Source organism: Alcaligenes sp. NLF5-7 (genome assembly GCF_024266725.1).
GTDB lineage: Bacteria > Pseudomonadota > Gammaproteobacteria > Burkholderiales > Burkholderiaceae_B > Alcaligenes > Alcaligenes phenolicus.
Genome location: NZ_CP100755.1, coordinates 1,036,577 through 1,148,242 on the forward strand (window position 1 = coordinate 1,036,577; position 111,666 = coordinate 1,148,242).

116 protein-coding genes, 1 tRNA gene and 3 pseudogenes (2 of these 120 only partly in view) are annotated in these 111,666 nt (G+C 62.8%); 90 read left to right on the plus strand and 30 right to left on the minus strand.

What is annotated here, in order from left to right; translation table 11 throughout:
* From MID00_RS04875 to MID00_RS04885, 3 genes are all read left to right on the plus strand, one after another.
* On the plus strand, positions 1-138 hold the end of the coding sequence (locus tag MID00_RS04875; RefSeq protein WP_254499791.1) for a dihydrolipoyl dehydrogenase. It extends 1,248 nt beyond the left edge of the window; only the last 138 of its 1,386 coding nucleotides appear in the window; its start codon lies off the left edge, out of view; the stop codon is at positions 136-138.
* A 79-nt stretch (positions 139-217) separates the two neighbouring features.
* On the plus strand, positions 218-589 hold the full coding sequence (locus tag MID00_RS04880; protein WP_180157879.1) for a DsrE family protein: 372 nt from the start codon (positions 218-220) through the stop codon (positions 587-589).
* Positions 590-705: 116 nt separating this feature from the next.
* On the plus strand, positions 706-1,095 hold the full coding sequence (locus MID00_RS04885) for a prolipoprotein diacylglyceryl transferase family protein (protein ID WP_254499792.1): 390 nt from the start codon (positions 706-708) through the stop codon (positions 1,093-1,095).
* A 231-nt stretch (positions 1,096-1,326) separates the two neighbouring features.
* Here the strand turns inward: MID00_RS04885 and MID00_RS04890 are convergent, their stop codons facing one another.
* From MID00_RS04890 to MID00_RS04905, 4 genes are all read right to left on the minus strand, one after another.
* A complete protein-coding gene (locus MID00_RS04890) occupies positions 1,327-2,223 on the minus strand; it encodes a LysR family transcriptional regulator (protein WP_254499793.1) in 897 nt (298 codons plus the stop codon).
* Positions 2,224-2,487: 264 nt separating this feature from the next.
* Positions 2,488-3,234 (minus strand): acetoacetyl-CoA reductase, encoded by a 747-nt coding sequence (gene phbB, locus MID00_RS04895; RefSeq protein WP_254499795.1) that lies wholly within the window; start codon positions 3,232-3,234, stop codon positions 2,488-2,490.
* A 10-nt stretch (positions 3,235-3,244) separates the two neighbouring features.
* Positions 3,245-3,688, minus strand: a complete 444-nt coding sequence (locus tag MID00_RS04900) for a phasin family protein (RefSeq protein WP_066921861.1) — start codon at positions 3,686-3,688, stop codon at positions 3,245-3,247.
* Positions 3,689-3,796: 108 nt separating this feature from the next.
* Positions 3,797-5,551: an alpha/beta hydrolase gene (locus MID00_RS04905; protein WP_066921863.1), complete on the minus strand. Its 1,755-nt coding sequence runs from the start codon at positions 5,549-5,551 to the stop codon at positions 3,797-3,799.
* 335 nt (positions 5,552-5,886) lie between these two features.
* On the opposite strand from MID00_RS04905, the gene MID00_RS04910 reads away from it, so the two are divergent.
* From MID00_RS04910 to MID00_RS04965, 12 genes are all read left to right on the plus strand, one after another.
* Entirely contained in the window at positions 5,887-6,495 is a 609-nt protein-coding gene (locus tag MID00_RS04910; protein ID WP_004255154.1) for a TetR/AcrR family transcriptional regulator, read from the plus strand.
* 187 nt (positions 6,496-6,682) lie between these two features.
* The gene (locus MID00_RS04915) at positions 6,683-7,108 is read left to right on the plus strand and encodes a hypothetical protein (protein ID WP_083768689.1); all 426 of its coding nucleotides are present in this window, start codon (positions 6,683-6,685) and stop codon (positions 7,106-7,108) included.
* 27 nt (positions 7,109-7,135) lie between these two features.
* Positions 7,136-8,176 carry a secretion protein HlyD gene (hlyD, locus tag MID00_RS04920; RefSeq protein WP_254499796.1) on the plus strand — a complete coding sequence of 347 codons (1,041 nt, stop codon included), beginning with the start codon at positions 7,136-7,138 and terminating at the stop codon, positions 8,174-8,176.
* A 1-nt stretch (position 8,177) separates the two neighbouring features.
* Positions 8,178-9,950 (plus strand): ATP-binding cassette domain-containing protein, encoded by a 1,773-nt coding sequence (locus tag MID00_RS04925; protein WP_254499803.1) that lies wholly within the window; start codon positions 8,178-8,180, stop codon positions 9,948-9,950.
* Positions 9,947-11,116, plus strand: a complete 1,170-nt coding sequence (locus MID00_RS04930; RefSeq protein WP_254499804.1) for an ABC transporter permease — start codon at positions 9,947-9,949, stop codon at positions 11,114-11,116. The genes MID00_RS04925 and MID00_RS04930 overlap by 4 nt, the downstream gene beginning before the upstream one ends.
* A gap of 4 nt (positions 11,117-11,120) precedes the next feature.
* On the plus strand, positions 11,121-12,239 hold the full coding sequence (locus MID00_RS04935) for an ABC transporter permease (protein ID WP_017244799.1): 1,119 nt from the start codon (positions 11,121-11,123) through the stop codon (positions 12,237-12,239).
* A complete protein-coding gene (locus MID00_RS04940) occupies positions 12,236-13,774 on the plus strand; it encodes an efflux transporter outer membrane subunit (protein WP_017462959.1) in 1,539 nt (512 codons plus the stop codon). Before MID00_RS04935 ends, MID00_RS04940 begins: the two co-directional genes overlap by 4 nt.
* A 20-nt stretch (positions 13,775-13,794) precedes the next feature.
* Complete coding sequence (locus MID00_RS04945; RefSeq protein WP_010792188.1) at positions 13,795-13,998, plus strand: DUF2892 domain-containing protein; 204 nt, start codon at positions 13,795-13,797, stop codon at positions 13,996-13,998.
* Between the two features lie 7 nt (positions 13,999-14,005).
* Positions 14,006-15,415: an MBL fold metallo-hydrolase RNA specificity domain-containing protein gene (locus MID00_RS04950; protein ID WP_254499806.1), complete on the plus strand. Its 1,410-nt coding sequence runs from the start codon at positions 14,006-14,008 to the stop codon at positions 15,413-15,415.
* On the plus strand, positions 15,415-16,281 hold the full coding sequence (locus tag MID00_RS04955) for a TIGR00730 family Rossman fold protein (RefSeq protein ID WP_013721839.1): 867 nt from the start codon (positions 15,415-15,417) through the stop codon (positions 16,279-16,281). Before MID00_RS04950 ends, MID00_RS04955 begins: the two co-directional genes overlap by 1 nt.
* Positions 16,278-17,477, plus strand: a complete 1,200-nt coding sequence (locus MID00_RS04960) for a lipid A deacylase LpxR family protein (RefSeq protein WP_254499807.1) — start codon at positions 16,278-16,280, stop codon at positions 17,475-17,477. Before MID00_RS04955 ends, MID00_RS04960 begins: the two co-directional genes overlap by 4 nt.
* Positions 17,478-17,525: 48 nt before the next feature.
* Positions 17,526-17,999 carry a cytochrome c gene (locus MID00_RS04965; RefSeq protein WP_004255128.1) on the plus strand — a complete coding sequence of 158 codons (474 nt, stop codon included), beginning with the start codon at positions 17,526-17,528 and terminating at the stop codon, positions 17,997-17,999.
* A 70-nt stretch (positions 18,000-18,069) separates the two neighbouring features.
* Here the strand turns inward: MID00_RS04965 and MID00_RS04970 are convergent.
* A pseudogene (locus MID00_RS04970) lies at positions 18,070-18,544 on the minus strand (LysR substrate-binding domain-containing protein); the annotation flags it as partial.
* A gap of 468 nt (positions 18,545-19,012) precedes the next feature.
* Here MID00_RS04970 and MID00_RS04975 point away from each other — a divergent pair.
* The 18 genes from MID00_RS04975 (at position 19,013) to MID00_RS05060 (ending at position 35,250) form a co-directional block, all read left to right on the plus strand.
* Positions 19,013-19,924, plus strand: coding sequence for a LysR family transcriptional regulator (locus MID00_RS04975; protein WP_013721842.1), 912 nt, complete (start codon positions 19,013-19,015; stop codon positions 19,922-19,924).
* A gap of 554 nt (positions 19,925-20,478) precedes the next feature.
* Complete coding sequence (locus MID00_RS04980) at positions 20,479-21,234, plus strand: hypothetical protein (RefSeq protein WP_010792182.1); 756 nt, start codon at positions 20,479-20,481, stop codon at positions 21,232-21,234.
* 124 nt (positions 21,235-21,358) lie between these two features.
* Complete coding sequence (locus tag MID00_RS04985) at positions 21,359-21,577, plus strand: AlpA family transcriptional regulator (protein WP_004255100.1); 219 nt, start codon at positions 21,359-21,361, stop codon at positions 21,575-21,577.
* Between the two features lie 40 nt (positions 21,578-21,617).
* Positions 21,618-22,484, plus strand: coding sequence for a ParA family protein (locus tag MID00_RS04990; protein WP_017462952.1), 867 nt, complete (start codon positions 21,618-21,620; stop codon positions 22,482-22,484).
* Entirely contained in the window at positions 22,468-22,704 is a 237-nt protein-coding gene (locus MID00_RS04995) for a hypothetical protein (RefSeq protein ID WP_012584779.1), read from the plus strand. Before MID00_RS04990 ends, MID00_RS04995 begins: the two co-directional genes overlap by 17 nt.
* Complete coding sequence (locus tag MID00_RS05000; protein WP_017462951.1) at positions 22,697-24,355, plus strand: ParB family protein; 1,659 nt, start codon at positions 22,697-22,699, stop codon at positions 24,353-24,355. Before MID00_RS04995 ends, MID00_RS05000 begins: the two co-directional genes overlap by 8 nt.
* Positions 24,356-24,372: 17 nt before the next feature.
* Positions 24,373-24,933, plus strand: a complete 561-nt coding sequence (locus MID00_RS05005; RefSeq protein WP_254499808.1) for a DUF2857 domain-containing protein — start codon at positions 24,373-24,375, stop codon at positions 24,931-24,933.
* A 2-nt stretch (positions 24,934-24,935) separates the two neighbouring features.
* Complete coding sequence (locus MID00_RS05010; RefSeq protein ID WP_004255084.1) at positions 24,936-26,129, plus strand: STY4528 family pathogenicity island replication protein; 1,194 nt, start codon at positions 24,936-24,938, stop codon at positions 26,127-26,129.
* Between the two features lie 238 nt (positions 26,130-26,367).
* A complete protein-coding gene (locus tag MID00_RS05015) occupies positions 26,368-27,120 on the plus strand; it encodes an OST-HTH/LOTUS domain-containing protein (RefSeq protein WP_023101518.1) in 753 nt (250 codons plus the stop codon).
* A gap of 188 nt (positions 27,121-27,308) precedes the next feature.
* Positions 27,309-28,097, plus strand: coding sequence for a PFL_4669 family integrating conjugative element protein (locus tag MID00_RS05020; protein WP_254499809.1), 789 nt, complete (start codon positions 27,309-27,311; stop codon positions 28,095-28,097).
* The gene (locus tag MID00_RS05025) at positions 28,094-28,642 is read left to right on the plus strand and encodes a DUF3158 family protein (RefSeq protein ID WP_004362273.1); all 549 of its coding nucleotides are present in this window, start codon (positions 28,094-28,096) and stop codon (positions 28,640-28,642) included. The genes MID00_RS05020 and MID00_RS05025 overlap by 4 nt, the downstream gene beginning before the upstream one ends.
* Positions 28,639-29,022, plus strand: coding sequence for a single-stranded DNA-binding protein (locus MID00_RS05030; protein ID WP_004362284.1), 384 nt, complete (start codon positions 28,639-28,641; stop codon positions 29,020-29,022). The genes MID00_RS05025 and MID00_RS05030 overlap by 4 nt, the downstream gene beginning before the upstream one ends.
* A 294-nt stretch (positions 29,023-29,316) precedes the next feature.
* Positions 29,317-31,332 (plus strand): DNA topoisomerase III, encoded by a 2,016-nt coding sequence (locus MID00_RS05035; RefSeq protein WP_037040786.1) that lies wholly within the window; start codon positions 29,317-29,319, stop codon positions 31,330-31,332.
* A gap of 779 nt (positions 31,333-32,111) precedes the next feature.
* Positions 32,112-32,348: a hypothetical protein gene (locus MID00_RS05040; RefSeq protein WP_011829940.1), complete on the plus strand. Its 237-nt coding sequence runs from the start codon at positions 32,112-32,114 to the stop codon at positions 32,346-32,348.
* 26 nt (positions 32,349-32,374) lie between these two features.
* Positions 32,375-32,767 (plus strand): hypothetical protein, encoded by a 393-nt coding sequence (locus MID00_RS05045; protein ID WP_011829941.1) that lies wholly within the window; start codon positions 32,375-32,377, stop codon positions 32,765-32,767.
* 250 nt (positions 32,768-33,017) lie between these two features.
* Positions 33,018-33,734 carry a hypothetical protein gene (locus MID00_RS05050; RefSeq protein ID WP_033986204.1) on the plus strand — a complete coding sequence of 239 codons (717 nt, stop codon included), beginning with the start codon at positions 33,018-33,020 and terminating at the stop codon, positions 33,732-33,734.
* A gap of 283 nt (positions 33,735-34,017) precedes the next feature.
* Positions 34,018-34,818 (plus strand): hypothetical protein, encoded by an 801-nt coding sequence (locus MID00_RS05055; RefSeq protein ID WP_023124354.1) that lies wholly within the window; start codon positions 34,018-34,020, stop codon positions 34,816-34,818.
* A 66-nt stretch (positions 34,819-34,884) separates the two neighbouring features.
* Positions 34,885-35,250 carry a DUF3085 domain-containing protein gene (locus MID00_RS05060; RefSeq protein WP_023124353.1) on the plus strand — a complete coding sequence of 122 codons (366 nt, stop codon included), beginning with the start codon at positions 34,885-34,887 and terminating at the stop codon, positions 35,248-35,250.
* Between the two features lie 130 nt (positions 35,251-35,380).
* On the opposite strand, the gene MID00_RS20605 is transcribed toward MID00_RS05060, so the two are convergent.
* The gene (locus MID00_RS20605) at positions 35,381-35,503 is read right to left on the minus strand and encodes a hypothetical protein (protein WP_302329848.1); all 123 of its coding nucleotides are present in this window, start codon (positions 35,501-35,503) and stop codon (positions 35,381-35,383) included.
* A 91-nt stretch (positions 35,504-35,594) separates the two neighbouring features.
* Between MID00_RS20605 and MID00_RS05065 the strand changes: the two genes are divergently transcribed.
* The 14 genes from MID00_RS05065 to MID00_RS05130 all read left to right on the plus strand — a co-directional run bounded on the left by MID00_RS05065 (position 35,595) and on the right by MID00_RS05130 (position 48,223).
* Entirely contained in the window at positions 35,595-36,146 is a 552-nt protein-coding gene (locus MID00_RS05065) for an STY4534 family ICE replication protein (protein WP_023124352.1), read from the plus strand.
* A 55-nt stretch (positions 36,147-36,201) separates the two neighbouring features.
* Positions 36,202-36,813, plus strand: a complete 612-nt coding sequence (locus tag MID00_RS05070) for a DUF3275 family protein (protein WP_023124351.1) — start codon at positions 36,202-36,204, stop codon at positions 36,811-36,813.
* Positions 36,814-36,902: 89 nt separating this feature from the next.
* Positions 36,903-37,268 carry a hypothetical protein gene (locus MID00_RS05075; protein ID WP_013982123.1) on the plus strand — a complete coding sequence of 122 codons (366 nt, stop codon included), beginning with the start codon at positions 36,903-36,905 and terminating at the stop codon, positions 37,266-37,268.
* Between the two features lie 84 nt (positions 37,269-37,352).
* Positions 37,353-38,003: a hypothetical protein gene (locus MID00_RS05080; RefSeq protein ID WP_034031706.1), complete on the plus strand. Its 651-nt coding sequence runs from the start codon at positions 37,353-37,355 to the stop codon at positions 38,001-38,003.
* A 65-nt stretch (positions 38,004-38,068) separates the two neighbouring features.
* The gene (locus tag MID00_RS05085) at positions 38,069-39,178 is read left to right on the plus strand and encodes a DUF6094 domain-containing protein (protein WP_254499810.1); all 1,110 of its coding nucleotides are present in this window, start codon (positions 38,069-38,071) and stop codon (positions 39,176-39,178) included.
* A gap of 101 nt (positions 39,179-39,279) precedes the next feature.
* Positions 39,280-39,585, plus strand: a complete 306-nt coding sequence (locus tag MID00_RS05090; protein ID WP_013721855.1) for a hypothetical protein — start codon at positions 39,280-39,282, stop codon at positions 39,583-39,585.
* A gap of 100 nt (positions 39,586-39,685) precedes the next feature.
* Complete coding sequence (locus MID00_RS05095; protein WP_172965167.1) at positions 39,686-41,959, plus strand: helicase-related protein; 2,274 nt, start codon at positions 39,686-39,688, stop codon at positions 41,957-41,959.
* Positions 41,960-42,157: 198 nt separating this feature from the next.
* The gene (locus MID00_RS05100; protein WP_254499811.1) at positions 42,158-42,727 is read left to right on the plus strand and encodes a PilL N-terminal domain-containing protein; all 570 of its coding nucleotides are present in this window, start codon (positions 42,158-42,160) and stop codon (positions 42,725-42,727) included.
* Entirely contained in the window at positions 42,724-43,371 is a 648-nt protein-coding gene (locus MID00_RS05105; RefSeq protein ID WP_254499814.1) for a hypothetical protein, read from the plus strand. Before MID00_RS05100 ends, MID00_RS05105 begins: the two co-directional genes overlap by 4 nt.
* Positions 43,372-43,457: 86 nt before the next feature.
* Positions 43,458-44,177, plus strand: coding sequence for a TIGR03759 family integrating conjugative element protein (locus tag MID00_RS05110; RefSeq protein ID WP_016851990.1), 720 nt, complete (start codon positions 43,458-43,460; stop codon positions 44,175-44,177).
* Positions 44,162-44,782 (plus strand): lytic transglycosylase domain-containing protein, encoded by a 621-nt coding sequence (locus MID00_RS05115; protein WP_254499816.1) that lies wholly within the window; start codon positions 44,162-44,164, stop codon positions 44,780-44,782. The genes MID00_RS05110 and MID00_RS05115 overlap by 16 nt, the downstream gene beginning before the upstream one ends.
* A complete protein-coding gene (locus MID00_RS05120; protein WP_011805427.1) occupies positions 44,779-45,312 on the plus strand; it encodes an integrating conjugative element protein in 534 nt (177 codons plus the stop codon). The genes MID00_RS05115 and MID00_RS05120 overlap by 4 nt, the downstream gene beginning before the upstream one ends.
* Positions 45,313-45,320: 8 nt before the next feature.
* Positions 45,321-47,477, plus strand: coding sequence for a type IV conjugative transfer system coupling protein TraD (gene traD, locus MID00_RS05125; RefSeq protein WP_058147915.1), 2,157 nt, complete (start codon positions 45,321-45,323; stop codon positions 47,475-47,477).
* Positions 47,474-48,223, plus strand: a complete 750-nt coding sequence (locus tag MID00_RS05130; RefSeq protein WP_254499818.1) for a TIGR03747 family integrating conjugative element membrane protein — start codon at positions 47,474-47,476, stop codon at positions 48,221-48,223. Before traD ends, MID00_RS05130 begins: the two co-directional genes overlap by 4 nt.
* Positions 48,224-48,266: 43 nt before the next feature.
* Here MID00_RS05130 and MID00_RS05135 read toward each other — a convergent pair.
* The 3 genes and pseudogenes from MID00_RS05135 to MID00_RS05145 form a co-directional block, all read right to left on the minus strand.
* Positions 48,267-48,914: pseudogene (locus tag MID00_RS05135) on the minus strand (N-6 DNA methylase); the annotation flags it as partial.
* A 123-nt stretch (positions 48,915-49,037) separates the two neighbouring features.
* Positions 49,038-49,376: pseudogene (locus tag MID00_RS05140) on the minus strand (type I restriction endonuclease); the annotation flags it as partial.
* A 41-nt stretch (positions 49,377-49,417) separates the two neighbouring features.
* Complete coding sequence (locus MID00_RS05145; protein ID WP_004254928.1) at positions 49,418-49,618, minus strand: helix-turn-helix domain-containing protein; 201 nt, start codon at positions 49,616-49,618, stop codon at positions 49,418-49,420.
* Between the two features lie 222 nt (positions 49,619-49,840).
* Here MID00_RS05145 and MID00_RS05150 point away from each other — a divergent pair, with 222 nt between their 5' ends.
* From MID00_RS05150 to MID00_RS05240, 19 genes are all read left to right on the plus strand, one after another.
* A complete protein-coding gene (locus MID00_RS05150; RefSeq protein ID WP_254499820.1) occupies positions 49,841-50,206 on the plus strand; it encodes an RAQPRD family integrative conjugative element protein in 366 nt (121 codons plus the stop codon).
* Complete coding sequence (locus tag MID00_RS05155) at positions 50,203-50,442, plus strand: TIGR03758 family integrating conjugative element protein (RefSeq protein WP_254499822.1); 240 nt, start codon at positions 50,203-50,205, stop codon at positions 50,440-50,442. The genes MID00_RS05150 and MID00_RS05155 overlap by 4 nt, the downstream gene beginning before the upstream one ends.
* Before the next feature lie 22 nt (positions 50,443-50,464).
* Positions 50,465-50,836, plus strand: a complete 372-nt coding sequence (locus MID00_RS05160) for a TIGR03745 family integrating conjugative element membrane protein (RefSeq protein ID WP_254499824.1) — start codon at positions 50,465-50,467, stop codon at positions 50,834-50,836.
* Positions 50,837-50,848: 12 nt separating this feature from the next.
* Positions 50,849-51,259, plus strand: coding sequence for a TIGR03750 family conjugal transfer protein (locus tag MID00_RS05165; protein ID WP_023443884.1), 411 nt, complete (start codon positions 50,849-50,851; stop codon positions 51,257-51,259).
* A complete protein-coding gene (locus MID00_RS05170) occupies positions 51,256-51,948 on the plus strand; it encodes a PFL_4703 family integrating conjugative element protein (protein ID WP_065085010.1) in 693 nt (230 codons plus the stop codon). Before MID00_RS05165 ends, MID00_RS05170 begins: the two co-directional genes overlap by 4 nt.
* A complete protein-coding gene (locus MID00_RS05175; RefSeq protein ID WP_065085011.1) occupies positions 51,945-52,859 on the plus strand; it encodes a TIGR03749 family integrating conjugative element protein in 915 nt (304 codons plus the stop codon). Before MID00_RS05170 ends, MID00_RS05175 begins: the two co-directional genes overlap by 4 nt.
* Positions 52,849-54,282, plus strand: coding sequence for a TIGR03752 family integrating conjugative element protein (locus tag MID00_RS05180; RefSeq protein WP_254499827.1), 1,434 nt, complete (start codon positions 52,849-52,851; stop codon positions 54,280-54,282). The genes MID00_RS05175 and MID00_RS05180 overlap by 11 nt, the downstream gene beginning before the upstream one ends.
* Positions 54,263-54,697, plus strand: a complete 435-nt coding sequence (locus tag MID00_RS05185; protein ID WP_043221487.1) for a TIGR03751 family conjugal transfer lipoprotein — start codon at positions 54,263-54,265, stop codon at positions 54,695-54,697. The genes MID00_RS05180 and MID00_RS05185 overlap by 20 nt, the downstream gene beginning before the upstream one ends.
* Complete coding sequence (locus MID00_RS05190; RefSeq protein ID WP_254499828.1) at positions 54,697-57,576, plus strand: conjugative transfer ATPase; 2,880 nt, start codon at positions 54,697-54,699, stop codon at positions 57,574-57,576. Before MID00_RS05185 ends, MID00_RS05190 begins: the two co-directional genes overlap by 1 nt.
* A gap of 13 nt (positions 57,577-57,589) precedes the next feature.
* The gene (locus MID00_RS05195) at positions 57,590-58,333 is read left to right on the plus strand and encodes a DsbA family protein (protein ID WP_016446150.1); all 744 of its coding nucleotides are present in this window, start codon (positions 57,590-57,592) and stop codon (positions 58,331-58,333) included.
* A 195-nt stretch (positions 58,334-58,528) separates the two neighbouring features.
* Positions 58,529-59,023 (plus strand): DNA repair protein RadC, encoded by a 495-nt coding sequence (gene radC, locus MID00_RS05200; protein WP_003140985.1) that lies wholly within the window; start codon positions 58,529-58,531, stop codon positions 59,021-59,023.
* 190 nt (positions 59,024-59,213) lie between these two features.
* On the plus strand, positions 59,214-59,690 hold the full coding sequence (locus MID00_RS05205) for a MerR family transcriptional regulator (protein ID WP_016446149.1): 477 nt from the start codon (positions 59,214-59,216) through the stop codon (positions 59,688-59,690).
* The gene (locus MID00_RS05210; protein ID WP_031688111.1) at positions 59,687-62,650 is read left to right on the plus strand and encodes a class I SAM-dependent DNA methyltransferase; all 2,964 of its coding nucleotides are present in this window, start codon (positions 59,687-59,689) and stop codon (positions 62,648-62,650) included. Before MID00_RS05205 ends, MID00_RS05210 begins: the two co-directional genes overlap by 4 nt.
* 149 nt (positions 62,651-62,799) lie before the next feature.
* Positions 62,800-63,318 carry a hypothetical protein gene (locus tag MID00_RS05215; protein ID WP_017462901.1) on the plus strand — a complete coding sequence of 173 codons (519 nt, stop codon included), beginning with the start codon at positions 62,800-62,802 and terminating at the stop codon, positions 63,316-63,318.
* Positions 63,319-63,461: 143 nt separating this feature from the next.
* Positions 63,462-63,905, plus strand: coding sequence for a TIGR03757 family integrating conjugative element protein (locus MID00_RS05220; RefSeq protein WP_016446147.1), 444 nt, complete (start codon positions 63,462-63,464; stop codon positions 63,903-63,905).
* Positions 63,902-64,846 carry a TIGR03756 family integrating conjugative element protein gene (locus tag MID00_RS05225; RefSeq protein ID WP_013982144.1) on the plus strand — a complete coding sequence of 315 codons (945 nt, stop codon included), beginning with the start codon at positions 63,902-63,904 and terminating at the stop codon, positions 64,844-64,846. Before MID00_RS05220 ends, MID00_RS05225 begins: the two co-directional genes overlap by 4 nt.
* 10 nt (positions 64,847-64,856) lie before the next feature.
* Complete coding sequence (locus MID00_RS05230) at positions 64,857-66,263, plus strand: integrating conjugative element protein (RefSeq protein ID WP_254499829.1); 1,407 nt, start codon at positions 64,857-64,859, stop codon at positions 66,261-66,263.
* Positions 66,260-66,613 carry a hypothetical protein gene (locus MID00_RS05235; protein ID WP_003292115.1) on the plus strand — a complete coding sequence of 118 codons (354 nt, stop codon included), beginning with the start codon at positions 66,260-66,262 and terminating at the stop codon, positions 66,611-66,613. The genes MID00_RS05230 and MID00_RS05235 overlap by 4 nt, the downstream gene beginning before the upstream one ends.
* Positions 66,614-66,628: 15 nt before the next feature.
* Positions 66,629-68,161 (plus strand): conjugal transfer protein TraG N-terminal domain-containing protein, encoded by a 1,533-nt coding sequence (locus tag MID00_RS05240; protein WP_254499830.1) that lies wholly within the window; start codon positions 66,629-66,631, stop codon positions 68,159-68,161.
* 28 nt (positions 68,162-68,189) lie between these two features.
* Here the strand turns inward: MID00_RS05240 and MID00_RS05245 are convergent, their stop codons facing one another.
* On the minus strand, positions 68,190-68,558 hold the full coding sequence (locus MID00_RS05245; RefSeq protein ID WP_031633433.1) for a DUF3742 family protein: 369 nt from the start codon (positions 68,556-68,558) through the stop codon (positions 68,190-68,192).
* 210 nt (positions 68,559-68,768) lie between these two features.
* On the opposite strand from MID00_RS05245, the gene MID00_RS05250 reads away from it, so the two are divergent.
* The 3 genes from MID00_RS05250 to mobH all read left to right on the plus strand — a co-directional run bounded on the left by MID00_RS05250 (position 68,769) and on the right by mobH (position 72,502).
* Positions 68,769-69,527, plus strand: coding sequence for a type IV toxin-antitoxin system AbiEi family antitoxin domain-containing protein (locus tag MID00_RS05250; protein ID WP_031754973.1), 759 nt, complete (start codon positions 68,769-68,771; stop codon positions 69,525-69,527).
* Positions 69,520-70,440, plus strand: coding sequence for a nucleotidyl transferase AbiEii/AbiGii toxin family protein (locus MID00_RS05255; RefSeq protein WP_016446144.1), 921 nt, complete (start codon positions 69,520-69,522; stop codon positions 70,438-70,440). Before MID00_RS05250 ends, MID00_RS05255 begins: the two co-directional genes overlap by 8 nt.
* Positions 70,441-70,642: 202 nt before the next feature.
* A complete protein-coding gene (gene mobH / locus MID00_RS05260) occupies positions 70,643-72,502 on the plus strand; it encodes a MobH family relaxase (RefSeq protein WP_254499831.1) in 1,860 nt (619 codons plus the stop codon).
* Positions 72,503-72,528: 26 nt separating this feature from the next.
* Here mobH and MID00_RS05265 read toward each other — a convergent pair whose 3' ends face one another.
* The gene (locus MID00_RS05265; RefSeq protein WP_254499833.1) at positions 72,529-72,834 is read right to left on the minus strand and encodes a helix-turn-helix domain-containing protein; all 306 of its coding nucleotides are present in this window, start codon (positions 72,832-72,834) and stop codon (positions 72,529-72,531) included.
* 118 nt (positions 72,835-72,952) lie between these two features.
* On the opposite strand from MID00_RS05265, the gene MID00_RS05270 reads away from it, so the two are divergent.
* A complete protein-coding gene (locus MID00_RS05270) occupies positions 72,953-73,573 on the plus strand; it encodes a LysR substrate-binding domain-containing protein (protein ID WP_254499835.1) in 621 nt (206 codons plus the stop codon).
* A 12-nt stretch (positions 73,574-73,585) separates the two neighbouring features.
* Here the strand turns inward: MID00_RS05270 and MID00_RS05275 are convergent, their stop codons facing one another.
* Both MID00_RS05275 and MID00_RS05280 read right to left on the minus strand, forming a co-directional pair.
* A complete protein-coding gene (locus tag MID00_RS05275; RefSeq protein ID WP_254499837.1) occupies positions 73,586-75,508 on the minus strand; it encodes an integrase arm-type DNA-binding domain-containing protein in 1,923 nt (640 codons plus the stop codon).
* 239 nt (positions 75,509-75,747) lie between these two features.
* Positions 75,748-75,821: transfer RNA gene (locus MID00_RS05280), tRNA-Gly, on the minus strand.
* A 202-nt stretch (positions 75,822-76,023) separates the two neighbouring features.
* Here MID00_RS05280 and trmB point away from each other — a divergent pair.
* The 4 genes from trmB (at position 76,024) to lysM (ending at position 78,552) form a co-directional block, all read left to right on the plus strand.
* A complete protein-coding gene (gene trmB / locus MID00_RS05285) occupies positions 76,024-76,791 on the plus strand; it encodes a tRNA (guanosine(46)-N7)-methyltransferase TrmB (protein WP_009463250.1) in 768 nt (255 codons plus the stop codon).
* Positions 76,788-77,735 (plus strand): prolyl aminopeptidase, encoded by a 948-nt coding sequence (pip, locus tag MID00_RS05290; protein WP_009463248.1) that lies wholly within the window; start codon positions 76,788-76,790, stop codon positions 77,733-77,735. The genes trmB and pip overlap by 4 nt, the downstream gene beginning before the upstream one ends.
* Before the next feature lie 42 nt (positions 77,736-77,777).
* Complete coding sequence (gene thiS, locus MID00_RS05295) at positions 77,778-77,978, plus strand: sulfur carrier protein ThiS (RefSeq protein WP_060186249.1); 201 nt, start codon at positions 77,778-77,780, stop codon at positions 77,976-77,978.
* A 130-nt stretch (positions 77,979-78,108) separates the two neighbouring features.
* Complete coding sequence (gene lysM, locus MID00_RS05300) at positions 78,109-78,552, plus strand: peptidoglycan-binding protein LysM (RefSeq protein ID WP_009463244.1); 444 nt, start codon at positions 78,109-78,111, stop codon at positions 78,550-78,552.
* A 102-nt stretch (positions 78,553-78,654) separates the two neighbouring features.
* Here lysM and ffh read toward each other — a convergent pair whose 3' ends face one another.
* A complete protein-coding gene (gene ffh, locus MID00_RS05305; protein ID WP_009463242.1) occupies positions 78,655-80,079 on the minus strand; it encodes a signal recognition particle protein in 1,425 nt (474 codons plus the stop codon).
* Positions 80,080-80,182: 103 nt separating this feature from the next.
* On the opposite strand from ffh, the gene ccsA reads away from it, so the two are divergent.
* Genes ccsA through ampD form a run of 3 tightly spaced genes read left to right on the plus strand, consistent with a single transcriptional unit; the run spans position 80,183 to position 81,918 of the window.
* A complete protein-coding gene (gene ccsA, locus MID00_RS05310; protein ID WP_009463240.1) occupies positions 80,183-81,034 on the plus strand; it encodes an inner membrane protein YpjD in 852 nt (283 codons plus the stop codon).
* On the plus strand, positions 81,027-81,278 hold the full coding sequence (locus tag MID00_RS05315) for a PP0621 family protein (protein ID WP_254499840.1): 252 nt from the start codon (positions 81,027-81,029) through the stop codon (positions 81,276-81,278). The genes ccsA and MID00_RS05315 overlap by 8 nt, the downstream gene beginning before the upstream one ends.
* Before the next feature lie 4 nt (positions 81,279-81,282).
* Complete coding sequence (ampD, locus tag MID00_RS05320; RefSeq protein WP_250756689.1) at positions 81,283-81,918, plus strand: 1,6-anhydro-N-acetylmuramyl-L-alanine amidase AmpD; 636 nt, start codon at positions 81,283-81,285, stop codon at positions 81,916-81,918.
* On the opposite strand, the gene MID00_RS05325 is transcribed toward ampD, so the two are convergent.
* From MID00_RS05325 to MID00_RS05345, 5 genes are all read right to left on the minus strand, one after another.
* Positions 81,906-83,018, minus strand: coding sequence for an alpha-hydroxy acid oxidase (locus MID00_RS05325; RefSeq protein WP_254499843.1), 1,113 nt, complete (start codon positions 83,016-83,018; stop codon positions 81,906-81,908). The genes ampD and MID00_RS05325 overlap by 13 nt on opposite strands.
* A 21-nt stretch (positions 83,019-83,039) precedes the next feature.
* Entirely contained in the window at positions 83,040-83,720 is a 681-nt protein-coding gene (locus tag MID00_RS05330) for a Fe2+-dependent dioxygenase (protein ID WP_250756687.1), read from the minus strand.
* Positions 83,721-83,818: 98 nt separating this feature from the next.
* A complete protein-coding gene (locus MID00_RS05335; RefSeq protein ID WP_254499845.1) occupies positions 83,819-86,014 on the minus strand; it encodes a TonB-dependent siderophore receptor in 2,196 nt (731 codons plus the stop codon).
* A gap of 424 nt (positions 86,015-86,438) precedes the next feature.
* Positions 86,439-88,343: a molecular chaperone HtpG gene (gene htpG / locus MID00_RS05340; RefSeq protein ID WP_083054199.1), complete on the minus strand. Its 1,905-nt coding sequence runs from the start codon at positions 88,341-88,343 to the stop codon at positions 86,439-86,441.
* A gap of 94 nt (positions 88,344-88,437) precedes the next feature.
* Positions 88,438-89,322 (minus strand): EamA family transporter, encoded by an 885-nt coding sequence (locus MID00_RS05345; RefSeq protein WP_009463230.1) that lies wholly within the window; start codon positions 89,320-89,322, stop codon positions 88,438-88,440.
* Positions 89,323-89,488: 166 nt separating this feature from the next.
* Here MID00_RS05345 and MID00_RS05350 point away from each other — a divergent pair, with 166 nt between their 5' ends.
* Positions 89,489-89,800 carry a monooxygenase gene (locus MID00_RS05350; protein ID WP_254499847.1) on the plus strand — a complete coding sequence of 104 codons (312 nt, stop codon included), beginning with the start codon at positions 89,489-89,491 and terminating at the stop codon, positions 89,798-89,800.
* 64 nt (positions 89,801-89,864) lie between these two features.
* Here MID00_RS05350 and MID00_RS05355 read toward each other — a convergent pair whose 3' ends face one another.
* Positions 89,865-90,407, minus strand: a complete 543-nt coding sequence (locus MID00_RS05355) for a carboxymuconolactone decarboxylase family protein (protein ID WP_060186240.1) — start codon at positions 90,405-90,407, stop codon at positions 89,865-89,867.
* 130 nt (positions 90,408-90,537) lie between these two features.
* On the opposite strand from MID00_RS05355, the gene MID00_RS05360 reads away from it, so the two are divergent.
* On the plus strand, positions 90,538-91,392 hold the full coding sequence (locus MID00_RS05360; protein ID WP_060186239.1) for an AraC family transcriptional regulator: 855 nt from the start codon (positions 90,538-90,540) through the stop codon (positions 91,390-91,392).
* On the opposite strand, the gene MID00_RS05365 is transcribed toward MID00_RS05360, so the two are convergent.
* Positions 91,384-92,277: a LysR substrate-binding domain-containing protein gene (locus MID00_RS05365; RefSeq protein WP_026484978.1), complete on the minus strand. Its 894-nt coding sequence runs from the start codon at positions 92,275-92,277 to the stop codon at positions 91,384-91,386. The two genes, MID00_RS05360 and MID00_RS05365, sit on opposite strands and share 9 nt — an antisense overlap.
* A gap of 154 nt (positions 92,278-92,431) precedes the next feature.
* On the opposite strand from MID00_RS05365, the gene MID00_RS05370 reads away from it, so the two are divergent.
* From MID00_RS05370 to MID00_RS05380, 3 genes are all read left to right on the plus strand, one after another.
* Positions 92,432-93,424, plus strand: a complete 993-nt coding sequence (locus MID00_RS05370; protein WP_254499848.1) for a tripartite tricarboxylate transporter substrate binding protein — start codon at positions 92,432-92,434, stop codon at positions 93,422-93,424.
* A 15-nt stretch (positions 93,425-93,439) separates the two neighbouring features.
* Positions 93,440-94,606, plus strand: a complete 1,167-nt coding sequence (locus tag MID00_RS05375) for an amidase (RefSeq protein WP_254499849.1) — start codon at positions 93,440-93,442, stop codon at positions 94,604-94,606.
* A gap of 261 nt (positions 94,607-94,867) precedes the next feature.
* Positions 94,868-96,181, plus strand: coding sequence for a ferric reductase-like transmembrane domain-containing protein (locus tag MID00_RS05380; RefSeq protein ID WP_009463216.1), 1,314 nt, complete (start codon positions 94,868-94,870; stop codon positions 96,179-96,181).
* A gap of 95 nt (positions 96,182-96,276) precedes the next feature.
* Here the strand turns inward: MID00_RS05380 and MID00_RS05385 are convergent, their stop codons facing one another.
* Positions 96,277-96,885 (minus strand): TetR/AcrR family transcriptional regulator, encoded by a 609-nt coding sequence (locus MID00_RS05385; protein WP_009463214.1) that lies wholly within the window; start codon positions 96,883-96,885, stop codon positions 96,277-96,279.
* Between the two features lie 144 nt (positions 96,886-97,029).
* On the opposite strand from MID00_RS05385, the gene MID00_RS05390 reads away from it, so the two are divergent.
* From MID00_RS05390 to MID00_RS05410, 5 genes are all read left to right on the plus strand, one after another.
* Positions 97,030-98,538: a DHA2 family efflux MFS transporter permease subunit gene (locus tag MID00_RS05390; protein ID WP_254499851.1), complete on the plus strand. Its 1,509-nt coding sequence runs from the start codon at positions 97,030-97,032 to the stop codon at positions 98,536-98,538.
* A 34-nt stretch (positions 98,539-98,572) separates the two neighbouring features.
* Positions 98,573-98,953, plus strand: coding sequence for an RNA-binding S4 domain-containing protein (locus tag MID00_RS05395; protein WP_254499853.1), 381 nt, complete (start codon positions 98,573-98,575; stop codon positions 98,951-98,953).
* Between the two features lie 436 nt (positions 98,954-99,389).
* Complete coding sequence (locus MID00_RS05400) at positions 99,390-100,544, plus strand: mandelate racemase/muconate lactonizing enzyme family protein (RefSeq protein ID WP_254499856.1); 1,155 nt, start codon at positions 99,390-99,392, stop codon at positions 100,542-100,544.
* A gap of 30 nt (positions 100,545-100,574) precedes the next feature.
* Positions 100,575-101,549, plus strand: coding sequence for a tripartite tricarboxylate transporter substrate binding protein (locus MID00_RS05405; protein WP_254499858.1), 975 nt, complete (start codon positions 100,575-100,577; stop codon positions 101,547-101,549).
* A gap of 115 nt (positions 101,550-101,664) precedes the next feature.
* Entirely contained in the window at positions 101,665-102,306 is a 642-nt protein-coding gene (locus MID00_RS05410; protein WP_009463204.1) for an HD domain-containing protein, read from the plus strand.
* Positions 102,307-102,319: 13 nt separating this feature from the next.
* Here the strand turns inward: MID00_RS05410 and MID00_RS05415 are convergent, their stop codons facing one another.
* The 5 genes from MID00_RS05415 to MID00_RS05435 all read right to left on the minus strand — a co-directional run bounded on the left by MID00_RS05415 (position 102,320) and on the right by MID00_RS05435 (position 104,843).
* Positions 102,320-102,694, minus strand: coding sequence for a nucleotide pyrophosphohydrolase (locus tag MID00_RS05415; protein ID WP_009463202.1), 375 nt, complete (start codon positions 102,692-102,694; stop codon positions 102,320-102,322).
* Between the two features lie 71 nt (positions 102,695-102,765).
* Positions 102,766-103,227: a YaiI/YqxD family protein gene (locus MID00_RS05420; RefSeq protein WP_009463200.1), complete on the minus strand. Its 462-nt coding sequence runs from the start codon at positions 103,225-103,227 to the stop codon at positions 102,766-102,768.
* 3 nt (positions 103,228-103,230) lie between these two features.
* A complete protein-coding gene (locus tag MID00_RS05425; RefSeq protein WP_083054211.1) occupies positions 103,231-103,497 on the minus strand; it encodes a hypothetical protein in 267 nt (88 codons plus the stop codon).
* A 260-nt stretch (positions 103,498-103,757) separates the two neighbouring features.
* Complete coding sequence (locus MID00_RS05430; RefSeq protein ID WP_009463196.1) at positions 103,758-104,039, minus strand: peptidylprolyl isomerase; 282 nt, start codon at positions 104,037-104,039, stop codon at positions 103,758-103,760.
* Between the two features lie 96 nt (positions 104,040-104,135).
* On the minus strand, positions 104,136-104,843 hold the full coding sequence (locus tag MID00_RS05435; protein WP_009463194.1) for a TerC family protein: 708 nt from the start codon (positions 104,841-104,843) through the stop codon (positions 104,136-104,138).
* 458 nt (positions 104,844-105,301) lie between these two features.
* Between MID00_RS05435 and MID00_RS05440 the strand changes: the two genes are divergently transcribed.
* From MID00_RS05440 to MID00_RS05450, 3 genes are all read left to right on the plus strand, one after another.
* Complete coding sequence (locus MID00_RS05440) at positions 105,302-105,808, plus strand: RNA polymerase sigma factor (RefSeq protein WP_254499861.1); 507 nt, start codon at positions 105,302-105,304, stop codon at positions 105,806-105,808.
* The gene (locus MID00_RS05445; protein WP_254499863.1) at positions 105,798-106,793 is read left to right on the plus strand and encodes a FecR family protein; all 996 of its coding nucleotides are present in this window, start codon (positions 105,798-105,800) and stop codon (positions 106,791-106,793) included. The genes MID00_RS05440 and MID00_RS05445 overlap by 11 nt, the downstream gene beginning before the upstream one ends.
* 147 nt (positions 106,794-106,940) lie before the next feature.
* Positions 106,941-109,376, plus strand: a complete 2,436-nt coding sequence (locus MID00_RS05450; RefSeq protein ID WP_254499864.1) for a TonB-dependent siderophore receptor — start codon at positions 106,941-106,943, stop codon at positions 109,374-109,376.
* A 123-nt stretch (positions 109,377-109,499) separates the two neighbouring features.
* Here MID00_RS05450 and MID00_RS05455 read toward each other — a convergent pair whose 3' ends face one another.
* The 3 genes in view from MID00_RS05455 to MID00_RS05465 are tightly spaced (at most 9 nt apart) and all read right to left on the minus strand, a layout consistent with a single transcriptional unit that may run on beyond the window.
* Positions 109,500-110,309, minus strand: coding sequence for a phosphodiesterase (locus MID00_RS05455; RefSeq protein ID WP_009463186.1), 810 nt, complete (start codon positions 110,307-110,309; stop codon positions 109,500-109,502).
* Between the two features lie 9 nt (positions 110,310-110,318).
* The gene (locus tag MID00_RS05460) at positions 110,319-111,161 is read right to left on the minus strand and encodes a carbohydrate ABC transporter permease (protein ID WP_254499865.1); all 843 of its coding nucleotides are present in this window, start codon (positions 111,159-111,161) and stop codon (positions 110,319-110,321) included.
* A protein-coding gene (locus MID00_RS05465; protein WP_009463182.1) for a carbohydrate ABC transporter permease crosses the window boundary here: on the minus strand, positions 111,161-111,666 show its 3' portion. 385 nt of this gene lie beyond the right edge of the window; only the last 506 of its 891 coding nucleotides appear in the window; the start codon falls outside the window, past its right edge; it ends in the stop codon at positions 111,161-111,163. The genes MID00_RS05460 and MID00_RS05465 overlap by 1 nt, the downstream gene beginning before the upstream one ends.

The window sequence follows — 111,666 nt, forward strand, 5'->3', positions numbered from 1 at the left end:
CACTTGCTGGCCTGGGCCATCCAGCGCGGGGAGACGGTCGAGAGTCTGCTGACGATGCCGTACTACCACCCCAGCATCGAGGAAATGGTGCAAAGCGCGCTCAAGGATGCAAGCCGGCAGTTGAAGGCTTCGGCATGAGCACCTTTGCCAAAATCCACGCAACCTCACCCCGTAGACCGTCCCACCGTTCTATTCATACACTGACCAGGAGCTGAACATGCAAACCACTGATTTCGTCGCGACCGTCTTCGACGGCACCAGCAATCCGAACAAGGTCACCGTGACCTTCACTATGGCCCTCAACGCCTTGCTCAAAGGCCACACGGCCACAATCATCCTGATGGTCGAAGCCGTCGAACTCGGCAAGCCCGGGGCTACGGCAGGCATGGCGATCGGCAAGCCGTTCGAGCCCGTTGCAGACCTGCTGGCCAAGTACATCGAGAAAGGTGGCCGCATCGCCGTCTGCGGCTCTTGCATGATCCACAACGGCTTGACAGCCGAGCAAATGGACCCGCGCTTCGAGGTCATCACGGCACCGGATGTCATCGAGCTTCTCATGAATGCAAAGGGCTCCTTGCAGGTGACCTGAGGGTACAACCTGCCGTGCGATACGCCAGGCCATCCACCAGCAGGCGAGAGGCGCCTCCTGCCCAAGAACTGGCGAGCGGATGTCTCGGCCCGCTCGTTCAAGGCGGGAGCTAGAACTTGATTCATGCCATTCAGATAGGACCAGTGTCACTGCCGCCGAGTTTGGTCCTCGTTGCGCTCGTCCTGGCCATTGCTTTGTTGGTCGGAAATTACCTGGGGCGCAAAGCCGGCGTCGAAGTAGAGAGTCGAATCTACCGCGTTCTTTTCGTCAGCGCGATCTGCGCTCGCTTGGGGTTCCTGCTCCAGCATCATGATGCCTACTCCAGCACACCATGGAGCATTTTTGATCTTCGTGACGGAGGATGGTCTCCCTGGGCTGGTCTACTGGCAGCATGGCTCTATGCCACGATGGTGGTCCGACGTTTTCCGGCAATGAAGAAGCCCTTGCTGTCGGGCTTGATTGCTGCAAGTGTGATTTGGGTGATGGGAACAGCACCCGGTCGCTAACTCGTTTATTACGAACGTTTTTTCCGATCCAAGCGTCACGGAATGGACTCGATTGTGGACTCAAGTCTTCGGCCTGGTCAACGCAGGCCGTTGCGGGTGATCCAAAGCGAGCCAAGCACATCCATCAACAGCCAGAGCATCGGATTTCATACCGAAGTCTATCTGTCCACTGGCACATCACGCCACAGGCCGCTACGGACAGGTGAGCTGCGTCCTCAAAGGATTGACTCATCATCGACAGGCGCGGTCCCGCCCGCCTTTCGCCCGCTCGATGAACCGCTTCATGGACTCCGAGGGTTCGCCCCGGCGGCGCAGCAGGTAGGTAGAGAGCACCGGTGGGCTGCCGGCCAAGGGACGAATGGAGATGTCCGGGCGCTGTAGCGTCTGCACCTGCGAGGCGATGGCGAAGCCGATGCCGTAGCCGGCACCGACCAGGGTCAGCATCACGCCCAGGCTGGTCACTTCATCGACCAGCTTGAGCGGCGTGCCTGCGTCCTGCAGCAGCGCTTGAATCTGATGGCGGCAGCCCGATCCCGATTCGGGATGGCACAGAACCAGCGGGAACTTCAGGGCTTCGGCCAGCGGCACCTGCACGTGTGCCAGCAAGGGGTGGCGTGCGGGCACGATCACCGACAGCGGATCGGTCCACACCGGCTCGGCGACGAGGCCATCATGTACCGCGTTTGACAACGCAAAGCCGATGTCCAGCAGATCGTCGTGCAGCGTCTTGAGCTGCTGCGCGAACGGCAGCTCGAAGACGCGAATCTCCATCTCGGGCTCCTCCTCGCGGCTGCGTGCCAGCAAGGTGGCGATGCGGGGCTGCGCCAGGCCGTCGCAGATCGCGATGCGCAGATGGCCCTGGTAGCCCTGTGCCGCCGCCTTGGCACTCTTGACTGCCTGCTCCACGGTGGCCATCACGCGTCGGCATTCGCCTAGGAACACCTGGCCGGCCCAGGTCAGCCGCGTCAGGCGGGTGCTGCGGTCGAACAACTGCACGCCAAGCTGGCTTTCCAGGTCGCGCATTGCTCGCGATACGGGAGATTGCTCGATCCCGAGACGCTCGGCCGCGCGGGCGAGATGCAGCTCTTCCGCGACTGCAACGAAATAGCGTAGCAATCTAGGCTCCAAGGCAGCCTCCCATCGGCCCTTTCCACCAGGTCTTGGTACGAGCCAGCCACCAAGCGATGGGGATGTCAATCAGGATCAGGGTGACGACGCCTGCTAAACGTGCGGTCAACCGGAGGACTTGCAGATCACTATCCGTCAGCACGCAAACACCCTCGTGTCAATGCGCATGCTTCGTGTCCGAGCACCCGAGTGTGTAAAGGATGCTCTTCGGTGAACTGCCCAAGCGAATGGTCCAGACTTTCATGCCGCAGGCCCCTCGACTACTCAATACATATGCTGGCCGCCGTTCATCGCCACGTTGCTGCCGGTCATAAAGGCGGCGGCTTCGCTGGCGATGAAGGCGACAAGTGCCGCAATCTCGTTCGGCTGGCCCAGACGGCCAACCGGAATCGCATCGATGATCTTCTGGCGCATGTCCTCCCGCACCGCCATCACCATCTCGGTGGCCAGATAACCCGGCGACACGGTGTTGACCGTCACACCCTTGCGCGCGACCTCCTGCGCCAGCGCCTTCGTGAACCCGTGCACGCCGGCTTTGGCCGCCGAATAATTGGTCTGCCCGAACTGGCCCTTGCTGCCGTTGATCGACGAGATGTTGACGATGCGACCCCAGCCGCGCTCGACCATCGGATCAATGAACGGCTTGGTGACGTTGAACATGGAGTCCAGGTTGGTGTGCAGTACGGCATCCCAACCGGCCTTGTCGAGCTTGCGCAGCGTTGCATCGCGGGTGATGCCGGCGTTGTTCACCAGGATGTCGATCCGATGACCGTCGGCGTGGATGCGCCGCGCCAGTTCCTGCGTTGATTCGTAGTCCGATACATCCACCCCGTAGGCAGCAAATGTGTAGCCCTGTGTCGCTTGCGCTTGCTGCCACCGGCCAATCGTGGTGTTGCCGGGGGTATGCGTGACGATCACGCGGTGGCCGGCATCGTGCAGGGCACGGGCGATCGCAGCGCCCAACCCGCGGTTGCCTCCCGTCACCAGCGCCGTCCGTTGCGTCGTATTCATTGCCGTCCCCTCATTTCTTGGTCTTGCCCTGGGGTACGGCGCTTGGGGCGGTCCAGGGCTGCGTCCAGCGCTGGCAAAGCTGCGTGAAAGAGGCTGCGTCGCCACTCGCGCCGAATGCCTCGGAGACAGACTCCTGCCAAGTCGTGAGCGCCTGGCGCAGTCCATTGGCAAAGGCCGTCTGGCTCTTGGCTGCTACTTGCCCGACCGCTTGGGCATCGCCCATGCGGCCTTGGCACAGACGCCAGAACACCTCGGACGGCAAGGTCGCGAGCGCCTGCCAGTCGGCCGCCTGTTGGAGGCCCTGGATGCGCGAGGTGGTCTCCAGCACGCCGCCAGCGCTGAGCTGTTGCATGACTTCGAGCCAGTGATGGCTGCTCTCCTGCAGCAAGCGCGTGATCTGCAGTTGCAGCTCGGCATTGGCTTTGTAGAGATGGATTGGCAGTTCGTTGCTCATTGCAGTGCCCTTCGGTCATGGTGGGCCCCCTTCGGGGCGGGTGTAGGCCATCCCTAGCGATGTCCCTGTTGAAATAGTCTTGTCTTGTCTCGGCTTCGGCGCGTCGTATCAGCGCATTGCCACATAGGTTCCCGGTGCATCACCAAGCGGGACCTGCGTGCCGCCCATGGCGGGCGGCGATACCCGCTCGGTCGAATGTCGTGCCAGCCACTGCTGCCAGGCTGGCCACCAGGAGCCCTCATTCAGAGGGGTTTCGGTACGCCACGTTTGCGGATCGACGTAGCGAGCGCCGACGCTGCGGGTCGCAATCTGGTAGCTGCGCCGGGGGTGCCCCGGCTCGCTGACCACGCCGGCGTTGTGCCCGCCGCTGGTCAGTACGAAGGTCAGCTCCGCATCACTGAGCAGATGCATCTTGTACACGGATGGCCAGGGGGCAACGTGGTCGCGCACCGTGCCGACGATGAGCATCGGCACTTCGATGTCGGCGATCGCCACCGGCCGTCCGCCGACCCGGTAGCGTCCCTCGGCCAGATCGTTGTTCAGATACAAACGCCGCAGGTACTCGCTGTGCATGCGATACGGCATGCGCGTCACGTCGGCATTCCATGCCATCAGGTCATTGAACTCCTGCCGTTCGCCCAGCAGGTACTCGCGCACGCGGCGCGACCAGATCAGGTCGCGCGAGTTGAGCATCTGGAAAGAGGCGGCCATCTGCTTGCCGTCGAGATAGCCCTTGTCCCACATCCCGGCTTCCAGCCAGGCGAGTTGACTGTCGTCGATGAAAAGCGCGATTTCGCCCGACTCGCGGAAGTCGGTCTCCGACGCCAGCAGCGTCAAACTGCGCAGCCGTTCGTCGCCATCGCGCGCCATCGCGGCTGCGGCGATCGTCAGCAAGGTGCCGCCCAGGCAATAGCCAACCGCCTGCACCTTGCGCTCGGGCACGATGGCCGTGACCGCGTCCAGTGCATCCATGACCCCCAGCCACCGGTAATCCTCGAGGCCGAGGTCGCGATCGGCCGCGGTCGGGTTCTTCCAGGAAAGGATGAACACCGTATGCCCCTGGTCGACCAGGTACTTCACCATCGAGTTGTGCGGTGACAGGTCGAGGATGTAGTACTTCATGATCCAGGAAGGCACGATCAACACCGGCTCGGCATACACATCGGGCGTCGTCGGCGTGTACTGGATCAGTTCGATGAGGTGGTTTCGGAACACCACCTTTCCTGGCGTGACCGCCACGTCCTGGCCGACCTTGAAGCCTTCGACCCCGGCCGGTTCATCGTCAAGCGCAAGACGCTGTGCATCGTCGAGGAAGTTCATCGCGCCGCGCCACAGGTTGACGCCGCCGCTGGTTTTGATGGCTTCCAGCACTTCCGGGTTGGTCCAGACGAAATTCGATGGCGACCACATGTCCAACCACTGCCGCCCGGCGAAAGTGACCATGTTCTCGTGATGGCGCGACACGCCGCGCACGCCGGTCGTGGCGTTGTGCCACCACTGCTGCTGCAGCAAGAAGCCCTGGTGGATCACGTTGAACGGCCATTGCTGCCAGGCCGGCGCCTCGAAGCGCCGATCCTGTTCCAACGGCTCAATGCACGTGGGGCAGCCGTGGGCACTTGCAGCGTGCGCGACGTAACGCGCCAAGCGTCGCTGCTTGTGCAACCCCTTGTCGATCAGGCTGCGCTGCTTGCCCGGTGAAAGGCTCAGGTGCAGCGCCCAGTCGTACCAAGCCAGCAAACCCGCCGCCGGCGACAACCCGCCAGTGCCGCGTGCCCGGCACGCGTTCGCAAGCGTATCCAGGACATCGGGGTGACAGACGGACGGTGCCGGCGCGGGCTTGTCAGGTATGGCAAGGGTGTTCATCTCTGATCTTCCGATGTTGTAAGTAACTTATTACTATCATAATGCCTACGGGAAAAGATGCAAAGCCTTGAAGAACGCCCGGGGGATTTCCGCCTTCGCTCGAACGAAATCGCTTCTCTTGCTCTGACTGAGGTGGCCGACTTGCCGACCGATTACTCATGATCCGCCTGAGGGGTGTGTTCGCTTCCTGGGTCTCGTCAGCTCACTTGGCCACGATCCATGGATGGGGCAGGAACCATCCTTTCCCGTGCGATGAACCGTATTCCCGATCTTGCGACGCGGATGTTTTGCATGTTAGGATAGTAATAGGTCACTTACTTTATGGAGTCTGATCGGTGAGCGAACGTCCTCAACATCTGTCCGCTGAAGAGCGGCGTGCTGCCACAGTGCAAGCGGTGGTGGACTTGGCCGCGGAGCAAAACCCGGCCGAAATCACGACCACGGCCATCGCCGATCGAATGGGTTTGACGCAGGGCGCGCTGTTTCGCCACTTCCCCACCAAGGACGCGATCCTGGAGGCAACGATGACCTGGGTCGGTGAGCGTCTACTGGTGCGCGTGGACAAGGCGGCCGAGGGCGCCGCGTCTCCTGCCGCAGCACTCGAAGCCATGTTCATGACGCACATCGACTTCGTGGCCAAGCATCCCGGCGTGCCGCGCATGCTGTTCGGAGAACTGCAACGCTCTGGCGAGACGCTCGCCAAGCGGATGGTGCAGACCTTGCTCCGTCAATACGAACAGCGCCTGCGCCGCCTGATGGAGGCAGGCAAGGCGCAAGGCGACCTGGATGCGGATCTGGACGTGGATGCCGCCGCCGTGTTGTTCATCGGCACGATCCAGGGACTGGTCATGCAGTCGCTGTTGGCCGGCAAGGTCAGTCGCATTCGTCGTGATGCGCCAGCCGTGTTTGCCATCTATCTCCGTGGCATCACGCACACCCGATGAAACGCCTTCCATCCTGCCGCCACGCAGTTGCCCGGTCGGCCGAGAGGCACACCACGGTCATGCGATCGCGTTGCGCCTCCAGCGCGAATCCGCGTCATTCAACACTCAGCCCGACCGCCCGGCGGAACGCACACGCACGCCGCGACGACGGCGAAGGCTTGGGAGTTTCCGCGATCAAGTAAAGGCCATGAAGATGACCACTCATCCACAACGCAGCCTCTGGAACTGGCTGATCTCCCTGCTCGCGATCGGCTTCGGCCTGCTCACTCTTCGGGAGGGCGGCGCCGTTCTGTTTGTCGACGGCGCGGCGCGCCAAGCCGCCGGCCACTATGTGCCTTTCGTGCTCTGGTTCAATTTTCTGGCCGGGTTCGCCTACATCGTCGCCGGCGTCGGCTTGTGGATGCGCCGGCGCTGGGCCGCGTGGTTGGCGATTGTCATCACGGTGGCGACCGCACTCGTGTTCCTCGCTTTCGGAGTGCATGTGGCTCTGGGTGGCGCCTGGGAGCGACGCACGGTGGTCGCCATGACGCTGCGCACGTTGGTGTGGGCTGGCATAGCGGCCATCGCCTGGCGCCGGTCAGCGGCGAATGCGCCGGTCGCACGCGAGCACTGAGCACCTTTATCCAGCGGAAACCCATCGATGAAAACTCCAAACCTCCTCTTCAAGAAAACCCGTTGGGTCGTGATCGCCGTCGTCGTGCTCGCTCTTGGCGGCGCACTGGCGTTCTGGCTGTCGCGCGACCATGGACAACAAGATGCATTGCGCCTCTACGGCAACGTCGACATCCGCGAGGTGCAACTGGCCTTCCGTCAGCCCGGGCGCGTGATGCAAATGGCTTTCGATGAGGGCGATGCCGTCAGCGCGGGCGCGCGCCTGGCGGCGCTTGACGCGCAACCCTATCGGGAAGCACTTGCGGCAGCACAGGCCCAGGTGCAGGTGGCGCAGGCGGAACTGGCCAAGCTGCGCCGCGGCCTGCGACCGCAGGAAATCACCCAGGCGCGCGAAGCCCTCAGGCAGGCCCAGGCGCTCGCCACCGAGACCGAGCGCAATTTCCAGCGCCAGAGTGGCCTGCTGGCATCGGGCGCCAGCAGCCAGCGCACGGTCGATGCCGCCCGCACGGCGCGCGACCAGGCAACCGCTGGCGTCGAAGCGGCCAAGGCGGCCCTGTCGCAAGCATCCGAAGGTTTTCGCAAGGAAGACATCGCCGCGGCAGAAGCTCGCCTTGCGGCCGCACAGGCTGCCGCAGCGCAAGCCACGACAGCCTTGGCGGACACCGAGTTGATGGCGCCCAGTAGCGGCACCGTCATCGCACGAGTGCGGGAGCCCGGCAGCATGGTCGCAAGCCAGAGCGCGGTCTACAGCCTGAGCCTGGACAAGCCGGTTTACGTGCGCGCCTACGTGGGCGAGTCGGACTTGGGGCGCATCGCGCCCGGTACTGTGGTGCGCGTCAAAAGCGATTCATCAGAGAAGGTCTATCGCGGCCAGATCGGCTTCATCTCGCCGCGCGCCGAGTTCACCCCCAAGACGGTGGAGACGACGGATTTGCGCACGGATCTGGTCTACCGCCTGCGCATCGTCATCGACGAAGCCGACAGCGACAGTGCCTTGCGCCAGGGCATGCCGGTGACGATCGAGGTCGATGCGAAAGCCGGCACCAGTATCCCGGCGGGGGAGCGTTGAAATGCAGGCAAGCCCTGCCATCGCCGCCGTGTCTGCGGGTGCGGGCGAAGACGCTGCCGTCGTCATCGAGGGCGTGGACAAGCATTTCGGCGACGTAAAGGCGCTGCGGGGCTTGAGCGCGCGCATCCACTATGGGCGGCTGACGGGTCTGGTCGGCCCCGACGGCGCTGGCAAGACGACGCTGATGCGGATTCTGACCGGCCTCCTGGTGCCGAACGCCGGCCACGTCACCTTGGCAGGCTATGACGTGGTCAAGGACAACGACGCCATTCACGTCGCCAGCGGCTACATGCCGCAACGCTTTGGACTGTACGAAGACCTGTCGGTGATGGAGAACATGCGCCTGTATGCGCAGTTGCGCGGCATGGATGCGGACCGCAACGCCGATCTGTTTGCCGATCTGCTGGACTTCACGCGGCTCGGACCCTTCACCAAACGCCTGGCCGGCAAGCTCTCCGGCGGCATGAAGCAGAAGCTGGGCCTTGCCTGTGCGCTCATGGCGCGGCCGAAGGTGCTGCTGCTGGACGAGCCGGGCGTGGGTGTCGACCCGGTCAGCCGCCAGGACTTGTGGCGCATGGTGCAGGCGCTGACCGATGAAGGCATGGCCGTGGTCTGGTCCACCGCCTATCTCGACGAAGCCGAGCGCTGCGAGAGCGTGCTGCTGCTGAACCAAGGGCAGCTCCTGTTCGATGGCCCGCCGCAGGAGCTGACCGCGCAGCTCGAAGGCCGCAGTTTCCGTCTGGAAGACGTCGGTGCCGAGCGACGAGCGGTCCTGACCCAGGCACTCGACCTGCCCACCGTGAGCGATGGCGTGATCCAGGGCGCCGGCGTGCGCGTGGTGTTGCGCGAGGGCGCTCAAGCGGAGCAGCTCCAGGCCCTGTCCGATCAGGCGCGAGTGGAGCTGGCGCAGGTGCCCGCGCGCTTCGAAGACGCCTTCATCGATCTGCTCGGTGGTGGCCCCGGCGGCACTTCGACGCTGGCCGAGCGTCTGCCGCCGGTTGAGCTGGGTTCCGACATTGCCGTGTCGTGCCGAAACCTCACCAAGCGCTTCGGCGAGTTCACCGCCACCGACAACGTCAGCTTCGAGGTGCAAAAGGGCGAAATCTTCGGCCTGCTCGGCCCCAACGGCGCCGGCAAGTCCACCACCTTCAAGATGCTGTGCGGCCTGCTGAAACCCACGGCTGGCGAAGCGCATGTGGTGGGCCATGATCTGCGCCGCGCCACCGGCGCAGCCAAGAGCCGGCTCGGCTACATGGCGCAGAAGTTTTCGCTCTACGGCCTGCTCTCGGTGCAGCAGAACCTGGAATTCTCGGCCGGCGTCTACGGACTGGAAGGCAACACCCGTCGCGAGCGCATTGCCGAGATGATCGAAACCTTCGATCTGGGCGACTGGCTGTCCGCCACGCCCGATTCCCTGCCGCTGGGCCACAAGCAGCGCCTGGCATTGGCTTGTTCGCTGATGCACCGGCCGCCCGTGCTGTTTCTGGATGAACCCACTTCGGGCGTGGACCCGATCACCCGGCGCGAATTCTGGACCCACATCAACGGACTGGCCCGCAAGGGCGTGACCATCATGGTCACCACCCACTTCATGGACGAGGCCGAATACTGCGACCGCGTGGCCATGCTCTCGCGTGCGCAACTGATTGCGCTGGATACGCCCGACGCGCTCAAACGTTCGGCGGTCAGCCCCGAACGACCCGACCCGACGATGGAGGACGCCTTCATTCACCTGGTGGAGTCGGCGGACCGCGAGCTGGAGGCCGCCACATGAACGGCACCACAAAGCACAAGGACGGGAATGGACCACAGCAGACCGACCTGCGCCATTTTGATCTGCGGCGCTTGATCGCCCTGGTCACCAAGGAAAGCTACCAGGCGCTGCGCGACCCCTCGACGCTGCTGATCGCGTTCGTGCTGCCGGTGGTGTTGCTGCTGCTGTTCGCCTATGCGGTGTCGCTGGATGCGAAGGATGTCCGCGTCGGCGTGGTCCTGGAGTCACCCGGCGCATCGGCACAGTCGCTGGCCGCAGCGTTTTCGGGCACCCGCTTCCTGGATACGCACTTCGCTCATGACCGACGCGAAGTGGCCGACCAACTGGTCTCAGGCGACCTGCGCGGCTACGTGGTGATCCCGCAGGATTTCGAGCAGCGGCTGGCCCAGCGTGGCAGCGAGCCGCTGGTGCAGATCGTCACCGACGGCTCCTACCCCAATACCGCCAACTACGTCGAGAACTACGCCCGCGGCGTGGTCCAGTCCTGGCGTGCCGGACTGGACGTCGGAGCACCAGCGCAGGCCGTCATGCTGGAACCGCGCTACTGGTTCAACCCCGAGCTGGAAAGCCGCCGCGCACTGATTCCCGGTGCCATCGCCATCGTCATGACCATCATCGGCACCATGCTGACTGCACTGGTGGTGGCGCGTGAATGGGAGCGCGGCACCATGGAGGCGGTGCTGTCCACGCCGGCCTCGGTGGCCGAAATCCTGATCGGCAAGCTGCTGCCGTACTTCGTGCTCGGCATGCTGTCCACGCTGGGTGCGGCGGCGCTGGCGGTGTTCGTGTTCGGGGTCCCGATGCGGGGCTCGCTGGCGGCGCTGCTGCTGCTGTCGGCGGTGTTCATGGTGCCGGCGCTGGGTCAGGGTCTGCTGATTTCCTCCTTGGCACGCAACCAGTTCCTGGCAGCGCAGATCGCGCTGTTCACGGGTTTTCTGCCGGCTTTCATGCTGTCGGGCTTTCTGTATGAGATCGACGCGATGCCCGCGCCAATCCGGGCCATCACCCGGCTGGTTCCGGCGCGTTACTTCGTCGATTCGCTGAAGACGGTGTTCCTGGCCGGCGACATCTGGGCCGTGTTCCTGCCCAACCTGGCGGCCATGGCGGCGATCGGGGTGCTGTTCTTCGTGATCGCCAAGCGCGCCACGCGCAAGAACCTGGAGTGACGCGATGTTGACTTCCGCATTCTCGTTCACCCGCCTGCGCGCCCAGTTCATCAAGGAAGTGCTCAGCGTCCTGCGCGACCCGCGCAGCCGCATGGTGGTGTTCGTGCCGCCGATCCTGCAGTTGCTGGTGTTCGCCTTTGCCGCGACGCTGGAAGTGCGTAACGTCGATATCGCCGTCTACGATCAGGATGCGGGGCGGTGGTCGCACGAGTTGGTACAGCGCCTGGACAGCGCCCGCTTCATCACCCACGTCCGGCATGTCGACAGCCAGCAGCAGCTGCACGAGCTGATCGACCGTGGCGAGGTGATCGCCGCGCTCGCCATCCCGGTGGATTTCTCGCGCTCCATCGCCGCCGGCGAAAGTGGCCGCGCGCAGGTACTGGTCGATGGCCGGCGCAGCAACTCCGGGCAGATCACCGTGGCCTATCTGTCCACCATCGCCGCCGATGTCGGCGCCGAGGTCGTGCCCGACGCCCAGGCACCAACGCCCGTGGTCGTGCGCCACTGGTTCAACCCGAATCTGGTCTACCGCTGGTTCATCGTGCCCGGCCTGACGGGCATCCTGGCGCTGTTCAGCGCGCTGCTCATCACCTCGCTGTCGATTGCGCGCGAACGTGAACTCGGAACCTTCGACCAGTTGCTGGTGTCGCCCACCTCGACGCCAGAGATCATCATTTCCAAATCACTGCCGGCACTCGCAATTGGCACTGCGCTGGGCCTGTTCATGATCAGCGCGGGCGTCTTCCTGTTCGGCATCCCGTTTACGGGCTCGTTTGCGCTCCTGCTCGCCAGTCTGGTGCTGTTCATCCTGTCGGTGGTCGGCATCGGTCTGATGATTTCCGCGGTCAGCATGACGCAGCAGCAGGCCATCCTGGGGGCGTTCGCCATCGGCGTGCCGGCGGTGCTGATGTCCGGCTTTGCGACACCTGTGGAAAACATGCCTGTCGTCCTGCAATGGCTGGCTCAGGCCATTCCACTGACCCATTTCCTCATCATCGTCGAAGGCAGCTTTCTCAAGGCCATGCCGCCCGGTGACATTCTCGCCAGCCTGTGGCCGCTGGCGGTCATCGCCCTGGCCACGCTGACGATGGCCACCGTATTCGTCCGAGGACGCCTGCAATGAAATCCAAGCCCCGCACTCCCTTTCTTCGCGCAACCGTCACCGGCCTGACCCCTGGGCGCGCGCGTCCGCTCGCGCTGGCCCTGTCCTGCGTGCTGCTGACTGCCTGCGCAAGCGTGGGCCCCGACTACCGCGAGCCGCCGCCGGTCGACGTCGGCAGCGGCTGGAGCTTGCCGTTGGCAAGCGAATCCCAGTCCGCAGACTTGAGCCAATGGTGGTCTGCACTGGACGATCCCATCCTCGATCGCCTGATGGCCACGGCGCTGGCACAGAACCTGGATCTGCGCCAGGCTGCGGCACGCATCGATGAGGCACGCGCCCTGCGCGATCGTGTGGCCGGCGAGGCATTGCCCACCGCCGCCGCTGGCGCGAGCGTCAACCGGCGCCGTCAAAGCGAGAACGGACCCCTGCCCGTAGGTTCGATCCCCGGCCTTGACGCAACGCAGACCATCTACGACGCGGGCTTCGACGCGGCCTGGGAGGCCGACTTGTTCGGGGCCAAGCGGCGGGCGCTGGAAGGCGCCAGCGCCCGCCTGCAGGCGACCGAAGCCGAGGCGCAGGGCGTACGCATGCGCATCGTGGCCGAGGTCGCGCGCACCTGGTTCACCGCCGTCGGCGCCCGCTACGAGTTGCACGCACAACAGGCCACACTGGATACGCTGCAGCAGACCTTGGAATTGGTGCGCCTGCGGCATGCGCTGGGCGACGCGTCGGCCGCCGACGTGGAGGCGGCGTACGCCCAATGGACAGCAGTCAACGCGCTCATCCCGGATATCCAGGCGCGTCAGCGCGCCGCGATACTCAGCCTGGGCGTGCTGCTGGGCGCGCCGCCGGAGCGGGAGCTGGCACTGCTGGATGGCCCCTTGACGCCGAGCACGCTGCGGGCGCTGCCGGTGGGCGAGCGCGCAGAGATGCTGCGCCGGCGCCCGGACGTGCTGGCTGCGGAACGTCGCCTGGCAGCGAGTTCCGCCGACATCGGCGTGGCCACGGCCGAGTTGTTCCCCAAACTCTCCATCGGTGTCGGCGGCGGGTTCCAAGCGCTCAGTACGGGCGATTGGTTCGATGCATCCAGCTCGCGTTTTTCCATCCTGCCGCTGATTTCCTGGCGCCTGTTCGACGGTGGCCGTGTGCGAGCCGAAATTCGGGCACGCGAGGCGGCCGAGCGACAGGCCGCGCTGGCCTATGAGCAGGCCGTGCTGGCGGCGCTGGGCGATGCCGAGCGCGCGCTTGGCGACTACCACGGCGGGCTGGACACACTGGAGCGCCGCGGTATGGCACTGGATGCCGCGCGCACCAGCTACGGCCACGCCAAGGCGCGCTACGCGGCGGGCGACATTGCGCTGGTCGAACTGCTGGCTGCCCAGCGCAGTCTGCACGAGGCCGAAACCGCAGCCGCACGCGCGCATACCAACGCCGCCGTGCAACTGGTGGCGCTGTACAAGGCCCTTGGTGGTGGCTGGGACGTATCCACGACGGCATCGACCGCAACCCATCCGCTGCGGGGCGCTGCCGCCCCCGTCGCGTTTTCAAGCCGCTGACTCAACAAAAGGAGACCGTCATGCAAATCAACGTTGGAAATCTCGACCGCATTGTGCGCATCGTCATCGGACTGATTTTGCTCAGTCTCCCATTGTGGCTGGACTCATCTTGGCGTTGGCTGGGACTCATTGGAATCATGCCACTCCTCACCGGCCTGGCAGGCCGCTGTCCTGGCTATCGCCTGCTCGGCCTCAGCACTTGCCCGATGCGAAAACCCGAGTGAACGCCCTATGAAACTCAGTTTTTTGGGCGCAGCCCGAGAAGTCACCGGATCGTGCTTTCTGGTCGAAGCGGCTAATGTCCGCTTCCTGGTCGATTGCGGCATGGTTCAAGGTGGGCGTATAGCAGCAGCACGCAACCACGAGCCGCTCGCGTTCGACCCGGCGTCCATTGACTTCGTCCTGCTGACCCACGCCCACATCGACCACAGCGGGCTATTGCCCAAACTCACGCGCGCCGGGTTCAAGGGGTCCATCTACGCCACGCCAGCGACGGTTGATCTGCTCGGGGTGATGCTGCCCGATAGCGCTCACATCCAGGAAAGCGATGCCAAGCGGGTTGCCAAGCGGCTCAAAGAAAAGACCGTGCCGCCACCCCTGTATACCCTGCAGGATGCACACGAATGCCTGCAGCAAGTACGAGGTATCGAATACGACCGGGAGTTCGCACCCCGCGTCGGGGTGCGCGCCCGCTTTCGTGATGCCGGACACATCCTTGGTTCGGCCATCGTGGAAGTGTGGATTACCGAGTACGGTTACCCCACGAAGATCGTGTTCAGCGGCGATCTGGGCCAGCCGGGACGCCCCATCCTGCGCGACCCGACACCCATTGAGGAAGCCGACATCCTCGTCATCGAGTCCACCTACGGTGACCGCCGGCACAAGGATTTTTCGGCGACCGAAGCGGACATGATCGGCATCGTCGAGAAAACCCTGTTCGAGCGCGGCGGCAACGTCATCGTGCCGGCCTTTGCGGTCGGCCGAACCCAGGAGGTGCTCTTCCACCTACATCGTCTCACCTGCGAAGGGCGTCTGCAGCGTCCAATGGTGTTTGTCGATTCGCCGATGGCCACCGAGGCCACACGCATCACGCGTGAACATCTCGAATTGTTCGACGAACAGGCGAAGCGGTTGGCCGGATGGCACGCGCGCGGCGAGAACCTCCCGTACCTGGATTTCACAGCGAGCGCTGAGGAGTCCATGGCGCTGAACCGGATTCGCTCCGGGGCCATCATTATTTCTGCCAGCGGCATGTGCGATGCGGGACGTATCCGGCATCACCTGCGCCACAACTTGCCACGCCGCGAATGCAGCATCTTGTTTCCCGGTTTCCAGGCGCAGGGGACGCTTGGCCGGCGCCTGATCGAGGGGGCCGAACGTGTACGCATCTTCGGCGAGGACATCCCGGTACGTGCGGCGATCCACAGCGTGGACGGCCTCTCGGCGCATGCCGACCAGAAGGCGCTGCTGGATTGGGCCCGTGCTTTCATTCAAGCACCGGCGCAAACCTTCGTGGTGCATGGGGAATCGTCGGCCGCGCAAACCTTCGCTGACCTCTTGCAGCAGCAACTCGGCTGGCAGGTCACGGTGCCCGAGTATGGCCATGCGCTGCGCTGGCCGGACTTTCTGGCGCACGAGTGATGAAGCCCGCAGAAGATCTCGATGAACGCCTGCGCGCCATCCGCGAGTCGCCAACGTACCGGCTTGCGTACGAAGACATCGAGCTGCTTGGCCAGGACGAACTGCGGCCGCTGCGACTACAGCTCGAACTGCTCAAGCCCGAGCGCATCCTGCACGAGCAAGGCATTCGCTCGACGGTAGTGGTCTTCGGCAGCGCACGCGTGAGCGATGCCGAGACGGCAGAAGCCCGTCTTGGCGTTCTGGAGCGTCAGGCGCTCGTCACTCCGGAGGATGTCGGGCTGCGGCAAGAGCTTGCGCGGGCCAATCGCCGGGTCGAACAGGCACGTCACTACGAGCAAGCGAGGCGTTTCTCGGGCCTTATTTCGGCGCGTTTCCAGCAGCAAAACCGCCGTGATTTCGTCGTCGTCACCGGGGGTGGGCCCGGCATCATGGAGGCCGCCAACCGCGGTGCTTTCGAGGTCGGCGCACGTTCGATTGGCCTCAACATCACGCTGCCCCACGAACAGGCACCCAACCCCTACATGTGCCCGGATTTGGCGTTCCGATTCCACTATTTCGCGCTGCGCAAGATGCACTTCTTGTTACACGCCAAGGGCTTGGTGGCCTTCCCCGGTGGCTATGGAACGCTCGATGAGCTGTTCGAGGTGCTCACCTTGATCCAGACCAGAAAGATGCAGCGTGTTCCGGTGGTGCTGGTCGGCCGTGCATTCTGGCGTCGCGTAGTTGATTTCGATCTTCTGCTCGACGAAGGCTATGTCTCTTCATCCGATCTCGACTTGTTCACCTGCGTAGACGATGCGGAGGAAATCGTCAGTGCCCTCGAACGCTTTTACGTCAACAGGGCGGCAGGCGATGGGGCAACATGATTGGCATCGGCGGGTATCGCTGGAGCCTGCGCGGCACCAAGGTGCGGCAGCCGATGCAGTGCGTTATCTTGTTGATTGCGGGTGCATTGTTCAGCCCGATTTCTGCTTTTGGTTCCGAAGTCTCACTCTCTGCAAATCCTCCCTCCTGCTCGCCAGAGCAATCCCTGCGCTGGCGGGGCGGCACCCTGCGTCTGGAGAACGATTTGTTCACCGGCTCCGATCGCAACTACACCAACGGTGTCGCGCTAACAGCAGTCTCACGTGATCTGCAAGGCGGGCTCCGTCCGGAGTGTCTGCCTCAGCCGATTGGTTTGTACGCCCGCTTCATCGGCTGGGCTGATCCCGGGTTCTGGCGCGATTCCGGCGCCCAGACATCGTCGCAAAACCTCGTCGTGCGCTTTGGCCAGTCCATGTACACGCCCGAGAACAAGACGCGCACCGATGTGATTCCAGATGACCGACCGTACGCTGGTTTGCTCTACCTGGGTTTGGCGTGGAATCGCCGCGTCCACCCACAAGCCGCCAGCTACGAAATGCTTGACGTGCGTGAGCTGACCCTGGGCGTGATCGGCCCCTGGTCGCTGGCCGAGCAATCTCAGGATCTGGTGCATCGGGCACGCGGCATTGAGCGCTTTCGCGGCTGGGACAACCAGTTGCGCAACGAGCCGGCGTTTCAGATGGCCATGGAGCGCAAGTTCAAGCCGTACACGGAGGGTGCGGTCCGCCCTGGATGGGGCAGCGACGTGATCGGCAGCTATGCCCTGCGGGTCGGAAACATCGAAACCGCCGCCAGTACCGGCGTGGAGTTTCGCGCGGGCTGGAACATACCGAACGACTTCGGCAGCTATCCGATCCGCCCTGGCGCAGAGAACCGCCCGCCCTCTGGTGTTGCCGATCTGCGCACGACAACGCCGCAGTCGGTCCTGGCGCCCAAACCTGGGGCACATGTCTTCCTGAATCTGGAGGGTAAAGCCGTCGCCTGGGACTTCTCACTCGACGGAAACATGTTCCGGCATAGCCATCACGTCAGCCGGCGGCCTTGGATCGCGCAAGCAGCTCTCGGCATCAGTAGCCAATGGATCGTTGCTGGACGTGGCGTACGGCTCGCCGTGATGCGCGTTTGGAGAACCCGCGAGTTCGACCAGCAGGCGGGCCATCACGCATTCGGATCGATCGCGCTGAGTCTGGAATTTTGAGGACACCTGCAACCAATCGTTAGACCCAAAGCATTCGTCACAACATCAATGGAGAAATTCGTGAACCAGCCCTTGAAACCCAGATCGTTTTTCACCGTCCCGCTGTCCGTGCTCTTGGCAACCTTCGCCACGGCACTCGGTGCGCAGTCCGTAGAGGCGGCAAAGCCAATGGCGCTTCGTACCATAATGGAAAGACTCGGTCGCGACATGCAAGCCGTCACGGGCGCGATCTCCAAAGAAGACTGGCCGCTGGTCGCCGAGCTAGCACCACGAATCGCCAAGCATGCCGAGCCGCCCATGTCGGAAAAGATGCGCATCCTTGCTTGGCTTGGGGCAGACGCTGGAAAGTTTCGGGGTCTTGATGGACAGGTCCATGACGCCGCGACCGCCATGGGCGAGGCTGCACAGCGGAATGACGGCCAAGCAGTCATCGCGGCTTTCTCCAAGACCCAGCAAAGCTGCCTAGCCTGCCACCAGAGTTACCGTCGCTCGTTCGTGGAAAAGTTCTATGGAAGCCGCTAGCAAGGGATGGCTACACCTGTTGACGGAAGACTAGCTTCTGTCCAATCAATATACCTCGACGCGTTTCAGGTTCCCAGGAAGCCACCCGTGCAGCGATCACGGGTTCCTGCTTTACCCGCGGCAGCACTCGTTGGATCTGACGTTCATGACTCCCGTATGCATGTGGGTCACCAGCACCAGCGGATAACGCAGCACCTCGTCCAGTGAGATACGTTTGTGCTTGAGCAGCGGATGCCATGCCGGCGCCGCGACCATGAGGGGGGCGCTCCAAAGCGCCTTAGCCACGATGTCGTCACCCACTTCACCAGACTGGGCCCTAGGTCATACAGATCGCCATGCAGCCCCTTGATTTGCTGCGACAGTGACACCTCGAACAGGCGCAACTCGACGTCGGGCTCCTCCTGCCAGCTTAACGCCAGCAAGGTCGGCAAGCGCGACGGGGTGATGCCATCGGACAGCGTAATGCGTTGCTGACCGTGAAAGCCGTTGGCCGCTCCCCTCACGCTGTCGCGGGCTTGCTGCAAGGCAGTGAAGATGCGCGGCACATGTTACAGGAATTGCTTGTCCGCCCGCGTCAGCCGCTTGCTGCGACTGCTCCGGCCGCAGTGCTTCAGCAGCGCGGTTACAGGTGGCGATCTCGAATTCGCCGAACATGCCCATCGACAGTTCATCCGGCGCGATGCCCGCTGGCGCGAAGTTCAGACGCTGCGCCGCCGCCCGTGTCGACAGACCAAATCGCTCGCCCTCGGGGAGTGACGTAAGACGCCGCGACTGTCTTCCTCGGGTCGCTGCGGCCACAGAAGACTAGCCGAGGCGCGCTGGCGCGAGTGCTCTAGCTAGCCATCCGCCATGACCGCCGCCCGCGTTCAAGCAGCGTTGCAATAACTCCGGACACCATTGCCCGCGTGCTGTGAGCCGGCGACGACAGCCGCTGCAAGACATGCCGGCCTCTTCTCCGCACGCATGCGGCTCCCTACGATCATAAGGACTGGTCACGTCACGAGGGACTGCGCATGAACTTACGTCATCTTCGCTGTTTCATTGCTGTAGCCGAGGAACTGCACTTCGGTCGAGCCGCTAGGCGGCTGCATATAGAACAATCTCCCCTATCACGCACGATCCGCAAGTTGGAGACAACTCTAGGCGTGACGTTGCTCAGTCGCACGCCGCGGGGCGCAACCCTGACTTGGGCAGGGCGAGTCTTCCTCGACGACGCCCGCCGCATCATGTTGAGCGTTGAGCAGGCAGTGGCCAGCGCGAAGGCTGCTGCCTCCGGTTCTCAGGGCATTTTGCGAATCGCGCTGTCGAGAGACATAGGACGGGCGAGGCTATCAGCACTGCTTGCACTGTGCCGCGAAGAGTCGCCGCAGGTAAACATCCGGCTCTCCGAAGTACCGCTGACCGAACTCGTGCAGGGGCTGAACGCAAATCTGTTCGACGCCGGCTTTGCAATGGTCAATGAAGTGGAGGACGGGATCATTGCTGAGCCGCTGTGGGCCGACCCCTTGGTAGTGATCCTGCCCGCACGGCACCCGCTTGTAGCCTTCAAGGAAGTGCCGTTGCAGGAAGTGGTGAGCTATCCGCTGGTACTTTGTGATCCACGGGCATGCCAAGGTTGCGGTCGGCAGAGCGAACGACTGTTCCGCTCTGTCGATGTCCAACCGATCGTGGCTGAGTATGCCGCTTCTCACGGGCTGATGCTGACGTTGGTGGCCGCAGGGTACGGGCTAAGTTTTTCCACTGCCGCGCACTTGGCAACTTGCCAGCCGGCGGATGTTGTTGTCCGCCCGTTGGCCGGTCAGAGCGCATCGATAACCACCTATCTGTTACGAACCGAGGGTGGCATGACGGAGCCGTTGCAGCGGTTCATCGAACGCGCCGAACGTGTATGTCATCAGGACGCAAGCACATCACGCGCGATTTGACGCAGATCTATCGAAAGGTGCGCGGCTAGTTTTCTCGGATTGCGCGATTCATCTTTGGTCTTGCGGCTGACCCGATCTGCATGGCTCATGCGCTGTACTGATTCCAGTTTCGACGCAATTGCTGCGCCCTTCCGTACTCCGGCACTCGCCTGCGGGCTCGCCGCCGCGGTCATTTCACTGACGCGGAACGCATGAGCTTTTGCTGGTTGCAAACCGGCTCATCCTGTTGACGCATTGGCACTTTACGCCGTTGGAATTCCTACGGAAAACTTTGGCCAGGTTTCGGGTAAAGCGCGGCACCCATGCTTGACTCCAGGGGAGCGCGACCACCAAGCCGCGTGCCGGTCCAAAGGCAAAGCGCCCGCATCCTGGTTGAGGAGTTTCAAGCGTAGCAAGATGTAGTTCGCCCTTAGCCGGCCGTCAGCGCCGATGCAACGCTTCCTTCCACGATCCCGGCCGGTCCTGCGCTTCATCCGGATTTCTGGGCAATCGCCTCGCCCACTTGGGCGGTGCGCGTCTGCCAGAGTTCGATCCGACGATGGGACGCACGCGACATGGAGAAATCGAGTTGCCTTGCCTTTGGCGCCAGGATCTACTACCGCCCGATCGAGGCGGCCGTCCGTTGGGCGGGACTGTTGCGCTTTGAGCCGCGGATTCTGGAAACGCTCGGGCCACGTGCCATGCCTGAGCCGAACGACTTTCCGCGCTGGCCCTTGCTGCGCCTTTTCTCCGAGCGCATCTTCGACGCATTGGCACACGATGAGCTTTCTTACGGCAAGGCAGGCATGGCGCAGGAACCTCAGCGCCCCGCACTCGACGATCCTGCGTTGATCGTGCGCCACGTCGACCTGAAGGCGTGGATGTCGCATTACTACCCCGGTGAGCGGCCTCCATTCCTGTTCGACGGCATCGAGCGCGAACTGCATCCTTCGGTGAGCGTCGCCATGCTGAACGTGTTGCTAGCCGATCGCGAGGCCGCCAAGCTGCAGCTTGCCGAACTCGCACAACTACATGCGGCGCTGAAGGCACAGCACGAAGCGTTGGCGAAGGAGCATGCCAGTAGCATTCGTGAGGGCGATGCGAGTGAACCGGGCCTGCGCAGCGAATCGACTTACCTGAACATCATTGGCGGCCTGCTGACATTGCTGTTGGGCAAGTCCCCCGCGGGCTCTGCCTACTCGTCCTTCCGCAACATGGATGCGGTGATCAGTGCGCTACTGGCCCACCATGAAGGGCGGCCCGGCATCAGCGAGCGAACGCTGTGGAGCAAGCTGGCACAGGCGCGTCGCCACCTGGAGGCATCGCGCTGAGCCTGTAACAGCAGACTGCAATTGCAGTTGCGTGTTCTGCAGTTGCAGTGAATCTCGCAGCAGCAGCATATGGAATGCGAGGCACTTTCTGAACAACGCCATCGAGCGTCAAGGAGTGCCTCTCATGTCTTCGCAGACCATCGCGCCGGCCTTGCCGCCCGAGCACCGCATCCTGCGCCGCGCCGAGGTCGAAGCCAAGACCGGCTTCAAGCGCGCGCACATCTACAGCCTCATGAAGGAAGGCAAGTTCCCCAAGGCGCTGCGCCTGGGCGTGCGCGCGGTGGGCTGGGACTCGGTGGAGATCGAACAGTGGATCGCCGATCGCCTCAAAGAACGCGCCTGACGCTTCTTCTCGGTTCATGCCATTCGACGAGGAGAAGCCCATGCAGGTGGTGTCCATCATTTCGACCAAGGGCGGCGTGGGCAAGACCACGACGGCGGCCAACCTGGGCGGCTTCATCGCCGATGCCGGGCTGCGCGTGCTGCTGCTGGACCTGGACGTGCAGCCCACGCTGTCGAGCTACTTCACGCTGGACGTGCGCGCGCCCGGCGGCATCTACGAGATGCTGGCCTTCAACGAGCGGCGCATCGAGCAACTGGTGTCGCGCACCGCGATCGCGGGCCTTGACCTGGTGCTCTCCAACGACGACCGCGGCGAACTGAACACGCTGCTGCTGCACGCACCGGATGGGCGCCTGCGACTGCGCCATCTGCTTCCCGTCTTCCGCACGCACTACGACTTGCTGCTGATCGACACCCAGGGCGCGCGCAGCGTGCTGCTGGAGATGGCGGTGCTGGCGTCCGACCTGGCGCTGTCGCCGGTGACGCCGGAAATCCTCGCGGCGCGCGAGCTGCGGCGCGGCACGCTGCAACTGATCGAGGACATCGCGCCGTATCGGCACCTGGGCATCGAGCCGCCACCGCTGCGCCTGCTCATCAACCGTGTGCATCCGGTGTCGTCGAACGCGCGGCTGGTCCAGCAGGCGCTGCGACAGGTGTTCCAGGAACAGGCCGGCGTGCAGGTGCTGGGCACCGACGTGCCGGCCATCGAAGCCTATCCGCGCGCTGCGACACGAGAATTGCCGGTGCACCGGGTGGAGTACCGGCAGCCGGCTGGGCGCACGGCGCCCGCGGCGCTGGAGACCATGCGCACGCTGGCCGGCGAGCTGTTCCCCGCGTGGCGGGAGCGCTTCGCGCTGGTCACCGGCCGGGCCGATGCGGGAGGGGCCGGCCATGGCGAGCGCGCATGAACTGGCGCGCGGCCGCGAACGGCTGCGCGCGCTGATCGAGTTCGCGCTGGGCGAAGGCTGGCGCGTGGTGCGCACGTCCGGCGGGCACCTGAAATTCACGAAGCAAGGCTGCGCGTCGATCTACACCAGCTCGACGGCGAGCGACCACCGTGCTGACCGCAATGCCCGCGCGCAACTTCGCCGCGCCGACCGGCAGGCGCAGGAGAACGGCCGTGGCTGAGCTGACGCCGCAGGACATGGCTGCCAAGCTGCTGGCCACCGGCTTCGAGCGCAGCGGCCCTTCGGCCGCGACCTTGAGCGACCCCATCGCCGACACGCCGATGGTGGTGACGCTGGACCAGTTGCGGCCCTACGACCACGACCCGCGCGTGACGCGCAACCCGGCCTATGCGGAGATCAAGGCGTCCATCCGCGAACGCGGGTTGGACGCGCCCCCTGCGATCACACGCAGGCCGGGCGAGGCGCACTACATCATTCGCAACGGCGGCAACACGCGGCTGGCGATCCTGCGCGAGTTGTGGAGCGAGACCAAGGAGGAGCGCTTTTTCCGCATTGCGTGCCTGTTCCGCCCGTGGCCGGCGCGCGGCGAAATCGTGGCGCTGACCGGGCATCTGGCCGAGAACGAGCTGCGCGGCGGGCTGACCTTCATCGAGCGGGCGTTGGGCATCGAGAAGGCGCGCGAGTTCTACGAGCAGGAAAGCGGCCAGGCGCTGTCGCAGAGCGAACTCGCGCGGCGACTGACTGCCGACGGCTATCCGGTGCCGCAGTCACACATCAGCCGCATGAACGATGCGGTGCGCTATCTACTGCCGGCGATCCCGACGCTGTTGTACGGCGGATTGGGCCGGCATCAGGTGGACCGGCTCGCGGTGCTGCGCAAGGCGTGCGAGCGCACCTGGGAGCGGCGTGCGCTGGGCCGCACCGTGACTGTGGACTTCGCCACCTTGTTTCAGGACGTGCTGACGCAGTTCGACACACAGCCGGACGACTTCTCGCCGCAGCGGGTGCAGGACGAGCTGGTCGGCCAGATGGCCGAGCTGCTGGAGGCGGACTACGACACGCTGGCGCTGGAGATCAACGACAGCGAAAGCCGCCAGCGTGCGCTGACCAGCGAACCGGCGGCACCGACGCCACCGGCAGCGCCTGTCGTGCCTGCTGGTCCTCCCCCGCCGGTCTCCGCGCCTCGGCAGCCACCCGCCTCGTCTGTGCCGCGCGACACCACGCCGGTCGCGCCTTCGGCGCCAGCAGCGACACCGCTTGCATCGCCCGAAGCGCCGGAGGACCAGCACGGGCAACGCGACGAGCGCCTGCAAGGGCACATCGTGACACCGGCACCGACCACCGAGCGCCTGCAGTCCATCCAGCGGATGGTCGCGGACCAGCTCGGCGACAAGCTGCCCGACTTCGAGGCCGATGCGCTGCGTGCGATCCCCGTGCAGGTCGGCGGGCTCTATCCCATCTCGGACGTCTGGTACGTCGAGCCGGGGCTGGACGTGCCGGATCGCCTGCGCGTGCACATCGCGCAGTTCGCGCGCGAGATCGGCGAGGAAGCGGCGGTCGCCGACCACATTGAGGCCAGCGTCGGCGGCATCGGCTTCGTCTGCGCGGCGCCGGTTGTGGGCCAGGCGAAGGCGCTGCCGGCGTTCGCGCGGGCGGTGCTGACCCTGCTGCATGTGCTGAGTGCGGCTCCGCCCTCCGCGAACGGATTGGACCGCGCGCGGCTGGCCGACGAGCTGGCGGCGCTGCTGCATGGCCACGGCGGCTCGGCCACACGCCTGAGCGATGCTGCGCTGGTGAAGCTGTTCCGTCTGCTGCGCCTGGCGCGCCGGCTGCTGGATCTGGAAGCCGGCGTAGCGAGCCAGGATTCCTGAGCGCAGGAGGCTCCCGTATGTCGGCACCGCACCCGCTCAACCAGGCCGTGATCGCCCAGGCCCTGCATGACCTGCGCAACGGCCAGTTGCGCCGCTGCAAGGCCATGGGCTTCGGCGAGGAGGAGCTGGATGCGCTGAAACACCCCGAGCTCGTGAGCATGCTGGTGAATGCCACGGTGTTGTGGTGTTCGGTGTCGGTGAACCGGGAGGTATTGAAGCGGCTTCTGAGCCAGGTGCACGACGTGGAGCGGGAGATCGCCACGGTGGACCGCATGCTGCGCCTGGGGGCGAGCACGGAGATGGTCAGCAAGTTCTACGGCCTCACGCATCAGGAAGTGGCGCTGCGCCGTGACATCCTCGGGCTGCCCAAGCGCAAGGGCCGGCATCCGGTGCTTGATGAGGCGCAGGACGTGGCCTTGTGGGAGCGCTGGAAGGCCGGCGTCGCCGAGCGCCATATCGCCCTGACCGACGACATGGCGATGCTGGCGCTGACCATGGACCTGGCCGAGGCCATGACCCTGCCCATGTCGGTGATCTGGTCGGCGATACGGAACTGGATCGACCAGGGGCTGGTGTAGCCATGACCACGGGCAGCGCATCACGGCGCGATGGCCCGGTTGCGCTGTCGGCGTTGTTCGACGAGGCGCTGCGGCACCTTGAGCCGAAGGAACCGGCGCAGGGCACGGCGCCGGCCGCCGACGGTTTCCTCTACAGCGGCAACCGCCATGAGAGCGTGCCGCGCAGGCTGTTCCTCGACCGGCGCCTGACGCCGCTGGAGCGCAACGCCTGGCAGGTGTTCCGCCTGCAGCTCAACGACGACGGCGTGACCGCCTTTCCCACCTACGACCAGCTCCGCCCCTATCTGGCGTCCATGCCCTGTGCGGCGCAAGCCTCGCACGAGACCGTGGCGCGCGCCTTGACGCTGCTGCGGCTGACGCGCTGGCTCAGCCTGGCGCGGCGGCGGCGCGACCCGAAGACCGGCCGCATCCAAGGCAACCTCTACGTGCTGCACGACGAACCGCTGTCGCCCTTCGAGGCGATGCAGCTCGATGCCGACTACCTCGGCCTGGTCAGCCAGGCGCTGACCCATGCCGCCAAGGCGGTACAGATCGTGGGCATGAACACGCTCAAGGAGATTGCCGAAGACCCGCTGCTCAGCGGCCGCACATTGCCGACCCGCTTGCAGGTGCTGGCGCAGCGCATGGCGCTGCATGGCTGGACGACGCCAGGTTATCCACAGGAGGGTGCGGACCACGAATCCGAAGAAGGCCAGGAAGCCCTTCTTCGGAATGCTGCGCGCCCGTCTTCGGAATCCGAAGCAGGACCGAAACCCGCGCCGGACGGCTCTCTTCGGATTCCGAAGGAGGACCGTACAGTACGTAATGATCGTATAAATGAAGTACGTACAGTACCGCGCGCGAGGGCCTTGCAGAACCTGCGGCTACCCGAGCGTTTCCTGCGCTTGAAGGACGAGCAGCAGGCCGGCGCGCTGGTGGCGCTGCAGCAGGTGGACGAGGCGCAGAGGCAGGCCGTTCTCGACGAGTGGGCGGCACGCTGCCACAACAGCGCGGTACGCAACCCGGCCGGCTACCTGTTTGGCATCATCCAGAAGGCGATCCGCGGGGAGTTCAAGGCCTGGGCCGGAGAAAGTGCATCGGCACCGCCAGCGCCCCCGTCACCTGCGCCCTCGTCACCGCCGGCATCCCGTGCGGCTGACCCCGAGGTCGCACGAGCCTACCTGGCTCAGCTCCGAGAAGCCTTGCGTGATCGCTGATGTTGACTATCCCCAGGGGATAGCTGGAACAGACATCTTTCCGCCGCGCTCGATTGTCGCCCGCCGAATGACAGGCGAAACTGTCGCCTGTGAATCAGACGAGGACAGCCACGCACGAGCCCGGCCGACGATGGACATGACGACTTCCCCCGCCACAAACGCACTGCAACCACTACAGCAAGACGTTCAGCGCTTGCTGGGCAGATGCCTGTTGCGCCTTCAACAATACGAGCGCCTCATGAAAGCCATCGTGGCCCACCACGAGATTTCAGGCCCGGCGCATTCGCTGGAGGCCATTCGCGCAGCGCGGATTGAAGATGCCGCGACCAAGACCCTGGGCACGTTGGTCGGACAACTGTTTGGTTCGTATGTCGTCACCGATGGAAATGGCGGCGAGGAACGCGACGACGATCTTCCCGGCGACGTGATTTCCTTTCGCACGCGCGTGCAACTGAGCCTGTCTGCGCAGGACTACGCCAACACCCAGGCCGACCTCAAAGACCTGGTATCGCTGCGCAACACTCTGGTGCACCACTTCATCGATCAGCACGATCTATGGACCGTGGACGGGTGCCGCGTTGCACAGGACGAACTCGGTTCCGCCTACACGCGCATCGATCAACACTTCGAGCAGCTGCGCGGCTGGGCCGAGCACATGGATCAGGCGCGGCGCCTGGCAGCGGAGTTCGTCCAGTCGGATGTGTTCCACGACCTGGTGGTCAATGGCATCGCGCCGGACGGCACGGTGGACTGGCCGGCCGCCGGCATCGTCCGCGCGCTGCGCGAGGCCGCCGCGCAGTTGGCCGTCGAGGGCTGGACACCCATCGCCGCCGCTGGCCGCTGGATCGCGGACCGGCATCCCGAGCAGCTTCCAGCCAAGTACGGCTGCAGCAGTTGGCGGCAGGTGGTGCATGAGTGCCGCCTGTTCGAGCTTCGCTACCGTGAGGTGGAGGGGCAACGGGCCGCCTGGTACAGACCTCGCGAAGCATAGCCCCGCAACGCGGTCTCACCTCCGCGCGAGCCGCGAACACATCCGCCGAGCTATCCCCAGGGGATAGCCGGCACACACAGCCTTCCGCGCGGAACAAACCGGGCGCGCATGGGCTGCGGTTTGTTGACTGACAGCCTTCCGGCCGATGCCGATGCTGGCGACTCGCCAATTCACCGCGAGTCGCTCCCATGGCCAACGAACGCACAGAACCCCTGCAACTGAATCTCGGATCGCTGCGCAGCGCGATGTCGCTGACGCTGCACACGCACCACGCTTCGCGCATCTGGCACGGCCGCGCGCCGACCGAGGGGCGCCCAGGCATCATCGGTCTCAACGGCTTCATCGGCGCCATGAACAAGATGAAGCGCGGCGCCGAGCAGGACGACCCGTACTCGGACTGGTGGATGTTGCGGATCGAGGACAAGCTCGCCGACACCAAGACCCGTCTGCAGACCCTGCGCGACCAGGTGGATCAGGCCTTGGCCGACGTGCCATCGGCGCTGTCGCTGGGCGAGAACATGAACGTGCAGCCGGTGAAGCTGCCGCTGTTCGTGAACGCCCAGCTCGGCTTCATGGCGGTGTATCTGCTGGCCGACTACGACGACCTGGCACGCAAACTCATCCTGGCGCACCACACGGCGCTGATCGACCGCAGCACCTTGGAGCGCTGGCTCAATGATGGTGCGCACGCGCTGCGCAGCCTGTTCTCGCTGGCCCAGCAGTACCGCTACTCGGGCACGGCGCGCGACGACTTCGCGGCGAAGAACGCGGCGGCGCGAGCGGCGCTGGAGAAGTTCGGCGAGTTGCCGCAGGACGTGCTGGAAGGCACGCGCCGCTCGCGCTTCGCGCCACCCATCGCGCGGCGGACGAACAAGCCCGGCACGCCGCCTGCTGCGCCTGCCATCGTGCCCGATGCGCAGGCTTCCACGGGTGGCGCAGCCGATGGTGCGGCGGGCGATGAGGGTGCTGGCGCATGACAGCATCGCCCCCTATCAGCCACTCCACGCGCTTCGTGGCGCTGGAACAGGCGGACTTCCAGCGGCTGGAACACGCAGGCTACCTAAAAGGCCTTTTACAGCCTTTTAAGGGTAAGGGGAGTCTGGAGACCTGGGCCAGCCAGTGCGCAGCGCTGCGCGACGACGTGATTGGCCTGGCGCAGCGGCGCGTGCTGCCCCAGGCGCGCGCCTATCCATTCAGTCTGCTCGACGTGCAGCTGGCCCAGCAGGCCACTGGCGCAGGGACGACCTTCCTGCGCTGGCGCAACCTCGACCGTTCCTCCATGGGCGTGGCGTTGTGGGAGGCCCTGCTGGCCAACCCCGCGACGCCGGCCTCGCTGATCGACGAGCTGTACGCGATCGAACTGCAGCGCATCGTGCTGAACATGCAGATCAGTCTGACCCACAGCATCGCTCGCCAAGCCCTGGAATGCGCCAACAAGGCCGCGCAGGCCGAAGCGGCTTACCTGCGGCGCGTCCACGGGCATACCGCGTCCGTTCCACCCACCACCAAGGAGTCACCATGAGCACGCACTTCGTCGGCGAGGGCAACATCGGTTCTGCGCCGGACTACCGCGAATTTCCGAACGGCAACGACGAGCCGCGCCGGCTGCTTCGCCTGAACGTCTACTTCGACAACCCGATCCCGAAGAAGGACGGCGAGTACGAAGATCGCGGCGGCTTCTGGGCGCCCGTGGAGCTGTGGCACCGCGACGCCGAGCACTGGAAGACGCTGTACCAGAAAGGTATGCGGGTGCTGGTCGAGGGCCGCACCGTGCGCGACGAATGGGAGGACGCCGACGAGAACGAGCGCGTGACGTTCAAGGTCGAGGCGCGGCGCGTGGGCATCCTGCCGTACCGCATCGAGTCGGTGGCGCTCAGCGCCAAGCCGGCCGGCGGACAGTAATTCGCCCATCGCCGTTCCCCCGAGGGCGGCTGTAGCAACCGTCATACGCCCGCGATGCACCAGCGAGCTATCCCCAGGGGATAGCTCCAAGGTCGTCCACGGAGTTCCAGCCGCCCTCCCGAAACGACGCTCTTGCTGTGCCAGCTCCTACGATCTATGCACACCGCTGCGGCAACGAACCGCCTGCCAATCACAAAGCGGTGTCTGCATCAATCGACTTCCTTGCTGCCGGCATCTCCTGGCCCCGCCAAGCTGACGCCCATCCGATGAACCGCACATTTCCAAGGAGGCTTCATGCGCGTGTTCCTGTGCGAGAAGCCGTCCCAGGGCAAGGACATCGCCCGTGTGCTGGGTGCCGGTCAACGCGGCAACGGCTGCTACAGCGGCGCGGGTGTCGTTGTGACCTGGTGCATCGGTCATCTGGTGGAGGCGGTTCCGCCCGAAGGCTACGGCGAGCAATACAAGCGCTGGGCCATCGAGCAACTGCCCATTCTTCCTGAGCGTTGGCGTGTCGAGCCCAAGGCGGCGACCGCAGCGCAATTCAAAGTCGTGCAGCAGCTCGTCGCCAAGGCGGGCGAGCTGGTGATTGCGACCGACGCCGACCGCGAGGGCGAGATGATCGCCCGCGAGATCATCGACCTATGCGGCTACCGCGGGCCGATTCAGCGCCTGTGGCTGTCGGCGCTCAACGATGCGTCGATCCGCAAGGCGCTGGGTGCGCTCAAGCCGTCCGCCGAGACGCTGCCGCTGTATTTCTCCGCACTCGCCCGATCGCGCGCCGACTGGCTGATCGGGATGAACCTGAGCCGCTTGTTCACACTGCTGGGGCGCCAGGCCGGCTATAGCGGCGTGCTGTCGGTGGGGCGCGTGCAGACGCCGACGCTGAAGTTGGTCGTGGACCGCGATCGCGAGATCGCGCGCTTCGTCTGCGTACCGTTCTGGGCCATCGAGGTTGCGCTATCGCATGCAGGCCAGCCCTTCGTCGCAAGCTGGACGCCGCCGCAAGGCAGCACCGACGATGCGGGCCGCTGCCTGCAACAGCCGGTGGCGCAGCAGGCCGCCGAGCGCCTGCGCACGGCCGGCTCCGCCCAGGTGCTGTCGGTAGAAACCGAGCGCGTTCGCGAAGGGCCGCCGCTGCCGTTCGACCTGGGCACGCTGCAGGAGGTGTGCTCCAAGCAGTTGGGCCTCGACGTGCAGGAGACGCTGGACATTGCCCAGGCGCTGTACGAGACGCACAAGGCGACAACGTATCCGCGCTCGGATTCGGGCTACCTGCCCGAGAGCATGCTGGCTGAGGTGCCGACCGTACTCGACAGCCTGGTCAAGACCGACCCCAGCCTGCGGCCGCTGATCGAGCGCCTGGATCGCCAACTGCGCTCGCGTGCATGGAACGACGGCAAGGTGTCGGCTCACCACGGCATCATCCCGACGCTGGAACCCGCCAACCTGTCGGCCATGAGCGAGAAGGAGCTGGCCGTCTACCGGCTGATCCGCGCCCATTACCTCGCGCAGTTCCTCCCACACCATGAGTTCGACCGCACGATGGCGCAGTTCTCGTGCGGCGGTCAGTCGCTGGCGGCCGTGGGCAAGCAGATCGCCGTCACCGGCTGGCGCGAGGTGCTGGCGACGCCGGGGCCGGACGATGCCGATGGCGAGGATGCGCAGCGCAGCCAGGTGCTGCCCGCCCTGCATGCGGGCCTGTCCTGCCCGGTCGGAAAGGTGGATCTCAAGGCGCTGAAGACGCTGCCGCCCAAACCCTACACGCAGGGCGAGCTGATCAAGGCCATGAAGACCGTCGCCAAGTTCGTGACCGACCCGCGGCTGAAACAGAAGCTGCGAGATACCACCGGCATCGGCACCGAGGCGACACGCGCCAACATCATCAACGGTCTGATCGGTCGCGGCTACCTGGTCAAGAAAGGCCGCGCCGTCCGCGCTTCCGACGCGGCATTCACGCTCATCGACGCGGTGCCCTCGGCCATCGCCGACCCCGGCACCACGGCGGTGTGGGAGCAGGCACTCGACATGATCGAGGCCGGCCAGATGGCGCTGGACACCTTCATCGAGAAGCAGTCCGTGTGGGTCGGCCAGCTCGTGCAGCAGTACCGCGGCGCAACGCTCTCGCTCAAGCTGCCGCCGGCGCCGGCCTGCCCGCAGTGCGGCACACCGATGCAGCAGCGCACGGGCAAGAGCGGCGCGTTCTGGTCCTGCTCGCGCTACCCGGACTGCAAGGGCACGCTGCCGATCGAGTCCCCGACGGGCCGGCGCAGCGCACCGCGCAAGCGGCGCGCTGCCTCCAAGGCGTCCTGATCCTCGCTTTTCCCCTGCCGCGCCGGCCACTTCACTGGCGGCGAGGCAAACGTCCCGCACCGCGCGGGACTCCAAAGCGCGCGTCTCCTTCTGCAACGGTGTGCGCGCCCCGTCTGCCCGGCATCGGGCGACGGGGCGAGAAGGTCATTGCTCCACGAATCGCGCCCGCCGCCATTCCCTTGATCGGTGTGCCTTGCCTCGGCCACGAGGGGCTTCCTGACGCCTTGCCGCCGCGCGAGCCGTGAGGAGGCCACTTGGGCCGAGGGTATTCCGTGCCGGTGCCCGCCGGCGGAACAACGGGCTCCCTTTGTGTGTGGATGCACGCCAGAGGTGTCCGGCCCCAGCCACGAAACGGGCCGGGTGCGATTGCTGACGCAGCGAACGGCTTTGACGACGGCCTACGCTGACGCAGCCCACAGGTGGTTTTCCTTCCTCTCCAGCCGAAGGCCCGCGTGGCCTTCGGCGCCCTGGTCCTTGCCTTGTCCCGTGACGCGGGCCTGCCCTAAAGCGGGCCGTCCGCGATTCGGTTTTCCCTGCGACGGCAGCCATGCTTCGCGCCCATCCTCACCCATGCGTTGCTGACAGTCGTCAGCGGCATGCCCTGGCAGTCTCGGTCTTCAAGACTGCAACGCGGTTCGCCGCGTTGACCGATCCAGTCCGCTTCGCATCGCCCACCGCGGACGCTCGCCGGCCTGGCGACGATGCACTTTTCTCAACCACCCGAGGGGAACCCCATCCCCTGTGGGATGCGTGCTCCCCGACCCACCAAGGAGCACGGCATGTCTGAACCTTCCGCATCTTCCTCTGCAACCGCAGTGCGCAGTGGTGCGCTGGCGCTGGCCTGGACCGGCAAGCGTCTGCCGCTACAGGTGCTGCGCAGCGCGGCCGGCCAATACATCGGCACGCAAGACGACGAAGGCCCGGTATCGCGGGAGTCCGTCGAGTATTTCCCCACCCACCTCGCAGCACAGCGCGCCCTGGATACCCATGCCTGGACGCAGCGCGCTCAGCCCTGATTCCCCACCCTTCAAGGAGTCCTCTCATGAATCTGTCTTTGCCCGAAGACGTGCTCGATCAGATGGCGCTGGAACAGGCGCACTTCGACGCTGCACCGCAGGCCTTCTTCGAGGCCTGGAAGCGCGGCGCGCAGATCGCCGGCCACGAGTGGTTCGGCGACGGCACACGCGAAGGTCTGCAGCGTGCCACCACCAAGTGGGATCTGCGGCCCAACATGCTGATGCTCAACGACGCCCTGGGCGTGCTGAGCAGCGGTCAACGCATGTTCCTGTCCGCGATGGTGAGCTTCTACAACGCCCGCGAGGGTGGCGCGATGCTCAAGCGTTGCGGCTTCGAGGGGCTGTCCGACTTCGGCGGCCTCGATCTGGAACGGCGCCAGGTCATCGCTGACCTCACGCTGCACTACAACGGCTGGTGAGCCGCGCCTGGCAACCCACCGTCCTTTCATCCCACCCCACGAGGGACATGCGTCCCCGTTCGGGGCCATGTCCCTCCTTCTTTTCGCAGGAGCGGCCATGTCCCGAATCAGCATCTTCCACTGACCCGCACCGCCCGCCACCAGGGCGGTCCGACGCCGCGGCCGGCTGACCGGCTGCCACTTCATCCACCCGCTGGGGTTCAATCCCCGGCAGGGGATTGCCTCGGCCATCCTCTGCTGGAGGAATCCCATGTCCCATTCCAACAACCCCTTCGTCCGCGGCTACGATGGCCTGTCCGTGCAACGGCTGCTGGCGATTTCCTACGACGACGACTGCCCGCTGAGCTATCTGCCGCTGCACGTCTCGCAGTCGCACCTGCCGGACAGCCAGGTCGAGCGCCATGCCTGCGTCTTCTGCGACGACTTCGCGCTGATCACGGAAGGCCAGAACGTGCCGCCCGAGCTGGACGCGCAATGCCGCAGCCACGGCATCGCCCGAAACCTCGTCTACGCCGTCATGGCCGAAGAAGCCGGCCAGCCGCTGCACGTCGGCGATACCTACTCCGAGGAAGCCGCACGCGAGGTGGTGCGGCGCCTGCGCTTCGAGACCGGCTTCTACAGCCGTGCCTGGGAAATCAGCTCGGCGCACATCACCGAGGAGGCCGGCCGCTATCTGGCCAACCTGGCCGACATCGCCACGCCGAGCGGTTTTCTGTTCATCGCCTTCCGCATTCCCTACAGCCCGGCGGTCGGCGTGAAGCTGATCGCCACGCCCTGGACGGATGCGAACGTGCAGCAGGTCGAGGGCATCACCGCCGAAGAACTGCGGCAGGAGCACCGGGCCAAGGGCATGCCGGAGTCCCTCGTGGAAGTGTTGCACCTGGCTGCGCTCGCCGACGTTCGCATGTTGGTGTTCGATGCCGGCGCGCCCGTGCTGGACGGACTGACGCTCTACGACGACGAGTAACCCCCTCTTGAGCCCCGTGCGGGGCTCTTCTTTTCCGCGGAACGCGGTGCCGGCGCGTTGCCGATTCCAGGCGGACGGCCGCCGCCATGTGCCGCACGCTGGCCGCATGTTCGCTGGCGTTGCCGGCAGCATGCCCAGGCAGTCGAGACCTTCGAGACTGCGGCGCGGTTCGCCGTGCTGGTTGTTTCGTTCTCCGGGCGCACCCGCGTCCATCCACCTCACCCTCAAGGGACAGACCTCCCTTGCGGGCGGGAGTCCCTTGGTTGCCACAAGGAGTCTCCCCATGGATACCCAAGCCATCCGCGCACAGATGCCGACGCTCGTTGTCGGTCATGTGCCTTCCAACGTCCGTTCGTTCAAGTTCAACATCTTCGACGGCCAGCCCAAGGTTTCGACGCTGGGCTTTCACATTGACCCGAAGCCTTTCGAGGGCAAGGTCATCGCCACCACCGACGAGGCCATCGTCGTCAAGACGGGACGAGCCGAGTTCGCGGTGCTCGATCGAACGCTCGTGACCGAGGTGCCCGACGAGGGCGCCAAGGTGCAGGTCGAACCCTATGTCAGACGCCGCTTCGACGGTCAGCGGGCGGACACGCCCGAGGAGCAGACCGAGTTCACCGCCGACGGCCAGCCCTACACGGTGAAGCGGTTCGTGCTCGGTTCCGCACCGGCGAAGCTGCCGATCCCCGAGCCGCGCTGCCCCGAGCTGCAGGAACTGATCGACCAACTGGAGCAGTTGCCCGCTCCCGACGGCTTCCGGCGCATCACCCACATGCTGGTGGATGCCGGTGCGCGGGACATCACCTGGGTCGATCCGCTGCCCGCCGACATCATCCGCACGCCGCCGGCCATCGGCTTCACCGTCGCCACGACGAAGTTCCAGGGTTGCGTCACCGTGCTGTATGAGCGTGGCCTCGACCTCTACGCGGTGGAGCTGCGCCGCGACGGCGAGCTGATTGAACGGGTCGATGAGGTGTTCTTCGACACCCTCGGCGAGACGCTGGAACGGCTGATCGACGACGGGAGCTGGCGCCGCATCCGAGTGCAGTGCCTGTTGTCGGGTCGCAAGGCTGTCCGGCACTGATCTCCCAGCAGCTTCCCGCCTTCGCGGCGGGAAGCCTCTCTTCCTGCATCCCTGGAGATCACACCCATGACTGTTCGATTCAAAGGCACGGAGCTGCGGCCCGTGCTCGCCGAAGCGGTGGCGAATCAATGCCGCGTCATCCTGGTCAAGGATCAGGGCGTGTACTTCCTGGCCGAGCGCGGCGAGCGCCGACCCGATGGTCGCCAGAAGACCATCGCCTATGCCGCTGGCTGCAACCCGGATGTCGATGCGTTCGATGACTGGTGGGAGCTGGCGCGCGCCGAGTTCGGCGGCGATGACTTTGGCGAGTTCTTCGATCCGAAGGAGGGCGTGTTTGCGTGCATCCTGCACAGCGAGGACGATCTCGACGTGTCCGCCACCGCGACACACCTGTCGCTGCAGGCGGTTCCTTCCGCGCCCAGCGGTAACTGACCGCCCATCCCTGGCCCCCGCTCCGGGGGCCTCTTTCTTCCCGGCAATGCGGACAGCCGCGAGTGCCAATTACCGCTCGCATGCGCGCCGCCCCGGCGCCACGCTTCCGCCCATGTTCCGCTGACGTCCGTCAGCGACATGCCCAGGCAGCCACGATCTTCAAGGCTGCGATGCGGTTCCGACCGCGTTGATCACCCCAGTTCGCACCGGCATCCATGCGCGAACGGCCATCGGTTCTCGATGGCGATGCCACCAAGCTGTTCCATCAACCCACGCGGGGGTTCCACACCTTCCCCGCCTTGGGTCGGGTGTGTCTCCGCCTCATTGTTCTCAGGAGATTCACCATGACCACTTCCACCGAAAAGTCCTACTTCGATCTGCACATCACCGGCCTCGGGTATCTCAATCGCATCCGCGAAGTGAAGCCCAAGAAAGGCGATGCGTTCCTGGCCTGCGACATCGCGGCTCTGAACGGTCCCAGCGATGACGTCTCGTATGTGCGTTTCGACACGCGCGTATCGGGTTCGGAAGCGCAGCACCTGGTGCGCCGCTGCATTCAGGCGGTCGACGCCGAGAAGAAGGTGATGATCGGCTTCCGCCTGGGCGACCTGTGGGCCGACACCTTCACCTACTCCAAGGGCAAGCGTGCCGGCGAGCAGGGGGTGAGCCTCAAGGCCCGCCTGCTGTTCGTCAGTTGGATCAAGGTCGACGGCAAGCTCGTCTACAAGGCCGAACCCAAGCCGACCGAGACCGACGAGCGCGACCCGGAAGTCCCTGTGACGTCCGACGCGCCCGCCGCGCAGCAAGCCTCGGCACCGGAGCCTTCCAAGCCCGACGCCGATGCTGCCGACGACGCTGCCGATGCCCCCGCATTGGCCGTTGCCGAGTCGTTCTGATCCGCAAGGCCCCATCCCCGGGGCCTTGTCTTCTCTTCGTCAGCAGGAGACCTTCATGATCACCATCCCCGGCCAACTGGCCATCAAGACCATCCACGGCAGGAACGGCGACTTCAACGTCGGCCGCCTGGCGACCTCGATCGGCGAGTTCGTCGTGAAGAACGCCGAACTCGATCAGTACCGCGAGGGCAAGTACGACGGTGATTTCGTCATCGTCGAGATTCGCCCCTCCACGTACAACGCCAACGGCCGCATGGTCATCGAGATCCGCGCCCATCTGGGCGGGATGACACTGTCCAACATCGACGCCCTGAGCCGCGACGAGGCCCGCCGGCTGAGTCCGCAGGAAGTCGATCCGATCGACGAGGAAGCGCAGACGCCCGCGCCGGCAACGCCCCCGGCCAAGCCGAAGGCGAAGTCGCGCAGTCCGCGTGATCCCCTGGTCGATACCACGCCGTTCGGCAGCGAATCGGCTCCCGTGTCCGCTGCGGCCTCGGCCGAGGCAGACGACGCGGTGCTGTTTGGTGCCTTGTGGCCCCTGGGCGAGACCGTGAAGCTCGATGCGACCGTGGATCGTCGTGTGCTGCGTCAGCAGCGCGACCGTCTCGACAAGCTCGGCTACGAGTTCGCTCCGTTGTCCCAGGACTGGCACCTCAAAGCTGCCTGATCCATCCGCCGCCTTACGCGGCATTCCGCCACCCGCCGGGGTTCTCCCCCGACGGGGAGGGCTCCGGCCTTTGCTTCAAGGAGACCCTCATGGGCTGGACCTTCGTTCGTCAGACGCGCGATCAGTTGATCCGCGAGCTGCTCGCTCCGCAGGCGTCCGAACGCGCTTGCTGCGAAGTCATCGACCACACACTGGACGGCGACGTTCTGTGGACCGTGGTTCGCGTCACCGCCAGGCAGGCGGGCGTCATGGGCCTCGCGGCCGGTGAGTCCGTCTGCTACATCGGCTGCCATCTTCTGGAAAGCTCGGGCGGCGATTGGGGCTACAAGTCCCTCGATGAGTCCGTGCATCCGTACTACTACTCGTGCCCGCTGCGCTATCTCGACATGGCGCCGGTGCAAAGCTCCGAGTGGCGCGAGCGGGTTCACCGCTTCCACGCGGGGCGCGCTGTCTAGCGGCACGCATCTTCCTTCACCCAACCGGGGCGAGCACGGCCCCGCGGGCTGTGGTTGCTCCTTCTTTTCCAAGAGGACATCACCATGCCTGCACCTTCTTCCGCGAAACCGCTGTACCGCATCGACGAATGCCCCGACCTCATGGCTGACGGTTGCGTCGGTGACGAGCAGGGCAATCTCGTCTTTCTCTCGATCTGGGCGCGCGACACCGCCGTTCAGGAGTTCCTCGCCCGCCTGACCCTCGGCCGGGACGAACAGGGACTGGATCAGTTCCACGTCATCACCGAGCAGGGCGCATCCATCTCGGTCTTCGTCGGCAACGTCGAGAACCTGGAAAAGCGCATCACCCGCGCCTATCGGCGAACGCTGTTCGGTTCGCTGACGAACGTGTGGCTGTTCGATCGTCGCTGCGTGAAGCCAGACAAGGCCAACGCCAGCGCGCTGGCGCTTCTGCCCAGGGATTCCGCTCACCGGCTCGACCGGCTGTGGACGCTGGTGCAGGACACCTGCCCGCTGCCACTGCTCGACCACTGGCGCGACACCGTGCTGGAGCTGTTGCAGACACGGCGGATGCTGACCGGTCTTCCCTTGGCCCTCGGGCCGCTGGAAGGCCATCGGCTGGCCCTCGATGTCCCGGCGCTGACGAAGGCGTTGGGCGAGCTGATCCGCAACGGCACCCTTGGCGCCACGCAGTACGAACTGGCCGCGAACGCACCGCTTCGGCGTGTGGCGTGAGCCATCCCCACGGGCATGCGCGCCGCGCGTGCCCGCCTTCCCTCATCCATCACCAGGAGAAATCCATGGCACTCATGTTTCCGCGCCTGGCGCGCAATTTCATCCGTAACGGCTACTTCCCCACCGACGAGCCGACGCTGGAGCGGGCCTTGTCCGCACTGGTGCCGTCTCCCGGCTCCATGTCCCTCCTCGATCCCTGCGCCGGCGAAGGCGTGGCGATTGCCGAAGCCGCCCACGCCCTCGGGCGCGAGCAGGTCCAGGCCTTCGCCGTCGAGTACGACGCCGAGCGTGCCCGCCACGCACGGCAACTTGTCGATCGCTGCATCCAAGGTGATCTGATGGACACGCTGATCTCGCGCCAGTCCTTCGGGCTGCTGTGGCTGAACCCGCCGTATGGCGACCTGAGCAAGGACGTGAACGGCAACATCGGCTATCAGGGCCAGGGCCGTGCGCGGCTGGAAAAGCTCTTCTATCAGCGCGCGCTGCCGCTGCTGCAGTACGGCGGCGTGCTGATCTTCATCGTGCCGTCCTACGTGCTCGACGCCGAGCTGGTCGGATGGCTGACGCGCCACTTCGCCGACCTGCGCATCTACCGTGCGGTGGAAACGCAGTTCAAGCAGGTGGTGATCTTCGGTCGCAGGATTCGTCAACGCGACCAGGCGTCGGAGTCGGCCAAGTCCTTGCGCGGTCTGCTGCTGCAGATCGGACAGGGTGACGCCGAAGCCGAGGAGCTGCCGCCCGAATGGCCGTTCCTGCCGTACACCGTCCCTGCCAGCCCGGCCGAGCCGGAGCACTTCTATCGCGTGACGATGGAGCCCGAGCAGTTCGCCGATGAAGTCGGCCGGCTGCAAGGACTCTGGCCGGCGCTCGATACGCACCCGGGGGCCGCGCAGCAGTCGCTGCGTCCGCCCGCGCGGGCCTTGTCGCACTGGCATCTCGCCCTGGCCTTGGCCGCAGGCGCGATTTCCGGCGTAGTGACGTCCAAGAGCGGGCGCGTGCTCGTCGTCAAAGGTGACACCCACAAGGAGAAGATGCTCCAGACGGAATACACCGAACGCGACGACGGCTCCGTGGCCGAGACACGCATCCTCACCGACAAGTTCGTGCCGGTCATTCGTGCATGGGACTTGACGCTGGGCTCGCCTACGTGGGGCGAAGTGCTGACCATCCGCTGATCGCTGTTCCCTGACGGTTCGCCGTCGCTTTCATCCACCCACCGGGGTCACGTTGCCCCGATGGGGTGCCGTGGCCCCTTCTTCCAGAAGGAGAAACCACCATGGCACTCGCAGTCCTCAACCTCGGGTCACAAGCACGCTTTTCGCCAGGGCAGGTGGTCATGACCGCCGGCGTCGACGAGCTGGTCCGACAGGGCCGGCTCAACCCCTCGCCGTACCTGCGCCGCCATCTTCATGGCGATTGGGGCGACCTGGACGACAGCGATCGACGGCAGAACGACGCCGCGCTGCAATCCGGTGAGGATCGTCTGTTCTCGTCCTACCAGGTCACGCGCGACCTGAAGCTCTGGATCATCACCGAATGGGATCGCAGCGTCACCACACTGCTGTTGCCCAGCGAATACTGATCCAACATCCAGCGGCCTCGCGCCGCTTCTTTCTTCCCACCCAGGGGCATGTCACCGCCCCGTGGGGGAGGTGCATGCCCCATTGCTTTGGAGCATCACCATGTCCCTCGATCTCGAAACCGTTCCCGAAACCGCTGTGCAGGGCGACCTGCTCGAAACGGCTGCTTCACCCCTCACGCTCAGCCTGCAGGACTTCGTATCGGAGTTCGGCGACGAGCTGCTCGACTCGCTCAACCGCGCCAATCCTCCGGTCTACACCGGCCAGGTGCGGGTGCATCGGCAACTGATCCTCGCCGCGCTCATGCGCAAGCTGTTCCCGGCGCAAGCCGATGTGGTCCATGCCGTCACCGAGCTACTGGTAGACCGCGGCGAACGCGCCGCGATCGTCAATGGCGAGATGGGTTGCGGCAAGACGACGGTGGGTATTGCCACCGCCGCCGTGCTCAACGCCGAAGGCTACCGCCGCACCCTGGTGCTCTCGCCACCCCACCTGGTCTACAAGTGGCGGCGCGAAATCCAGGAGACGGTGGCCGGTGCCAAGGTCTGGGTACTCAATGGCCCGGACACGCTGGTCAAGCTGCTGAAACTGCGCGAGCAGTTGGGCGTGCCGGCCCAGGGCCAGGAGTTCTTCGTCCTGGGCCGCGTGCGGATGCGGATGGGGTTCCACTGGAAACCTGTCTTCGTTCGGCGGCGCACGCCTCACGGCGACGTGGGGGCCTGCCCGGATTGCGGGCATGTCATCACCGACCTCGACGGCGAGCCGATCAACCCGGTCGAGCTGGAAGCCGAGGAGTCCCGCCGCAAGTGCAGCCACTGCCGTGCACCGCTGTGGTCGTTGATCCGTCCCAGAGGCCTGTCCGCCAGCGACCAGTCCTCGACCGTGCTCAAGGCACTGAAGCGTATTCCAACCATCGGGGAAGTCACCGCGCAGAAGCTGATGCAAAAGTTCGGTGACGCCTTCCTCGCGTCGATGCTCGGGGACAACATCCACGAGTTCATCAACCTGATGGATGGCAACGGCGAGCTGGTCTTCTCGGACCGGCAAGCCCACCGGATGGAACGCGCGATGGCCAACATGGAGTTCGGCTTCGGCGAGGGCGGCTACCAGCCGTCCGAGTTCATCAAGAGGCAGCTTCCCCAAGGCACGTTCGACCTGCTCATCGCCGACGAGGCGCACGAGTACAAGAACGGCGGCTCCGCACAGGGCCAGGCCATGGGCGTGTTGGCGGCCAAGGCGCGCAAGACGCTATTGCTCACCGGCACACTGATGGGCGGCTACGGCGACGACCTGTTCCACCTGCTGTTCCGAGCCCTGCCGGGGCGGATGATCGAAGACGGCTACCGGCCGACGAAGAGCGGCAGCATGACGTCGGCCGCGATGGCGTTCATGCGCGATCACGGCGTGCTCAAGGACATCTATTCCGAGAGCACGGGCACGGCGCACAAGACGGCCAAGGGCACCAAGGTATCGGTGCGCACGGTCAAGGCGCCGGGCTTCGGTCCGAAGGGCGTGCTGCGTTGCGTCCTGCCGTTCACGGTCTTCCTCAAGTTGAAGGACATCGGTGGCAACGTGTTGCCGCCCTACGACGAGGAGTTCCGCGAAGTCGCGATGGACACGGCGCAGGCCGCGGCCTACCGCGATCTGGCCGGTCGGCTGACCCAGGAGCTGAAGCAGGCTCTGGCGAAGCGCGACACGACGCTGCTCGGTGTAGTCCTCAACGTGCTGCTGGCCTGGCCGGACTGCTGCTTCCGGTCGGAAACGGTGGTGCATCCGCGCACGCGCAACACCTTGGCGTTCGTACCGGCTCAGTTCAACGAGCTGGAGGTGATGCCCAAGGAGCGCGAGCTGATCGAGATCTGCAAGCAAGAGAAGGCGGAAGGTCGCAAGACCCTGGTCTATTCGGTCTACACCGGCACGCGCGATACCACGTCGCGTTTGAAGGTGCTGCTGGAGCAGGAAGGCTTCAAGGTTGCGGTACTGCGCGCGAGCGTGGATGCCTCCCGCCGCGAGGACTGGATCGCCGAGCAGTTGGACCGTGGTATCGACGTGCTCATCACCAATCCCGAGCTGGTGAAAACCGGCCTGGACCTGCTGGAGTTCCCGACCATCGTGTTCCTCCAGTCCGGCTACAACGTGTATTCGCTGCAGCAGGCCGCCCGGCGCTCATGGCGCATCGGCCAGAAGCAGCCGGTGCGCGTGATCTACCTGGGCTATGCCAACTCCTCGCAGATGACCTGCCTGGGGTTGATGGCCAGGAAGATCATGGTCTCGCAAAGCACGTCGGGAGACGTACCCGAGTCGGGCCTGGATGTTCTGAACCAGGATGGTGATTCCGTCGAGGTCGCACTGGCCCGGCAGCTTGTCACGGTCTGATCCATGTGCCCATGCCGGTGGCCCCTCGGGGTCGCCGGCTTCTTTCCACGGCCCTTCGGGGCCGTTTTTCTTGGGCGTATGACAGTCTATGGCGCTGCCCAGCCATGTATTCGGGCGGGCGTCAGTGCGTTTTGTTTGCTGCCCGCAGGCCAAGCGGCGGCGATGGTGAGCGCTCCGTGTTCCAGGGAAGCGCCCTCCATGCAACCATCCATCCGCACTGTTCACCGCCTGGCCCTCGCCGCTGGCTTGCTGGCAGGCAGCCTGTTGGCCGCCGGCTGCGCCACGACCGCCGCGTCGTCTGCGCCAGCGGTGCCGGCCGCATCGCCAACCGCCGTCGCGCCGGAGCCGGGTTTCGTTCCGGTGGCCCGCTACGGCCGCTACACCCTGGTCGAGCTGGTGCCGGAACCTTCGCAGCGTGATCTCTTGCAGCAGGCGGTGGAGGTTTCGATTCCGCCCATGCTCGATGCCAGCGTGGGCGATGCCATGCGCCATGTGCTCCTGCGCTCGGGCTACCGGCTCTGCGATGCGGTCGAAGCCGCCACGCTCTACGCGCTGCCGCTGCCTGCCGCACACCTGCGCCTAGGCCCGCTGATGCTGCGCGATGCCTTGCTGACCCTTGCCGGCCCCGCCTGGGAGCTGTCGGTCGATGACTTGACCCGCCAGGTCTGCTTCAGCCGGCACGGTGCTCCCACCTTCCTTTCCGCCAACCCGCCCGGCACCGCCACGCCCGTACCGGACGCCGACCGGCCCGGGGAGATGCAGCCATGACCTTTCCCCAAGCGCCATCCGAGCGCAATTCCCGCACGCGCTGGCTCAAGGTCGCCGCGGCCTTCTGGCTGGTCCTCATCAGTGCCGTGGCACTCGTCAACAGCGTCGGCCTGTCGCGGCTCGCCGAACAGACCCAGAGCAGCGCACAGGATGCGCAGGTCAATGCGCTGGGCCTGCGCGTGGCCGATCTCGAACAACAGGCCGATGCGGACAAGCGCCGGCCGGCGCCGATCAGCCAGGCCGAATTCGCCACCGCGCGGCAGGCGCTGGACGAACGGATGACGCGCCTCGAAGAGGCCGATGAGGCGAGGGCCTTGGCCGTCGACCTGCAGACGCTGCTGGCGCGCGTGAACGCAATCGAAACCCGCCTGGAGAAAACCCGGCAGGTGGCATCCGCCGCTCGCCCGCGCACTCCGGTTGCGACGAAGCCCAAGGTGCCGGAGCCGCCGTTCCGGGTGCTCGGCGTGGAGCTGCGGGGAGGCGAGCGCTTTCTGTCGATCACCTCCACCGCCGCGGCCTCGCTCGCGGGCGCCCGGCTGCTGCGCCAGGGCGATGCCGAGGGCGGCTGGCAACTGCAGTCCATCGAGGCGCAGGCGGGCGTGTTCCAGGTGAACGGCCAGACGCAGCGCGTTGCGGTGCCGTAGGAGGTGCCATGACCCCCACGCTCACTTCGTTCGCAGCCCCCCGAGGGGGCTTCAGCCTCCTTGAGGCGGCTCGGCGGAGGCTGACCATGAACCTGCGGCCGTTGCTCGCTACCGTCGTTCTGTTCGCCGCTTTCGGCGCATCCGCCCAGCCGGCCCCGGTGACGAACTCGCGCATGGTGCCCGCCCAGGTGCAGCCGGGCGCTGATGCCGCGCTCGACGAGAGGCAGGCGCGGGAGTGGGGGCTTCAGCCCGAGGAGTGGGCACGTTACCGCCAACTGATGCAGGGGCCGCTCGGGGTCTATTCGCCCCAGCTCGATCCGCTCACGGCGCTGGGCATCGAGGCCCGCAGCGACGAGGAGCGCAGGCGCTACGCGGAGTTGCAGGTGCAGGCCGAGGCCCAGCGCGTCGGCAAGACGCTGGCCTACCAGCGCGCCTACGACGCGGCGTGGCAGCGCCTGTTTCCCGGCCAGCCGCGCGTGAGCCTGCCCGGCGCCAAGGCGCAGGGTGCCGGCAACACCGGCTCCGGGCGCCTGGCGGTCTTCGTCAAGGCCGACTGCGCACCGTGCGCGCAGCGCGTGCAGCAGTTGCAGGCGGCCGGCACGGCCTTCGATCTCTACATGGTCGGCAGCCGTCAGGACGACGCGCGCATCCGGCAGTGGGCCACCCAGGCGGGCATCGACCCGGCCAGGGTGCGCGCCCGCACCATCACGCTCAACCACGATGCGGGACGCTGGCTGTCGCTCGGCCTGCCCGGCGATCTGCCGGCCGTGGTGCGCGAGGTGAACGGCCAATGGCAGCGGCAATAGGTGCTCCGGGCCGGGAGCACCGGCCATCCCGCGTCGCCATCCGCTGCGCCGGCGCCGTGCTGCTGCTCACCAGCGGCGGCTGGGCGTTGGCCGCCCTGGCGCGGGAAGTGCCGCCGCCGGCCTATCAACTGGCGGCGCACCGTGCAGACGTGCCGGCGGCGGTGCTGTACGCGGTGGCCTTGCAGGAGAGCGGCGCCATGCTGCGCGGGCGCCTGATCCCCTGGCCGTGGACGCTCAACGTCGCCGGCTCGCCACAGCGCTATGCCAGCCGCGCCGAGGCCTGCGCGGGGCTGCACCGTGCGCTCGCCCACACGCCGGCCAATCGCATCGATGCCGGCCTCGGCCAGGTCAATCTCGGCTACCACGCGCATCGCTACACGCAGCCCTGCGAGCTGCTGGACCCGTACCGCAACCTCGCCATCGCTGCGGAAATCCTGCGCGAACAGCACACGCCGGGCGAGGACTGGCTGCTTGCCATCGGCCGCTACCACCGGCCCGCCGGCGGGGCACCCGCGGCGCGCTACCGGCGCAGTGTGCATCGGCACCTGACCCGCGTGCTCGACCCCGACGTTCCCGTTCCAACCCTCCAGGCCACCACGCCATGAACCACATCGTCCTCATCGCCACCATCGGGCTGCTGCCCACGACCACCGTCTTCGCGCAGACCGCCTCTGCGCCGTTGATCGTCGTCGAAGACCGCGGCGGCGACTCCGCGCTGCCGTACTACCAGTCGCTGAATCCTCAGCCGGATCAGGCCACACCGCCGGCCCCGATGCCGGCCCCTCGCGTTGGCAATGCGGCCGACGCCGAAGCCGCCATGCTGCCGGTGCGCTCGACGCAACTGTCGCCGGGCGAGGTGCAGCGCCGCGTCAACCGGGCGCCGGGCCTGACGGCGCTGTTCCTGATCGGCGACGACGAGCGTTCGCGCGCCTGGCTGCGGCAGCGGCAGACCGCGCTGCGCGAGCTGCAGGCCGTGGGCCTGGTGGTCAACGTGGAGTCGATGGCCGCGCTGACGGCGCTGCGCAGCCTGGCTCCCGGCCTGAGCCTCTCGCCGGCCTCCGGCGACGACCTGGCCCAGCGCCTGGGCCTGCGCCACTACCCGGTGCTCATCACGTCCACCGGCGTCGAGCAGTAGGTGCGCAAATGGCCCAACCGCATGCGGTCGAGGTTCTGCTGCGGCCAGCGGTGGAGCTTCATACCGTGGCGGTCTGCACCGGCGCCGCGATTCTGTGCCTGGTGGCACCGTGGTCGCTCGCGCTGAACCCGCTGCTCGGCCTGGGCTCGGCACTGGCCTTCCTGATCTTCGGCGCGATTCGCCTGCGCGATGCCTGGGCGATCCTGCGCTATCGCCGCAACATCCGCCGCCTGCCGCGCTACGTGATGACCAGCCGCGACGTGCCGGTGAGCCAACAGCGGCTGTTCGTCGGCCGAGGCTTTCGCTGGGAGCAGCGGCACACGCACCGGCTGATGCAGACCTACCGGCCGGGGTTCCGCCGCTATGTCGAGCCGACGGCGATCTACCGGGCCGCCCGGCGGCTGGAGGAGCGGCTTGAGTTCGCGCCGTTTCCCGTCTCGACACTGGCGCGCGCGCTGGCCTGGGACAGCCCGCTCAACCCGGCGCGGCCGCTGCCGCCGGTCGGCGGGCTGCCGCGCCTGCACGGCATCGAGCCGCATGAGGTCGACGTCACGCTGCCGCTGGGCGAGCGCGTCGGCCACTCCCTGGTGCTGGGCACCACGCGCGTGGGCAAGACGCGGCTGGCCGAGCTGTTCATCACCCAGGACATCCGCCGCAAGGTCCGCGGCGAGCACGAGGTGGTGATCGTCTTCGACCCCAAGGGCGATGCGGACCTGTTGAAGCGCATGTACGTCGAGGCCAAGCGCGCCGGGCGCGAAGGCGAGTTCTACGTGTTCCATCTGGGCTGGCCGGACATCTCGGCGCGCTACAACGCCGTGGGCCGGTTCGGACGGATCTCCGAGGTGGCCACGCGCATCGCCGGGCAGCTCTCCGGCGAAGGCAACAGCGCCGCGTTCCGCGAATTCGCCTGGCGCTTCGTCAACATCATCGCGCGCGCCCTGGTGGAACTGGGACAGCGGCCGGACTACCTGCTGATCCAGCGCCACGTCATCAACATCGACGCGCTGTTCATCGAGTACGCCCAGCACTACTTCGCCAAGAACGAGCCGAAGGCCTGGGAGGTCATCGTCCAGCTCGAAGCCAAGCTGAACGACAAGAACATCCCGCGCAACATGATCGGGCGCGAGAAGCGCGTGGTGGCCCTCGAACAGTACCTGTCCCAAGTGCGCGTCTATGACCCCGTGCTCGACGGTCTGCGCAGCGCCGTGCGCTACGACCGGACGTACTTCGACAAGATCGTCGCTTCGCTGCTGCCGCTGCTGGAGAAGCTCACCACCGGCAAGATCGCGCAACTGCTCGCACCGAACTATTCCGACCTGTCCGACCCGCGACCGATCTTCGACTGGATGCAGGTCATCCGCAAACGCGCGGTGGTCTACGTGGGGCTGGATGCGCTGTCCGACGCCGAAGTCGCGGCGGCGGTGGGCAACTCGATGTTCAGCGATCTGGTCTCGGTCGCCGGCCACATCTACAAGTTCGGCGTCGACGACGGGCTGCCCGGCGCCGCGGCGGGCGCCAAGATTCCGATCAACGTCCACGCCGACGAATTCAATGAACTCATGGGCGACGAGTTCATCCCGATGGTCAACAAGGGCGGCGGTGCCGGCGTGCAGGTGACGGCCTACACGCAGACCTTGAGCGACATCGAGGCGCGCATCGGCAATCGTGCCAAGGCCGGTCAGGTGGTCGGCAACTTCAACAACCTGTTCATGCTGCGCGTGCGCGAGACCGCCACCGCCGAGCTGCTGACGCGACAACTGCCCAAGGTCGAGGTGTACGCCACGGCACTGATGAGCGGCGCCACCGACAGCTCCGACCCGCACGGCAATACCGCGTTCACGTCCAACACGCAGGACCGCATCAGCACGACCAGCGTGCCGTTGATCGAGCCCGCGCATGTGGTGGCGCTACCGAAGGGGCAGTGCTTCGCGCTGATCGAGGGCGGCAACCTCTGGAAAGTCCGCATGCCGCTGCCGGCACCCGACCCCGACGAAGCCATGCCGAAGGATCTGCAGGAGCTGGCCGGCTACATGCGGCAGCACTACGTCGAGGCAGGAGACTGGTGGGAGAACCAAGGCATCCCCGGCCTGCAGGACAAGGCGCTGCCCGACGACCTGCTGGACGACTTCAGGCAGATGGCCGCCGCTGAAGAGGCCGAAGCATGAGCGATCCGGCCGTCGCGGCACAGCGCCAGCAGCAACGACAGCAAGGCCTGATCGCCGGCCTGGTCACGCTGCCGTTCCGCTTCTTCGGCGTGCTGTGCGGCGCGCTGCTGCTGTGCATCCTGATCGAATGCGTCGGCATGCACTTCTTCTGGCCCGAGCAGGGCTGGCGCCACGCGCAGGGCATGCTGCACTACGAGCTGGATCAGCTCTCCACGCATTTCACGCGCAGCGCGCTGGTGCAGGAGCCGGGGCGCACCGCGCACCGGCTGGTCGAACTGGGCTACGACTGGCTGTTCGTGAAGAGCGGTCTGCTGGACTGGATACGCGACGCCTCGGCGCAGGCCGGCGCCGGCAGCCATCGCCCGACCAAGGATTTCCGCTACTACATCGGCTTGGTCTACGTGAACGTGGAGAGCTACCTGATCGCGGCGGCCTACACGACGCTGGTCTTCCTCGTGCGGCTGCTGGTGCTGTGCCTGACCCTGCCGCTGTTCCTGATGGCCGCCTTCGTCGGGCTGGTGGACGGCCTGGTGCGCCGGGACATCCGCCGCTTCGGGGCGGGACGCGAGTCGGGGTTCATCTATCACCGCGCCAGGGCCAGCTTGATCCCGCTGGCCGTACTGCCGTGGGTGACTTATCTGGCACTGCCGGTCAGCGTGAACCCGCTGCTGATCCTGCTGCCCAGCGCCGCATTGCTCGGCGTGGCGGTGTGCATTGCGGCGGCGACGTTCAAGAAGTACCTGTAGTGCAACCGGTAAGTGGCTCCACGGCGCGAATACGGTTTGCACACTATTTCGGCAAAGTCATCGACGTGCCATAAGGTAGCAAGGGCAGCCCTAACTCCTTGAGGAATTCGTTGTGCCGCTCGGTAGCCGTCTTGATTTTTTGATCCAACAAAACCAGTTCTGAATGCACCGCCGCGACGTCGATCTCCTCCTCGGCTTCTGCCGTACTCACGTAGCGCGAAATGTTGAGGTTGAAATCGTTCTTCTCGATCTCCTCCATGCTTACACGGCGCGCGTAGCGATGCTCTTCCTTGCGGAACTGGTACGTGTCGATGATCTTGTCGATGTGCTCGGGCAAGAGCTGGTTCTGCCGCTTGCCCTTTTCATAATGCTCGGCCGCGTTGATGAACAGCACGTCGTCCGGCTTCTTGCACTTCTTCAGCACCAAGATGCACACCGGTATGCCGGTGGAGAAGAACAGGTTGGCCGGCAAGCCGATCACGGTGTCGATGTGGCCGTCCTTGAGCAGCTTGGTGCGGATGCGCGCTTCCGCGCCGCCACGGAACAGCACACCGTGCGGCAGGATGATGGCCATCACGCCATCCTGCTTCAGGAAGTGGAAGCCGTGCAGAAGGAAGGCAAAGTCGGCCGCCGACTTCGGAGCGAGGCCGTGGTTCTTGAAGCGCACGTCCTCGCCGAGCGCATCGGTTGGTTGTCGATCTTCTCGCCGGAAAAGAGCGCAATGGCTTCTTCCACCGGCTTCTGCTGCTGCCGGAAGTCGAGGATGTTGCCGTAGGGCTTGCTGTCGTTCAGCACGCGATTGGTGCGCGAAAAAGTCGGTGCTGATGCGCAACTGGTTGACCACCTCGAAGTCGTTCTTGCACCAGTCGCGGATGTTGACGAGGGTGTAGTTCAGCGGCGTGCCGTCGTCGCGCTCGAAGCTGTTGATGTTGCGCAGCGTCTGGGCAGCGTTGTAGACATCGGACGTGATCACGCTGTCGAGCAAGCGCTGGAATTCGCTGTCGGTCAGGCGAACGCGGTTGAGGGCCTGGAACTTCTCTCGGAAATTCGCCTCCAGCGCGGCACGGTCGCGGATGTCGGGGCGGTAGGTGTATTTGAGATCTTCCAGTGCGGCAATCAGATCTCGTTCGATTTGGTTTTCTGTTGTCGTCATGAACCGGCCCCCTTCCTTCGCAGTGCTGTTTAGACCCATGTTCACACTGCCTCCGATTTCTTCCTGTTGATGCTCTCGGCGATCCAGCGATCCAGTTCGGAGCGGCGAAAGCGCCACGTGCCCCCGAGCTTGAACGCCGGAATTTCTCCCTTCTGGGCCAAGCGATAGACCGTCCGTTTTCCGGCTTTGAGGTATGCGGCGACTTCGTCGAGAGTCAGGATTTCGTCTTCTGGATCAGTCATCGTCTTGCCTTTGCCATTTGCCGACGCTGGATTTCGTTAGCCAAGATTGGCCAATTCTACCAAGCACGGTAGGCGCTCGCCAGCTCCGCATTCCGGCAGCTCTGCGCAGTCGATGGCCGCCTCGACCCAGGAATCCGGTCATGTCGTAGTTCCCATTCCCTGCGGCGCAAAGCGAGAGCGCGCCACAGCATCTGGTCATCCGCTTCAACGAGGAATGGCACGATGGGACAGACCAACCGCCGCGCATCCGCATGGCCTTCGCTGGCCGTGCTGTTGGCCGTGTTGCTCTCGGCCATGCAACCCGCCATCGCCGCCGACAGCCTCGCCTCGGAGCGTGAGCAACTCGCCGCGCTCACGCGCCAGCTCGACCTGAACGACCGCCTCGCCGAGCACGCCGCCAATACCGCTCCGCAGGAACGCGCCCGCTACCACTTCGACTACGCCCGACTGCGCGCCGACCTGAACCGCGTTCGCGTCGGCCTGCAGGACTACCTCCTGCCCCAGCGCGCCCAGCCGCGCGACCCCGTCCCGCTGGTCGGCGATTACGTCCGCCGCGACCGCTCCGACGACGAGGAGCCGTCGCCATGACGCCTTCCGCCGATCAGGTCGCCGCCTTCCACGCCAACGGCGGCTTTGCGCCTTCGGCCGTCGCCACCGTCGTGCTCAGCTTCGTGTTCGCCGTTCTGCTGCTGTGGGGCGTATGGGCCATGCGCACCGCCTACGTCGGCTGGGCCGAGCACCGCATCACTGAGCGTCAGTTCCTCGCCGTCGTCGTGCGCTTCGTGGCGATGTACCTGGTGCTGACGTTCTTCCTCCTCTCTTGACCGTCACGAAAGGCCATACGCCATGAACACGCCAACGACATCCCATCGCATTCCGTTCCGCATCGCCGTACCGCTGCTGCTGCCGCTGGCGCTCGCGGGCCTGCCGCTGTCGGCCTTCGCGCAGGGCCTGCCGACCATGGAAGACCCATCGCGCGGCCAGGGCAGCGGCATCCTGCAGACCTTGCAGAACTACGGCTACGACATCGTGCTGCTGATCGCGCTGCTCGTGGTCGCCTCGATGTTCGTCGGTGTCTGCTATCACGCCTACACCCGCTACTCGGAGATCCACACCGGCCGCGCCACCTGGGGCCAGTTCGGCCTGACGGTCGCCGTGGGTGCGATCCTGCTGGTGGTCGGCATCTGGCTGCTCACCAAGGCCACCGGCGTGCTCTGAGGGCGGCAAGCGATGGCCGTCCCCTCGGAGACCCCGCGCGACACGCTGGTGACGTTCCTGCCGCACCGGCTGAACCGCCAGCCGGTGGTCGTGCGCGGGCTGACCGCCGACGAGTTGTGGATCTGCGCCGGCCTGTCGGCCGCAGCCGGGTTCGCGCTCGGCCTGCCGCTGGCCTGGCTCACGCACAGCATCGCCATGGTGCCCACGCTGATCGTCGCCGGCATCGCGTTGGGCGTCTTCGTCGGCGGTGGCTTCCTGCGTGCGCAGAAGCGCGGCCGGCCCGACACCTGGCTGTACCGGCAGCTCCAGTGGCGGCTGGCATTGCGGCACCCGGCGCTGGCAGCGCTCCTGGGCGGGCAGCGCCTCATCACCCGCTCGGGCTACTGGACGACCCGGCGCAACGCCGATCGAGGTGCGCCATGAGCCGTTTCAAGAACGAGGTTGCGCACCTGCAGGCGCACGTGAAGACGTTGCGTCTGGGGGCCGGCGCGTTGTTCGTGGTGGCGCTGCTGCTCGGTTTCGGTTGGTGGAGTGCGCCGAAGAGTCTGACCATCCATGTGCCGCCGGACCTGCGCTCGGGCAGCACGCGCAAGTGGTGGGACGTGCCGCCCGAGAGCGTGTATGCCTTCTCCTTCTACATCTGGCAGCAGGTACAGCGCTGGCCCACGAACGGCGAAGAAGACTACCCGCGCAACCTGCGCGCGCTGTCGGCCTACCTGACGCCGAGCTGCCGGGCCTTTCTGCAACAGGACTACGAGTACCGGCGCGCCAGTGGCGAGCTGCGTCAGCGCGTGCGCGGCATCTACGAGATTCCCGGCCGCGGCTACGGCGACGATCCGGCCACGCGCGTCAAGGTGGTTTCCGACCGCGATTGGATCGTCACGCTCGACGTGAGCGCGGATGAATACTACGGCTCCGAGCAGGTCAAGCGCGCCCTGGTGCGCTACCCCATCAAGGTCGTCCGGCTAGACATCGACCCCGAGCGCAACCCCTTTGGCCTGGCGCTCGACTGCTACGCCAGCGCACCCCAGCGCATCGAACCGCCGCCGACGCCGACCCAGGCCGGCGCGCCCGCCAACGCCTCCGGCCACCTGCAGGGAGACTCTCCATGAAGTCCGTTGCCTTGTCGGCCCTGGCCGGCGTCCTGCTGATCCTCGGTTTCGTGCCGGCCAGCCAAGCCGTGGAAATCCTGCGCTGGGAGCGGCTGCCCCTGCCGGTGCCGCTGGTGGTCGGCCAGGAGCGCGTGGTCTTCATCGACCGCAATGTGCGCGTCGGCGTGCCGGCCAGCGTTGGCGATCACCTGCGCGTGCAGAGTGCGGGCGGCGCGATCTACCTGCGGGCGAGCGAGCCGATTCCGCCCACGCGGCTGCAACTGCAGGACGTGGAATCCGGCGCGCTGATCCTGCTCGACATCGCCGCCGAGCCGGCGAAGGACGGCCAGGCGCCGCTGGAGCCGGTGCGCATCGTGGATGCGGAAGCCCCCGCCAAGCGCTACGGCGGCGGTGCAGCAAGCGGCGCGGACGAGCAGGCCGATGCGCCCGCGGGCAAATCCGTTCCCCGGCGCGAAACGCCGGTACCGGTCGTGCTGACGCGCCATGCCGCACAGAACCTGTACGCGCCGCTGCGCACCGTCGAGCCGGTCGCCGGCATCGGGCGCGTAAACCTGCGCCGCGGCCTCGCGCTGGACACCTTGCTGCCGACGTTGCCGGTGCACGCGCGGGCATTGGCCGCGTGGCGCCTGGAAGACCAGTGGGTGACGGCCGTGCGACTCACCAACACCGCCGCGCGTTGGCTCGACCTCGACCCGCGCGCCCTGCAGGGGAACTTCGTGGCGGCGACCTTCCAGCATCCGAACCTGGGGCCGGCCGGCACCCCGTCCGACACCACGGTGCTCTATTTGGTCACGCGCGGCCACGGCCTGGCCGAGTCGCTGCTGCCGGCGCTGAGCCCGATCGACGCCAGCGTGAACCTGCCGCCGGCCGCCGCGGCCGGCTCGACCGGAGGAGCGCGCGATGAAAAGTAATCCGTTGCTCAAGTGGCTGCTGATCCCGATGGCGCTGCTGCTGGTGTTCGTCGGCATCAAGCTGTTCTCCGGCGCGCCCGGCGGCCAGCCCGCTCCCAAGGGCGCGGCCAGTACGCTCACGCCCGAGGAGATGAAAGCCCTGGGCATCGCTGGCGACACGCCGCGCGATACCGTCGCCACGCTGGTGGCCCAGGTGAAGCAGTTGCGCACCGAGCTGCAGAGCGCGCTGGGCGACAACAAGCAGCACAAGGCCGAGAACGAGCGCCTGCGCGCGCGGGAAAGCGCGATCGACCAACGCATCCAGAGCGCGCTGGAAGGCGAGCGCAGCCGCCTGGAGCAGGAGCGCGCCCAAGTGGCCAGCGACAGGCATCAGACCGAGGGGCTGATGCAGGATCTGCAGCGGCAACTGGACGGCCTTGCGGGCAAGGGCGGCCCGTCCGACCTGCCCGTCGGGCTGGGGCTGGAGGAGGGTGACGGCCAGCGCTTCGACCGCGGCACCAGTAACACGCAGTGGGTCGAGCCCGACGATGCCAAAGTGGACGCCACGAGCGGGAGCAAAGCGCCGGGCTTTCCATCGAGCTTCGGGCCGGCCCAGAAAAGCCTGTCGGCCACGGTGGAATCCGTCGCCGACGTTGGCAGCCGCGCGGTGGGCGCATCCACGAGGGCCGTGTACACCGTGCCGTCGAACTCCACGCTCATGGGGTCGATTGCCATGACGGCGCTGATCGGGCGCGTACCGATCGATGGAACCGTCAACGACCCGTACCCGTTCAAGGTGCTGATCGGCCCGGACAACCTCACGGCCAACGGCATCGACATCCCCGACGTCGCCGGCGCCGTGGTCAGCGGCACGGCCTCGGGCGACTGGACCCTCTCGTGCGTGCGCGGGCAAATCCGCTCGGTCACGTTCGTGTTCCAGGACGGCACCATCCGCACGGTGCCGGAGGACAGCAGCAAGGGCAGTAGCAGCGGCGGCAACTCGGGGCACAACGGCGCCAGCATCCAAGGCGGCCTGGGCTGGATCAGCGACCCCTACGGCATTCCCTGCGTCAGCGGCGAGCGGCGCAGCAACGCCCAGCAGTACCTGGGCAGCCAGGCACTCATCACCGCGGCCGGCGCCGGCGCGGCCTCGCTCATCAAGTCCGACAACGGCAGCGTGGCCGTGGTCGCCAACAGCAACGGCTCGCTGGGCACCGTCGGCATCAGCGGCAACGAAGCGATGGGCCGCATCCTCGCGGGCGGCGTGCGCGACATGGCCGATTGGGTCAACAAGCTCTACGGCCAGGCCTTCGCGGCGGTCTACGTGCAGCCTGGCGCCAGGGTGGCCGTGCATCTGGAGCAGCCGCTCGACATCGACTACGACGCCAAGGGGCGTCGGGTCCACCACCGCACCGGAGAAGCCCATGCCTCGGATCTGGATTGACGCGGCCGCCGTGCTGCTGGCGGCCACCCTGCTCGGCGGCTGCGCTACCAGCAAGGAGAAGCTGCTGCCGCACGGCGACAGCACCATGCTCGACATCTGGCATCAGGAGACCGGCGGCAGCGCGGGCGGCGGCCAAGCCGCCCGGCAACTGCTCGATGCGCGCCAGGGCCTGCGCCGGCCGCTGACCGAGGCCGCTGTGCAGGCAACGCCCGGCATGCAGGCGCGCTACACCCGTACCGCGCAGAACGAGATTTACCGCCAGTTCCACCGCCTGCCGAACCCCGACCTGGTGATGTACGTATTCCCGCACCTGGCGGGCACCGACCCGGTGCCGGTGCCCGGCTACAGCACGGTGTTCCCGCTCTACCAGCGCGTGCAGTACGCGATGCCGGGCGAGCGCGTGGAGGACTACTGATGGCCTGGTGGTCACGCAAGCCCGGCGCATCGCCTGCTGACGCCGCGGATGCGACCGATGATGCCTGGGCACGGCACGTAACGGCCTTGGCGGCACAGGGTGTCGCCGAGCCGGGCAGCGCGCTCGGCCGGGGCCGGCGCAGACCGGCCACCCAGGCCGACCACGATGCGCTCTATGGCGTCGCGCCGTCGTTCGCGGACTTGCTGCCCTGGGTCGAGTACCTGCCCGGCAGCAAGTGCATGTTGCTGGAAGACGGCCAGTCGGTGGCGGCCTTCTTCGAACTGGCGCCGGTCGGCACCGAGGGCCGCGAGATGGCCTGGCTATGGCAGGCGCGCGATGCGCTGGAGAACGCCCTGCAGGACTCCTTCGACGAGTTGGACGACAACCCTTGGGTGGTGCAGCTCTACGCCCAGGACGAGGCCGACTGGGACAACTATCTGCGCTCCCTGGCGAACTACCTGCAGCCGCGTGCGCAGGGCAGCGCGTTCAGCGACTTCTACCTGCGCTTCTTCGCCCATCACCTGCGGGCCATCGCCAAGCCGGGTGGCCTGTTCGAGGACACCACGGTGACGCGCCTGCCGTGGCGCGGCCAGGTCCGGCGCGTGCGCATGGTGGTCTACCGCCGCACGTCCGCCGCCCCGGCCTCGCGGCGCGGCCAGTCGCCCGAGCAGGCGCTGACCACGATCTGCGACCGCCTCGTCGGCGGGCTGGCGAATGCCGGCGTGAAGGCCCGGCGTCTCGGCGCGGCGGACATCCACGCCTGGCTGCTGCGCTGGTTCAACCCGAACCCGACCTTGCTCGGCGCCACTGCCGAAGACCGGGAACGCTTCTACGCGCTGACCCGCTACCCGGAAGAGCGGGAGGAGGGCGAGATCGAACTCGCCAGCGGCACCGACTTCGCGCAGCGCCTGTTCTTCGGCCAGCCACGCTCGGACGTGCCGAACGGCCTGTGGTTCTTCGACGGCATGCCGCATCGGGTGATCGTGATGGATCGCCTGCGCACGCCACCCGTGACGGGCCATCTGACGGGCGAGACGCGCAAGGGCGGCGACGCCATGAACGCGCTGTTCGACCAGATGCCCGAGGACACGGTGATGTGCCTGACGCTGGTCGCCACGCCCCAGGACGTGCTGGAGGCACACCTCAACCACCTCGCCAGGAAGGCCGTCGGCGAGACCCTGGCCTCGGAGCAGACCCGGCAGGACGTGCAGCAGGCGCGCGGCCTGATCGGCAGTGCGCACAAGCTCTACCGCGGCGCGCTGGCGTTCTACCTGCGCGGCCGCGACCTGGCCCAGCTCGATGCGCGCGGCCTGCAGCTCGTCAACGTGATGCTCAACGCCGGCCTGCAGCCGGTGCGCGAGGAAGACGAGGTGGCGCCGCTGAACAGCTATCTGCGCTGGCTGCCGTGCGTGTTCGATCCGGCTGCCGACAAGCGCCAGTGGTACACCCAGCTCATGTTCGCGCAACATGCGGCGAACCTGGCGCCGGTCTGGGGCCGCAGCCAGGGCACGGGGCATCCGGGCATCACGTTCTTCAACCGCGGCGGCGGGCCGATCACCTTCGATCCGTTGAACCGCCTCGACCGGCAGATGAACGCGCATCTGTTCCTGTTCGGCCCCACGGGTTCGGGCAAGAGCGCGACGCTCAACAACATCCTGAATCAGGTGACGGCGATCTATCGGCCGCGCCTGTTCATCGTCGAGGCGGGCAACAGCTTCGGCCTGTTCGGCGACTTCGCCGCACGGCTGGGTCTCACCGTGCATCGGGTGAAGCTCGCGCCCGGCGCGGGCGTCAGTCTGGCTCCGTTCGCCGACGCCTGGCGCCTGGTCGATACGCCGAGCCAGGTACAGACGCTGGACGCTGATGCGCTCGACGAAGACCAGACCGATGCCGGCATGGCCGTGGAAGGCGATGAGCAGCGTGACGTGCTCGGCGAACTGGAGATCACTGCACGGCTGATGATCACCGGCGGCGAGGACAAGGAAGAAGCGCGCATGACGCGCGCCGACCGCAGCCTGATCCGCCAGTGCATCCTCGATGCGGCCCAGCGCTGCGTAGCGGAGAAGCGCACGGTACTGACCCGCGACGTGCGCGAGGCGCTGCGCGAGCGCGCCCGCGACGCCACGCTGCCTGAGATGCGGCGCGCACGGCTGCTGGAGATGGCCGACGCCATGGACATGTTCTGCCAAGGCGTGGACGGCGAGATGTTCGACCGGTCCGGCACGCCGTGGCCCGAGGCGGACATCACCATCGTGGATCTCGCCACCTTCGCGCGCGAGGGCTACAACGCCCAACTCTCGATTGCCTACATCTCGCTCATCAACACCGTCAACAACATCGCCGAGCGCGACCAGTTCCTGGGCCGCCCGATCATCAACGTGACGGACGAAGGCCACATCATCACGAAGAACCCGCTGCTCGCGCCCTACGTGGTCAAGATCACCAAGATGTGGCGCAAGCTCGGCGCCTGGTTCTGGCTCGCCACGCAGAACCTGGACGACCTGCCGAAAGCGGCCGAGCCCATGCTCAACATGATCGAGTGGTGGATCTGCCTGTCGATGCCGCCCGATGAAGTCGAGAAGATCGCGCGCTTCCGCGAACTCAACGCTTCGCAGAAGGCGCTGATGCTCTCGGCCCGCAAGGAGGCCGGCAAGTTCAGCGAGGGCGTCATCCTGTCCAAGTCGATGGAAGTGCTGTTCCGCGCCGTGCCGCCCAGCCTCTACCTGGCGATGGCGATGACCGAGCCCGAAGAGAAGGCCGAACGCTTCCAGTTGATGCAGCAGCACGGCATCAGCGAGCTGGACGCCGCCTTCCGCGTGGCCGAGAAGATCGACCGTGCGCGGGGCATCGAACCGCTGGCGCTGGATACGTTGGCCTGACGGGAGCGACACGATGCGCCTGCCCTCATTCGCCCGCCGTCATCCCTGGATCGGTCTGCTGATCGTGGTGACGATTGCGGTTGCCTCGTGGATGCTGCTGCGCGCGCCGCATCCGGCAACCGAGTCCATGCCCCTGGCCGCCGCCGGGTCCGAGGGGCCGAAACCGGCTGGCCCGCCCTGGCTGTATGGCCGTGCCGATGCGCGCTTCACGGTGGTCGGCTACGCCGACCTGGAGTGTCCGTACTGCCGGGCCTACTTCCCCGAACTCAAGCGCTGGATCGACGCCCATCCCGAGGTGAACTGGCAGTGGCACCACCTGCCGCTGTCCATGCACGAGCCGGCCGCGACTGCCGGGGCACGCCTGGCCGAGTGCGCGGGCGAGACGGGCGGACACGCCGCGCTTTGGCAGGCAGTGGCCTGGCTCTACGCAAACACCCGTGGCGACGGCCAGGGCCTGCCGGAGGGCCTGCGCTATCCCGACCTCACGCCGGCCATGCAGGGTTGTCTCGACAGCGAGCGCCCCGATGCCGTCATCCGTGCCCAGGCGGCGGAAGCAGCACAGCAGGGCATCGCGGCCACGCCGGCCCTGCAACTGCGCGACCGCGAGTCCGGCAAGACCCTCCTGCTGCACGGTCCCGTCGAAGGCGATGCCTTGCTGTCGGCCATCGACCTGCTCGCCGCCGGCAGCACGACCGCGGCCGAACCCGCCCATTCCCCAGACATGCCCGCCGGCGTCGCCGGTGACATGCCCAGGTAGCCATCGATCTTCAAGGCTGCGGCGCGGCTCGTCCGCGTTGATCGAAACCCGTTCGCATCGCATCCCTTGACGCGAACAGCCACCGCATCCGCGGTGGTGGATGCCCGCTCGTCACCTGTTCCATCCCCATCGTCCCCCGGAGGGTTTGCCCTCCTGGGGCAGGCGCCCTCCGATCTCATCCATTGGAGGTTCGCCATGTCTCTTGCCATCGCCGACTCCCGCCCGGAGTCGCTCACCCTGATCGCCGCCCAGCACGAAGACTGGATCATCCAGCAGGCCATCACCCTGCTGGAGAACCGCGTGTTCAAGGCCGGTCCGGCGCTGGGCAGTCCCGCCGCCGTGCGCGACTACCTGCGCCTGAAACTGGTCGCGGAGCCGAACGAAATCTTCGCCGTCGTGTTTCTCGACAACCAGCACCAGGTGCTCGCCTACGAGCCGCTGTTCAAGGGCACGGTCGACCAGACTTCGGTGTATCCGAGGGTGGTGGTCCAGCGTGCGCTGGCGCTCAACGCTTCGGCGCTGATCCTGGCGCATCAGCATCCCTCGGGGAACACCGAGCCCTCGGCCGCTGATCGTGTGATCACCGAGCGGCTGAAGAGCGCCCTGGCCACCGTCGATGTCCGGGTGCTGGATCACTTCATCGTCGGCAAGGGCAGCCCGTACTCGTTCGCCGAAGCCGGCTTGTTGTAGTCCGCAGGCGCCCCTTCCGGGGGCGCCTTGCGTCTTGCCCCTATCCACACGTTCGCGATGCGCTCTGATGGTCGCGACTTTCGGAAGCTTGGAAGGCTTGTGGGATAGGCGACTGAACCGGCCTTTACCTGTTGAGAAGCACACCTTTGCATGGCAGAATCTGCATATTTTCTAGTTGCCAGCAACGCGAATGTCTGCCGTCACCGCCATCCAGTACACTCAGGACCAGATGCGCACGCTAACCGGCGTGTCCGTCGAAACGGTGCGGCATTGGCGCAAGACCGTGCCCTACTTGGCGTCCAAGACCGGGAAGGCTGCCCGATTCACCTTCGCGGATCTCCTAGGCTTGGCCGTTACCAATGAGTTGGTCAGCTCGTTGGGAGTGCACATCGCCACCGTCAGCGTCGGCGTTGACGCGCTCTTTCGGTTGCTGGGCACGAGTAGCGCATTGGCGCTGAATGGGTCCGTGGCGTTCGTGACGGCCACTTCGGCGACCCTGTGCGATATCGGCCCCGAGGGGATTGGACCGGCGCCGACGCAACCGACTCTCGTCATCCCGCTCGATCCGTTGATCATGCGGCTTCAGCAGCACATGCTGCCGATCGTCCCGACGCCGAGCCAGGCAGCGTTGCCGTTTCCACCCGAAGCTATCCGGAGTAGGGCGTGAACACTGCCACGCTGGAACAGGTGCTCGCCGCAACCGGCTACCTGCCGGACGGGCAACCCGCGCCCGGTCTTCGGTTGGGGGCCGAGGCGCAGTCCTCGCGCCACGGCCGCGTTTTTGTTCCGGACGCATTGTGGCGCAGCGCGTCGTCGTTGACCGTCTACTTCAAGTTTGAGCAAAGCGCGCCTGCAGACGATCTGGTCAGCCAGTGGCGACGAGAGGTCTGGAACGAGGGGTTCGCGCCGTTGCTGTGGGTGATCTCGCCGCAGCGTATCGACCTGTACAACGGTTTCGGCACACCCGCGAAAGAAGGCGATGCCCAGAGACATTTGATTCGGCGTTTCGAGAACATCGAAGGTTCGCTTCATGAACTGGACGAGTTGGCCGGCCGACTGGCGATCGAGACGGGCCAATTCTGGGCCCAGGTGCCGGCCATCGATCGCAAGACCAGCGTCGATCAGAAGCTCCTGTCTGACCTTGGATGTCTCGAACGCGATTTGGTCGCAGGCAATCTCGCGCGCGATGCGGCGCAGGCCTTGATTGGGCGCGTGATCTTCACCCAGTACCTGATTGACCGCGAGATCGTCAGTGCGGCGCGGTTGAAGCGGGTATGCGGCCGCACGGCGTTGCCGGCGATCCTGCGCGACCGGCCAGCGACCAGCAAGCTGTTCGCATGGCTGGCCCAGACCTTCAACGGCGATATGTTTCCGCCCTCGTCGGTGAAAACGACACCAGCAGCTCACCATTTGACGCGGGTTGCGGAGTTCCTGGAGGCTGTCGATCCTGAAAGCGGGCAACTCAGCTTCTTCCCGTACCAGTTCGACGTGATTCCGGTCGAGCTCATCAGCTCGATCTACGAGCAGTTTGCACATGCTGAGCCGCAGACTGGAGGAAAGCGCACAGAAGCGTTGCGAAACGGCGTGCACTACACGCGACTGTCCGTCGTCTCGCTGGTCCTCGATGAGGTCATGGATGGTCTATCTGGACGGGAGTCGGTGCTGGATTTGACGTGCGGCTCCGGTGTCTTCCTGGTCGAAGCGCTGCGGCGCTTGGTTCATCTTCGCTCGCAAGGTCAGCCGCCCACGAGGGAGCTGATCCGCTCGACGCTCTACGGGCAGGTGTATGGCGTAGACATTAGCGAAGCCGCGATTCGCGTCGCTGCGTTCAGCCTGTACCTGGCTGCGCTTGAGCTGGACCCTGACCCGCAACCACCGCAGTCCCTGAAGTTCCAGCCATTGATCGGCAGGACATTGCTCGTCGGTGACGCTCGTACTGTCGAACGTGATGGAGATGGCAAGGCCGTGCTGGCGACGCCGACAGGGCTGAAGCAGTTCGACCTTATCGTGGGCAATCCCCCTTGGAGCTTTAGGGGGCAGACAGGAACCGAAGCGCGGCGCAAGACCAGGGTTGCGGGCGTACCTGCGCAACCGCGCGGTGAAGGCTTGGATTTCGTGTTGCGAGCGGCGGAGTTCTCACATGAGAAGACCCGTTTCGGCATCATTCTTAGCGCGATGCCGTTCTTCAGCCGCAGCGGCACCGGCATGGCAGCAGCTCAGCATGTGATGCGAGCCGTGGCTCCGATCACCTTGGTAAATCTGTCCAATTTGTGCAGTTGGCTCTTCGCGACAGCGGCCATGCCCGCAGTGGTTCTCTTTGCCCGTCATCGACCGAAGCAGCGAACGGATCAGGTCACGGTCGTTCAGATCCCGTGGACGCCCAGCGGTGCAAGGACTCATTCGTTCGAGGTGGCGCCGAGTGACGTCATCACTTTGACACTCGACGAAATCCAAGAACAGCCGTTGAAGCTCAAGGCAGCAGCCGTTGGCCGGCGCCGTGACCTCCTATTGCTGGATGACTTGACTTCGGCCCACAGAAATCTGGGCGAGCAACTCTCATTACTCGACACTACCTTCCAGGTTGGATTGATTCGCGGGGCCCCAGAGAATCAGACGCGCGATGCTCGCCCGCTAAAAGGATTGGATGTACTGCAAGTCAAAGACATGCAGCACTTCAACATTCCCGATGATTTGCCGACTTTCAGCCAATCGAAGGCACAATGGCCACGATCGCGGGAGATATATCAAGCCCCGCTTCTCATCGTGAAGGAAATGCTTCTGGGGAGTCCACGCGTCTTGGCGGCCGTCTCCGAGCGGGATCTCGTCTTCACGAACTCATACTTCGCAGTGTCTCTTCCGAGAGGGCACACGCGGACGGCACATTTGCTTGCCACCGTGTTGAGTTCTGCTTTTGCGACATGGTTCTTCTATCTGACCGCTGCAGAGTTTGGAATCTACAAGAGGAAGCTGCTGGCTCGCGACCTCAGCTTCCTACCGGTGCCTAATTTCACGAGCGCAGTGAAATCTGAGGCTGGCCAGCGCCTGCTGCAGATTGAGAAGAATCTGCGCGCCAACGGCACCGACGAGAGGGGATGGGCTGAACTGGACGAAGCTGTCTTCGATCTGTACGAACTGAACGATGCCGACCGAACTGTCATTCGAGACGGCCTCCTTCGCGCCGGGTGGCAATGGGAAACCGGCCGCGAATCATCCGTGGAGCCATCGGACAGTCGTACTGAGGTCACGGCGTATGCCAAGACGTTCCTGTCCGTTATCGAGGATTGGCTTTCCGTTCGCAATAAGCGGCACATGCGCGCCGAAGTGCTCGACTTGCCAAGCAGTTCGGCCTTGCGCGTCGTGCGCTTTGTCTTGGAAGAAGGGCCGGGTAATGCGAGCGTGAGCGTCGTGGCACCACAAGGCGAATTGGGTGAAGTACTGGCACGTATCGGCAGGCGCCTGAAAGTCAAGATTGCGACCGCGCTCAGTGCAGAGCGGGAATTGCGAGTACACGGACGCAACGAAGTCGTGATCATCAAGCCAGCAGCGCGGCGCTACTGGATGGGCATAGCGGCACTGGAAGATGCCGATGCAGTGGTCGCGGAGAGCTTTTCAGGGGGCAAAGTTTGAGGATCCCCTATGAGGCACCTCCTGCACTGGGCAGAGAGTTCATTGAACTTGAGCCCGAGGTTGTGGCGGTCATTCTGCTGACACTGGCCGCAGGTTGGCAGCGAGCATGCGCAGCCGAGGACGTGAATGCCAACGCTGGAGAGGTAATCATGACCGAGCGCCTGCGGGACGGGATGCGCATTGCGCTGAAGAACTCCCCGTGGAAGCAGATCATGGTGCTGCCTGGCACGGAATCGCGATCCAAAAGCAACGTGATGCTGCCAGACGGACGTACCGACATCCCGCTGGCGTTCGTCGAAATTTTCTTGCGCACGCAGGAGCATGATCCGCACGCGATCATCGAATGCAAACGAATCGCCGGGTCGGACACTCACTTGTGTCGAGAGTACGTCGTCGAGGGCATGGATCGATTCATCCAGGAGAAGTACGGCGAGAACCATGCTATCGGCTTCATGGTGGGGTACGTTCTTGCCGGCGCTCCTTCGGAATCCGCGGATGGCGTCAACGCTTACTTGAGAAGAGTTTCGCGCTCGGTAGATCGCCTCGCCCCGAGCGACATCAGTGACGGGACTTGGCAGAGCCTACATGCACGCTCCAAGCCGTCGATGCCGATTCGCTTACAGCATGCGTTTCTTGGGTTCGCGGGCACCTCAGCGTCCCGCACCTGATCTCCGCCTCCGACAGGAGGCAATCACAACGCTCACAACGGCATAGGGTATGAAACCGGCAGGGGCCGGATGCGGTTTCTTTGTCGCGCTAGATCGGCACTTGAAGTCGACTGTGACTTTGATCGACTCCAAGGACGCCCGATATGCCGGCCCCCGTCTTCAAGGCTTCGCCCCGGCTGCCGACCATCAGCATTGCGCCCGGACTGTGGGCAGTGCTGTTCATGTTTACCCAGACTGCAGCAGCCGACGTGCTCGTCGTCACCGACAGCCGTCATCCGGTGCAGGCTCCAGCCGGCGTGCGGATCATCGAGCTGGACCAGGCCACGCGCATCGAGGTCGAACTCGCCGCGCACCTACCGGCCGACCCGCAACAGGCTGCAGCCCTGGTGCGGCAGCGGTTGCATGACGGCGGCGAGGCCCTTCAACGCCGCATCGGCCACGCCTACCAAGGTGTCGCGGATGCCTGGGGACTGGGCATCGCCAAGATTCCCGCCGTGGTGGTCGATCGACGCTACGTGGTCTACGGCGAGCCCGACGTGCCCCGCGCCGTCGCGCGCATCAACGCCTACCGGAGCACGCAGCCATGAGCCTCCTGCTGGCATCCCGGCGCCTGCGCGCCACCGTCGCCTCGCTGCTGCTGAGCACGGCCACGTCGACGTTCGCCCTGGACACCGCCACCATCGTCTCGTCGGCGCTGTCCCCCGACTGCCTCGAATACCGCGTGGTCGGTATCTGCTACTGGCTGTACTGCACGCCCTTCGGCTGCTCGGTTCGCACTTCCGTCAAGGTGCGCCACTACGTCCCCGATGCGGTGGTGTCGAGCTACTCGAACACCGGCGAAAACCCGTGGCTGGAAGTCAGGGCGATGAGCATGCCCAACCCGACCGCGAAGGCTGGCGGTGACGGCACGACCAATCACGACAACGAGAACAACCTCGCCAAGTTCAAGAACGCCGATGTCATCGGCCATCCGGCCGGGATGGTGTTCAGCCAGTTCGCCAGCGCCTCCGGCTACACCTGCGAAGGCGCTGGCACGGCCTTCATGCCGTATCTGCTGAGCACGCTCGACACGATCGCCTGGCGCTACAACATCCCGGAAGCGTTCTACCCCGAAGCGCTCATCCCCGGCCGGCGCGAAATCGGTACGCGCACCGGCCTGAACCTCTGGGGCAACGTGTATCCCCGTGGTGGCTTCCTGCACCAGACCGACGACCACAAGAGCGGCGCCGTGGTCGCGCAGCGCGCGGGCGACATCGTGACGCGCCGCAACCAGATTCACGTGTACCAGCCTCTGCTGGCCAACGCCCGCGACGGCTACTGGCCGGCCGGCGCGCTGATGGAGACCGACGCATCGACGGGCAAGTGGCAGGAGCTGACGCCCACGCTCTCGAACAGTTGCGTGGTCTTCCCGCACAGCCGCACCCGCGTGCAGGCCCAGCAAGGCGACTACGCCTGGGCCCTGTGGCGGCCTTACTCCTGCTGCCGGCGCCGTGGCCAGGTCTTCCTCGGCAGCGTCGATTTCATGTGAGGAACCCACGATGAACGCCTCCCTCCCTGACTTCCTGCACCGCGCGAAATCGCCCCTGCGGGCCACGCTGCTCGTGGCGGCCATCACGCTGGTCGTCGGCGTCGCCTGGGCGCAGACGCGCATCGATCCCAATGGCGTGAACGTCAGCGGCAGCGTGATCGGCGACGACGTGCTCTACAGCATCGGCGGCGGCCGGGCCGTGTCGATGGGTGGTGCCGGCAACATGCAGAGCATCGGCGTGGGGGTCGGCTGGAACAGCAACCTGATCTGCGGCGACATGAGCATCACCACGACGCTGCAGAACCAGCTCAACGGCATCACCAACGGCTTCCAGACGATCATGAGCAACGTGATCCAGAACGCCACCAGCGCCGTGGCCTCGCTGCCGGCGCTGATCATCCAGCGCGCCGACCCGGGCCTGTACAACCTGCTCACCAACGGCATCCTGCAGGCGCGCCTGGATTTCGACCGCTCGAAGATGACCTGCCGGGCCATCGCCAATCGCATGGCGGACATGGCCGGCGGCCAGGCCGGCTGGGACCAGCTCGCCGAGGGGATGGCGCTGCGGGATGCGGTCAGCAGCACCGATGCCGTCTCCGCCATCGAGCAGGCCGAGTCCAACAAAGGGAACAACGGCGTGCCCTGGGTCGGCGGCGGCAACGCGGGCGGCTCCGGCCAGAGTTCGATCAAGGTGGTCGGCGACGTGACGCGAGCGGGCTACAACCTGCTCAACGGGCGCAGCGCCACCGATACCTCGTCGATCACGCGCAGCGCCTGCAGCAACCGCCTGACCTGCCAAACCTGGTCGTCGCCTGGCGCGGCCGCGGACTGGGCGACCCGCGTGTTGGGCGAACGCGAGCAACGCACCTGCGAAAACTGCACGAAGACCCAGACCACGCCTGGCGTCGGGCTGACGCCAATGATCCAGGAAGAGTACGAGACCAAGCTGCAGGCGCTGCAGGAACTGGTGACGGGCGCCCGGCCGACGACGCCGGCCAATCTCGATGCGGCCGGCAGCAGCTCGCTGCCGATCACCCGCGGCGTGATCGAGGCCCTGCGGGACGAACCCGACCAGGACGTGCTGGGCAAGCGCCTGGCGTCCGAGGCGGCGCTGTCGAGCGTGCTGGAGAAGGCCCTGCTGCTGCAACGCACGTTGCTGACCGGCAAGAAGGAGCCGAACGTCGCCGCCAACGAGCTGGCCGTGCGGGCGGTCGACCAGGAGAACAGCGCGCTGGAGCAGGAGATCAACAACCTCAAGACCGAACTGGAGCTGCGCCGCACGCTGGCCGGCAACTCGGCGATGGCGATCATCCAGCGCCACAGCACCCGCGCTGCCGGTTCGCGCGGCGTCTTCGAGGGCGACACCACACGCGACCGTCTGCGGGAAGTCCAGAAGCCGCGGAGCGGTACGCCATGAGCCGGCTGGCCTGGCTGCGGCTGCCATGGCTGTTCAACCGCCGCGTCGGCGTGGCGCTGCTGTGGACCTTGCTGGTGGTGGCCGCCGCGGTGGCGGTGAACATCGCCGGCATCCACGTGGTCGGCGGCGTCGAGGGCTGGCAGCACTGGCTGCAGGCGCACGCCGGCCACTTCTTCGTGTGGCGGCTGTGCCTCTACGGAGCGACGGCTTACGGCTGGTGGTGGATGCGTCGGCGCCTGTTGCGGCGGGAGCCGTCACGCGAGACGCATCAGCGCCTGCTGCGCACGGAGATCGCAGCGGTGATCGCCGTGGTCGCGCTGGAAGCCAGCCAACTGTTGCGGCACGGCTGAGACCGGGAGGCAGGCATGACGCTCTACACCACGGACTACCTGGAGTATTACCTGACCCTGGTGGCTTGGGTGGTCAACAACGGCATCTGGAGCATCCTCGTGGCCAGCGGGGTGTTCGCTCTTCCGTTGGTGGCCATCGTGATCCAGGAATGGCTCAAGGCCCGCAGCGAAGGTGCGGACGAAGGCAACAAGGGCGTGCTGTCGTCGATGCGCATCGAGAACCGGGTGTGGGTGGCGATCGTGGTCATCATGTTCGCCGGCATCCCACTCATCCCGGTGGATCTCGCCACGATCAGGTTCGACACCACGCGCTCCGCGCAATGCCAGGTCAACGTCCCGCTGCCCAACGACACGGGCTGGTCCAACGTCTACACGGCGCTCAACGACCAGAGCGCGCTGGTGCCGGTGTGGTGGTTCTTCATGCACGCGCTGTCGAAAGCCGTGACGGGCGCCGCGGTGGCGGCGATTCCCTGCGGCACGGACCTGCGCCAGATTCGCATGGATGTGGATGCCTCGCGCATCGACGATCCGGTGCTGGCACAGGAGGTCGCCGACTTCACGCACGACTGCTACGGGCCGTCGCGCGCCAAGCTGTTCATGAACCGGCCGACGCTCTCCGACGAGCAGATGAACGACGTCACCTGGATCGGGTCGAGTTACTTCCTCGACACGCTCGGCTTCTATGACACCTATCGCGCCAAGACCCCACGCACGGCCTGGCCCTACGACGCGACCCGCGATGCGGGGCTGGCACAGGTGGACAGCGGCGGCGGCTATCCGTCCTGCCGGCAGTGGTGGGCGGATGGCGGCCAGGGACTGCGCAGCCGGCTGCTGGCACAGATCGACCCGGACCTGCTGACCCGCATCGGGCGCTGGGTGGGCTTCCTGTCGCAGCGCGAGGTCAATGACTCGGTGATCCGCGCCGTCGTCTCACCGCGGCAGCAGAAGATGAACCAGGGCGCCGTCTACACCGACTACGGCGGCCAGATCGACAAGACGCTGCCGAACATCGTCACGCGCGGCGCGAGCGACCTGGGTCTGACCGTCGGTTCGCTGGGCTTCTTTCCGGCGATGGACGTGGTGCGCCAGGCGCTGCCGATGGTGCTGACGATGCTCAAGATGGCGCTCGTCATCTGCATCCCGCTGGTGCTGCTGATCGGCACCTACGACCTGAAGACGGTGGTGACGGTGAGCTGCGTCCAGTTCGCGCTGTTCTTCGTGGACTTCTGGTTCCAGCTCGCGCGCTGGATCGACAGCACGATCCTGGACGCGCTCTACGGCTGGGGGTTTGGCGCGGACAGGCCGCACGCCAACTTCGACCCATTGATCGGCCTGAACAATGCGTTCGGTGACATGCTGCTGAACTTCGTCATGGCAACGATGTTCATCGTGTTGCCGACGTTCTGGGTCATGGCACTCGGATGGGCAGGAGTTCGCGCTGGAAACTTCCTGGGCGGTCTCATCACTGGCACGTCCGATGCGAAGTCGGCCGGAGGTAGTGGCTCTCGCCTTGCGATGACGGCCGTATCGAAAGGTGCGGCGAAGTAAGGAGCACTCTCTCGCGTTGATGCGACAGCTACGGCTCGTCGGGATCGCCCATGTCGATCCGCCAGTCATCTTTGTCGTACAGGCCGACGCCCGAGTGTCCGTCTCTGAGTTCCGGCTGCTTCTCGTCGTCCTCATCGGCATTCCGCGCGAGCCATGCGGCGACCACAGCAAAGGCCAGCAGCAGGACAAGCCAGGATACGGAGTACAGCAGCATACCAAGCACGGCCAGCTTGACGATCCAGAGCACCGCCGTCGCCGCGCCTGCGGGCACCCCGCGCGTCACCAGCCAGCCGGCGACACGCTGCTCGCGGCGCAGGTATCCACGCCAGGCACGGCCAGCCCCCCGGCCCAGCCGGTGGCTCCAGCGCCCGTTGTGCGTGTTGGTGGTCATGCTCATGTGCCTCGGTTTCAGTGGTGCCTCACCTCAAGAGCGGCCGGTTGGGGCTTGCCCTCCAGCATAGACCGCGATCAGGAGGCCGGGTTGCGGCTGGCAGAGCGGTCGCAGGTCGATTAGATTCTGCACTATAAATCAAACGTTATGCTACTTTCCCTGCACGTTCTTGCGATAACTCTAGAGGCTGATTTGATTCCGTGCTATTTTTATAGCATGGATGGAAATTCTAGGCACCAGGTAATCAAGCGGCTGCAGGCAGGACTCCCCCGCGGGGCGCCGTTCGACCTTGCCACCCTGAGCCAGTTCGGGGTGTCGCCCCAGCTCGCCGCCCACTATGCCGACGGCGGGTGGCTCGTGCGCCTGGCCCATGGCGTCTATGCCTTCCCGAACGATGAGTTCGGGGTCTACGGTGCGCTGAAGTTCCTGCAACAGCGCGTGCCCGGCCTGCACGTCGGCGGCAAGAGCGCCCTGGCCCTGCAGGGCGTGCGGCACAACCTGGGCAGCCGGGAGACGCTGGTGCTGTGGGGCGACGGTCGTTTCGCGTTGCCAGCCTGGTTCACCTCGCGCTTTCCGGCCCGCTACGTCCACGCCCGCCTGTTCGACTGGCCGGACACGGCGCTGGCCAGCAAGACCCTGACCACGCCGCCTGGCCTGCCCGAGGATCTGCGGGTGGCTGCCTCCGAGCGTGCCGTTCTGGAACTGCTGTACGAAGCCGGCGTCAAGCAGAGCCTCGAAGAGGCCCGCAACCTCTTTGATGGACTGCGTTCCCCCCGCAAGGACTTGCTCGGACAACTGCTGTCCTGCTGCACCAGCGTGAAGGCCGTGCGCCTGTTCCTCACCTGGGCGCGCGAGACCAGCCTCGTGGATGTCGATGCCCTGCTGGAGCAGTACCCGGTTCGCACCGGCAGCAACACGCGCTGGATGAGCCGGCTCGATGACGGCACCTTGCTGAGCCTGAGACCTCATGGATAAGACCTACGCGGACACCGTTCGCCTGCTGCTGGCCGTCGCGCCCGACGTGTTCGCCAACGACATCTTCGCTATGAAGGGCGGCACGGCCATCAACCTCTTCGTGCGGGACATGCCGCGCCTGTCGGTGGACATCGACGTGGTGTACCTCCCGTGGCAGACGCCGCGCGACGAAGCGCTGCAAGCCATCAACCAGGAGCTGGCCGCCATCGCCACGCGCGTTGCACCACTGGGCGTGCAGACACGCCTGGTTCGCGCCAAGGATCTGGGGGACACCAAGCTGATCGTCGAGAACGACGCCAACCAGGTGAAGATCGAGGTCAACGTCGTGTTCCGAGGCAGCGTGCTGCCCGTGGAGCGGCGGCCGCTGAGTGCCAAGACCAGCGATCTGTTCGGCGTCGAGTTCGAGCTGCCGGTTCTGGCACCGGACGAGCTGTACGCCAGCAAGCTGGTGGCTGCGCTGGATCGGCAGCACCCCCGCGACCTATTCGACGTGTGGCAGCTCTACGAATCGGGCGACATCAGCGACGGCATGGTCGAGTGCTTCGTGATCTATCTGGCGGGCCACAACCGGCCGCCCCACGAAGTGCTGTTCGGCAACGACAAGGACATCGCCGGCGAGTACGAGCGGGCCTTTGTCGGCATGACCGAAGTGGACTGCTCCCTGGAGACACTGCTCGACGCTCGCGCCAGGATGCGGCGCGAGCTGCCACAGCGACTGAGCACCGCGCACAGGCAGTTTCTGAGCGGGCTGGCGCGCGCAGAACCGGACTGGTCGCTGGTGCAGTGCCGGCACGCCGCGCAACTGCCGGCACTGCGCTGGAAGCTCGCCAATCTCGAAACCTTCCGCAAGCGCCGTCCCGACGACTTCGCAGCGCAATCCGCCGCCCTCGACACCGGCTTGGGCCAGAGCTGACGAACGTCCCGCAGCGCCCCACTTGCCGGGGTTGCCCCATGCCGCATTCATCGTGGCAGCCGCGAAGCAGCGGCCCTATACCCAAAGGCTTCCGACAAAGGCCAAAGGGCTGGGAAGGGGCAAAGGAAGGGCGCCAAGGGGAAAGGCCCTATCCTGAAAAGGCCAAAAGGCGCCCCGAGCAGCCCGTCATCCGGGGTTCGCCATGCTCTCGCTGTTCCAGCGCAAACGGGTGCCACCCACCGCCGGCACACCGCCCACCTCCGCCATCGAAACTCCGAAAGGGTTGACGCGGCCGGAGTCGGCCGCATCGCTGCTGGCCACGCCGCGTCGGCAGAAACTGCTGGAACACATCTGGCAGCGCACCTCGCTCTCGCGCCGGCAGTTCGCCACGCTCTACCTCGCCCCACTGGAGCGCTACGCCGAGCTGGTCCAGCAGTTCCCAGCGTCTGAGAGCCATCACCATGCCTACCCGGGTGGCATGCTGGACCACGGCCTGGAGATCGTCGCCTACGCCCTGAAGCTGCGGCAGTCGCACCTGCTGCCCGCCGGCACCACGCCGGAGGCACAAGCCGCCCAGGCCGAAGCCTGGACGGCTGGCACCGCCTATGCGGCGCTGTTGCACGACGTCGGCAAGGTCGCCGTCGACCTGCATGTGGAGTACGCGGACGGCACGGTCTGGCATCCCTGGCACGGCCCGCTGCGGTGGCCGTATCGCTTCCGCTATCGCAAGGAGCGCGAATACCGGCTGCACAGCGCCGCCACCGGACTGCTCTACGTCCGGCTGCTCGATCCAGGCATCTTCGACTGGCTCGCCGACTACCCCGACCTGTGGGCCGCGCTTCTGTACGTGCTGGCCGGCCAGTACGAGCACGCCGGCACTCTTGGCGAACTGGTGGTGCAGGCCGACCAGGCCTCGGTGGCCCAGGAACTCGGCGGCGATCCCAGCAAGGCACTGGCCGCGCCCAAGCACGCCCTGCAGCGCAAGCTGCTCGATGGCCTGCGCTTCCTGCTGCGGGAGGAATTCAAGCTGAACCAGCCCCAGGCCTCGGACGGCTGGCTGACCCAGGACGCACTCTGGCTGGTGAGCAAGACCGTCTCGGACAAGCTGCGCGCGCATTTGCTGCAGCAAGGCATCGACGGCATCCCGGCCAGCAACACGGCGGTGTTCAACATACTGCAGGACCACGGCATCGCCTTGCCCACGCCGGACGGCAAGGCGATCTGGAAGGCCACGGTCGCGAGCGATGCCGGCTGGTCGCACAGCTTCACGTTCCTGAAGCTCTCGCCCGCACTGATCTGGGAGGCGGCCGAACGGCCCGCGCCGTTCGCCGGCCAGGTGCGGGTCGAGCAGGAGGACGCAGCGCAGCCGGAACCCGCTGCGCCTGGTGCGGCTCAGCCGGGGCCTGCGCCGAGCGCTGCGCCGCTGGTCCTGTCCACGGCTGCGGACAACGGCGTGGGTGCGCTGCTAGATCTGCTGGACATGGCACCTGCCGCGTCGGCGCCACTCTCGACGCCGCCCGAGCCCGTCGCCGACGCCCGGGCAGATGCCGAAGGAGATTCCTTGGCCAGCGCGGCGGCGCCGCCGCCGGCAACACCAGCTTTGACACCCCGCCCACAGGCCGAGCCCTCCGGCGAAGACTTCATGGCCTGGCTGATCCAGGGCGTGGGATCGCGCAGGCTCATCATCAACGATGCCAAGGCCCTGGTGCATACCGTCGCCGGCACGGCCTACCTGGTCAGCCCCGGCGTGTTCCAGCGCTACGCGCAGGAACATCCGCAGGTCGCGGCCGTCGCCAAGCAGGAGAAGCTGGAGGCGTGGCAGTGGGTGCAGAAGCGCTTCGAGAAGTTGGGGGCGCACCGCAAGCAGGCCAGCGGTCTGAATATCTGGACCTGCGACGTGACCGGCCCGCGCAAATCGCGGCGGCTGCACGGCTACCTGCTGGCGCGGCCCGAGGCGCTATTCGGGGAAGTGCCGCCCGATAACCCTTACCTGCGTCTCGCCAACGAGACCCCAAAGCGCGAAAATCCCGCAGTTCAAAACGATAACGACGAGCAGGGATAAGTAGGCGGCCCAAGCCCCGGCCGGCTTCAGTCCTCTGACTTGGAGGGAGCCGGTTCGGCCAGCTTGGCTTCGGTCAGGGCCATCAGGTGGGCAGAACTGCATTTCAGCGCACGGGCGATCTTGAGGATCAAGGGGAGCGTAGGCGTGTGCTCGCCGCGCTCGATCTTGCCGACGTGCGAGCGCTCGATGCCGGCCAGGTGAGCCAGCGTTTCCTGGGCGATGCCCTGGTTGGTTCTCTCATCGCGAACGGCGGCTCCAAACGCGATGGCTGGTTCTGCTTCGTAGGTGGTCGTGCCGGCGGGTCGGCCTCTCTGAATCGGGCGCTTCTGCATCAGCAAAAGCGTCGAGCATTGCCCGTAGATAACCCACGTTAAACTTAACTCACATGCGATAGCACGCCTGATGCTTTCGCCCCCCCACGAGTTTCTGCCCTTGGGAGGAAGCAGTACCGTGACATCAAGCGACGCCTCCACCGCGATCCGCGTGGCCCTGCTCGGTAGGTGGGTGCCCTCGCAGCTCGCCGACGTGCTGGCGCTGCAACGTGCCGAAGAACCGGAGACCACGGCCGCTCTGGTCGAATGTGCGTACAGCACGCCGGCAGGTGAGGTGTCGAGAGGCGGCTTCGATTTCGCGCTGTCGACCGCCGATGTGGACTGGCCTGGTTGGGTGTGCGAGCCGTTGTGGCACGACACGCTGGCTGTCGCCGTCGCCAAGCGTTCGCACCTGCTGGTCCATCGCGACGTCCCATGTCATGAACTGAAGAAGCAGCCCCTCATCTGCGCGCAATCGACCGCGGACGAGCCGTGGCAGGCCATCGTGCATCGGCTGATCGGCGACGCGCCACACGAGCAGGTCGTGAGCACCTTCGACATGGCGATGACGCTGGTCGCCGCGGGGTACGGCATCGCCATCGCGCCCGCCGCGCGGCTGGCTGGATACCAGTGCCGAGGCATCGCAGTACGACCGCTGGCCGGTGCGCCGCCCATCGTCATGGCCTACCTGCTGCACACGTGCGAGGCCTTGACCGAACCGCAGAAGCGGTTCGCGCGCCGCGCCCGCTCCGTGACCTGAAGGCCAGCGGCGTCAAGGCTCCATCAGGTCTTCGGCGGCATCGGCCGTGATGGCATCCTGCACCAGGCGCTGCACGCTGCGCCGCACTTGGACCGGAATGTCGGAGTCCTCGGGATCATCCGCCGCGATGCTCTGCGCCGCGACCAGCCGCGCGGCCAGGTGCAGGTTCTTCGGGTTGACCGCCTCGATAGCGGCCCGCCCGCCAAGCGCGTCATAGGACTGCAGCAGCGCGTGGTAGATCGCCCAGGTGTCCAGCCCGCGCGGCACCTGCTTCAGCACGGACTGCACGAGCCTGCGCTTGAGCGGATCGAGCTGCCAGTCCGGCACCCGCTGCCCGCGGTTGCCTATGTGGATCGACAGCAGATTGCCGGCCTGGATCTCGTAGGTGATCCAGCGACGCGACTTGCCCGCGAGCTTGGCGTAGTCCGCCACCGAGAGGTTGTGGGGCGCCTCGAAGGTTTCCAGCACCTGCAGGCGTTCGCGCTGCACCTCCGACAGCCGCGGCCGCGCGTACTCGGGCATGCGCACAGCCGACAGCCGCTGCACCGATGCCGGCGCTGCGGGCAGGTCGGGCGTCGGCGCGGTCACGATCAACTGCGGCGCTGTGAGGTCGACCACCGGCGGCTGCACGGCCGCCTGGCCGGCGATGGTCGGCAAGCCCTGCAGCGTGATGGTCAGGTGGCGGCTGGCGACCTCGACTTGGTTCTGCTCGAACAGGTCCAGGCGATCGGCCCAATCCTGCATCATGACCCGGCGCTGCTCGACGTACTCGGCATGGTTGTAGGTCGCGCTGATCTTGTCCGGGTCGGCGTGCGAGAGCTGGGCATCCACCCACTTCTTCGGGTAGCCAAGTTCGTTGAGCGCAGTCGAAATTGTCGCGCGGATGCCGTGCCCCGTGAGCTGATCCTCGTAGCCCATGCGCTTGAGCGCGCCGTTGAACGTGTTCTCGCTGACGGGGTGCTTCAGGCACCAGTCGCCGGGAATGAGGCAGACCTGGGCCGGCTTGCACTGGTCCAGCAAGTGCCGAACGATCTCCTGGGCCTGCACCGAGAGCGGCACGATGTACGGCGGGATGTCCACCAGGCGCTTGCGCTTCTTCTTGGTGAGCAGCGCGCGCTGCTTGAGCCTGGCCACCGGGATGATCCACAGGCCTTGCTCCAGGTCGAACTGGTCGGGCGTGGCGAAGCGCAGCTCGCCGGTGCGCACGCCGGTGAGCATCAGCAGCCGAATGCCCAACTGCGTGTTCAGACGCCCGCGGTACTTGCGCAGCGTCTGCAACATGATCGGCAGCTCGGGCATACGCAGGAACGGGTTGTGCTCGACCGGCGGCAGCGGCAGCGCGACGACCTCCAAGTCCTTGGACGGGTTGTCGTGCATGTTCGGGATCGCCACCGTGGCGTAGGTGAACAGTTGGGTGAACCAGGTGCGGAGCTTCTCGGCCACCGACAGCGAGCCGCGCTTTTCCACCTTGCCGATGATGTCCAGCAGGTGCGCGCGCGTGATGTCGTAGATGGTCAGGTGACGCAGCACCGGGAACACGTCTTTCTTGAAGACGCGGGCGATCTGCTCCAGGCTGGTCTGCCGTCCTTCCTCCAATGACAGCTTGCGATGTGCCAGCCACTGGTCGTAGACCGCCTGGAACGTGTGTTCGCCCGCCAGCACGATGGCGTGGCGCTTGCGCTTGCGTTCGGTGTGCGGGTTGACGCCCTTGGCGAGCAGGTTGCGGGCTTCATCGCGAAGCTCGCGCGCCTCCTTCAGAGACAGCGCCGGGTAGCTGCCGAAGGACATGCGATCGCGCTTGCCGCCCCAGGTGAAGCGGAAGTGCCAGGCCTTGGTGCCGTTGGCGGAGACGAAGAGGGAGAGGCCGTCCGAATCGGCCAGCGTGTACGTCTTGCCGGTCGCCTTGGCCTGGCGAACCATGAGGTCTGAGAGCATGAGCCCAACTCCTGAGAATCGAGTTGGCTGCATGGTCCTGTCCGACCCCGCGCTGCTCCAGCAACTATGCGGAAGCGGGAAGCTCCGCTTTCCGATGTACCACTTGATGTACCGTTTTGTACCGGCAGTCAGTGGTTTTCGCTGGACGTCACTGGATTCAGCGATGGCGAAAAAGCTGAATGGTGACAATCACTTGCGACGTTCCACGGTCTTTTCTGGAAGTCCTTGGAAAGTCGAAGTGGAGCGGGCGATGGGAATCGAACCCACGACGGATGCTTGGGAAGCATCAGTTTTACCATTAAACTACACCCGCCCTGATGGAGAGGTCTGCCTCAAAAGCAGACGATCCCGCGAATGGGCAAGCGAAAATTATAGCGCGATCTTTTCTTCATGCGTCGCCCCGGCCCTATCTTTTTCGCGCGCCACCACATGAATTCGGCGGCAAGACTCACTACAATAGAGTTTTCCCGCTTTTAGCTGATACGCGAGCCATTCCTGATGCCCGCGCCACAACCATGACCTCCAGCAACGAAAAACAATCCCTGCTGTCGCCCAATGTCGCGAACAGCAATTCCGGCGAGACCCATATCCGTAGCTTTGTTCATCGGCGCGCGCACATTACGCCCAGCCAGGAACAAGCCCTGGCGCGCCTCTTGCCCCTGTGGTCGATCAGCTACCGCGACAACATCCTGAAACCGGAAACGGTGTTTGGCAATGACAATCCCCTGATTCTGGAAATCGGGTTTGGCATGGGTGAAACCACCCAGAAAATTGCCCAGGCCCGCCCGGACGACAATTTCCTGGGCGTGGAAGTCTTTAATGCCGGTGTCGGTGCCTTGCTCAAGCGCATTGATGACAACCAGATCAGCAACATCCGCATCATCCAGCATGACGCGGTGGAAGTGGTGCGCGACATGATCGCTCCCGGCTCGCTGGCCGGTATTCATATCTACTTTCCCGACCCCTGGCCCAAGAAGCGCCATCACAAGCGTCGCCTGGTGCAATCGCCCTTTATTCAGTTGCTGACCAGCCGTCTGAAACCCGGTGGTTACATCCATTGCGCCACCGACTGGGAAAACTACGCCGAACAAATGCTGGAAGTGCTGTCCGCCGAGCCCATGCTCAGCAACACGCACGAAGGCTACGCACCCCGCCCCGACTTCCGTCCACTGACCAAGTTCGAGAACCGTGGGCTGCGTCTGGGTCATGGCGTGTGGGATCTGATCTTCACCCGCAATGACACCCCTACCCCTGAACTGAACTGGCCCAAGAAAGAACAATGAGCGCTACCCTGTTCCCGCCTATAGAGCCTTACGCCCAAGGCACGTTGCACACCGATGATGGGCACCATATCTACTGGGAATGCTGCGGCAACCCGGCAGGTAAACCGGCCATTTTCTTGCACGGTGGGCCGGGATCAGGATGTTCTACCGATCACCGTCGCCTGTTCGACCCGCAAAAATACAATGTGCTGCTGTTTGATCAGCGCGGTTGCGGGCGTTCCTACCCTCATGCCAGCCTGGAGAACAACACCACTTGGCATCTGGTTCAGGACATGGAGCGGCTGCGCAAGGAAAAGCTCAAGGCCGACAAGATGCTGGTGTTTGGCGGCTCCTGGGGCTCGACTCTAGCGCTGGCCTACGCCCAGACTCACCCCGAGCACGTCAGCGAACTGATTGTGCGCGGTATCTTCATGGCCCGTCCTGAAGAGCTGCACTGGTTTTATCAGGAAGGTGCCTCGCGCCTGTTTCCCGATATCTGGGAACAGTATCTGGCCCCCATTCCCAAGGAAGAGCACGGGGACCTGATTACCGCCTACCACAAGCGTCTGACAGGCGATGACCCCGCTGTGCAGTTACGGGCCGCACACGCCTGGTCGCAATGGGAAAGCAATACCATCACGCTCTTGCCCAGCCAGAATCACCTGGATGCCAAGTCCAGTGATAAAGCTGCTTTGGCCTTTGCGCGTATTGAAAACCACTATTTCATGAACCGGGGTTTTCTGGAGCCGGATCAGTTGCTGAAAAACGCCCACCGCTTACATGGCATTCCCGGTGTCATCGTACAGGGACGCTATGATGTGTGCACTCCGGCGCATACAGCCTGGCAACTGCATCGCGCCTGGCCCCAAGCAGAATTTCATATGGTTGCGGACGCAGGCCACGCCTACGACGAACCCGGCATTTTGGCCCGGCTGCTGGCCGCCACCCAGAAATTTGCCATCTGAATCACTCGTCCGGCCCTGGCCGGACCATATCCAGAGACAAGAATGAACATTACCCTGAACGGCCAGAGCAAGACTCTGGCAAACTCCGACACGGTTGGCACGCTGATTATCGAGCTGGGCTACGAGAACAAGCGTATTGCCGTGGAACTGAACGGCGATATCGTGCCCAAAAGCCAGCACGCCAGCACCCCGATCAAAGAAGGCGACACCATTGAAATCGTGGTTGCCGTCGGTGGCGGCTGATACTCGCCCTTTAAAATGCACAATTGCTGACATTCAGCTACGGCTTCGGGGATAAAAATGAGGTCATAATGGGCCGTCTCGCCTGCCATCAAGCAGGCAGCCGTAGAACCCTAACTTCAGGAGCAAAGCGATGGGCGTATTCAGTTTTCTTAAAGATGTCGGCGAAAAACTCTTTGGTGCCAACGAAGCCAAAGCAGCAACAGCTGACGAACTCCAGAAAGAACTGGCCAAACACCAACTTTCCGCCGACGGTCTGAATCTGACGGTTGATGGCGACAAAGTCACGGTTAGCGGCCAAGCCGCCTCCACCGAACAAGCCGAAAAAATTGTGCTGGCTCTGGGTAACACCCTGGGTGTCTCTCAAGTCGACAACCAGCTCAGCGTTGCTCAGCCTTCCGCACAAGCCACCATGTATACCGTACAGAAAGGCGACACCCTGTGGAAAATTGCTGAAACCAACTACGGCAAGGCAAACGGCGCAAAATACACGGTTATTTTTGAAGCCAACAAGCCTATGCTCAGCCATCCTGACAAGATCTATCCCGGTCAGGTACTGCGTATTCCTGCGCTGTAACAACAACAGCTCAGGACGAAAAAAAGCCCGCGTATGCGGGCTTTTTTTGTTGGTGGTCCCGCCAGAGCGATTCACGCCTTTGCGGCAAGCTCCAAGCGCTTCTTAGCGAAAGCCCTTGAAGCCCTTGCCAGCCAGACCTTTCAAGGCACCCATACCGCCCAGGCCGCGCATCATCTTGGCCATGCCGCCTTTTTTCATCTGCTTCATCATGCCTTGCATTTGCTCGAACTGATTGAGCAAGCGGTTGACCTCTTGCACTGGCACGCCAGAACCGGCAGCGATACGACGCTTGCGCGAGGCTTTGAGCAGTTCGGGCTTGGCACGCTCGGCCGGGGTCATGGAGTTCAAGATCCCTTCCGTACGACGCAATTGCTGTTCAGCCTGACCACCTTGCAACTGGGACGCGGCTTGCGAGAACTGGGCAGGCAGTTTTTCCAGCAAGGAGCCCATATCACCCAGCTTCTTGACTTGCTGCAGCTGGTCACGGAAGTCATTCAGGTCGAACTTGTCGCCCGATTTGATCTTGTCGGTAATCTTCTGCGCTTCGGCGATGTCGATATTGCGCTGGGCCTGTTCGACCAGCGAAACAATATCGCCCATGCCCAGCACGCGCTGAGCCATACGCTCGGGGTGGAATGGCTCCAGACCATCCAGCTTTTCGGAAACACCCACAAACTTCAGCGGCTTACCGGTGACATGACGTACGGACAAGGCCGCACCACCACGTGCATCACCATCCAGCTTGGTCAGCACCACACCCGTCAGCGGCAAGGCATCAGCAAAGGCCTTGGCCACGTTGACCGCGTCCTGCCCCTGCATGGCATCGACCACGAACAAGGTTTCAATCGGGTTCAGCAGATCGTACAGAGCGCGAATTTCGCGCATCATTTCTTCGTCAATACCCAGGCGACCGGCCGTATCGACAATCAGCACATCAAAGTGATGACGCTTGGCGTGATCCAGGGCATTACGGGCAATGTCGGCTGGTTTCTGGCTAGGATCCGACGGCAGAAACTCGACACCCACCTGGGCAGCAACGGTTTTCAGCTGCTCGATAGCGGCTGGTCGATACACGTCGGCACTGACCACCAGAACTTTCTTCTTGCCTGTCTTGCGGCCATGCTGAACGTGGCCGCCTTCGCTCAGCCATTTGGCGAGCTTACCGGTGGTGGTGGTTTTACCCGCACCTTGCAGACCGGCCATCAGAATAATCGCGGGAGGCTGAGCCGCCAGGGACAGCTCGCTGGCGTTGTCACCCAGGTCTGCACCCATCAGATTGGTCAGCTCCTGGTGAACAACACCCACCAGTGCCTGGCCAGGATTCAAGCTGTCGGCAACTTCAACACCAAGTGCCTTTTCTTTGACCCGTGCGACAAACTCGCGCACGACGGGCAAGGCCACGTCCGCTTCCAGCAAAGCCAGACGCACTTCCCTCAACATATCCTGAGTATTGGATTCGGTCAGACGAGCCTGTCCGCGCATGGTTTTCACCACACGCGACATACGCTGGGTCAGATTTTCAAACATAGGACTGGGTTCGCTTAAACTAGGTTATCGTGTGGTCTACGAATAAGAATAAAATGGCCACTTGAGGTACGCCCCGTACCGTTTTTCAGGAAATCCGGGACTTATGTCTGCAAGTATTGTATTTCACTTGCTCGCCGCACTGGCGTACATCGTGCTGTCGATCTCGCTCTGGCGTCCGTTGACTCGCGGCAGCACCCGAACCGTACTGAACGCCCCCAGCCGGGTGGCCTTGCTCTGCGCCATCATTGTGCACGGAGCGGGCCTGCTACTGACTATTGTGCTGCCTCAGGGGCTGCATCTGAGCTGGGCACTGGCCCTGTCAGCGGCAATCTGGCTGGGCATGGTGGTGTTCTGGTTCCAAAGCCTGTATCTGCGTCTGGACAGCCTGCTGCTCATTCTACTGCCTGCAGCCACAATCGTCAGCCTGCTGGCCATGGCCTTTCCCGAAGGCCATATCGTCAACCATGTCGGCAATGAATGGCTACGTATTCACTTGATGATTGCGCTGGTCGCCTATGGGCTTAGTACCGTAGCGGCTTTGCACGCCGTCTTGATGACGGCTCTGGACCGTCAGTTGCACCGCCCTATTCTTCATCAGGAGCAACGCGGTTTGTTCAGCCGGGTTCTGGACACCATGCCGCCCCTGCTGGTGCAAGAGGAGCTGCTGTTTCGCCTGATCCGTGTCTCTTTCGTGATTCTGACCTTCACGATTCTGAGCGGTGCCGCCGTCTCCATGGCAATAGACGGTAAATTTTTGCCTGCCGACCACAAAACTGTCTTTACCTTGCTATCCTGGGTTACATTTGGTGGCTTATTATGGGGTCGAAAACAGTATGGATGGCGTGGTCGCGTTGCCTTGCGCTGGACCTTGGCCGGTTTTGCCTTCCTGCTGCTGGCCTATACAGGCAGCCACTTTGTACTAGACGTCATCTTGCAACGAGGGAAAATTGGGTAAAGTCTTATTTTGGGTTGTCGCCATCCTGGCGGCCATGATCATTGCCCGCATCGTGTCGCAAAACAAGGCCCGCAAGCGCAATCCACCCAACCCCACCATGCGTCCCCCGCGCAAGCAAGGTACTGCTGAAGAAATGGTCCGTTGCGCACACTGTGGGATTTATCTGCCACGCTCCGAAGCCTTGATGAGCAATCATCACACCTGGTGCAGCCTGGAACACGCCAAGCGCGGCCCACGCAGCTAACGCCATGGCTCGCATGCACCACGCCTACGACCTGGACCGACAGGGCTGGCTGAAACCTCATGCCAATGTCCTGCGCGCCCTGTCACCCAATCAGGATGACCGCCCCGAGGGCGACACCCCGACCTTGCTGGTGCTGCACAATATCAGCCTGCCACCGCAAGAGTTCGGCGGCCCCTACATTCGGGATTTTTTTCAGAACAAGCTGGATATCAGCGCCCACCCCTGGTTCGAGAACATCCGGGACCTGAAAGTTTCGGCCCACTTTCTGATCCAGCGCACTGGCCACATCATCCAGTTTGTTCCCACTACCCGCCGCGCCTGGCATGCGGGTGTGTCGCGCTTTGAAGACCGCGAGCGCTGCAATGATTTCTCTATTGGCATTGAGCTGGAAGGCAGCGATTTCGAGCCATTCACAGAAGCGCAGTACCGGGAGCTATCCCGCCTGAGCCGCGCCTTACGTATGCGCCATAACTTGCGCGCCGTACGTGGCCATGAGCACATCGCTCCGGGGCGCAAGACAGATCCGGGCCCTTTCTTTGATTGGGAACGGGTGAAGCGGGAACATGGCTGGCCCAAAGAAACATTGCCGGAACAAGAGTTGGGACCAAAGCAAAGACAAGTGCCAGATCAAGACCGATAAAGTAGTTCAGGGCCAATATCGGCCAAGGTATTGCAGCCGGTCAGCGCCATCGCCACTTCCAGCTCCGCCCGCAAAATATGCAGGACATGAGCAACACCGGCCGCTCCTGCAGCGGCCAGGCCATAAATATAGGGACGGCCAATCATCACGGCTGTTGCTCCCAGCGCCAATGCCTTGAGCACATCTGTTCCGCGGCGAATACCGCCATCAATCAGGACCGGCACCCTGCCCTGCACGACCTGACAAACCTGAGCCAAGACGTCCACAGAAGCGGGGGCACCATCCAAGGTTCGCCCACCGTGATTGGACACAACAATCCCGGCAACCCCCATCTCCAGGGCTCGCTGAGCATCACGGGGTCGCATGATTCCCTTCACCCAAACAGGCAAAGGACAGTTCTGCACCAGCCAGGCCAGATCATCCCAAGTCGGGGCCGTATCTAGCAAACCACTGCCAAACAAAGGACTGGTGCCTGCTGCGCCTAAAACCGCCTGCTGCGTTGGGGCACCCCGCAAATTCACGGCATCCACACCTGCGGGCAAGGCAAAGCCCGCACGCTGTTCCTGATTACGCACACCATTGACCGCAGCATCCACTGTCAGCATCAGCGCGGTATACCCTGCCGCTTCAAGCCGCCCCAGCAAATTCAGAGTAAATGCGCGATCCCTTTGCCAATACCACTGCGCCCACAAGGGGGCATGCGCCTGTGCGGCAATCTCTTCAAAGGAATGACTGGACTGCATGCTAATTACACTGGTCGCTCCCATCGCACCCGCGCCCAACACACTGGCCAATTCACCATCAGGGTGAGCCAATCGCTGATAAGCCACGGGAGCCAGAAGAATCGGGTAGTCCATGGACTGCCCTTGCAGCGTCAAACAGGTGGAAGGCTGATCAAACGTGCTTAAAGCAGCAGGCCATAAGCCCCAGCGCCCGAAGCTGGCCAGGTTGTCTTGCAGCGTCAGCTCATCCGCCGCCCCTGCACTGAAGTAAGCCCAATCCTGCGCACGCATACGCTGACGGGCATACGGTTCGTAATCCGTCAGACAGGCAATCTGAGCTGGAATGCTACTGAGCGGGGGCAGTCGTTCTTGGGACATGGTCAATCAAGCTCCAGGCGATCAGACATCGCTCCATTCACGCAGCAAATTATGATAAATCCCCGTCAGGCGTGATAGCTCCTGGGCATCCGCATTCTGCTTGGCCAGTTGTTGAATGCTCTGATCCAGCTCCCATAGCAACTTGCGTTGATGCGCATGGCGCACCATGCTTTGCGTCCAGAAAAACGAGGCATAGCGCGTTCCTTTAGTGACAGGCTGGACGCGATGCAGACTCGTTCCGGGATACACCACCATATGTCCTGCAGGCAGCTTGATGGACTGCGTGCCGTACACATCCTCGATGATCAGCTCTCCACCTTCGTATTCATCGGGATCGCTGAAAAACAAGGTCGTGGACACATCCGTACGCAAGCGCTGAGCCGTGCCAGGAACCGTAAAAATCGCGTTATCAATGTGCTTGCCGTACTCCCCGCCACCCTCGTAACGATTAAAGCGTGGCGGCAGCATACGCAGGGGCAAAGCAGCGGCAATAAAGCCGCTGTGCTGACCCAGTACGTGCATCAGAAACTCGCCCATCTGGCGAGACACTGCTGCATCCAGAGGCAGTTGCAGGTTCCGTTTGCTGTGCTGGGCCAGATAACCCGCCGTCGCACGCCCATCCTCCCACTGCGCCTGCTCCAGGGCCTGGCGACAGTCTCGCAATTGCTCAGCGTTGAGAACGTCCGGGATAGTAATCAGCATGGGATACCTGCAAGAACAAAAAAGCACAAAGTCGTACAAGAAGCAGGCAGGCCGCCTCAAGAGGGCGGCCCATCCGACTTTACACTACAAGCTGCAGCTTACTCGAAGCGGTAAGAGGCATTGAACATGTAGGAGCGGCCTGGACCGACGTTGGCAAAAATACCGACGTGGGAAGCATCATACATGCGCACATTGCTGATGTTATTGACGTTGAACTGGAAGGATACATTCTTGTTCAGGTCGTAGCGTGCCATCGCATCGTAACGCCAGTAAGAAGGCAGTTTCAATTGGTTGGCGTCATCCACAAAGCGCTTGCCTACAAATGTGGCACCTGCGCCCAAGGTCAACTCGGGCATGATTTTGTAGGTTGTCCAGATATTGAAGCTCTGCTTGGAGATGAACTTCATCTGGTTGCCGTCAAAGACATTGTCTTTGTTGCGGTACTTCTTGATCTTGGGATCCAGGTAGGTGTAGCCAGCCCACAGATTCCAGTTAGGGGTAATTGCACCAGCCGCGCCCAACTCCAGACCACGCACACGATTGCTGCCACTCAAGGACACGTCACCGGTCAACGGATCAGTAGAGCGAGCATCTTTCTTGTCGGTCTGGAAAATGGCCGCTGTCAAAGACAACTTCTCGTCAGCCACATCCCACTTGGTCCCCAGTTCCCAGCTGTAGCTGCGCTCTGGCTTCAAGTCACGAATTGCTGCTCCGCCTGCCGGGCCATCTGCACCACCGGCCTGCCCCAGGTTTTCACCCGTAGGATTTGAAGATGTACCGTAGCTCAGATAAATGGAACCATTTTGTGCGGGTTTGTAGACCACGCCCAACTGATAGTTCCACATATCGTCTTTGCGAGACTCTTTGGTGTTGTCGGCTTCAAAGCGATCAAAGCGCAAACCACCATTGATCATCCACTGATCATTCAAGGTCACAGTGTCAAAGATGTAGGCCGAACGGGTCTTGATATCGCCGGTTTTGGTCTTGGGACCGTACTGCAGCGAATAGTTGTACTGTCGATTAGGGTTCGGGTCGTAGAACGAGTCAGTATCACGGCCTGGGCCACCCGTCATCGCTTTGTTGTGGATTTCCTCCTTACTGATTTCCACACCTGCAACGAGGTCATGCTTGATCGAACCAGTATTAAAGCTGCCGTAGACATCTGTCTGGTTCAGCAGAGACTCTGCAACACGGTAGTTCGTCCGATCATCGCGGCGAAACTGCAAGCCAGCACCTTCCGTCGCGCAAGCCCCACCTGCACCTGCGGCGCAGTTATCAAAAGACGGACGCGTCATCAGATAGTGATTCAGAGTCTTGCTGTAACGCGTGACGTTACGCACCGTGAAACGATCATTCAGATCATGTTCGACGCTGGCCGAAGCGGTATCGGCAATGTACTTGCGAAAGTCCACATTGCGGCGACCGTAAAAGTTATCGCGGTCCGCTTCCAGTGGGGTGACGCGATCCGGATTGGCAGCATTCTTGAAAGGAAAGCCCAAGTCCGGCATGTCCTTGTTCTCAAGACGCGAGTAAGACAAGGTCACACGCGTTGGCGTACCCAAACCAAAGGCGATGGAAGGAGCAATGCCCCAACGATCAATCTTTACACCATCGCGCCCTGCCACTTCGCCGCCCATACGCATCAGATTCAGACGGATGGCGCCGGTATCCGAGAAAGCGTAGTTACCGTCAGCAGTCAGACGATATTGATCAGACGTGCCATAGCCCGCTTCCACCTGGAAGAAGTCTTTCAGCTTGGGAGACTTGGTCACCAGGTTCAGGCTGCCGCCGGTACCGCCACGGCCGGTATAAGCCGAGCTGGGACCTTTCAAGACTTCAACCGATTCCAGGTTGAAGGTCTCGTGCGAGCCACGGGAGTAGTCGCGCACACCGTCGATGAAAATATCGGTACTGGCTTCGTAACCCCGGATAAAGGGACGGTCACCCATAGGCGTGCCTCCTTCGCCCGATCCCAGGGTAATGCCAGGAGTCGTACGCAACACATCTTGCAGCGACGTTGCGCCACGGTCCCTGATCACCTCCTCCGGGATCACGGTGATGGAACGCGGGGTGTTAAGCAGTGTCTCGGAAAACTTCACCGATTGCGCTTTATGCGCTTGAAAACCATCAATGCCATTAGCATCCGTCGTGCCTTGAACTTTGATGGATTGCAGCTCGGTCACGCCTGGATTGGCGGTTTGAGCAATTGCAGGAGTTGTCAGAGCAGCAAACAATGCTGCGGACAAAACCGTCTCGGCGAACCGACGAGGCGGCAGGGTGGAAACAAACAACATCACCAGCTCCATGTGGTAGTTATCGCTCTTTTTTGGGCAGTGCCATCGAATCAAGTCCGATCGCTCGCTATTAGCGATGTTTCGCTGCCAGATAAGCGCTTTTAAAGGAAGCGGTAATATTAATCATTCTTATTATGAAGTCCATCCATATCCTACGATTTCCTGAAATTTGACTCAAAAACCGCGTTTTTGTCCTTACATTGTGGCGTCCATACATCGTATTACGATCAATTCTCATTAAGATGGACAAAAAATAAAAAATCGCTTAGCCACAAACTTTTGTTTAGCCCCTTATCTTCCTGCTTCTCCCCTTAGTCCTCTGCCAATGGACGCAAAAAAGCCTTGATCTTACAAATGAAGATCAAGGCTATGAGGCTAAACGATTGCTGACTCCACCCAGAGGCAGAGCCAGCAAGATTCAGGTTTACAGATTCAACAGCAAACGGTTCACACGCTTCACAAAACTGGCGGGATCCTGCAATGCGGCACCCTCGGCCAGCATGGCTTGTTCCAGCAGCAACTGTGCCCACTCACCAAAAGCCTCGTCGTCAGCGGCCTGGACTTTGGCGATCAAGGCGTGCTCCGGGTTGATTTCCAGAATCGGCTTGACCTCGGGAGCTTCCTGGCCAGCGGCTTGCAGCATACGCAGCAGGTGCGGGCTCAGTTCGTTAGCATCGACCACCACGCAAGCGGGGGAATCGACCAGACGGGCAGTAATGCGCACTTCCTTGACCTTCTCGCCCAGTGTGGTTTGCAGGCGCTCGACCAGAGGTTTGAAGGTTTCAGCCACTTCTGCCTGATGTTTCTTTTCTTCCTCGTCCGCCAGCGAATCCAGGTCCAGGCCACCCTTGGCCACGGATACCAGTTGCTTGCCTTCAAATTCGCGCAAGTAAGACAACATCCACTCGTCCACACGGTCGGACATCAACAGCACTTCGATGCCTTTCTTGCGGAATACTTCCAGATGCGGGCTGTTAGATGCAGCTGCAAAAGTGTCAGCCGTGACGTAGTAAATCTTGTCCTGACCTTCTTTCATGCGACCGATGTAGTCGTTCAGGGACACGGTCTGGGCCGAACCTTCCTGATTCGTGGAGGCAAAGCGCAGCAAGGCAGCGATACGGGCCTGATTGCCCATGTCTTCGCCAGTGCCTTCTTTCAGGACCTGGCCGAACTGGTTCCAGAACTCGGCATATTGCTCGGGTTGGTTCTCGGCCAGATCTTCCAGCAAGGACAGGATGCGCTTGGCACTACCTTCGCGGATAGCGCGGACATCACGGCTTTCTTGCAGGATTTCACGCGAGACGTTCAACGGCAGGTCGGCCGAATCAATCACACCGCGCACAAAGCGCAGGTAGGCAGGCAGCAGTTGCTCGGCATCATCCATGATGAACACGCGTTTCACGTACAGCTTCACACCACGGCGAGCATCGCGATCCCACAGATCGAAAGGAGCTTGCTTGGGTACGAACAGGAGCTGGGTGTATTCGCTACGACCTTCGACCCGGTTGTGTGTCCAGGCCAGAGGGTTCTCGTAATCGTGAGCGATGTGCTTGTAGAACTCCTGGTACTGCTCGTCGGTGATTTCCGACTTGGAGCGTGTCCACAAGGCGCTGGCCTGGTTCACGCTTTCCCACTCGTCCTGCTTTACTTGTTGCTGCTTTTCTTCGTCCCACTCTTCCTTGCGCATTTGCACGGGCAAGGAGATGTGATCGGAGTAGCGACGCAGCACGTTGCGCAGGCGCCAGCCGTCCAGGAAATCGTCCTCGCCTTCACGCAGGTGCAAGGTGATGGTGGTTCCGCGCTCGGCTTTTTCAGCGGCGGCAATGGTGAACTCGCCTTCACCGGCGGACTCCCACAGCACGGCTTCCTGATCGCCACCGGCACGACGTGTCAGCACGGACACTTTATTGGCCACGATAAAGGAGGAGTAAAAGCCCACGCCAAACTGACCAATCAGTTGGGTGTCTTTTTGCTTGTCGCCCGTCAGTTGGGAGAAGAACTCTTTGGTGCCCGAGCGAGCAATGGTGCCCAGGTTGGCAATGGCTTCATCACGCGACATGCCAATGCCGTTGTCGGAAATGGTGATCGTGCGCTGGTCCTTGTCGAACTCCACGCGGATACGCATTTCTGGGTCGCCTTCCAGCAAAGCCGGATTGTCGATAGCTTCAAAGCGCAGTTTGTCACAGGCATCCGACGCATTGGATACCAGCTCACGCAGGAAAATCTCCTTGTTGCTGTACAAGGAGTGAATCATCAAATGCAGTAATTGTTTGACTTCAGCCTGAAAACCCAAGGTTTCGGACGTATTCGCAGTGTCAGTCTGGCTCATGGTGAAAAAGCAAAAAAATGGGTTGATTGCCGCACGCCAAAGCGCGCCCTATTGCAGACAGATAGGGACGACCCACCATATTTCAAGAGACGGATCAGGCCGCCGGCCCGGATGTCAGGGCAATGACTCCGCTGATCATGATGGCGCAACCGAGCAAACTCCAGACATTGGCCTTTTCGCGCAGGACGACCATACCCAATATGGTGCCGGCCATCATGGACATTTCACGGGCGGGCGCCACCATGGACAAGGGTGCGCCCATGCTTAATGCCTGCAAGACCAGGATGTAGGACATGGGCGATAACAAACCCACTGCAGCCGCCAGTTTCCAATAAGGTTTGAACTTGACGAAGCCTGCCCGCCCCCGCTTGGCGATAAAAGGGGCCAGCATCCCCAGGCGCAACACATTGCTGAACCAATCCAGCAGGAATGGCGAGATCAGCAGCACCTTGACGCCATAGGCATCGACCACGGTATAGGCCGCAATCAGAATCCCGGTCTGCATGCCCCAACGCACACCCGTCAGCGCTGCAGGGCTGAAAAAACGGCGCAGTCGACCTTGCGTGGCGATCAGCAAAATCCCCATCACGACCAGCAAGATGCCGAGCACTCCCAAAGGACGCACAGGTTCGCCCAACAGGATAAAAGCACCAATGGAAGAGAGCATGGGGCCCGTACCACGGGCAATGGGATACACCACGGACAGGTCTGCAACCTGATAGCCTTTTTGCAAACTCAGGCTATAACCCATGTGCAGCAAGGCACTAAGCACCAAACAGGTAATGGTCTCGCTGGTCCAGGGCATATTGCCTTGCGTAAAGACCACCCACAGCGTGATGGGGAAATAAAACAGAATGGCAAAAAAGGAATAGGCGAATACAAAATGCGCCCCTGCCATCGCCGCCCGTTTAGAGAGCAAGTTCCAACCCGCATGAATGAACGCAGCACACACCACCAACAACAAAGCGGTCCAGGACATGAGGGCTTCCACCAGCAAATAGCAAAAGAAAAACTATACGCCCCCTTCAAGGGGGAGGCCAGCCAATCACGGGCCTTTCAACGTCCCATGACAAATAAGAGACAGTACTGGACAATTCAAACATCAAGGTATGATGTTCGACACGTATTTTGATATGGAGCCGATCATGAGCACCCTGCTGTATGTTGATTTTCCTTACCCCAGCCCTTGGGGTTCAGAGATGAGCGAAGCCATGCAAGAACTGGCGCAATCCATCTGCCTGGAACCTGGCTTGATCTGGAAAATCTGGACCGAGAATAAAGAACAGTCCAAAGCAGGTGGCGTGTATCTATTCAGCGATCAAGCCAGCGCGCAGGCGTATCTGGAGATGCACAGCAAACGGCTCAACCGCTTTGGCATCACCGGCATTGATGCGCGCTTTTTTGATGTGAACCAGCCGCTGACAGCTATCAATTCCGGTCCCTTGTCAGCCAAATAAAACACAGACAACAGACGCAAGAAAACCCGCCTGCATATCAGCAAGCGGGCTTCCATATCGATGCTTAAGCAGTCAGCTCAACGGCCTTGAAATCCACCGGAACCTCCAGCGCATTGTTGATGTAGTTGGTGAACAGGTTCAAGGCAGTCACACCGACCAGTTCCACCACCTCACCTTCGGAAAAGCCGGCATCGCGCACGGCTTGCACATCGGCAGCCGAAACTTGCCCACGCTGATCCACCAGCTTGAGCACAAATGTCAAAGCGGCGGCGGTACGCGGGTCATCCGACTGACCACGCTGGGCCTGAGCCAGTGTCTCCGGGCTTAGGCCAGCATTGGCACCCAGCACGTTGTGGGCAGCCAGGCAGTATTCGCAACGATTACGGTCGGCAATGGCAACCGCCAATTGCTCGCCCAGTTTCGCACCCAGCTTGCCACCGGCAAAGGCACCGAAAGAGCCCCACATGCTGCGCAAGGCGGCGGGCGAATTGGACACCATACGGAACATGGCAGGCACGCTGCCACCAAAGGCTTTTTGAATTTCCTGCAAAGCAGGCTGGCTGGCGGCGGGAGCTTGGGCAAGGTCAGGCAATGTAAGACGCGACATGATGATCTCCTGGTGAAGTGGGCCGGGGTGGCCGGAAAAAGCTTGCAGGGATAGTGTCTCGCCAAGATCAAGATCATTGGATAAGATTAGTCCCGACAACTTACCTTTTCATCCAGACAAGGATGTTTTCATGAACCTGGATCGCCTCTCCCTTTTGCTGGAACAATTCCGTGTTCGGGCTCATTTGTTCTACAACGGCTCTTTGTGTGGCGTCACCCGCTTTGCGGCCCAACCCGGACGGGCCTTCTTGCACATTCTGCGGCGTGGCCAGTTAAGCGTGCGCCACGATCCGCGCGATCCCGTGCCGGAAGTCCTGACCATTGACCGCCCCAGCCTGCTGTTTTACCCCCGTCCGCTGGAGCACGCTTTTTACGATCTGCCCAATGAAGGCTCGGATTTCACCTGTGCCACCCTGGATTTTGATGGGGGTGAGCATCATCCCTTGGCCCGCTCCCTGCCCGATCTGATTATTGTGCCGCTGGAAGAAGCGGCCGGCCTTGAACAGGCACTGGGCCTGCTCTTTGCAGAAACGGAGTCCGTGCGCTGCGGCCATCGCCTGCTGGCAGACCGTCTGTTCGAGATCGTGTTGCTGCAATTACTACGCTGGCTGTTTGACCATCCTGATCGTTGCGAGATTCCCGTAGGCCTGTTCCGAGGTTTGTCACACCCACCCATCGCGCGCGCACTGCTGGCTATTCAGGCCGATCCCGGTCGGGACTGGACCGTGCAATCACTGGCACAGGAAGCCAAGATGTCGCGCAGCGCCTTTGCCGTGCAATTCAAGCACTGGGTGGGCGACACACCGGCAGACTATCTGGCCCAATGGCGCCTGTCGCTGGCCTGCCAGCGGCTGGCACAAGGCCAATCTGCCAAACGTATTGCTCTGGATCTGGGCTACGCCAACCCCTCTGCCCTGTCCCGCCTGTTTCGGCAGCGCACGGGTCAATCCATGCGGGAATGGTTGGCCGCCCGTCAATCAGCTTGAGCGATTCTGCTCCAGCACCGCCAGAAAATTCACCAAGGCCGGGTTGGTATTGTCCGAGACATAAGCACTCATCAGCTCGGCCGCAATATCGTCTGCATCCAGCAAAGGCAGATACTCCAAGGTATCGGTGCGCAAGCGCGCCAGGGAAGCGGGAACAATAGCCGGAGCAATGCCCGCTTCAACCATGACCAGCACCGTGGGCACCATGCTTTCCTGTGCAAAGCGCGGCAGGCAGCCTGAGCGCTGCAGCATGCGCTGCTGCAAGAGATGAAAGTAACGCGACTGTTGCCGCGAATACGCCACCATTTCGTAAGAGAAAGCCTGGTGCAAGGTCAGCCCCTGACTATGCTCCTGAGCACGTGGATCATCCCGCCTGACGACAAACATCATGGGTTCGGACTCCACCAGCTGCGGGTTCAAATCGGGCACGGCAAAGGAAGGCCGAATCAAGGCCACATCCACCCGGCGCTCATAAAGAGCCGCAGGCATATCGCTGGAGTTCATCTCGTAGATCTGAATATCCACCTGCGGGAAGTCCTGTCGAAAGCGATACAAATGCTTGGATACCCCCGCATAGGCGCTGCTGGGGGTCAGGGCTATGCGCAACATGCCAGTCTCGCCTCTGTGCACCTGCTGTACCGCTTGCAAGGTCTGCTCCAGTTCGTTGCCGATCAAGCGCAGGCGGCGCTGCAACTCCGCTCCCGCCGCCGTCAATTGCACCGTGCGTGTGGTGCGGATAAACAAGGTCGCCCCTACCTGCTCTTCCAGCCTGCGTATGGCCTGACTCAAGGGCGGCTGGGTCATGAACAAACGCTGGGCGGCTCGACCAAAATGCAGCTCTTCAGCCACCACCAAGAACATTTCACTTAATTTGGAGTCCAGCATATGCCCGCCAATTAGGTTAAAAAACAGATCAATAACGATTATTTTTAATATTAGACAACATAATCAGCTCTTACTACCATCCGTCCTGACACTTATCAAAAACAGGGCCATACTGCACGTCACTGCGAATATTGGCCCAACGCAGGAGATAGACATGACGGTATTCAAGCATCGCGCCCCTTTACTGAGTGGCCTGCTCACGCTGACCTTGCTGGGTTCCGGTACGGCCATGGCCGACGCAAGCTACCCTTCGCAAGCCATTACCTTTGTGGTGCCTTACGCTGCAGGTGGCAGCTCGGACACTCGCTCACGCATGCTGGCTCAAAAAATGAGCGACAGCCTGGGCGTGACGATCGTGGTGGAAAACAAGCCCGGTGCCAGCGGTAATATCGGCACCAGCATGATTGCGCGCGCCAAGCCCAACGGCTACACCATCGGCCTGGGCAACTTTGGCCCCATGTCGGTGAACAAGGCGCTGTACGGCAGTAACCTGCCTTTTGATCCTGAACAGGATTTGCAGCCTATCGCCCTGATCGAACGCGGTGCCATGGCACTGGGTGTGAACAGCAACTCGCCCTACCAGTCTCTGGCTGATCTGGTCGCCGACGGCAAGAAGAACCCCGAAAAACTCGACTACGCCTCGACTGGCGCTGGCGGTGCCTCGCACTTGCTGACGGAACAGTTCAAGGCCACCTCCGGCTTTGACGCCGTACACGTGCCTTACCGTGGTGGCGCTCCTGCATCGAACGACCTGCTGGCCGGCAATATCTCCTTCTATCTGGAATTGGCCAGCCTGTTCCTGCCCCACATGCAAATCGACAACCCACGCCTGCGCGTACTGGGTGTGACCTCGGAAGAGCGTCTGAAAGCCATGCCTGACACCCCCACTTTCAAAGAACAAGGCGTGGATCTGGTGGCCTCGAACTGGTTTGGCGTGATTGCCCCCGCCGGCTTGCCTGCTGATGTACTGGAAAAACTGAACAAGGCTGTCAACGACGCCCTGAAAGACCCCGACTACCGTCAGATTGTGGAATCCCAAGGCGCGGAAGTTGTAGGTGGCACACCTGAAGAATTTACCGCTTTTGTGAAAGAAGAAACCAAACGCTGGACCGCGCTGATCAAGGCACAGAACATCTCGATTCAGTAGTTCCAGTTCTCGCTTATGACTGCAAACCCTTCCCCTCTCGCTACGCAGGACCAGGCTATCCAGGCCTGGTCCTGGCTGGCTGATCCCGCCACCTGTATCAGCACCAATCCCACTGGCCCCTTGGCGGGCTTGAGCTTTGGTGTGAAAGATGTGCTGGATGTTCAAGGCATGCCCACGTGCTACGGCGCGCATTTCCCCAATGCGCTACCGGCCGAGCGGGACGCCGCCTGTGTCGCCCTGCTGCGTCAGGCTGGTGCCATTGCCCTGGGCAAAACCGTCACCGCCGAATTTGCCTACGCAGCCCCCGGCCCCACCCGTAATCCACTGAACCTGGAGCACACGCCCGGCGGTTCTTCCAGTGGTTCGGCAGCGGCCGTAGCAGCTGGCATGATTGATTTTGCATTGGGCACCCAAACGGGAGGCTCCATGATGCGCCCCGCTGCGTTTACCGGCATTCTGGGTTTCAAACCCAGCTTTGGCGCGGTGCATCGCAGCGGTCTTTTCCTGTTGTGCGACAGCCTGGACACAATCGGCTACTTCAGCCGGGACTTGTCCGTGCTGCGCCGCGTGGCCACTGTCCTGCAAGGCTTGCCTGATAGTCGAGTCCCCACAGCGCCGCGCATTGGCGTGCTGGATGGCAAAGATCTGGGCCCGATCACACCCGCAGCACTGGCCGCGTTGGAACAAGGCTGTGAGCATCTGGAGCAACAAGGCGCCCACCTGGAGCGTCTGCCTGCGGACCCACAACTGAAAGAGCTGCTGATCCTGCAAGGCCAGATCATGGCTTATGAAATGGCCCGCAGCCTGCTGCCCGTCTGGCAAGCCAGCCCGGATGCCTTGCGCCCCATTACCGTGCAAGCCATCAAACAAGGCCTGGAATTGCCTGCAGCGGATTACCACGCCTGGCAGGCGCGCCGTCGCCAATTGCAAACAGAATGGCAGGAGCGTTATGGCCATTTCGACGCATTGCTGACTCCAGCGGCTCCCGGCCCGGCTCCCTATGGACTGGATAGCACGGGCTCTTCGATACTGAATCGTCCTTGGTCCTTGTTGGGCTGGCCTACCTTGAGCCTGCCCGCGCCCGGTCAAAACAGCCCACTGCCCTTGGGTTTGCAACTGATCGGACAGCCTCACCAGGACGCGGCTTTGCTGGATCTGGCATCGCTTGTCTGCCCGGCTTGACGGGTTTGAAAAGCAATCAAAAGAACTACTCTGCAACCAGCTGAAATAGAGTAAACAGCAACCATAATCATTAACAAATTCTTTAAATAACAAATATTTAGGAGTGCCTTGAGTTTTCTCAAAACACTCTTGAATATTGGCTCTGCAAACGGCCTGGCAGCGTACTAACATCAATAAGGTGTTCCCGGTGCGCTGCGTCGGAACGTTCATCACATCGCGACTACGCAGCACCCGGCTCTTTCAAACAATCCGGAAAAGACCATGCGTCGCCCTCTCTTACTGCTGCTCTCCACTTTCTTTCTGATCTGGGCTGTTGAAGCCCTGTGGCTGGCCCCCTCGCCACCGGGCGATATGCTGTGGGTGGTCCGACAAGAAGGCATGCTGTTAACCGGGATTCTGGCACTGGGCACCATGACGGCCATCATGATTCTGGCCCTGCGTCCCCGCCGTCTGGAACCCTGGTTAGGCGGCATGGACAAAGCCTACAGGCTGCATAAATGGCTGGGTATCATCGCCATTTTGCTCAGTCTGGCTCATTGGCTCAGCAAGGAATCCAAAGGTCTGATCTCGGCAGCGATCGGCACGGGAGGCCGTCTGGCCAAAACCCCGGTTCCTGAATGGGTCAGCCTGTTCAAGCCCTATGCAAAATCACTGGGTGAATGGACGTTTTACGCGCTGATTCTGATGCTGATCATCACCCTGGCGCACCGCACGATTTCCTATAAAAAGTGGTACAGCCTGCATCGCCTGATGCCAGTGGCCTATTTGATCCTGATCTTTCATGGCGTGGTACTGACGCCCCCTGCTTACTGGAGCGGTATAGGCGGCTGGGCACTGGCCATCACCATGATGATCGGGACAGCAGCAGCTGGCATCCAGTTGCTACGCAACTTGAGTTCGGCCTACCCACACACGGGCACCGTGATCTCCTGTACGTCACAAGGTGATGTGCTGGAAGTGCAATGCCGCATGGACCAATCCTGGCCAGGTCACCAGGCTGGGCAGTTTGCCTTTTTGCGTTTGAAGGGTGAATCCGAGTCCCACCCCTTTACCTTGTCCGATGCGGATCAGGACAACCAAATTGTGCGCTTTCATATCAAGCAGCTGGGCGACTGGACCCGCAGCCTGCCCGAGCGTTTGCATGTGGGCCAGAACATTGAGCTGGACGGCCCTTATGGACGCTTCACTCAGCCGGACCGCGATGACAAGGGCATTTATATCTGGGTGGGTGCGGGTGTCGGGGCCACGCCATTTCTATCCTGGTTAAGCCAGGAACATCAGGACGGTCACGCTCCCTACGCCTATCTGCAATATGCCTGTCAGCACAGCACTGACCCATTGGCTCAGGCCTTGAGCAAGGCTGCCAAAGAGCACCCGGACGTGAACCTGGAAATTTATGCCGATGGCCGTCGCTGGACGCCCAAAGAGGTGCTGCAGCATTACCAGGCCGACAAGCCTTTGCATATCTGGTTCTGTGGACCGGCTGCAATGGGCCGACAGTTGCGACGTGAGCTCAAGCAAACACTGCCTGCAAAATCCTGGACCTTGCACAAGGAACACTTCCAGTTCCGCTAAGCCTTTGCTCATCCAGCAACTGGCCTTGTTTAGAAATCAGAACAAGGCCAGTTCTGCGTATGCTGAGTGCAGCAATCCAGTGCGACTGGAACAGCCTACATATTTTGGTGAGGCGGCGTCGCCCCGAGCATAGACACAAAAAGAGTCACCAGATTGTTCTCCATGACGGCCCACTGCTCTGCAGTTTCCAACCCCATATTGTCGACCGCGCCGTGCATGCCCTGGTAGATCACCCAGGCGGTCAAATCCACGTCGGCCACAGACCAGGCACCCGCTTTCTGCCCTTCGCTCAGGATCCGGTGCAAGGGCTCGGTTACCGTGTTGCGTTCGCCCTGGTAATTGCTGCGCATATGGTCTGAAAACACCAGATCATGCATCTCCAGGGTGTCTCTGTACGCCTGTACCGAAGCTCGAATCCAACAGGCCAGACGCTGCACCCAATCCTCTGCTGGCGCCTGCTCCAGCGCCCCCTGCACACGATCATGAAACTGCTGGATGAACTGCTCGCGCAGGGCAGCCAGAATCTCTTGCTTGGAGCTGAAGTAGTGATAGAACAAGCCCTTGGACATGCCCGCCCGCGACACAATTTCATCCACCGGCGTGGCTTCAAACCCTTGTTGCAGAAACAAAGTGGCAGCCGCCTCCAATAAGTCTCGGCGACGAACTTCAGAGGGTTGGGTACGAGGTGTTTTGGCAGCGGTCATGGATGTCAAAGTATCAGAAAAACCCCGACAAAGTGCCTCGTCGGGTGTCACCGCGCTATTTTAGCCAGCCTATTTATTTCTAATTGACTGACAGTCAGTCAATATTTTATAGTCGTCGATAATAATTCTCATTTATCAAATATCATGACTCGCCGACTTGCTCTAACCGTCGCTATTTACCTGGGGACTTTCATGGTCACCCTGGACATCAGCATCGTGAATCTTGCCTTGCCACGCATGCAACAAGCCTTGCAAACCGATATGGCCGGGCTGCAGTGGATCGTGGATTCCTACGCGCTGTGCCTGTCCGCATTCATGTTGTCTGCCGGGCTACTGGGGGATCGCTACGGACGCAAGAAGAGCTGGTTGCTGGGCGTGCTGGCCTTCACCGTCGGTTCCATGATGTGCGCCTTGGCCGGCTCACTGAGCACCCTGCTCTGGGGGCGTGTCGTGCAAGGCATGGCCGGGGCTTTACTTATTCCTGGAGCCTTGTCGATCCTGACCCACGCCTTCCCGGACTCCGCCCAGCGTGCCCGCGTCATTGGCGGCTGGTCTTCCTTCAGCGCCCTGGCTCTGGTACTGGGCCCGATTCTGGGCGGGGTGCTGGTCGATGTAGCCGACTGGCCTTCGATCTTCAGCCTGAATTTACCGCTGGGCTTGCTGACCCTGGGCTTGGGCATGTGGGGCATTCAGGAGTCGGCCAACCCCGAACACGCAGCTTTCGACCCTATCGGCCAACTGCTTAGTGTTATCTGGCTCGGCTCCCTGACCTATGGCCTGATCTGCGCGGGTGAGCAAGGCTGGCACACCACCGAGACGATTCGCGCTCTGATCGTGGCAGCGGTCACCTTCGTGGCGTTTATCTATGCCCAAACCCGTGTCGCCCGCCCCTTGCTGCCTTTAAGCCTGTTTCGGGACTACCGCTTCAGCACTGCCAATATCGCCTCCTTTGTGCTGGGCTTTGCCGCCTATAGCAATGTGTTTTTCCTGTCCCTGTTCTTCCAGAACGCCCTGGGCTGGAGTGCCACCCAAACCGGCTGGGGGCTGGCTCCCCAGTTCATTGGCATGGCTGTGCTGGCCTCCCGTTTCGGTGCCTTGAGCCAGCGCTTTGGATTGAAGCTGATCCTGACTGTGGGCTTTGGCCTGATGGCTGCCGGTTCCTGGTTGATGATGTTGCTTCAACCTGGCGCTTCCTACTGGATGGCCGGTTTCGCCTTGGCCGTACTCGGCATTGGCATGGGTTTGTCGGTGCCGGCGTGCAGTACCTTGGTCATGAATCTGGTACCGCGTGAGCGTTCCGGCATGGCATCAGCCACCACCAATGCCATCCGCCAAACCGGAATGACCTTGGGCGTTGCCCTGCTGGCTTCCTTGATGAGCCAAGGAGCAGTCAGCTCCCTGTCCAGTCGTCTTGATCCGGACAATCCCATGCTGGAACAGGCACAACAAATTATCAGCTCCGGTCAGGTGAATCTGCCTGCCTCAGCAGATTCCTTGTTCTGGATGCAAGCCATCCAGCACGCCTGGGCAGACGGCTTTCACCGCGTCATGTTCTGGGCTGGATTGCTGGCCGTCTTCAGTCTGGTTCTGCTGCTGCGTCTGCGTTTGCCTCGTGTACAGGCTGCTCCTGCCGCTGCGGTGGAACTGCATTAAGCCCAGCTTTTGCAGACTGGATTTACAATAGCGCATGGACAAATTACGACTGGATAAATGGCTCTGGGCAGCTCGCTTTTACAAGACGCGCAGCCTGGCTTCCGAGGAGATCACCAAAGGACGGGTTTTGCTGAATCAGCAAAGCACCAAGCCTTCCCGCGAAGTCTCAATAGGTGATGTGATTACCTTGCGCAAGGAGACTCCTGCCATGGAGGTTCACGTCACCGCCTTAAGCGGCGTACGTGGTCCCGCGCCGCTTGCTCGCCAGCTGTATCAAGAGACGGAAGAAAGCAGCACACGACGCGCGCAGGCCGCCGAACAACGCCGTCTGGCACCTGAACCTGCACTGGACTTTGATGCTGGACGTCCGACCAAGAAAGATCGTCGTCAGATGCAGTTGCTGCGGGGGAAATAGACCGCTCCCTGCTCGTACTTCGCGGTATAGAAAAAGCCCTGCCAAGCTGCCCTGCCTGGCAGGGCTTTTTTTATGATTCGTTCTTTCGATGAGTCTATCGCCAGCGTTTCACGGCGATCTGCACAGGGACTAACAACCCGCTCCTGCTTGCCTCTTCCCCGCCGGTCTACCTGCTTATGCTGCAAGCCCCTGCACTGCTTTTGAGCACCCCACAAAACGTCTGCACTCCCGTCCGCTAAAGCATCTGCCGATGCAGAAAACCTTCAACTAAAAACCTTAAAAACAACGCTGCAAACCCTTTTTGATATATCAGATTGCACTTTTATATATCAATAAAATCAAGGGTTTACACCATTGATCGCGCTTGCAACAAAACGCTATAAACCTAAAACAATTACATGCAAACGCATTCAAAAAAATGCAAGGAGACAGGAAAATGAAAATCACGGCAGTACGCGCGATTCCCTTGAACGTGCCTTTTCAATTCGATAGCGCGGGCATCCAAAAACCCACCAACCTGGCCATCTGCCATGTGGAAATCGAGACCGATGAAGGCATCACCGGCTATGGACTTAGCGCCATTACCGAAGAGCACCCTGTTGCCAGCACGATCAACGATATTCTGGCCAGCGACCTGATCGGGCAAGACCCCTTGAACACCGAGCGCCTGTGGGATCGCATGTACTGGAACGTGTGCCCTCGTGGCCAGACGGGCTATGCCATGCACGCTATCTCTGCGTTGGACATTGCCTTGTGGGACATCAAGGGTAAAGCCCTGGGTCTGCCCGTATGGAAACTGCTGGGGGGCGCTCGTGAAAAAGTCCCTGCCTACGCGACCTTCGGCTTTGCTTTCCTGGGCGAAGAAGAGTTGGTTAAAGTTGCGCGCGACTGCGTGGATCAAGGCTTCAAGGGCTTGAAGATGGTGGTAGGCCATCATGGCTTGCAACGTCGCGACGAACCCCGTCCCCTGGCCGACCTGATCCGCCAGGACATGCGCCGCATGAGCCTGGTACGCGAGGCCATCCCCGCCGACATTCCACTGTACATCGACGGCAATTGCAGCCTGGACTATGTGCACGCCAAAGCCATCGCCCGCCACGCCCGTGATCTGGACGTCGGCTTTTTTGAAGAACCCATTACCCAGAACGACACGGGCCGCTTGCGCGAATTGCGTCAAAGCACTGGGATCACCATTGCCGCTGGTCAAAACGAAGGCCAGTCCTACCGCTTTCGGGATCTGCTGATGCAGCAGGCTGTCGACATTCTGCAGCCCAACGTGCTGATTTCTGGAGGTTTCACCCAGTCCCGCAAGATCTTCGCTCTGGCGGAAAGCTTTAACGCGTCCGTCGCCAATGGCGGGGCGTTCCCCTCCCACAACGGTCACCTGCACTGCGGATTGCTCAATGGCGGCGATGTGGAATGGCACCTGGCCGCCAGCGCCATGATGGCCGAGATCTACACCGGCCTGCCCCAGCCCGAACAAGGCTGGCTGCGCATGCCCGAGGCCCCCGGCCTGGGGCTGACACCACGACAAGATCAAATCGACAAGCTGCGCAGCAACCCCGGCAGCCTGGGCTCCGGCAAAGGCTGAAACCGACGACTACCGAGGAGGTAAAAAAACATGAAACCCTGGTCCCGTGTTGTACTTGCCCTCAGTTTTATCTTTGCTGCCGCGCCCCAAAGCTGGGCAGCTCCCCCCGCCTGGGCCGAACGCCCGGTGCGACTGATCGTCCCTTCTGCCGCGGGTGGTTCGGGCGACACCCTGGCTCGTCCTCTGGCCGAAGCTCTGGGCAATGAAATAGGTCAAACCGTTGTTGTAGAAAATAAAGGAGGTGTAGGCGGCGTGCTGGGTGCCAGCATGGTGGCCAACTCCAGCCCCGCCGACAATCAGCTCTTGTTTGGTGCCGTGCATCACATGATTGCACCTGCCGTGTTGAAGAACTTCCCCTACGACACACGCAAGGACCTGAAAGCCGTCACCCTGATTGCCGCCATGCCCAATGTGCTGGTGGTGAACGCCAATTCGCCCTATCACAGCGTGGACGACCTGCTGGCCGCCGCCAAGCAAGGCGCTGGCGTGAACTATGGCACCAGTGGCGTAGCCACCATGCTGCATCTGATGGCCGGCAAGCTGGAAAAGAAATCCGGCACCACCATGACCGCCGTGCACTACAAAGGCAGCGGCCCGGCTGTCATGGCGCTGATCAGTGGCGATCAAGTGGACTTCATGTTCGAGACCATGCCGTCGGCCGTGGCGCAGATACGCAATGGTCGCCTGCGCGCCCTGGCCGTATCCAGCCCGGAACGCGCTCCTGCCTTGCCGGATGTTCCCACGCTGAAAGAACTGGGCATGGATGAGATCAGTGCCCAGACCTGGTACGGGATTTTCATGCAAGGCGATGTACCGGATGCCACCGTGCAAAGCGTGGCAGACAGCATTCACAGTGCCTTGAATACCGACAAGATCAAGGAAATCTGGGAAGGGAACGGCGCGACCCTGGTCACCAATAGCCCGGCCGAATTCACGGTCTATGTGGATCAGCAGTTGAACTATTGGGCCGACTCGGTCAGTGATCTGGGGCTGAGCAACTTCTAACTCTAAAAACTGCAACTCACCTTCAGGGCTGCCACTGGCAGCCCTTTTTCTTGAGCCTGTCCTGCCCCTGCTGCTTCGCGTTATGCTGTGGCACCATCTACAGCAAACCATAGCCATGTCCAGCCTGTTCCACCCCTTTGAAAAGCTTGCCGCCCAACTCCTGCCCCATAGCAGCACCAGTCACAACGACGGCTCCCACGACCAATCGCACTTGCAGCGCGTCTGGAAGAACGTCTGTGCGATTCAGGAAAAAGAAGGTGGGGATCTGCGGATTTTGCTGGCAGCAACGGTGCTGCACGACTGCGTGGCGGTAGAGAAGAATTCGCCATTGCGCTCTCGTGCTTCCACCCTGTCGGCGGAGCAGGCACGACACATTCTGACCAGGCTGGGATGGTCAGAGCAGGACTGTGAAGCCGTGGGCCAAGCAATTCAAAGCCACAGCTTTTCAGCAAACATCCCGCCCGTCAGTCTGGAGGCCCGCATCTTGCAGGATGCAGACCGGCTGGATGCCATTGGCGCTTTAGGGATAGCTCGCTGCTTCTATACAGCGGGGCGAATGGGCTCCAGCTTGTATGAGCCGGAAGACCCAAAAGCAGAGACTCGTCCTCTGGATGACAAGCGCTACGCGCTGGATCACTTCCCGGCCAAATTGTTCAAATTGGCCGAGGGTTTTCAGACTGAACGGGGGCAAGCAATCGCGCGTGAGCGACACGCACGGATGGAACGGTTTATAGAGGAAATGCTGGGGGAGCTGTAATCCCTAGCCCCTTTTACAACTCCGTATATTTCTTGTTCGTCCCCCGCACTTTGTCAGCGGGGTATTTCCGGGCGTTTTTTACCAGCTTGTTGGTAACAGCCTCATTCATATCCACACCCAGAACGAAGGCCAGACGGCTCAGGTAGATTTGCACGTCAGCCAGTTCATCGCGCACGGCTTCAGCAGTTTTCGGGTCTTTGCCTGCTTCGCGGGACTGGTCTTCTGTCAGCCATTGGAAGATTTCGATCAGCTCGCCCACTTCGTTGGTCAGGGCCATGGCCAGATTTTTGGGGCTATGGAACTGGTCCCACTCACGCTCGCGGGCGAACTGGGCGACGGCCTCGTTCAGGCCAGTCAAATTCATCAAGGGGCGTTTTGAGTCTGTCATTACGTACTTCACTCTAAAAATTTCAATCCAGCGACAGACTCACACAAGGGCCGGGGGGATGGCAAGTCTGTTTACGATCTCGCAGCCGTTTGCAGGCTCATCATCAGGCGGTCCAATGCGTTGGCAAACTCACGCCGGTCGGCCTGGCTAAAGGGGGCCGGGCCTCCGATATCCACGCCAGTGCTACGCAGCTCTTCCATCATGTCGCGCATGGCCAGGCGCTCGCCTATGCTGTTGGCGTCCAGGCGTTCGCCCCTGGGGGTCAGGACCAGCGCTTTACGCTCCAGCACCTGGGCAGCCAGAGGGATATCGGCGGTAATCACCAGATCTCCCACGCTGGCGTGCTGGACGATGTAGTCGTCCGCCACATCAAAGCCCCGTGCCACCTGCACCGCCCTCAACCAGGGCGATGGCGGGGTGCGCAGCATCTGATTCGCCACCAGGATCACATGGCGACTCCAGCGCTGCCCGGCGCGGTACAGAATCTCTTTGATGACTACGGGACAAGCGTCCGCATCGACCCAAATCTGCATGGGTTACAGGCCCAGAGCTTGAGCCAGCAGCCGATCAATGACCTCATTGGTCGAGACGCCTTGCTCGGTAGCACGAGCGCGCACGGCATCAATAACTGGCTGGGTCAGCTTGACGGGGAAGGACACCAGGCCAGCAGCCTGATCCAGACGACGTTGTTCGCGCCGATCGGCCACGGCGGAGTCACCTGCAAAGCGTTGTGGCGTACCCGCTTTTTTTACATTGCTCAGCAGTTTGACGGCGCTGAGTTTTTCCATATCGGTGCGTTTCATCGGATTTCTTTATAAGAATGGGCTGGTTCGCTCACGGTAAGCGAACAATACGGCGACAAGGCCGTTAGCCGGTATGGCTGGCATACTGCGCAGCTTGCAGGAAAATGTCCAGGCTTTTTATGTATAAGCCCTGATAATCAAAGCTTTAGTTTCTGTAAGCAGCCACCGCCCGGCCCTACACCTAACCACCAGTCACCAGTCACCAGATCAGCATGCGCAAAAAAACCCGCCGTAGCGGGTTTTTTATTGGCCTGATCGTATCAGTCCTGACGTGCAGTCACTTCTACCAGGTGGTAGCCGAACTGAGTCTTGACGGGGCCTTGCACAACGCCAACGGGGGCGCTGAACACAACCTGATCGAACTCGGGCACCATTTGGCCACGGCCAAATGTTCCCAGCTCACCGCCCATGCGGGCCGATGGGCAGCTGGAATTTTCCTTGGCCACCTGAGCAAAGTCAGAACCACCTTCGATAGCGGCTTTCAGTTCGTTCGCTTTCTCTTCGGTGCTGACCAGAATGTGGCGTGCGGAGGCTTGTGCCATGGTGTACTCCTTTTTTTAGAAAATCGTTTGAGCTTAACCCAGAACCATGCCGGAAGCGAAGCCCCCGGCACCGGTTCTACACCTGCTGTTTCAATTTCAGGCCTGGGCAGCTTTCTTGCGCTTGGCCGCGGCAATGCCATGACCCAGGGCAACGATCAGCAAGGCACCCACCACTTCAGCAATCAGCTTGGTGCTGGTGGAGGCCTCACCAAAGAACTCGATGAACTTCACGTCGGTCACGATCATGCCACCGGCAATCCAGCCCAGCAGCGCGGCGCCTAAGGTCACCACGATAGGGAAGCGATCGATCAGCTTCAGAACCAGGGTGCTGCCCCAGATAATGATAGGCACACTTACGACCAGACCAAAGACAACCAGACCGATCTGATGATCCGGATCGGCGGTTTGCGCCGCACCGGCAATGGCGATCACGTTGTCCAAGCTCATCACAAAGTCGGCAATAATGATGGTTTTAACAGCTTTCCACAGGGTGGCACTGCCTTCCACATTACCGTGGCCTTCATCTTCAGGGATCAGCAGTTTCACACCAATCCAGACCAGCAACAAGGCACCGACCACTTTCAGGTAAGGCACGGCCAGCAAGGTCAGGGCAAAGGCAATCAGGACGACGCGCAGGCCAATGGCACCGGCCGTACCCCACAAAATACCTTTGACACGTTGTTTGGCAGGCAAGTTACGGCAAGCCAAAGCGATAACCACGGCGTTATCGCCCCCCAGCAATATATCGATCAGGATGATCTGAAATACTGCCGCCCAACTCATTGTTTGCAAAAACTCCATCATGTGTAAGACCGCCTTTTCATATTGTTTGATTAAAAGCTGACGACCATCTTGCATGACTGTACAACGAGAAAATGACGACTCGTGTACAAAACAAAAATGGCCTGATCCATTAAGGGCACAGGCCATATCGTTTTTAGAGGATACACCTTGCCCTTTAATGGCAAGGTCTTGCTTGCAACCCTAAGGTTGCCCGGGCACCGGGAACGTGTGCAAAAAACACAGATTGCCGTGATGACGATGCGCCGGAAAGTAAGCTACTCCCCCTGATAGTTCGCAAGTATAACGATCTTGTATGAAACAACAAAGCTTTTCGCCGGACATGACGATTTTTCGGTGCAAGTTCCGGATCGACGTTGCAAGCTGGCCTCACGCCCCGATAGGCCCTGAATAAAGCGCCATTGAGTTAATGAGAACTATTTGCAATAATTTGCTTTTTGTCATTCAAGCTCCTTGCCCCCATGTCCAATTCGGACCTCTCCCGCAAAAGCTGGCTGGCCTATTATGGCGAGTTCATGCAGTCCTGCCTGCGCCGCTTTGGCGGTGCCGCGGACGCGGAAGACGTCGCCCATGATGCGGTAGAGGCCCTGCTTCGAAAAGATCAGAAAACACTGACAGCGGCCCATGCCCGCAATTTTCTGTACAAGTCCGCGCGCCATCGGGCCATTGATCTGTGGCGTCACAACAGCCGCTTCCAGCACCTGGCCTGGGACGAGCTGCATGAAGACGCTCACCCCATCACCGACGGTGCCGATGCCCACGCCAGTGCGGAGCAAGTGCGCCACGCCCTGGTTGCGGCCCTGGAAGCGTTGCCTTTGAATCACCGACGGGTTTTTGTCTTGAATCGCATCGAAGGCTGGACCCAGCCTGAAATTGCCCGTCATCTGAAACTGTCCATTGCCAGCGTGGAGCGTTATATTGCGCTGGCCAGCCAGTTTATCCGCGAGCGCCTGCGCGATGAGTTCTGAATCCCCTTTCTACCCCAGTGATGCCACCTCCCCCGCCGAAGCCGCCGCCCAATGGTCGGCCCGCCTGCATTCGGGCCGCTTCAGCCCGGCTGACGAGCAAGCGCTGGAGGAGTGGTTGCAGGCTGACCCGGAAAACGAGCGCGAATTTATGGCGGTGGAGCAGTTAAGCTCCCTGGCCAGCACGCTGGACAAGGATTTGGTCAAGTTGCTGTATGGCGGCAAAGTGCCCCAGCGGCCCGATCTGCGCCGCCGCAAACTGATCCGTAATACCGGCGCCCTGGTCGCTGTCGCGGGCTCTGCCGGTTTGGCAGGCCTACTACTCGGCCCCCAGGCTGTGTACGCCGCTAGCCTGCAAACACGTGTGGGCGAGCGCCGCTGGGTTCCTCTGCCGGACGGCTCCAGCCTGGAGCTGAATACCGCCACCCAAGCCGAGCTGCGATTTTATGAAGACAGCCGTCATCTGGACCTGATTCAGGGCGAAGTGATGTGCGCGATAGCATCCAGCCCGCAGCGCCCTTTCATCGTCAAAGCAGGCAATACGGTGGTACGCGTTACCGGCACCAGCTTTACGGTTCGCCGCGATGCCGAGCAAGTCAAAGTGCTGGTCGAAAGCGGTAGTGTGGAAGTGTCCAGCGGCCGCTGGTGGAACCGCCAGACCCGGTATCTGGCCGCTGGCTCTGGCGCCACCGTTTCCGTTCAGGATGGGCTCAGTATTCAACCCGAGGTCGATGTGGCCGCTGCCACCGCCTGGCGGCAAGGACGCCTGATTGTGCGGGACCTGTCCTTGTTCGAAGTCGTTGCTGAAATCAACCGCTATCGCGAGCATCCCATCCGCATTGCTGACGGCAGAATCGGCCAGCAGCGTGTCACCGCGTCCTTCCTGCTGGATGAACAAAGCGCGGTGCTTCAAGCCCTGCAACAGATCCTGCCACTGCAGGCCAAGACACAAGACGATGGCAGTGTCCTGCTGAGCAGCGTCTCGTAATTACAATTAGTTTCAAATAAATCGATTCAGGCTGAGGGGTTTAGTAAGACTGACTCGTATTTAGATTCAGCGTTCCTCAACATCGCGTTTGACGAACATCTCTGAATCCGGGCGTCGCCCTGCTCGCCCCTACCCTGAATCTGCACCGTGAACCGAACCGCTTTCCTACCCCGCCTGCGCCCCGTCCTGCTCGCTTTGATGCTGGCCAGTGCCAGCACCCCTGCCCTGGCCCAAGACAATCCTGTCCCTATCCACATTCCCGCCCAGCCCTTGTCCGAAGCGCTGCTGAAACTGGCCGAACAGACCCAGCTGCAGGTGTTTTTCTCTCCCTCGCTAGTGCAAGGTCTGAGCACGACACCGATTCAGGGCCGCATGCGCCCGGAAGACGCGCTGCGCAGCCTGCTGCAAGGCTCTGGCCTGGAATACCGGCGCGAGAACAACACGATCACCCTGTCGCGCCCCAATACGGACGCCACCATGCTGGACCCGGTGCGCGTCGTGGGCCGTCGCCTGCCCGTGACGGAAGGCAGCCAGACCTATGCCAGCCACGGCGCGACCACCACGGCCACCAGGCTGAACATGACGCTACGCGAAACACCACAAACTATCAGTGTCATGACGCGCCAGCGCATTGAGGACCAGTCACTGGACAACATCGGCAGCGTGCTGCAACAAGCGCCCGGTATTTCCATCCAGCACATAGGCAGCGACCGCTACACCATCTACTCGCGTGGCTATGCTATCGACAACTATCAGCTGGACGGCCTGTCCACGCTGTCCGATATCGTCAGCCAGAACATCCCACAGGGGCTGGCGGATATGGCGATTTATGACCGCGTGGAAGTGCTGCGTGGTGCCTCTGGTTTGCTGGCTGGTGCAGGCGACCCAGCTGGCGTCGTCAATATGGTCCGTAAACGTCCGACAGCCGATTTTCAGGGCCATGCCGAAGTGAGCTACGGCTCATGGGATCAGATGCGGGCTCAAGTGGACCTTGGCGGCCCGATTAACGAGAACGGCAGCCTGCGCGGCCGTCTGGTTGGAGCCCATCAGGAAGGCAACAGCTATATGGACTACTTCACAACAAAAAAAGATGTGGTCTACGGCATACTTGAGGCCGACATTACGGACACCACGCTTGTCACCTTGGGGATGGATTATCAAAAAAATGATCCGCGCGGCTCCTCTGGCTCCGGCTTTCCTTTGTTCTACGACACCGGCGAACAGACCGATTTTGATATTTCCACCAATGCAGGGGCTCGTTGGAACACCAATACACTGGAGTCTCACAACACCTTTGTGAAACTGGACCAGCAACTGGGGGCAGACTGGTCACTGGCCATGTCCCTGAATTACCTGAAGGCCCGTCGAAGCGGAAAAAGCGCGGATGCTTCCTGGGGCTATCCCAACCGTGAAACGGGCGACGGCGTGCAGCTTTACGGAGGTGTTTCAGATGCCACACAGTATCAAACCAGTTTTGATATTCACGCAAAAGGCCCTTTTCAACTATTTGGACAGGACCACGAACTGATCGTCGGCTTTAATTCGTCACGCTACAAGAATCGCCATGACACCATGGACGACGATATCGAAGGCACCTCCATCAATCTCCACGACTGGAACAACAACCCGGCCTTACCCAATACAACTGGAGAAAAGCTGTTTGACTATGATCTGACCGTCAAACAGTACGGTGGGTATTCGGCGCTACGCCTTAAACCCAGCGACAAGCTGGCTGTCATTTTGGGGGGCCGCCTCAGCAATTACCGCTACAGTCTTTCCCAAAGCTATCCTGACCCTGGTATGCAGCGCTTTAACAGCCTGAAAACCATGCACGAAGACAATGTCTTCACCCCATATGCCGGCATTGTGTACGACCTGAATGAAGAGCATTCGATCTACGCCAGCTACACCAGCATCTTCAAGCCACAAAGCTATCGCGACCGTAGCGGCAACTTTCTGGACCCGCGCAAAGGTAATAACGTCGAAATCGGCCTGAAAAGCGAAATGCTGGACGGCCGCGTGAACAGCAGCATTGCGCTGTACGAAATCCACCAGGACAATCTGGCCGTGGCCGACAGTGGCTTTATCGTGCCGGGTACCGAGCGCGAAGCGGCCTACACGGCGGTCAAAGGCGCCAAGACCCAGGGCCTGGATATGGAAGTGACGGGCGAGCTGCTCGATGGCTGGAACATGGCCTTTAGCTACACCTACAGCCAGACCAAAGACGCCCAGGGCGAGCGCATCAAAACCCTGGTGCCACGCCATATGGCCAAGCTATGGACCACCTACCGCCTGCCCGGCAGCTGGAATCGCCTGACGATTGGGGGTGGTGTGAACTGGCAAAGCCAGATCCATTTCACCGCCACACCGTGGGATTTGGGCAAGACTGTCACCGGAGAACAAAGCAGCTACGCCGTCGTCAACCTGATGGGCCGCTACGACTTCAGCAAGCAATTGACGGCCACCTTGAACGTCAACAATCTATTCAACCGCGAGTACCTGAGTGCGCTGGATCAGACCTTCTACACCGGCTATTACGGTGCGCCGCGTAATGCCATGCTGAACCTGCGTTATTCCTTCTAATCACGTGAAAGCGGCTACCAGGCAAACAGCCCCCGTAACCTGGAAAATAATCCAGGCCTCGGGGGCCACTGCGGGTTTGCTGATCACTTCAGCCTTGTGCCAGCGTTGCTGAACCCTGAAGGCTTACACGCACTTCAGGGCACTCAAATCCCCCGTATACGGAAAGCGCAATTCCTCGTAGCCAAAGGGCTGAAAATGCACCGTCAAACCATCTGCGTTGGGCAAGATAAGCGCGTAACTGGCAGGCTCGAAAGTCGATGTTGCGGCCCCCTCGCGCTCCAGATCCAGTTCGTGCTGATGGTTGGTGCCATTGACCGTCACAAAATGCAGGCCGTTCCACACACCGCTGGCGCAGCGATGCACGTGACCGGAGAACAAATGCACGGGCGCGGGATGAGCCTTGAGCAAAGGCAATAAATCCGACGCATTACTCATACGCAGCCAATCCATGGACGGATACTGCAAGGCAGGTAAAGGATGGTGCGAAAACAGCATTACCGGCCCGCTATGCGCGGCCAGCTCCTGCTGCAACCATTGCAGACGCCGCGTACACAAAAAGCCGTTGGTATAGCCGTCCTCCAAGGTATCCAGGTAGATCAGGCGCCAATCGCCCAGGGTCTCGGCATGCTGTACAAAGCCGGGTAAATCGGTCGTGGCCTGCGGAAATACACTGTGAAAAGCGCTGCGGCTATCGTGGTTGCCCATCATCAAACGTACAGGCGGAATCAAATCCTGCAAGCCTTCACACAGCCGCTCGTATGCGCGTGGATGACCGGCGTGGGTCAGGTCGCCCGTCAACACGCACAAGTCTGCATCGGCATGATGACGATTGACGTGCTGCACACAACTACGCAAACGATCCAGAGGGTCCGAGCCAAACAACAGGCCATCGGGCGGGGTAATGTGCAGGTCCGAAAACTGGATGATCTTCATCAGAATTCCTTAACGAATGCCGGCGCGTAAAAAGGCCTGCATGAACTGCTTTTGAAACAGCAAAAAGCCCAACAAAAGCGGCAAGATAGTCATTAATGTGGCGGCACTGATCAGGGAGATACTGACCCCGCTTTCCGGTGCGCCAAACAGGGATAAACCTACGGTCAAAGGACGGGTATGGTCAGAGCTGCTGATCACCAAGGGCCATAGAAAATTGTTCCAGTGCGTAGACACCGACACCAGGGCATAAGCCAGGTACACAGGCTTGACCAACGGCACGTACACTCGCCAGAGCACACCCAGGCGGCTGCATCCTTCCAGTCGCGCCGCATCCTCCAGTTCACGCGGCACTTGCTTGAAAGCCTGGCGCAACAAGAACACGCCAAAGGCACTGGCCATATAGGGCACACCCATGCCCCAGACCGTGTCCGTCCAGCCCAGCAAGGCCACCATGCGGTAGTTCTCCACAATCAGCACTTCGGGCAGGATGAACAACTGCAAAAGCAGCAGCATGAACAGAAACTGGCTGCCAAAGAAACGAAAGCGGGCAAAGGCATAAGCGGCCAGGGTACACAGCACAAACTGCCCGAGCAGAATGGTCAGCACCAGCACGGTGGTGTTGAAGATGTAGCGCAACCAGGGCGCACGATCCCAGGCGGCTGCAAAATTACTAAAGGTCCAGCCTGCGCTCCAGTCAAAACTCAAGGCGGCGGACGGGTCGCGAAATGCAGCCCAGCAGGCGTATAGCAAAGGGGCAATCCACAGCAGGGCCAGCGCATGTGCCCCCACCGTATCCAGGGATGGCAAACGCAAGCTGCGGCCCGGAGCAGTCGAAACAATGTCCATGTTCATCACTGGTAGTGCACGCGTCGTTCAGCGTAGCGAAATTGAAAGATGGCGACAGCACCCAGCCCCAACAGGAGCACAACCGTCAGCACGGCAGCACTAGGCGTATCCATATAGGCAAAGGCGGTTTCCCAGATCCAGTACAGCATCAGCTTGGAGGCATTATTGGGGCCGCCCTTGGTCAAGATAAACAGGTGATCAACCAGCTTGACCGAGTTGATCAGGGCGTTGATCAAAATGAACAGGGTCGTGGGTGCCAGCAAGGGCAAGAGCACACGGCGGCCATACTGCCAACGGGTCGCGCCTTCCAGACGAGCGGCATCGCGCAGCTCGGGCGGGATGGTTTGCAAGGCAGCCAGATAAAAGATCATGAAAAAACCGGCCTCTTTCCAGATCGTCACCACCATGACCGCGCCCAGGGCGGTTTGCGGCTGGCCCAGCCAGTTGGTGGCCCCGGCGCCAAACAGCTTGGCAATCTGATCCAGTAAACCCAGATCCGGTGTGTAGAAAA

Bases quoted from the DNA above. Each gene is read 5' to 3' on its own strand.
- MID00_RS04880 (WP_180157879.1), top strand. From the start codon at position 218: ATGCAAACCACTGATTTCGTCGCGACCGTCTTCGACGGCACCAGCAAT.
- phbB (WP_254499795.1), bottom strand. From the start codon at position 3,234: ATGAATACGACGCAACGGACGGCGCTGGTGACGGGAGGCAACCGCGGG.
- MID00_RS04900 (WP_066921861.1), bottom strand. From the start codon at position 3,688: ATGAGCAACGAACTGCCAATCCATCTCTACAAAGCCAATGCCGAGCTG.
- MID00_RS04905 (WP_066921863.1), bottom strand. From the start codon at position 5,551: ATGAACACCCTTGCCATACCTGACAAGCCCGCGCCGGCACCGTCCGTC.
- MID00_RS04915 (WP_083768689.1), top strand. From the start codon at position 6,683: ATGAAGATGACCACTCATCCACAACGCAGCCTCTGGAACTGGCTGATC.
- hlyD (WP_254499796.1), top strand. From the start codon at position 7,136: ATGAAAACTCCAAACCTCCTCTTCAAGAAAACCCGTTGGGTCGTGATC.
- MID00_RS04925 (WP_254499803.1), top strand. From the start codon at position 8,178: ATGCAGGCAAGCCCTGCCATCGCCGCCGTGTCTGCGGGTGCGGGCGAA.
- MID00_RS04930 (WP_254499804.1), top strand. From the start codon at position 9,947: ATGAACGGCACCACAAAGCACAAGGACGGGAATGGACCACAGCAGACC.
- MID00_RS04935 (WP_017244799.1), top strand. From the start codon at position 11,121: ATGTTGACTTCCGCATTCTCGTTCACCCGCCTGCGCGCCCAGTTCATC.
- MID00_RS04940 (WP_017462959.1), top strand. From the start codon at position 12,236: ATGAAATCCAAGCCCCGCACTCCCTTTCTTCGCGCAACCGTCACCGGC.
- MID00_RS04945 (WP_010792188.1), top strand. From the start codon at position 13,795: ATGCAAATCAACGTTGGAAATCTCGACCGCATTGTGCGCATCGTCATC.
- MID00_RS04950 (WP_254499806.1), top strand. From the start codon at position 14,006: ATGAAACTCAGTTTTTTGGGCGCAGCCCGAGAAGTCACCGGATCGTGC.
- MID00_RS04955 (WP_013721839.1), top strand. From the start codon at position 15,415: ATGAAGCCCGCAGAAGATCTCGATGAACGCCTGCGCGCCATCCGCGAG.
- MID00_RS04960 (WP_254499807.1), top strand. From the start codon at position 16,278: ATGATTGGCATCGGCGGGTATCGCTGGAGCCTGCGCGGCACCAAGGTG.
- MID00_RS04965 (WP_004255128.1), top strand. From the start codon at position 17,526: ATGGAGAAATTCGTGAACCAGCCCTTGAAACCCAGATCGTTTTTCACC.
- MID00_RS04975 (WP_013721842.1), top strand. From the start codon at position 19,013: ATGAACTTACGTCATCTTCGCTGTTTCATTGCTGTAGCCGAGGAACTG.
- MID00_RS04980 (WP_010792182.1), top strand. From the start codon at position 20,479: ATGGAGAAATCGAGTTGCCTTGCCTTTGGCGCCAGGATCTACTACCGC.
- MID00_RS04985 (WP_004255100.1), top strand. From the start codon at position 21,359: ATGTCTTCGCAGACCATCGCGCCGGCCTTGCCGCCCGAGCACCGCATC.
- MID00_RS04990 (WP_017462952.1), top strand. From the start codon at position 21,618: ATGCAGGTGGTGTCCATCATTTCGACCAAGGGCGGCGTGGGCAAGACC.
- MID00_RS04995 (WP_012584779.1), top strand. From the start codon at position 22,468: ATGGCGAGCGCGCATGAACTGGCGCGCGGCCGCGAACGGCTGCGCGCG.
- MID00_RS05005 (WP_254499808.1), top strand. From the start codon at position 24,373: ATGTCGGCACCGCACCCGCTCAACCAGGCCGTGATCGCCCAGGCCCTG.
- MID00_RS05010 (WP_004255084.1), top strand. From the start codon at position 24,936: ATGACCACGGGCAGCGCATCACGGCGCGATGGCCCGGTTGCGCTGTCG.
- MID00_RS05015 (WP_023101518.1), top strand. From the start codon at position 26,368: ATGAAAGCCATCGTGGCCCACCACGAGATTTCAGGCCCGGCGCATTCG.
- MID00_RS05020 (WP_254499809.1), top strand. From the start codon at position 27,309: ATGGCCAACGAACGCACAGAACCCCTGCAACTGAATCTCGGATCGCTG.
- MID00_RS05025 (WP_004362273.1), top strand. From the start codon at position 28,094: ATGACAGCATCGCCCCCTATCAGCCACTCCACGCGCTTCGTGGCGCTG.
- MID00_RS05030 (WP_004362284.1), top strand. From the start codon at position 28,639: ATGAGCACGCACTTCGTCGGCGAGGGCAACATCGGTTCTGCGCCGGAC.
- MID00_RS05035 (WP_037040786.1), top strand. From the start codon at position 29,317: ATGCGCGTGTTCCTGTGCGAGAAGCCGTCCCAGGGCAAGGACATCGCC.
- MID00_RS05040 (WP_011829940.1), top strand. From the start codon at position 32,112: ATGTCTGAACCTTCCGCATCTTCCTCTGCAACCGCAGTGCGCAGTGGT.
- MID00_RS05045 (WP_011829941.1), top strand. From the start codon at position 32,375: ATGAATCTGTCTTTGCCCGAAGACGTGCTCGATCAGATGGCGCTGGAA.
- MID00_RS05050 (WP_033986204.1), top strand. From the start codon at position 33,018: ATGTCCCATTCCAACAACCCCTTCGTCCGCGGCTACGATGGCCTGTCC.
- MID00_RS05055 (WP_023124354.1), top strand. From the start codon at position 34,018: ATGGATACCCAAGCCATCCGCGCACAGATGCCGACGCTCGTTGTCGGT.
- MID00_RS05060 (WP_023124353.1), top strand. From the start codon at position 34,885: ATGACTGTTCGATTCAAAGGCACGGAGCTGCGGCCCGTGCTCGCCGAA.
- MID00_RS05065 (WP_023124352.1), top strand. From the start codon at position 35,595: ATGACCACTTCCACCGAAAAGTCCTACTTCGATCTGCACATCACCGGC.
- MID00_RS05070 (WP_023124351.1), top strand. From the start codon at position 36,202: ATGATCACCATCCCCGGCCAACTGGCCATCAAGACCATCCACGGCAGG.
- MID00_RS05075 (WP_013982123.1), top strand. From the start codon at position 36,903: ATGGGCTGGACCTTCGTTCGTCAGACGCGCGATCAGTTGATCCGCGAG.
- MID00_RS05080 (WP_034031706.1), top strand. From the start codon at position 37,353: ATGCCTGCACCTTCTTCCGCGAAACCGCTGTACCGCATCGACGAATGC.
- MID00_RS05085 (WP_254499810.1), top strand. From the start codon at position 38,069: ATGGCACTCATGTTTCCGCGCCTGGCGCGCAATTTCATCCGTAACGGC.
- MID00_RS05090 (WP_013721855.1), top strand. From the start codon at position 39,280: ATGGCACTCGCAGTCCTCAACCTCGGGTCACAAGCACGCTTTTCGCCA.
- MID00_RS05095 (WP_172965167.1), top strand. From the start codon at position 39,686: ATGTCCCTCGATCTCGAAACCGTTCCCGAAACCGCTGTGCAGGGCGAC.
- MID00_RS05100 (WP_254499811.1), top strand. From the start codon at position 42,158: ATGCAACCATCCATCCGCACTGTTCACCGCCTGGCCCTCGCCGCTGGC.
- MID00_RS05105 (WP_254499814.1), top strand. From the start codon at position 42,724: ATGACCTTTCCCCAAGCGCCATCCGAGCGCAATTCCCGCACGCGCTGG.
- MID00_RS05110 (WP_016851990.1), top strand. From the start codon at position 43,458: ATGAACCTGCGGCCGTTGCTCGCTACCGTCGTTCTGTTCGCCGCTTTC.
- MID00_RS05115 (WP_254499816.1), top strand. From the start codon at position 44,162: ATGGCAGCGGCAATAGGTGCTCCGGGCCGGGAGCACCGGCCATCCCGC.
- MID00_RS05120 (WP_011805427.1), top strand. From the start codon at position 44,779: ATGAACCACATCGTCCTCATCGCCACCATCGGGCTGCTGCCCACGACC.
- traD (WP_058147915.1), top strand. From the start codon at position 45,321: ATGGCCCAACCGCATGCGGTCGAGGTTCTGCTGCGGCCAGCGGTGGAG.
- MID00_RS05130 (WP_254499818.1), top strand. From the start codon at position 47,474: ATGAGCGATCCGGCCGTCGCGGCACAGCGCCAGCAGCAACGACAGCAA.
- MID00_RS05145 (WP_004254928.1), bottom strand. From the start codon at position 49,618: ATGACTGATCCAGAAGACGAAATCCTGACTCTCGACGAAGTCGCCGCA.
- MID00_RS05150 (WP_254499820.1), top strand. From the start codon at position 49,841: ATGGGACAGACCAACCGCCGCGCATCCGCATGGCCTTCGCTGGCCGTG.
- MID00_RS05155 (WP_254499822.1), top strand. From the start codon at position 50,203: ATGACGCCTTCCGCCGATCAGGTCGCCGCCTTCCACGCCAACGGCGGC.
- MID00_RS05160 (WP_254499824.1), top strand. From the start codon at position 50,465: ATGAACACGCCAACGACATCCCATCGCATTCCGTTCCGCATCGCCGTA.
- MID00_RS05165 (WP_023443884.1), top strand. From the start codon at position 50,849: ATGGCCGTCCCCTCGGAGACCCCGCGCGACACGCTGGTGACGTTCCTG.
- MID00_RS05170 (WP_065085010.1), top strand. From the start codon at position 51,256: ATGAGCCGTTTCAAGAACGAGGTTGCGCACCTGCAGGCGCACGTGAAG.
- MID00_RS05175 (WP_065085011.1), top strand. From the start codon at position 51,945: ATGAAGTCCGTTGCCTTGTCGGCCCTGGCCGGCGTCCTGCTGATCCTC.
- MID00_RS05180 (WP_254499827.1), top strand. From the start codon at position 52,849: ATGAAAAGTAATCCGTTGCTCAAGTGGCTGCTGATCCCGATGGCGCTG.
- MID00_RS05185 (WP_043221487.1), top strand. From the start codon at position 54,263: ATGCCTCGGATCTGGATTGACGCGGCCGCCGTGCTGCTGGCGGCCACC.
- MID00_RS05190 (WP_254499828.1), top strand. From the start codon at position 54,697: ATGGCCTGGTGGTCACGCAAGCCCGGCGCATCGCCTGCTGACGCCGCG.
- MID00_RS05195 (WP_016446150.1), top strand. From the start codon at position 57,590: ATGCGCCTGCCCTCATTCGCCCGCCGTCATCCCTGGATCGGTCTGCTG.
- radC (WP_003140985.1), top strand. From the start codon at position 58,529: ATGTCTCTTGCCATCGCCGACTCCCGCCCGGAGTCGCTCACCCTGATC.
- MID00_RS05205 (WP_016446149.1), top strand. From the start codon at position 59,214: ATGTCTGCCGTCACCGCCATCCAGTACACTCAGGACCAGATGCGCACG.
- MID00_RS05215 (WP_017462901.1), top strand. From the start codon at position 62,800: ATGACCGAGCGCCTGCGGGACGGGATGCGCATTGCGCTGAAGAACTCC.
- MID00_RS05220 (WP_016446147.1), top strand. From the start codon at position 63,462: ATGCCGGCCCCCGTCTTCAAGGCTTCGCCCCGGCTGCCGACCATCAGC.
- MID00_RS05225 (WP_013982144.1), top strand. From the start codon at position 63,902: ATGAGCCTCCTGCTGGCATCCCGGCGCCTGCGCGCCACCGTCGCCTCG.
- MID00_RS05230 (WP_254499829.1), top strand. From the start codon at position 64,857: ATGAACGCCTCCCTCCCTGACTTCCTGCACCGCGCGAAATCGCCCCTG.
- MID00_RS05235 (WP_003292115.1), top strand. From the start codon at position 66,260: ATGAGCCGGCTGGCCTGGCTGCGGCTGCCATGGCTGTTCAACCGCCGC.
- MID00_RS05240 (WP_254499830.1), top strand. From the start codon at position 66,629: ATGACGCTCTACACCACGGACTACCTGGAGTATTACCTGACCCTGGTG.
- MID00_RS05245 (WP_031633433.1), bottom strand. From the start codon at position 68,558: ATGAGCATGACCACCAACACGCACAACGGGCGCTGGAGCCACCGGCTG.
- MID00_RS05250 (WP_031754973.1), top strand. From the start codon at position 68,769: ATGGATGGAAATTCTAGGCACCAGGTAATCAAGCGGCTGCAGGCAGGA.
- MID00_RS05255 (WP_016446144.1), top strand. From the start codon at position 69,520: ATGGATAAGACCTACGCGGACACCGTTCGCCTGCTGCTGGCCGTCGCG.
- mobH (WP_254499831.1), top strand. From the start codon at position 70,643: ATGCTCTCGCTGTTCCAGCGCAAACGGGTGCCACCCACCGCCGGCACA.
- MID00_RS05265 (WP_254499833.1), bottom strand. From the start codon at position 72,834: ATGCAGAAGCGCCCGATTCAGAGAGGCCGACCCGCCGGCACGACCACC.
- MID00_RS05275 (WP_254499837.1), bottom strand. From the start codon at position 75,508: ATGCTCTCAGACCTCATGGTTCGCCAGGCCAAGGCGACCGGCAAGACG.
- trmB (WP_009463250.1), top strand. From the start codon at position 76,024: ATGACCTCCAGCAACGAAAAACAATCCCTGCTGTCGCCCAATGTCGCG.
- pip (WP_009463248.1), top strand. From the start codon at position 76,788: ATGAGCGCTACCCTGTTCCCGCCTATAGAGCCTTACGCCCAAGGCACG.
- thiS (WP_060186249.1), top strand. From the start codon at position 77,778: ATGAACATTACCCTGAACGGCCAGAGCAAGACTCTGGCAAACTCCGAC.
- lysM (WP_009463244.1), top strand. From the start codon at position 78,109: ATGGGCGTATTCAGTTTTCTTAAAGATGTCGGCGAAAAACTCTTTGGT.
- ffh (WP_009463242.1), bottom strand. From the start codon at position 80,079: ATGTTTGAAAATCTGACCCAGCGTATGTCGCGTGTGGTGAAAACCATG.
- ccsA (WP_009463240.1), top strand. From the start codon at position 80,183: ATGTCTGCAAGTATTGTATTTCACTTGCTCGCCGCACTGGCGTACATC.
- ampD (WP_250756689.1), top strand. From the start codon at position 81,283: ATGGCTCGCATGCACCACGCCTACGACCTGGACCGACAGGGCTGGCTG.
- MID00_RS05325 (WP_254499843.1), bottom strand. From the start codon at position 83,018: ATGTCCCAAGAACGACTGCCCCCGCTCAGTAGCATTCCAGCTCAGATT.
- MID00_RS05330 (WP_250756687.1), bottom strand. From the start codon at position 83,720: ATGCTGATTACTATCCCGGACGTTCTCAACGCTGAGCAATTGCGAGAC.
- MID00_RS05335 (WP_254499845.1), bottom strand. From the start codon at position 86,014: ATGTTGTTTGTTTCCACCCTGCCGCCTCGTCGGTTCGCCGAGACGGTT.
- htpG (WP_083054199.1), bottom strand. From the start codon at position 88,343: ATGAGCCAGACTGACACTGCGAATACGTCCGAAACCTTGGGTTTTCAG.
- MID00_RS05345 (WP_009463230.1), bottom strand. From the start codon at position 89,322: ATGTCCTGGACCGCTTTGTTGTTGGTGGTGTGTGCTGCGTTCATTCAT.
- MID00_RS05350 (WP_254499847.1), top strand. From the start codon at position 89,489: ATGAGCACCCTGCTGTATGTTGATTTTCCTTACCCCAGCCCTTGGGGT.
- MID00_RS05355 (WP_060186240.1), bottom strand. From the start codon at position 90,407: ATGTCGCGTCTTACATTGCCTGACCTTGCCCAAGCTCCCGCCGCCAGC.
- MID00_RS05360 (WP_060186239.1), top strand. From the start codon at position 90,538: ATGAACCTGGATCGCCTCTCCCTTTTGCTGGAACAATTCCGTGTTCGG.
- MID00_RS05365 (WP_026484978.1), bottom strand. From the start codon at position 92,277: ATGCTGGACTCCAAATTAAGTGAAATGTTCTTGGTGGTGGCTGAAGAG.
- MID00_RS05370 (WP_254499848.1), top strand. From the start codon at position 92,432: ATGACGGTATTCAAGCATCGCGCCCCTTTACTGAGTGGCCTGCTCACG.
- MID00_RS05375 (WP_254499849.1), top strand. From the start codon at position 93,440: ATGACTGCAAACCCTTCCCCTCTCGCTACGCAGGACCAGGCTATCCAG.
- MID00_RS05380 (WP_009463216.1), top strand. From the start codon at position 94,868: ATGCGTCGCCCTCTCTTACTGCTGCTCTCCACTTTCTTTCTGATCTGG.
- MID00_RS05385 (WP_009463214.1), bottom strand. From the start codon at position 96,885: ATGACCGCTGCCAAAACACCTCGTACCCAACCCTCTGAAGTTCGTCGC.
- MID00_RS05390 (WP_254499851.1), top strand. From the start codon at position 97,030: ATGACTCGCCGACTTGCTCTAACCGTCGCTATTTACCTGGGGACTTTC.
- MID00_RS05395 (WP_254499853.1), top strand. From the start codon at position 98,573: ATGGACAAATTACGACTGGATAAATGGCTCTGGGCAGCTCGCTTTTAC.
- MID00_RS05400 (WP_254499856.1), top strand. From the start codon at position 99,390: ATGAAAATCACGGCAGTACGCGCGATTCCCTTGAACGTGCCTTTTCAA.
- MID00_RS05405 (WP_254499858.1), top strand. From the start codon at position 100,575: ATGAAACCCTGGTCCCGTGTTGTACTTGCCCTCAGTTTTATCTTTGCT.
- MID00_RS05410 (WP_009463204.1), top strand. From the start codon at position 101,665: ATGTCCAGCCTGTTCCACCCCTTTGAAAAGCTTGCCGCCCAACTCCTG.
- MID00_RS05415 (WP_009463202.1), bottom strand. From the start codon at position 102,694: ATGACAGACTCAAAACGCCCCTTGATGAATTTGACTGGCCTGAACGAG.
- MID00_RS05420 (WP_009463200.1), bottom strand. From the start codon at position 103,227: ATGCAGATTTGGGTCGATGCGGACGCTTGTCCCGTAGTCATCAAAGAG.
- MID00_RS05425 (WP_083054211.1), bottom strand. From the start codon at position 103,497: ATGAAACGCACCGATATGGAAAAACTCAGCGCCGTCAAACTGCTGAGC.
- MID00_RS05430 (WP_009463196.1), bottom strand. From the start codon at position 104,039: ATGGCACAAGCCTCCGCACGCCACATTCTGGTCAGCACCGAAGAGAAA.
- MID00_RS05435 (WP_009463194.1), bottom strand. From the start codon at position 104,843: ATGATGGAGTTTTTGCAAACAATGAGTTGGGCGGCAGTATTTCAGATC.
- MID00_RS05440 (WP_254499861.1), top strand. From the start codon at position 105,302: ATGTCCAATTCGGACCTCTCCCGCAAAAGCTGGCTGGCCTATTATGGC.
- MID00_RS05445 (WP_254499863.1), top strand. From the start codon at position 105,798: ATGAGTTCTGAATCCCCTTTCTACCCCAGTGATGCCACCTCCCCCGCC.
- MID00_RS05455 (WP_009463186.1), bottom strand. From the start codon at position 110,309: ATGAAGATCATCCAGTTTTCGGACCTGCACATTACCCCGCCCGATGGC.
- MID00_RS05460 (WP_254499865.1), bottom strand. From the start codon at position 111,161: ATGAACATGGACATTGTTTCGACTGCTCCGGGCCGCAGCTTGCGTTTG.